The following is a 94264-nucleotide window of genomic DNA, read 5'->3' on the forward strand; positions in this document are numbered from 1 at the left end:
GCCCACGCCCCCGCCGCCTGCGCCCCCGCCCGTGGCGTAATTGCCCAGTACCTGCACGCCATCGAGCGTGAGCTGGCCCGCGTTGTGGATGCCCGCGCCCAGCGACGAGCCCGATTGCCAGGTCCCGTTCCAGGCAATGCCCTGGCCCGCCAGCAGCCCGCGCGTGACGGTGAGCTGGTGCACGGTGGCGGTCACCCCCGCGTTCACCTGCAGCACGCGGCCCTTGAGCTGGCCGTCGAGCGTGACGCCGCGGCCTTCGATGATCACGTTGCTGTCGATGACCAGCGGCGCATCCAGCTCGATGCGCTGGCCCGCCACCGGCGCCAGGTCGATGGTCTGGGTACCCGGGACGGAGGCCGCCAGCGCCAGCGCATCGCGCAGCACGCCGGCGGCGGCGTTCTCGGCCTGGGCGCTGGCGCAGGCCAGCAGCGCGGCGGTGGCCAGCGTGGTGGCGATGAAGGATGTGAAGGAGGGAATCCGCTGTGAATGTCTATGCATCGGCTTTTGTTTCGGTACCAGATGGGGTGCCTGTGCCGGTTCACTCCAGCAGCACGGCCAGCTTGTTGACGAGGTCGAGGCTGGTGGGGGTGACGACGTCCATCGGCGCGCGATCGGGCGCGTAGTTGAGCGTCTGCGTCAGGCTCTCGCCGGTGGTGGTGGCATTCAGGGGCAGTAGCATCAGGTAGGTATATGAGCCTCCGATGCCGACCACCTGACCGTCGCTCATGCGCCGCCAATCGCGGTGAGTGGGCAGCCGGAAGGCGTTGTAGGTGGCATCGGACCTTGCGCTGTTGTCGTAGTCGTTTTTAGTGAAATCGCGCACCGCCGCCGAGTGCGCGGCGGTGTAGAGGGTTTCTCCGCTTTCAAACCTGCTCACATAGTCGCCAGGCAGTTTGATCGTGGGCGCGTTGTACTTTTGCAGGCGCGCGGGGTCGTTGCTGGCATTGGGGAAGTACACCGAGTAATCCCAGTCCAGGTGCGGCAAGAAGTTGTTGTCGGCACTCGTCATGACCGTGCGCATGTCCTTGTTGCCCAGCGGCTGGTAGTCCAGCCATTTGGGCACCAGGCTCGGGGTGACGGGCGTGTCGCCGTCGAAGGGCCGCGTCACCCACCGGGCGCCGTAGATGGCCTGGTAGGCCCCGAAGTGCTGCACGAACACCAGCGACGGCGCCTGGCTCTGGTTGAAGACATAGACCGGGTACCAGGGCGTCTGCAGGGTCTTCATGCCATTGCGGTAGAGCGTGAGCGGGTCGGCGTTGGGGTTGGTGAAATCGATCGCCACCACGCCCTCCTTGCCCCGTTGCCCGCCGCGCTCTTGCGACAGCGCGGTCCAGGTGACCAACTGCATGCCGCCGCTGCCGTCGGGATTCCAGCGCATCGGCAGATAGCCGCCGGGCGCGGCGGTCCACGCCTTGCCCTTGGCGGGGTCGAGCAGGGTGCCCACCACGTAGTGGTAGTAGTCGATGTCTTGCAGGCTCTGGTACAGCTCGCTTTGCGCCGAGGCGGCGGCGGTGCCGAGCATTGCTTTCTTGTAGCCTGCCAGCACGGCGGGCGTCAGGTCGGTGCCCTGGCTCAGGGCCAGGGCCACGAGGTCGTAGGCGCGGGTGGATGCCTTCTGGAAGAACTCGTGGTAGCGCACGCTCATCTGGGGCGTGACGTTGCTGACCGGAATGTTGGCGAGAAAGGCCAGGTAGGAGTCGAGCTTGCCGAGCTTTTCGCTCACCAGCATGATTTCCATCAGGTTGGGGAAGCTGCCGATGGCCTTGTCGATGCCGGGAATGTCCAGGTCGGGGCGCAACTGGGGGATGACGGCGTCGTAGGGCATCGTCTCGAAGCCGCTGACGAACATCTTGTCGAAGCGCACCAGGTTGCCGTCGCCTGCACCGGCCTGCGGCGGGTGTTGGAGTTGCTGGTTCTGCCGGGCACGCTCCTTGAGATCGTCCAGCTCGGCGATGAGCTGGAGGTAGGCATCGCCACCCAGGCCTGATTGCAGCAGCGCCTTGTCGTTGACGATCAGCGGTTGTTCTTCCACTCGCTTCTTCGCGCGCGCGAGTTCTTCCGCATCCTGGGCGGCTTTCTTCTTGTCGGCCAGGTACTCCTTCCACTGGTCGTAGGAGGTAAAGGCCGTGTCCGGCGGGGCTTCCTCGTCGTGGTGGGGGCCGACTGGGGTGGGCAGCTTCACGCCAGGGTCCTTGGGCAGGCTGCCCATGGGTGGCACCAGGGAGCTGCCCTGGTCCTTGAGCATGGCCTGGATGCTGCCGACCCAGGCCGTGGTGTCGGCCACGCCGGCGGGCTTTGCCTCGGCCTGGACTTGCACGTTCTGCAGCGCCCTGGCCCAGCCGTTTTGCTTGTAGTACTGCACGGTGGCGCTGCCGCCTGCGCCGCCCGCCAGCGTCTGGTACTGGGCCGACAGCGAGGCGCCGTATTGCGCCTCGGTATTGCCGTCGGCGCTGCTGAACGACATCTGGCCGCTGCCGATGGCCTGGTTCATCGAGGTGGTCTGCGAGACGAAGGCGTCGCCGTTGACGGCGTAGAAGTCGGCGATGGCACTTTCAATCTTGCCGCGCAGCTCGGTCATCTGGCGCACCAGCACGGTCTGGATGGAGGCGTCGGCGCACAGCGCGTACTGCGCCTTCAGGTCGGCAAACACGCTTTGCATGCGCGTGAGGATCTGGATGTTGGCGTAGGGATCGGTGTCGGCGTACTTGTAGCGGCTGACATTGACGCTGGTGGTGTAGGGCTTGCCGCCGCAGATGCCGGAGGGCGTGCTCTCGGTGGTGGCGACGTAGCCGCGCAGCAGTTCGTCGGTGAGCTTGGTGCCGATGAGGTAGCCGGTGAAGTTCTCGCTGCCGCTGAAGCCGCTGCCGAGGATGGAGACGATGTTGTTGGTGTTGGCCGACACCATCTGCACGCTTACGGTGCCGTCGGACTGGGTGCCCCGCCGGGCGTTGGCCTGGTGGTAGGCGGCCGCGGCCTTGGCGCCGCCAAATGAGCCGGAGGCCGAAACGTCGAGGCTGAACTGGTCGGCGGACGTGCTGGCGGCCTTGCTGCTGGTGATGCGCAGCACGGTTTTCTGCTGCGAGCGGGTGGTGTCCACGTTCAGGCGGCTGTCTTCCTTGAGCCGCCCCAGGTCGAAGATGGGGCGCAGGTTGTAGGTGGACTGGGCCGAGTTGATGCCGGAGCCGACCGAGAGGGACTTGATGGTCTCGGGCGTGATGGCGGTGCCCTTGCCTGCGGTCAGCAGGTAGCGGTCGAAGTCCTCCTCGTCCATGGAAGCGTGCGCGGCCAGCGTGGGGTAGCGCGAGGCGTGGGTGGGCGGCGCATCGTCCGAGCCGCCGCCGCAGCCAGCGACAAGGAGCAGGCTGGCCAGCGCGGTGGGCAGCATGGCGGGGAGCGTTTTGTTTTTCTGCATGCAAATAGTCCGTTTTTCATAGCTGCCTGCGCTTGTCCAGAAAGCGCCAGGCGGCTGTTTGACTGATGAACCGTCAGGGCAGGTACTTCACTGGATCGGGGTAGCTCAGGTGGTTCTTGATGACGGCCTGGTCGTTTTCACGCGCCTGGTTGGGGTTGGCGTTGACGCACCAGGTGTCGGACTTCGGGTGCTTGGCGCCCTGCGGGGTGACGACGCTGCACGCGGCCTTGTCCACGATGGTGGCTTTGTTCGACGGGCAGCCCGACAGCGCGCCGGTGCACTTGGCGAACTTTTCCTTGACCAGCACGGTGTAGACGTTGTCCTCCGTGTCGGTAAAGCGCACCTTCACGGGGTACGAGGGCACGGTGCCGACGCGAAAGCCGCTGATCTGGCTGTTGTCGGGCATGGTCACGTCCTGCTTGTCCTTGTCGCAGTTCGGGTCGCCGGGGTCGGCGCCCAGCGCGCAGACACCGTATTTCTTGATGAGCGGCACGTTCTGGCGGTTCACCAGCGACAGGGGCACGCCCAGGCCGAGCGAGAAGCCATCGGCGTAGTTGAAGGACTTTTCGTTCTCCAGCCCCGGCGTGCCGCCCACGGTGAAGACCAGGCCGCTGCCCAACTCGCTCATGAAGCCCACGGCGTCATCCACCGAGAAGCCGTAGGCGCTCATGTCCAGGTCGTCGTGGATGAGCTTGACGTAGGGGTTGAAGGCGAGCTTGGGGTTGGCCTGCACGGCGCTCTGCTTGTAGTTGTATTGCAGGTCCTCGATGTAGAGGGTCTGCACGTAGGCGTGGTCGCGGCCGTTCGCCTTGGTGTCCACCAGCTTGTTGGCGCCCGCTCCGCAGCCTTCGTTGAAGGGCACCCAGCCGTAGATGTGCTTGACGGCCTCCCAGTACTTGAACTCGGCAACGTGCGTGGGCGGCGCGCTGCCCTGGCAGGCGCCGCTGGCATACAGGGTCCGGTACTTCTGGTGGTTCTGGGCGAAGAAGTCCTTGACCAGGGCCATGTTGTCCCGCATGGTCAGCGGGGCGGGGCAGTCTTGCGGGTACTTCTTGCTGGTGTAGGCGCTGAGGTCTTCACTGCCCCAATCGACGCAGGCGCCCCACAGGTCCTGGATGTTCTGCACCGCCTGGCCCCACTGCATGCCGCGCTGCGCTTCGGGGGTGGCGCATGCGCCGTCCTTGGCTATGCACTGCATCACCGTGAGCACCGGGGGGTTCTTGCCGTCGGCGGGCTTGACGGGCACGTCCGGGTCTTCGACCAGGTAGCCGCCGCGCTGGGCAAAGATGTTGTAGCCGCCGGGCAGGCGCCGCTCGCTCATGTTGTAGACCGGCCAGCCTTCGCCCAGGCCGCCGGGCTGGAGGAATCTGCCCAGGGCAGAGCGGAATTCACCCAGTTTCTTGGCCGAGCCGCTGTAGCCGATGTAGGGGTTGCCGCGCACGCCGATGGCCACGGGCATGTAGACGTGATCGACGTACGAGATGTTGTAGCCCACGTTCTCGGGCTTGAGCAGCCGCGTGCTTTGCCCGGCGGGGATGATGGAGTCGCCGAAGGTGTATTCGGAGAGCTGGGCGAACACGTCTTCCTGGAACTGCACGGGGCTGGTGTAGGTGCTCAGGCTGCACGCGGTGCCCTGGCCCTGGCATTCCACGTCGGCGGGCGTGGCCGCGGGCTTGTCTTCGCTGCCGCGCAGGCGCTTGTTGCGGTCGGCCAGCAGCACGCGCCCGCCGTTCCACCAGGTGACGTACTTGCCCGGCGAAAGCTCGCTGAACAAAGGCAGCGTGATGGTGACCTGCGTGCCCGGCGCGATGCCCTGGCCGTCGTTGACGTAGAGCTTGTAGACCTCCGTCGTGGGAAAGGGCTCGGTGGTGCGCTGGCAGCCCTGCACCCACTCGTTGACGGCGTTCGTGCTGGTGGCCAGCACCGGGTAGATCTGGCCTTCGGAGTTGTTGCGGATGGTGATGGTCTTGGGAGCCACCGCCATGTCCTTCATGTCGTAGTCCTTGCAGGTGACGAAGCCTTTGGGCGCACCCGCGCCCGGCGGCGGCGCGGTTTCGCCGCCGGGGTTGGAGCCGCTGCCGCCTCCGCAGCCAGCCAGGGTCAGCGTGAGCAGCAACAGGGCCGTGGTTGCGTGGTGCCGGGCCGTGCCCGGTGGAGATGAGATGTGCATTTCAGAGACTCCTCGTCGATGTTGGGTGTTGTTGTGCAGGGAATGGACCCACCGTCATCGGCCATCGGCCACGCGCTCGAAAAGCCCGTGCGCCAGGTCTTCGGCGTAGAACTCGACCTGCATGCGCCCCGGGCCGTCCAGGCTGAACTGCACGGCCGAGACGGAGCCGGGCGGAGCGTTCTCGCCCTGCAGGTCGAAGGCGAACAGGTCGCCGTCGTGGTGGCGCAGGCGGTGGCGCACCTGGGCGGGGCCGATGACGAGATCGAGCGCCGTGCCGTCCGCACCGAGCACCACCCGGGCATCGCCGTAATAGGCGTTGGCGTAGCGCCCGGCATAGCGGGCCAGGGGCTGGGGTGGCGTGGGCGTTGCAGGCGCGGGCTGGCCGGCCAGGTGGCCCAGCGGCCGGTACATCTCGTGCATCCTGGCCTGCATGGTGGCCAGCCAATCGGTGCCGGCCACATCGCCCCAGGCCTGTTCGCCAAAGGCCAGCGCAATGGCCTCGGTCAGGCCACGCGGCTGCGCGTTGGTGAGCACGGTGATGCCCAGCCCGGCCTGCGGCCACAGGATGAACGCGGTATGTGCGCCGAGCAGGAAGGCGCCGGAATGCGAAACGCTGGGGTGGCCGTGCGGATCCGGCCCCACGTTGAAGCCATAGCCGTAGCCGCCGCCAGGGCGGGCCGTCAGCGCCGCTTGCAGCGCGGCGGGGTCGGCGAGCTGCTGGCCCTGGTATTGGCCCTGCGCCAGCACCAGCGCCATCCAGCGCGCCATGTCGGCCGCGCTGGCGCTGGCGCCGCCGGCGGGCGACTGCGCATCGGGCTGGCGCGGGGGCTGCTGCACGGCATAACGCGCGGGCTGCGCGCCGTAGCTGTCGTAGCTGTCGTAGCTTAGGCCCACTTGCACATGGCCCCAGGCGCGGTTGGCCCGGGCGGCGAAGTCGGCGTAGCGCGAACTGGCGTGGGCCATGCCCAACGGCTGGTACAGGGCCTGTGCGGACAGCGTGGCCCAGTCGGTGCCGCGTGCCTGGGCCAGTGCCTCGCCAGCGGCCGTCAGGCCGAAGTTGGTATAGGCGTAGCTGCCGTAGGGGTGGAGGGCGGCGTGGCGCAGGCGCTGCAGGATGTCGCCGCGCGCGTAGCCCAGGTCTTCAAGCGGGTCGCCCGCATGGTCGGGCAGGCCGCTGCGGTGGGCGAACAGATCGCCCAGGCTCAGGCGGGCGTTGTCCTGCGCCTCGGGGTAGGCCAGCGCGAAGCCGGGCAGCAGCCGCTGGACGGGCGTGTCCCAATCCACGCCGGGGGGCATCTGCGCGGCCATCACCGTGGCGGCGAGGGACTTGGATACCGAGGCGAGCTGGAACACCGTATCGGCATCCACGGCCTCGCTGCCGTCCACCCGCCGCAGGCCGAAGCCCTTGGCATACACCGTCCGGCCGCCATGCACTACCGCAACGGCCACGCCGGGCACGCCGGTGCGCTCCATCCATTGCGGCACCAGGGTATCGAGCCGGGCGGTGGCCTGGCGCACCGTGCTGGCGTTGGGCTCAGCGCGGTTGCCGCCGCCGCAGGCCGCCATGACGGCAGCCAGCAGCGCGGCGGTGGCGGCGGAACGGAGAAGGTGAAGCGTCCGCATGCTCAGCCGCCGAACCGTTCGTCCAGCCAGTCCATCGACACGGCGGCGGAATAGGCCAGGTTGCCGGTCTGGCAGTGGCCTTCGACCCCATCTTCGGCGGTGAAAACGTGGCGCCAGACCGGGCCGCCGACGGCGCGCTGGAAGCGCTCGCACTGTGCCAGTGGCTCTGCCCCCTCGCCCGAGCCCACCAAGGCCAGCGAGGGGCAGCGGATGTTGCGCAGGCTGGCATCCTGAACCTGGAAGTCGTGCAGGCGCAGGTAGGCCTGGCGGAAACTGGCCTGGCCCAGGCGCACGATCAGGTTGCGCATCATCTCGCGGGTCTGCGGAGGAATGGCGCTGTCGGGGATGTGGTCGATGTCTTGCAGCCGCACGTCCTCGGCATCGGGCAGCAGGGCCGGGTCGAACCCCACGAACGAGGCCATGTAGGCGTGCAGATCGACGATGGGCGAGTTGGCGATGAGGGCGCGCACGCGCGGCTCGTGCGCGGCGATGCGGGTGGCGAAGTAGCCGCCGAAGCTGATGCCCATCAGCGCCACGCGGCGCGGGTCGGTCTCGCGGCGCGCCAGCACGTAGTCCAGCGCCAGGCGGCCCACGTGCTCGTATTCGGGGATGAAGGCCAGGCCGGGGTTAAAGCGCAGCGTGTCCATCTGCCCCGGGCCGGTGAACAGCAGCAGGTGGTAGCCGCGCTCCAGCGCCGCCAGGCCGTAGGACAGCCAGGTTTCCTCCAGCGTGCCGTCGTAGCCGCTGATGAGCAGCAGCGTCTTGCCGGGGCGCCCGGGCCGCTGGCCCTGCGGGCGGGGCGCGCGCGCATAGTACGCGGGCAGTTGCGCGCCGCCGAAGGGCAGAAAAACCTCCTCCACGTCCTGCCCGCGCACGGCGGCCAGAAAGCATTCACGGCTCTTGCGGCCCAGGCGCGTGTGCTCAGGGTCCAGCACGCCGCAGTAGTACTCGGCGGCGCGGTAGCTGTTGCAGGCCACCAGGTACTGTTCGCGCGCGCTGACGACATGGCCCCGCAGGGCGCGGGCCTGGGCGTCGGCCTCCTGGCGCTGGGCGGCTGCGCTGAACTCCGCCACCCAACTGGCCGGCACGCCGTCCTGTATGCGCCGCGCCAGCGCCAGGCATTCACCCACCGCCGCGCCGCCGTACCGCGCCGTGCCCAACTGGCGCATCAACTGGAAGTCCATCTCGGCGTTGGCAAAGCCCGCCACGCGGGTGCTGCCGCGCTCCATTTTGTCGCCGGTCCGGGATTGCGCCCCCACCGGCAAAGCCAGGCAGGCGGTGGCAGCGGCCATGAAGTGACGACGGCGCGGCAAGTGCAAAGACAGATCCTTCATGGCGTATTCCCAACTAGACGGTTGCTGGCGGTGCTTGGTCGGCCTCCTCGCCATGCAATTGCCATGTTGTGAAAAATTCTAAAATTTCCCGTCAATCCATGGGCCGCTTCTTTTCTGTCAAATGCTGTCAAAACCTACCAATCAACAGTAATCGGTTGGTATATTTCAAAAAATCAATCCATTCGGTGGGAATAACTCCTTGTCAAATGCATCTTCCTTGTCACGTAGCTGTTGTTGAAGACCATGCCGGATTACTGGCAGATCTCGTGGAGTTTCTGGAACTGCGCGGCTTTTTGGTGCGCGGCTTCGACAATGCAGAGAGTTTTTTCTCTGTTTGGCCGGCAGTGCATTTCGATTTGCTGTTGCTGGACGTGGCATTGCCGGGTGCCAGCGGATTGGAAATTGCGCAACGGGTTCGGTCCCATGACGCGAACAACGCGACAGGCGTCGTCATGCTGACGGCGCTGGATGCCAATGACGATCAGGTGCTCGGCTTCAATGCGGGCGCCGACGTCTATCTTTCCAAGCGCAGTTCCCTGGATGTCATTGAAGCGGCCTGCCATGGCGTGCTGCGCCGCCTGAGGCGGCATGAGGCCGGCCGCCCGGCCATCCCCGCCGAGCAGCTCTGGCGTCTTCACCCCAAAGATTGGCGGCTGGATACGCCCAATGGCATGGCGCTCGATCTGACCCATGCCGAGGTGCGATTGCTGTGCGCGCTGTGCAAAACGCCTGGCAAGGCCGTGACCCGAGAGGCTTTGCTGGTGCACCTGGACAAGCAGGAAACACCCTTTACCCTGCGCAACCTGGACAACACCGCCAGCCGCCTGCGGCGCAAGGTGCAGGCGGCTTGCGGACTGGAGCTGCCCCTGCGGCCCAGCTATGGGAAGGGCTACACCTTTGCCGCGCATTGCGAGCTGGCACCGTGAAGCGCGGCTGGCCCGGTTTACGGCTCCTGCTGTGCTGGCTGCCGCTGTGGTTGGCGATGCCGGCCAGCGCCCCGGCTCAGGCCCTGCCTGAGCCCTCCTATTCGGCCCCGGTTTCGCTGGAGGGGCGGCTGGAGCATTTCGCGGATGCGAGCGGGGCTCTGCCCTTCGAGGCGGTTTCACAAGCGGATTTCGTCCGCTCGCACTTCGTCCGCCTGCCCGAGTTCCGCAGCCTCGGCTATGGCACGGACTCGCATTGGTTCCACGTCGAATTGGGGCCAGAAGACAGTGACCCATCGCATCGCGTGCTCACCATCGGCTCGCCGGAGCTGGAAGCATTGGATGTCTGGGTGCAGCGCCAGGACGGCAGCTTCGAAGCACATGCGCTGGGCTATCACCGCACCTACGAAAGTCGCCCTCTGACGCGCTTGTCCGTGCTGCCGCTGGACACCTTCCCCGGCATGCACATCTATTTCCGCGTGCGCACGACCAATGCCATCAGCATGTATGCCGAACTGCTCCCTGCGGAGGCATTCACCAGTGGCGAGACCCGTGCCAACTTTTTCCACGGCCTGTACTTTGGCATCCTGCTCATTGCCGTGGCGCTGTATGCCATCCTCGGGGCGCGATTACAGGACGCGGTGATGGCCGCCTATGCGGGCTACGTGGCATCGCAACTGCTATTCCACCTGGGTGCGACGGGCTATCTGCCCGTGCTGCTCGCGGGTCGGTCGGCCTGGCTCATGGACGCATTGCCTCGCATCGGCTGGCTGGGTGCGGCTGCGTTCATCGTGTTGATGTGGGATCGGCTGCTCCAGCTCAAAGCCACCCATCCGCGCATCCACCGCCTGTACCTGTTCACGGTCGCCTTGAACCTGGTCTTGCTTTTCTTCGCACTGCAGCCGTCGCTGGTGACGAACGCTGTGCTGCTGGTCGTGAAGTCTGCGAATTACCTCAACGTACTGAACTTCGTGATCGCCATGGGCCTGCTGGCGCAAGCCTGGCGACGCGAGCACCGCGCCGAGTGGATGATCTACCTGATCGCCTTCGTCATCCCTGCGCTCGGCGCGCTGGTCAACACCATGACCAACCAAGGCTTGCTGCCCTGGAATGCCGCGACGGCCCACTTCTACCAGGTCGCCGCGCTGGTGCATGTCCTGGTCATGAGCTATGGGCTGGCGCTGCGCCTGCGCCAATTGCAGCAGGACAAGGCCGCAGCGGAGCAGGAGATCGCCATCGTCACCCAGCGGGCCCAACAGCAGCGGCACTTCGTCGCCATGCTCTCCCATGAATTCGGCAACCCGCTGGCGGCGATTGACCGCGCCGCGCAGATGTTGCAGCTCAACTCGCCGCACATGCCGCCGAAGGACGCGCAGAGGCTGACGCTGATTCGCGGCAACGCGGCGACGCTGTCCGGTTTCGTCGAACGCTTTCTCATGACCGAGGCCCTGGACAATGGCGCCCTGTCGCTGTCGCGCATGCCATGCCGCATTCGCCAGATGCTGGAGGACACCATTCGCCAGCAGCCTGCAGACCTTCGTTCGCGCCTTCATCTGAAGGAATGTTCTGAAGGCACGTTCGAGGTGGACAGCACCTTGATCGGCGTTGCGATCGGCAATTTGCTCACCAACGCCTTGCGTTATTCGCCTCCCGACAGTCCGGTCGAAATCGCTGCCATCCGGGACGACTCTGGGTTGCGCATTCGCGTTGCCGATCACGGCCCTGGCCTGGATGCCGGCGAACTGGACAAGCTGGGGGCGCCATACTTCCGTGGCGCTGCGGCGTTGGGCAAGAAGGGCAGCGGGCTGGGCTATCACTTCACCCGGCGCATTGTGGAGGCCCACGGCGGCACGCTGACGGCCCGATCCGGCACGGATGCAGGGTTGGAAGTGGAGATTTTTCTGCCTCGTTGAATCCTTGTTTCTCCTCTGGCAAAGCATCACGATCCCCCTGGCTGGCGACCGAGATTCCACGACACGCCGCCACCGCGCACGGTGGCGGCGAACTGCTGGCCCAGGTGCTGTTCGATCACGGATTTCCACGGCACCAGGCTGAACCCCATGCCGTCATCGAGCATCACGTAGCGCCCGCTGGCGAGCATGACGCTGCGGCGGTAGATGCCGGCCACGCGCTGGCCGTCCGCGACGAGCCGATGCTCCAGGCCGGTTTTCGCCGCTATGTCCTTGGCGGCCTGGGCCAGTTCACGGTTGCGCAGCGTGCCCAGCAGGTTGCGCGCCAGAATCACACGCTGCCCGCGCCGCTCGACCAGGCCCTGTTCGGCGAGGAAGTCGGCGCGCTGCTGCATCGCCTGCTTGGCCTCGGCGTCAAAGCCCAGGTCGCCTAGGCCCGTGCCGCCACCGATCAATTGCTGATCGAGCCAAGTGGCGCCGATCACGTGGGACTGGCGCTCGATAGTCCGCCCTGAACAACCCGCAAGCCGTTGATCTGGTTCGCAGTTCTTCGGGTTGTTGAACGCAGGATTTGCAAGGTATGGTTCTGCCAACGCCTGTTTTCTTGCAAATTCCACCAAGGATTCCCATGGGGCCAAAGCCTTCACAGCCGCAAACGGCCGAGTTGTTCCGTCCACGGCTGGACGAGCAGATCAACATGCCTCACCCGCTGGTCAAGCTGGCGGCGTTGATCGACTGGCCCGAGGTCGAGCGCTCGTTCGCGGTCTCGTTCACTTCTGCGTGTGGCCGGCCCGCCTTGCCGCCGCGCCTGATCGCAGGGCTGCTGTACCTGCAGCACACTTTCGATGCCTCCGACGAAACCGTGGTGAACACCTGGGCGGAGGACCCGTACTGGCCGTCGAGCCTGACGCGCTGGAGAAAGCGCGTGGGAGAAGAAGGCGTGGAGACGCTGCTGGCCGCCAGCATCGACGCCGCCCGTGGCGGCGTGATCCAGAAGGCCAGCACGCAGCAGGTGATCGTGGATACCACCGGCATGCCCAAGGCCGACAGCCGACTGCTGGACAAGAGCCGCCAGCACCTGGTCAAGGCAGCGCAAGACCACGGACTGCGGCTGCGCCAGAACTACAACCGGGTGGCCCCGCGCCTGGCCGCGCAGCTCGGGCGTTATGCGCACGCCAAGCAGTTCAAGCGCATGCGCCCCGCCGTTTGCCGGGCGGCGTGGGGGAATTGGTCGCAGGCGGGGCGCGGACCAGCCTGCGGCAAGGAGACGCTGGAGATGGTGCGGCCCGGGCGTGGGGGCCGCAGCTGGATGGCGTTACCGCTCGGGTGCTTGCCTGCCCAGGCGCAGCTCGCTGACCAGCACCCCGCCCACGATCAGCGCGGCCCCCAGAATCGCCAGCCCCGGCAGCCGGTCGCCGGCCATGCGTCCCACGATGCCGGCCCAGACCGGCTCGCTGGCATAGATCACGGTGGCGCGTGTGGGCGACAGGGATTTCTGGGCCCAGTTCATGGTCAGCTGGATCAGGATGCTGGCGCAGGCCATGGCCACGGCGGCCGTCAGCCAGACCCACGAGAAATCAGGCACCGACTCGCCAGCCACGGGCATGGCCAGCAGCGCCATGGTGCCGGCCGCCAGCAACTGCACCGTGGTCACGCGCCGCGCATCGACCTTGCCCGCGAAATGCCCGATCAGCAGCACCTCGGCCGCAATCGCCAGCGTGCTCAGCATGGTTGCCATCTCGCCCACGTTCAACTCCATGCCGCCGGACTCCGGCCCCGCCACCAGCATGAGTCCCGTGAAGGCCAGCCCGATGCCTATCCAGCTCATCAGGCGCGGTGGCTTGCCCATGACCAGCCATTGCAGCAGCGGCACCAACGGCACATACAGCGCCGTCAGGAATGCCGACTTGCTGCTGCTGATGGTCTGCAGCCCGAAGGTCTGCAGGCCATAGCCCAGGAAGATGCTGGCGCCGATGGCGATGCCTGCCACCAGTTCGGTGCGCGTGAGCCCGGCCATGGCCTTGCGGAACACCAGCAGCCCGATCAAACCCGCCGTGACAAAGCGCAGGCCCACAAAGAACAGCGGCCCGCTGTACTGCATGGCCAGGTGGACCACGAGAAAGGTGCCGCCCCAGACCATGGTGACGGCGATCAGGGCCAGCTCCTGCCGGCTCAACAGCGGCGTGCGCGAACTGTGAGATGATGATGTGTGCAACATATTGCGCACATCATATGAGAAGTATATTGCACAGCGCTGGCGAGCGCTCCGATGTCCTGGCTTTCGTCAGCGAAAACCTGCGCCGCCTGCGCCAGCGTGCAGGCCTGAGCCAGGCGGCCCTGGCCGAGGCCGCAGGCCTGAGCCGGCGCATGGTCGTGCAGCTGGAAGGGGGAGACACCAATATCAGCCTGTCCAGCCTGGACCGGCTGGCCGACGCGCTGGGCGCCAGCTTCATCGAAATCGTCAGCGACCCGGCCGCGCAGCGCCTGCGCATGGACGCCATGGCCTGGCGCGGCAGCCGGCCCGAAAGCCAGGCCATGCTGCTGGGCAGTGTGCCCGCTACGCGCGAGGCCCAACTGTGGTCATGGTCCCTGGGCCCCGGCGAACGCTACCAGGCCGAACCCGATCCCGAAGGCTGGCACGAGATGATCGTGGTGATCGAGGGCCGCCTGCTGGTGGACCTGAGCGAAGGCCCCATGACCATCGAGGCCGGCGACTACGCCATCTACGGCAGTGCCCAGGACTACGCCTATGTGAACCTGCACGAAGGCGTGACGCGCTTCATCCGCAATGTGATCTCCTGAGTGGGCAGGGAGTCTGATCCATAAGAGTTTCTTATCCTTGCAGCCCTGAACTTGTTGTTGGAACTGCGCGCAAGCCTCTGACATCATGGCCATCCATAAGCAGAGCAATGGAGACAAGCCATGGATGCCAAAGTGCAGCCCCCCGGGCTGGAAGACGCAGCGCAGCGCAACCGCCGCCATATGCAGGAGCGCCTGGACGAGGTGCGGCAGCTGGAGCAGCGCGCCGTGCAGCGTTCGGCGCGCGCGGCGCGGCAGTTCCATGCCCGTGGCAAGCTGCTGCCGCGCGAGCGGCTGGCGCACCTGCTTGATGCCGACAGGCCTTTCCATGAACTGATGTCCCTGGCCGGCTACTGCAGCCTGGAGGACCCGGACCCCGCCACCAGCGTGCCCGGCAGCGCCTTGATCACGGGCATAGGCCATGTCTCGGGCGTGCGCTGCATGGTGGCCGTCAATGATGCGGGCATCAGCGCCGGCGCCATGCAGTCGCTCACGGGGCAGAAGCTCATGCGGGCGCAGGAGATCGCGCTGGCGCAAAAGCTTCCGCTGATCCAGCTGGTGGAGAGCGCGGGCGGCAATCTTCGCAAGTACCGGGTGGAGCGCTTCCTGGTGGGCGGCGGCATGTTCTACAACCTGGCGCGGCTGTCGGCGGCAGGGCTGCCCGTGGTGTCGCTGATCCATGGCTCCTCGGCGGCTGGCGGCGCCTACCTGCCGGGGCTGTCCGACTATGTGGTCATGGTGCGCGGCCAGGCCCGCGCCTACCTGGCAGGGCCCTCGCTGCTCAAGGCCGCCACGGGCGAGGAGGCCGGCGACGAGGAACTGGGCGGCGCCGACATGCATGCCGCCACCTCGGGCCTGGCCGATTACCTGGCCGACAACGACCTGGACGGCATCATGCGGGTGCGCGAGATCATGGCGCGCATAGGCTGGACCGATGCGCCGGCCCCCGCCTGGCGGGCACCGCGCCACGATGCCGAGGAGCTGCTGCAGATCATGCCGGCCGACACGCGCACGCCGGTGGACATGCGCGAGGTCATCGCGCGGCTGGTGGACGGCTCGGACTTCCATGCCTTCAAGGAGGCCTTCGGCGCCCAGACGGTCTGCGGCTACGCGGCCATCGAAGGGCGCGAGCTGGGCCTGCTCACCAACAACGGCCCGCTGGACAGCGACGGCGCCAACAAGGCCGCGCAGTTCATACAGCTGTGCGCCCAGCTGGGCCGGCCCCTGGTCTTCCTGCAGAACATCACGGGCTTCATGGTGGGGCGCGGCCATGAGGAGGCCGGAATGATCAAGCATGGCGCCAAGCTGATCCAGGCCTTGTCGAATGCTCCCGTGCCGCGCTTCACGGTGATGTGCGGCGCCTCCTATGGAGCGGGCAACTACGGCATGTGCGGGCGCGCCTTCCGGCCCGACCTGCTGTTTTCCTGGCCCAACGCGCGCACGGCCGTGATGGGCGGCGAGCAGGCGGCCATGACCATGCGCATGGTGGCCGAGGCCGCCGCACGGCGCGCGGGCGCCGAGCCCGATACGCAGGCGCTGGATGCCCAGGACCGGGACATCGTCCATGCCTTCGACTCGCAGTCGGGCGCCATCCACACCAGCAGCCTGCTGCTGGACGACGGCGTGATCGACCCGCGCGAGACACGCGCCTGGCTGGCCATGGCGCTGGCCACGGCGGCCGGTGCGCGCAGGCGCGACCTGCATCCCGTGCAGTTCGGCGTGGCCCGCCTTTAGAGCGCTGAGGGCGGCCCTGCCATCCCTTCCTGCCCGGTGGCGCGGCGCCCATGCCGCGCGGGCCCGGCTTCGCAAGTTCACAGCCCACCAAGGAGAGCACAGCATGATGACTTCCGACCATATCGCCCTGCAGGACAGCGTGCGCAGGCTGATCGCCAGGGAGATAGAGCCCCATGTCGAGGAATGGGAGGCGGCCGAGATCTTTCCCGCCCACGAGGTGTTCAAGAAGCTGGGCGCGGCGGGCTTGCTGGGCGTGAACAAGCCCGTGGAATATGGCGGCATGGGGCTGGACTACAGCTACGAGATCGCGTTCTGCGAGGCCATAGGCGGCATCAGCAGCGGCGGCGTGGGCATGGCCATTGCGGTGCAGACGGACATGGCCACGCCCGCGCTCACGCACTTCGGATCGGACGAACTGCGCCAGCAATTTCTCAAGCCCACGGTGGCGGGCGACATGGTGGTCTGCCTGGGCGTGTCCGAGTCGGGCGCGGGCTCGGACGTGGCCTCGCTCAAGACCACGGCGCGCAAGGACGGGGACGACTATGTCATCAACGGCTCCAAGATGTGGATCACCAACGCCACCCAGGCCGACTGGATGTGCCTGCTGGCCAATACCAGCGAAGGCGATGTGCACCGCAACAAGTCGCTGATCTGCGTGCCGCTGCGCGAGAACGGCAGGCTGCGCCCCGGCATCAGCATGCAGAAGATCCGCAAGGTGGGCATGTGGGCCTCGGACACGGCCCAGGTCTTCTTCGACGATGTGCGCGTGCCCCAGCGCTACCGCATCGGCGAGGAGGGCAAGGGCTTCACCTACCAGATGCGCCAGTTCCAGGAAGAACGCCTGAGCGGTGCCACGCGGCGGGTTACGGCGCTGGACAAGGTGATCGACGACACCATCGAGTACACGCGCCAGCGGCAGGCCTTCGGGCGCTCCATCCTCGACAACCAGTCCGTGCACTTCCGGCTGGCCGAGCTCAGGACCGAGGTGGAACTGCTGCGCTCGCTGATCTATCGCGCGGCCCAGGTCCACATGGGCGGCGGCGACATGACGCAACTGGCCTCCATGGCCAAGCTCAAGGCCGGGCGCCTGTGCCGCGAGGTCACGGACTCCTGCCTGCAGTACTGGGGCGGCATGGGCTTCACCTGGGACAACAGCGTCTCGCGCGCCTGGCGCGACCTGCGGCTGATCTCCATCGGCGGCGGCGCCGATGAAATCATGCTGACCATCATCTGCAAGCACATGGGCACCTTGCCCCGGCGTGCGGATTGAGCGGGGAGCCAGCCATGCGCTTCGACACCCTGCTGATCGCCAACCGTGGAGAGATCGCACTGCGCATCATGCGCACGGCGCGGCGCATGGGCCTGCGCTGCGTGGCCGTGTATTCCGATGCCGATGCATACAGCCCCCATGTGCGCTTTGCCGACCTGGCCGTGCACATAGGCCCTGCGCCTGCCGACCAGAGCTACCGCGACGGCGCGGCGCTGATCGCGGCCTGCCGGCGCGCGGGCGCCCAGGCCATCCATCCGGGCTATGGCTTCCTGTCCGAGAACGCGGACTTCGCGCAGGCCGTGGCCGATGCGGGGCTGGTGTTCGTGGGGCCTTCGCCGGGCGTGATCGACCTGATGGGCAACAAGGCCCGGGCCAAGCAGGCGATGGAGGTCGCAGGCGTGCCCACGGTGCCCGGGGCGGCGGCCCATGGCGATGCGCGCCAGGTGCTGGAGGCCGCGCGGCGCATCGGCTTTCCCGTGATCCTGAAGGCTGCGGCGGGCGGTGGTGGCCGGGGCATGCGCGTGGTGCGCCGCGAAGATGAACTGGAGGCGCTGCTGCGCCAGGCGCGGTCGGAGGCGGCCAGCGCCTTCGGCTCGGACGAGATCATCCTGGAGCGCGCCATAGAGAACGGCCGCCATATCGAAGTGCAGGTGCTGTGCGACGAGCATGGCCGTTGCCTGCACCTGGGCGAGCGCGACTGCTCGACCCAGCGGCGCTTCCAGAAACTGATCGAGGAAGCCCCGTCGCCCGCCGTGGACGAGGCGCTGCGCCAGGCCATGGGCGAGGTGGCGCGCAAGGCCTGCGAGGCCATCGGCTATACGGGTGCGGGCACGCTGGAGTTCCTGCTGGACGCGCAGCGGCGCTTTTACTTCATGGAGATGAACACGCGCCTGCAGGTGGAGCATGGCGTGACCGAGCTGGTCACGGGGCTGGACCTGGTGGAGCAGCAGATCCGCATCGCCCAAGGCCAGCCGCTGGCGCTGGCACAGCAGGACGTGCGCCTGCGCGGCCATGCCATCGAGCTGCGCCTGTGTGCCGAGGATCCCTGGCAGGGCTATCTGCCCCAGGTCGGCACGGTGGGCCTGTGGCGCGCGCCGCCCGAGGTGCGTGCCGACACCTGCCTGGAAGATGGCACCGAAATCGGGCCCTTCTATGACTCCATGGTGGCCAAGCTCATGGCCTGGGGCGACAGCCGCGAGGCCTGCCTGGCCAGCCTGCGCCAGGCCTGCGAACGCACGGCGCTGCTGGGCGTGCGCAGCAACCTGGGCTTTCTGCGCCGCTGCCTGGCGCATCCGCAGTTCGCCGCAGGCGAGGTGACCACGGACTTCCTGGGGTGCCAGGACCTGGGGCAGGACCCCTGGCGGCGCACACCCTCGCCCCATGCGCGCGCGGCGGCCGCGCTGCTGCTGGGCGGCGGCATCGGCCCGGCGGCAGGCGCCATCGCTGCGGGCCGGATCACAGGCCGGATCACGGACCGGTTGCCGGGCCGGTCGCTGTGGCTGCGCGATGCCAGCCACCCGGCATCGCCATCCCCGGCGCAGGGCTATACGCTGAGCCACGCCGGGGGCGGGCTGCAGCTGGCCTGTGAGGATGGCCCGCCGCCCATGGCGCGTGGTGCCACCGATCCTGCGCCTGCGGCCGCTTCTGTCTCCGCTTGCTGGCAACTGGGCCATCTGCGCTGGGAGCCCCGGACGGGCCTGCTGGGGCTGGAGGTCGACGGCCTGTACCGGCCGCTGCACTGCCACCAGGACGCCAGCGGGCAGCTCTGGGTACAGGACGGTGCGGACAGCTTCGTGTTCGAGCGCCTGCTGCGCTTCGAGGCCGGCCACGGCAGTGCGGGCGGAGGAGGGCAGGTGCGCGCGCCCATGAGCGGCCGTGTCATCGCCGTGCTGGTGGACGAGGGCCAGCGGGTGGAGCGGGGCGACACCCTGCTGGTGATCGAGTCCATGAAGATGGAAATGCCGCTGGCCGCGCCCGGCGCGGGCCGCATCGCGGCGCTGGGCGTGCGCCCGGACATGCAGCTGGCCGCGGGCCAGGTGCTGCTGCAAGTGCGTGCCGATGAAGACAAGGAGCTGTCATGAACCCCTCCATCCTCCCGGACCGGCCCGCGCAGCACACGGTGCTCATCGGCGGTGCATCGGGTTTCTGGGGCGACTCCCAGATGGCCGTGCCCCAGCTTTTGCAGCAGCCGGGCCTGCAGTACCTGGTGTTCGACTACCTGGCCGAGACCACCATGTCCGTCCTGCAGCGCGCACGGCTGCGCTCGCCCGAACTGGGCTATGCCACCGACTTCGTGACGGCAGCGGTCGGGCCGCATCTGAGGGCCATCCGCGACCAGGGCGTGCGCCTGGTCTCCAATGCGGGGGGGCTGCATCCCGCAGGCTGCCGCGATGCCATCCTGGCGCTTGCGCGCGAGCAGGGCGTGCAGGTCAAGGTCGCCATCGTCACGGGCGACGATGTGCTGGAACGCCAGCCGGACTTCGAGCCCTGGCTGCAGGAGCCGCTGCCCGCGCAGCTGCCGCCGCTGATGTCGGCCAACGCCTATCTGGGCGCCGGGCCCATTGCCCGTGCGCTTGACGGCGGCGCCGACATCGTGGTCACGGGCCGCTGCGTGGACAGTGCGGCGCTGCTGGGCATTGCCATCCACGAATTCGGCTGGCGCATGGACGACTACGACCGCCTGGCCCAGGCCAGCCTGGCCGGCCACCTGGTCGAATGCGGCGCCCAGGCCACGGGCGGCCTGTTCACCGACTGGGAGTCCGTGCCCGACTGGGCCGACATCGGCTATCCGCTGGTGCGCATGCAGGCCGATGGCGGCTTCGAGCTGTTCCAGCCCGCAGGGCGCGGCGGCCTGGTCACGCGCCAGACCGTGGGCGAGCAACTGCTCTACGAGATAGGCGATCCCTGCGCCTATGCGCTGCCCGACGTGGTCTGCGACTTCTCGCAGGTGCGCATCGAGGACCTGGCTGGCCATGGCGGCGAGGGCGGGCGCGTGCGCGTCGGCGGTGCACGGGGGCGCGCGCCAGGGCCGGGCTACAAGGTCACGGCCACCTACCAGCAGGGCTGGCAGATCGCCATCATGATGGCCATCCGTGGCCAGCGCGCCATGGACAAGGCCCGCCGCACGGCCCAGGCGCTGCTGGCGCGCACCCGTGTGCAGATGCGTGCGGCGGGCTTTGCCGACTATGGCGAAACGCTGGTGGAACTGCTGGGCGCCGAGTCCATGTACGGCCCCCACCGCCGCGTGGCCGACAGCCGCGAGATCGTGCTGCGCATTGCCGCGCGGCATGCGGACCGGCGCGCGCTGGGCTTTTTGCAAAAGGAAGCCTCCTCGGCCGGTACCTCCATGGGGCCGGGCACGCGCAGCCACTTCGGCGGCCGGTCCGAGGTGCAGAGCGTGATCCGCACCGCCTCCTTCCTGCTGCCCAAGGCGGCCGTGGCCGTGCAATGCCAGGCGGCGGCCGATGCCTTGCCGGTCCCGGTACCGGTCCCGGTTACGGCGGATGGGGCGGCGTCAGCCATCGCTGATGAGGCCGCCGTGGCGGAGGCTCCCGCCGCGATGCCGTCCGACGAGGACACCGTGCGTGTGCCGCTGGGCTGGATCGCCCATGGCCGCAGCGGCGACAAGGGGGACGACGCCAACATCGGCCTCATGGCGCGTGCACCGCAATGGCTGCCCGTGCTGCGCGAACAGGCCAGCGCCGATCGCGTGCAGGCCTACTTCGCCCACCTGGCCAGCGGGCCGGTCACGCGCTACGAACTGCCTGGCCTGGGCGCATTGAACTTCGTGCTGCGCCAGGCGCTGGGCGGCGGCGGCTCCTGCAGCCTGCGCTCCGATCCGCTGGGCAAGTGCTATGCCCAGATGCTGCTCGACATGGAAATCGACTGCCCGCGGGCCCTGGCTCCCCAGGGCCCGCCCGTGGCCGCCCGCGCGCCCGGCGCATCACTGTGAAGGAGATCGATCATGCAGACGCAGGAACTGGAAACCCCAGAGGGCTGCGGCCCGAGCACGTTCAGGCCCATGCCAATGCCCTGGTCCCGCCGCGCCTGGCTGCGGGGCGGCTGTGCCGCGGGCCTGGTGGCCGCGCTGCCACCGCTGGCCCTGGCGCAGGGCAGCCGGCTGGACAAGCCCGTGCGCATCGTCGTCGCCTACGGAGCGGGTGGCGCCTCGGACAGCATTGCGCGCTATGTGGGCGAGGCCATCGCCCAGCGCGGCGGCAAGCCCGCCATCGTGGAGAACCGGCCCGGCGCGGACGGCAACATCGCCGCCGAGTATGTGCTGCGCGCGCCCGGCGATGCCTACAACCTGCTGGTGTCGGGATCGTCCACGCATGCGGCCAACGCCACCATCTACCGCAAGCTGGGCTATAGCCCGCAGGGCGATTTCACGCCGCTGGCCACCATGGCGACCACGCCCTATGCCATGCTGGTCAACCCCCGGCGCATCGCCCAGGCCACGGCGACCGACTTCCTGGCCTGGGCGCGCAGGGAGGGAACGCAGCTGTCCTTCGCCAGCGCCAATGTGGGCGGGCGCATCGCGGGCGAGCGCTTCAAGCAGCTCACCCGGATCAATGCCGTCAACGTGCCCTACAAAAGCAGCGCCCAGGCCATGACGGACCTGATCGGCGGGCAATTCGACTACTACTTCTGCGACATGCTCACGGCGCTGCCCCAGGTCAAGGCCGGCACGGTGCATGCGTTGGCCCTGTCCAGCGCCCAGCGCATACCCAGCCTGCCCGATGTGCCCACCGTGGCCGAGCTGGGCTACCCCGACTTCGACGTGAGTTCCTGGATCGCCGTCTGGAGCGCCAGGGCCGCCACGCCGCCCGCCGTCTCGGTCCTGCTGTCGCAATGGGTGGGCGAGGCCCTGTCCGGCGCGGCGGGCAAGGACTTCCTGGTCGGCAAGGGACTGGTGCCCACGCCCGTGTCGCCCGAGCACCTGCTGTTCCTGCAGGAGCGCGATACCCGGCTGTGGGGGCGGATCATCACCGAGGCGGGCATGACGGCCCCCTGAGCCGGGGCAATGCGCCATGGCGACTCAACGCGGAGCGATCAGATGAAGCACCTTTCTTGCACTGTCGTCCAGCGCGTCGGCGCGCCAGTAAAGGTGAAACCGCATGGGGGCGAGGGCGGGCAGGCGGACCTGGGGGTCGAGCACGCGCACGTCGGGGGCCAGCATCTCCACCGTGCGGGCCGTGATGCCCAGGCCCGCACGCACGGCGGCACGCACACCGGCCAGGGTGGAAGTCTGGAAGGCCGCATGCCAGCCGATGCCGGCCTCGTCCAGGGCCTGCACCATGCTGCTGCGAAACGGGCAGGCGTTGTCCATGAGGATCAGCGGCACGGAGCTGCCGGCCTGGTGGTGGTAGCGCGCACCCGCGATCCAGGCCACGGGCGAGGTACGCAGCACCAGCTGCTCGAAGCCCGCATGGGCGGCAATGTCCACCAGCAGGTCCACGTCGCCCCGGCGCAGCGCCGAGGCCAGCCAGCGGCTGCGCCCCACCTGGATGTCGATGCTGAGCTTGGGAAAGTTCTCGGCGCACAGCTCCAGGTAGGCGGGCAGCAGGGCGTCCAGCGCGTCGGCGCAGACGCCTATGCGCACCGGGTGGGAGAAGGTCTCCTCGGTGATGGCGCGGTAGGCCTCGTCGTTGAGGCTGACCATGCGCCGCGCGTATTCCAGCAGCCGCGCGCCCTCGGTCGTGAGGCGCTTGCGCCGGCCCACGCGCTCGAACAGCGCGCAGCCCAGCAGGGCTTCCAGTTTCTGCATCTGCTGCGAGACCGCTGCCTGGGTGCGGTAGACCTTCTCGGCGGCATTGGTGAAGCTCTCGCGCTCCGCCACGGCCACGAAGGTGCGCAGCAGGCTGATGTCGAGGTTGCGGGCCGTCATCGCGTGGCCGCTCCCTGCCATGTGGTCGGGTGCACCTTGTCTCCTTGCCGGCCTTCAAAGGCCTTCTTTCTTGTCTGAACGCCGCATTCCATCGGAGGAAACCATGTCCGACGCCATCCTAGACCAGGCCGCGCCCGCCTGCGTGCTCCGCACCATAGACGGGCCTGTCTGCACCATCCACCTGAACCGGGCCGAGGCCCGCAACCCGCTGGGCGCGGACACGGTGCAGGCGCTGTCCCAGGCCGTGCGCGAAGCCTCGCAGGCGCCAGGCGTGCGCGCCATCGTGTTCACGGCCGCCGGGACGGCCTTCAGTGCCGGAGGCAACCTGGGCAATCTCCAGGACCGGCTGGACGCGCCGGCAGGACGCGATGGCCGCGACCCCATCGCGGCCGGCAATCGCCGCTACGGGGACTTCCTCACCGAGCTGTCCCGCGTGCCCCAGGTCACCATGGCCTGTGTGCAGGGGCCGGCCATGGGCGGTGGCGCGGGCCTGGCCTGTGCGGTGGACATCGCCATAGGCTCGCCACTGGCCCGGTTCGGTTTTCCCGAGGCGTCCATCGGCCTGGTGCCCGGGCAGATCCTGCCCTTCGTGGCCGCGCGCCTGGGCCTGCAGGCGGCGCGCCGCCTGGTGCTGACGGCAGAGCGCATCGATGCCGCCGAGGCCCATCGCATCGGCCTGCTCGACTACCTGGCCGAATCGCCGCAGGAACTCATGCCCCTGGTCCGGCGCGTGTTGCGCTCCATCGTGGCCACCGCGCCCCAGGCCTCGGCCGCCACCAAACGCCTGCTGGGCGGGCTGCCCGTGGCGCCGCTGCCGGCCAGCGAGGCGCTGCAAGGCTACCTGGACGCGGCCGCCGACCTGTTTGCACGGCAGATGCGCTCGGAAGCGCCCGAAGGCGTGGCTGCCGCACGCGAGCGCCGGCCGGCCAGCTGGAACCAGGCTGCTGGCTTGAACCTGGGCACTTGAAACACTCAAGGAGACTTGCGATGGCTGCCATGGACGGACTCAAGGTGATCGATCTCTCACGCGTGCTCGGCGGGCCGCTGTGCGCGCAGATCCTCGGCGACCACGGTGCCGACGTGCTCAAGATCGAAGGCCCCGACGGCGACGAGACGCGGACCTGGGGCCCGCCCTTCGACGCGGCCGGCATGGCCTCCTACTTCGCGGGCATCAACCGCAACAAGCGCACGGTCTGCCTGGACCTGTCGCGGACCGAAGGGCGCGAAGTCGTGATGCGGCTGCTGGAAGACGCAGACGTGCTGATCGAAAACTTCAAGGTCGGCACGCTGGAGCGCTGGGGCATGGGCTACGCGCAGCTGCTCAAGGACCGCTTTCCGCGCCTGGTCCACTGCCGCGTGACAGGCTTCGGCGCCACCGGCCCGCTGGGCGGCCTGCCAGGCTACGACGCGGCCGTGCAGGCGCTCAGCGGCCTCATGAGCATCAATGGAGACCCCGATGGCGTGGCCACGCGCATGGGCGTGCCCATCGTGGACGTGACCACGGGCCTGAACGCCGTCATCGGCATCCTGATGGCGCTGCACGAGCGCGAGCGCAGCGGCCTGGGCCAGTCGGTGGAATCGGCCCTGTACGACAGCGCCATCTTCTCGCTGTACCCGCACTCCATCAACACCTTGTTCACGGGCCGTGCACCCCAGCGATCGGGCAACGGCCATCCCAACATCGCGCCCTACGACACCTACGCCACGGCCACCGACCCCATCTACCTGGCCGTGGGCAACAACGGCCAGTTCCAGCGCCTGTGCGAAGCCGTGGGCCATGGCCACCTGTCCAGCGACCCACGCTATGCCACCAATGCACAGCGGGCCGTGCACCGCTTCGAACTCAAGCGCGACCTGGAGGCCGCCTTTGCCCGCTTCGATGCGCAGGCGCTGTTCGAGAAGCTGGTCGCCACGGGCGTGCCCTGCGGCGTGATCCACAACGTGGTCGAGGCCCTGGACCATCCCCACACCGCCCATCGCGGCATGGTGGCGGAGGTGGACGGCTTCCGGTCCGTGGCCTCACCGGTCAAGCTGGACCGCACCCCGGCCAGCTACCGCCTGCGGCCCCAGGAAATAGGCAAGAGCAGTGTGCAGGTGCTGGCGGAGGCCGGGTTCACGGCCGGGCAGATCGGCCAGTTGCTGGACAGCGGGGTGCTGCGGCAGTCGGCAGGCCCTGAAGCCGCTCCGGCTGGTGGTTGAAAAATTGCACAAGATCCGAAACGGTATGGACACGCCCGTAGCAGGGGTTGGTCTGGGTGTCATCCAGGCAGCGGCCCGTGCGGCGGGCGATGGCGGGGACAAGCTCCATGTCGAGGGTGTCGTCGTCGATTTCCAGTTCCTTGCCGAGCCGGTCCGATGCGCGTACGGGAAAGCCCGCTCGGCTGCCACGCAGTTCATGCTGGATCTGTTCATGGACGGCGCGCACCACCAGCGGGTCCGTGCTGCGCAGGTCAAAGGAGCGCGCAAAGCCGCAGATCGACTCTCCCTCACGCATTGCGGCAATGGCCTGCAGCCTGGTCTTGTGGCGGCTGCTCGTCCAGGCCGCCAAACCAGCCACCACCGTGATCACCACGACTGTGCCGAACGGATGGCGCACCATGGCCGCGCCCATGCCGCAGGCAAGGGCGGCAATGAAGGCTCCACATGCCATGCGTTGCCAAAGGCGCGCTGGAGGCTGTTCAGGTGGTGGCAGCGGCTGTCGTCGGGAGGATGGGCGCATGCCGGCCAATTCAGTGGCTTCCGCCAGAACACGGCAGTGTTGTGCCTGTGTCCGGATTGAGGCTTCCCGCCCGGATGCCGGCCACGATGAAGGTCACCAGGTACTCGGCCTTGTGCTCTATGTCACCCGCGCGGATGGTGCCGGCCGACAGGCGTTCAATGCGCCGATCGAAGACGCTCATGACCAGGGCGCCCACGGCGAACAGATAGGCCCAGTGCGCGTAGTCGTGGTTCTGTCGGGGCAGGGCCTGTTCTATGGCGCGTATGAACTCCATGCCGAACGGGTCGAAGTAGTCCTGCACGATACCGCGATCGGCCTCACGCGGATCGGAGGTTTCGCGCGCGATCAGCCTGGCGTAGGCCAGCCCGGCCTCGCTGCCCTGGGCCTGCATGACGGGCAGCACAAAGGCGCGCACGATGTGCACCAGCGGGTCCCCACCGGGCGCCAGGGGCTGGCGCAGCGCGGCCAGGCGGGCATCCAGCACGGCCTTGTAGCGGTCGAACAGGGCGCGGTACAGGTTCTGCTTGGTTTCAAAGTGGTAGACGATCAGCGGCAGTCCGACCCCGGCCGCCGCGGCGATGTTCCGCATGGACACACCGTCGAAACCGCCTTCGGCGAACAGGCGCTCGGCCGCGTCCAGTATGCGCTCGCGCTTGCTCACGGAGGTGCCGCTTTGCAGGGGCTCCGGGGCTTTTTTCGTCTTCGGCGTCGATCTGCCTTGCATGCGTCTTCCTTGGTGCAGGCGCGATTGTAGGGAAACGGGAGCATGCGGGCCTGACGGCGCCCGACTTGAGCATGCGTGGCAGAGGCTCATGGTTGTCCCTATGAAAAAACTGACTGTACGATCGTACAGTTTGCACAAACAAGCCACTACCTCATCGGGAGACAAGACCGTGAACTCTTCATCCAGCGCCCTGAAGTGGCGTGTGCTGATCGGCTATTTCCTCAGCTACATGTTCGATGCCGTGGACATCATCATCCTGGCCATTGCCATGCCCTCCATCACGGCCTCGCTGCAGATCGGGCCCACGCAGGCGGGGCTGCTGGTGACGGCGACGCTGCTGGGCATAGGGCTGAGCGGCGTGGTGATGGGGCCGGTGGCCGATGCCCTGGGCCGCCGCAAGGCGCTGCTGCTTTCGCTGGCCAGCTTCGGCCTGCTGACCATGGCCATCGCAGCCGCCACGGACTGGCGCCAGATTCTGGTGCTGCGTTTCCTGGCGGGCCTGGGCCTGGGCAGCGTCTGGAGCACGGCGGCCGCCCATGTGAACGAGACCTGGCCCGCGCACCAGCGCGGCCGGGCCACGTCCTTCGTGCTCAGTTCGTTCTCGGTGGGCGCGGCACTGGCGGCGACAGCCGCGGCCTATGTGCTGCCCGCGCATGGCTGGCGCGTGCTGTTCTTCGTCTGCGGCGCGGCGGTGCTGATCGCCATCGCCTATGTCTGGCTGCGCGTTCCCGAGTCCCAGGCCTGGCTGGAGCAGCGCAGGCAGCGCGGCGGTCACGGCCTGGCCACCGCTGGTGCGTCGGGCGCCGCCGCGCCGGGGCTTGCGGCGCTGTTCGCCCCGGACCTGCTGCGCGTCACGGTGCTGGGCACGCTGACGTCGGCCCTGGCGCTTGCGGCCTACTGGGGCGCCAGCACCTGGCTGCCCACCTTCCTGGTCAAGGAACGCGGCCTGGACGTGGGCACCATGGCGCGCTTCATGGCCTTGCTCAACGTGGGCATGTTCGTGGGCTACAACGCCTTCGGCCTGATCGCCGACCGCATCGGCAAGCAGCGGGCCGTGATCCTGTCGCTGGTGGGCACGGGGCTGGCGTTGCCGCTGTACATCCAGGCCACGGACCACACGGTCCTGCTGTGGCTGGGCCCGGCGTTCGCCTTCTTCATGGCCTTTGCGGGGCTGATGGGCTCGTATTTCGCCGAGCTGTTTCCCACGCAGTTGCGCGCCACGGGCACGGGCTTTTGCTTCAACGTGGGGCGCGGCATTTCCGCTTTTGCGCCGCTGGCGCTGGGTTCGCTTTCGGCCAGCCTGGGCTTTGCCATGGGGATTGCGCTGTGCGGCGGCCTGTTCCTGGTGGCCGCCGTGGTGGTGGCCCTGCTGCCGCGCGACGGCGCCGTGGCCGTAACCACAGCCTTGCCCGCGCGTTGAGTTCCAGACCTTTTCTTTTATTCCAACCCGAGGAGACCCCACCGTGCCACGCCGCTTTGTAGACCTGTCCATCTATCTGGAGAACGATGTCGTTTCCGATCCGCCGGCCTTCAGGCCCGAGATCCAGTACTTCACGCACGAGAACACGGTCGAACAGATCGAGCCCTTCTTCCCGGGGCTGCGCAAGCAAGACCTGCCCGACGGGGAGGGCTGGGCCGTCGAGAAGGTCACGCTGTCCACCCACAACGGCACGCACCTCGATGCGCCCTTCCACTTTCACAGCACCATGGACAAGGCGCTGGGGAAGAAAAAGCCCGCCATCACCATTGACGAAGTGCCGCTGCAGTGGTGCTTCCAGCCTGGCGTGAAGCTGGACTTCCGCCATTTCGAGGATGGCTATGTGGTGACGGCCGCCGACGTCGAGGCCGAGCTGCGACGCATAGGCCATGCACTGCAGCCGCTGGAGATCGTGGTGGTCAATACCCGAGCGGGCAGTCGCTATGGCGGCAATGACTATGTCTCGTCCGGCTGCGGCATGGGCTACGAGGCCACCATGTACCTGCTGGAGCGCGGCGTGCGGCTGACAGGCACCGACGCCTGGAGCTGGGACGCGCCCTTCGTCCACACGGCCGAGAAGTACGCGGCCACGCACGATGCCAGCCTGATCTGGGAAGGCCACAAGGCCGGGCGCGACATCGGCTACTGCCACATAGAGAAGCTGCACAACCTGGAGGCGCTGCCGCCGGACGGCTTCTACATCAGCTGCTTTCCGCACAAGATCCGTGGCGCCTCGGCCGGCTGGACGCGCGCCGTGGCGATCTTCGACGAGGCGCTGCAGGCGCAGACTGCCTGAGGGGTGCCATGATCGAGCTTGACCCCACCCATGAAGCCGGCGCGCGCAGCTGGCTGGAGTCGGCCCAGGCGGCCGGTACGGACTTTCCCCTCCAGAACCTGCCGTTCGCGGTGTTCCGCCCGCAGGGCACCGGGCAGGCTTTTCGCGGCGGCGTGGCCATAGGCGACCAGGTGCTGGACTTGGCCGCGCTGGGCTCCGCGGGCGTGCTGGACGGCCTGGCGGGGCAGGCGCTGGGCGCGGCGGCGCAGCCGGCCCTCAACGACTTCCTCGCGCTCGGGCCGCAGGCCTGGCGTGCGCTGCGGCATGCGCTGTTCGGCCTGCTCCACGAACAGGCCGGGGCCGCGCGCGTTGAACAGGTACGCCGCTGCCTCGTGCCCCAGGCCGATGCCGAGTACACGCTGCCCGCGCGCATAGGCGACTACACGGACTTCTACACCTCGCTGGACCATGCGCTCAACTGCATGCGCATCATGTATCCCGATGCGGACGTGCCCGCCAACTTCCGCTGGCTGCCCCAGGCCTACCATGGCCGGGTGTCCTCCATCGGCGTCAGCGGCCAGCGTTTCCACCGCCCCATGGGCCAGTTCCTGCCGCCTGGCGGCTCCACCCCGGTGTTCCAGCCCTGCGCGCGCATGGACTATGAGCTGGAGCTGGGATTCTGGATAGGGCAGGGCAACGCGCAGGGCCGGCCCATCCCGCTGGCGCAGGCCGAGCAGCATGTATTCGGCATCAGCCTGCTCAATGACTGGTCTGCGCGTGACATCCAGGTCTGGGAGATGGCGCCGCTGGGGCCTTTCCACGCCAAGAACTTCGCCACCACCGTGTCGCCCTGGATTGTGACGCTGGATGCACTGGCGCCCTTTCGCACGGCCTGGACACGGCCTGCCGGAGATCCGCAGCCGCTGGCCTACCTGGAGTCGGCAGGCAACCGTGCGGCCGGCGCGCTGGACATCCAGCTGGAGGTGTGGATTCACAGCGAGCAGGCGCGCGCCCGGGGCCGAGGGCCGGCCCGGCTGTCCGGCACCAGCTTTCGCCACCAGTACTGGAGCATGGCCCAGATGGTGGCCCACCACACGGCGGGCGGCTGCAACCTGCAGCCGGGCGACCTGATAGGCAGCGGCACGATTTCGGGCCCAGGCCCTGGCGAGGCGGGCGCCATGATCGAGCTGGCCCGGGGCGCGCAAAGCCCCGTGGACATCGGCGGTGGAGAGCAGCGCGGCTTCCTGCACGATGGCGACACGGTGCTGCTGCGCGGCTGGTGCGAGAAGTCCGGAGCCGCGCGCATCGGGTTCGGGGAGTGCCGGGGGACGGTGCAGGCGGCGAGGGAGCAGGGCTAGCTGCCGCAGGGGCGCTGGCACAGGAACGGCTTGTTCGAGCCGGTACACCCTCGCCGCCGTCCCGCTGAACAGCAGGGCCTTCTCGTCCGGCGACATGCCCGTCGCAATGCGCTTGAAGGCATTCCACAGCACCTGGTAGCTGCAGGTTCCCTTGTCCACGGGGAAGTTGCTTTCGAACATGCAGCGTTCTGGGCCGAAGAGGTCGATGCAGGCGCGGATGTACGGTCCCCAGGCCATGGCCAGTTCCAGGGAGTTGGGTGGCTGGTGGCGCAGGTCGAAGGCGATGACGCGAAAGCGCCGCGTGATCTCCTCGTCGCACATCAGGTGGCGGAACAGGCGCGCGTCGGCGCCGGCGGTGTGCAGGCATAGCAGGGGCGCGCCCTGGCCGCTTTCCTCGAAGTGGATGCGGTGCGACTGGCCGAGGATGTCCACATGGACGTATCGACCGACGATGGGTTCGATGCATGCGTTCATGGCTGGCCTTCCACCTGCATCTCGCCGCGCTTGGTCAGCGCGAACAGGTCGGGCCAGCCGGGCTCGGGCACGGGCTGCCACAGCGCCTGCCAGGCGCGGGCGCTGCCGCGGATGGTGAGCAGCCGCTCCTGGAACAGCGGAAAGCGGCGCTGCACGGCGGCGATGCGGCCAGCTTCCAGGCGCAGCAGATGGGGTGTGTCGCCGATCTCGACGAGCAGCGCGCCCGTCAGCGTGCGGCCACGGTGGACCAGGTGGGCGTCGGCATTGACGGCCGGTGCGATGTGCGCAAAGCGCTGGTTCAGCAGATACGTGTCAGGCGTGTCCATGGCGTGTTGTTCCCGGTGGCCCGTCAGCCGATGGCGGCGCCCGACTGCCTGACGATGTCCTGCCATTTGCGGGTTTCGGCCTGCATGAAGGCATCGAACTCGGCCGGCGTGCTGGACACGACTTCGCCGCCCAGGTCGATCAGCCGTGCGCGCAGCTCGGGCTGGCCGACCACGGCGCGCAGGTCCTGGGCGATGCGTTCGCGCAGTGGCGGTGCCAGCGAGGCCGGCGCGAGCACGCCGAACCAGGTGGCGGCCTCGAATCCGGCCAGGCCCGATTCGGCAAAGGTGGGAATGGCGGGCACCTTCTCCACGCGGCGGCCGTTGGCCAGGGCGATGGCCTTGAGCCGGCCCGAGGCGATATGCGGCAGCACCACGGTGAGGGTGGCGAACATGGCGTCCACCGAGCCGCCCATGAGGTCGGTGATGGCCGGGGCGTCGCCCTTGTAGGGCACATGGACCAGGCGCGACCGCGTGGCCGTGTTGAACATTTCGCCGGCCAGGTGCTGGGCCGTGCCATTGCCGGGCGAGGCAAAGCTGGCCTTGTCCGGTTGGGCCTGCGCATGGCGGATGAAGCCGGCCAGGTCGCCGACGCCCAGGTCCGGGCGCACCACCAGCACCAGGGGCACCTTGGCGATCAGGCTCAGCGCCGCAAAATCCTTGAGCGGGTCGTAGTCCAGCTTCTTGTAGAGGGTGGAGCTGATGGTGTGGGCCGAGGTGGTCATGTACAGCAGATGCCCGTCGCCCGGGCCGCGCGCCACCTGGGCCGCGGCCAGCGTGGTGCCGGCGCCGGGGCGGTTGTCTATGACCACGGGTTTGCTCCAGCGCGCATGCAGCTTCTCGGCCACGGCGCGGGCCACGATGTCGGTGGCGCCGCCGGCCGCATAGGGCACGACCATGCGCACGTTGTCCGTGGGGTAGCTGGCGATGCGGTCCTGCGTGCGTTCCTGGGCGTGGACCAGGGCCGGGTGCAGTGCAGGCGCCAATGCGGCGGCCAGACCGCAGCGCAGTGCGCGGCGGCGTGTGGGGAATGGCATGTCTGTCTCCTTGGGGTTCTTGTCTTTTCCGTGCTGCCGCCCTGCGGTCAGTGCTGGCCTGCGATCAGCCGGCTGATCACAGGGTGGTACTGCTCGCCCAGGCCGCTGTCCAGGGCCTGGGCAAACCAGGCATCGACCACGGCGGCGCCACGTGCGTCCACGCCGGCTTCCCGGGCGAGCTGCAAGGCATACGTCAAGTCCTTGCGCGCGTAGCGCACCGAGAATGCGCGCTCGGGGAACTCGCCCGGCAGCACGGCCTTCATTCCGTGGTTGCGCAGGGCAAAGCTGTCGGCCGAGCCCTTGGACAGGGTCTCGAACAGCACGGCGGGATCGACGCCAGCCTTCTCGGCAATGGCCTTGGCCTCGCTGAAGGCCACCACGGTCTCGAACAGCACCATGTTGTTGAGGATCTTGAGCACCTGGCCGCAGCCCACGGGGCCGCACAGCGCGATGTCCGAGGCGAAGGTGGCGATCAGCGGGCGCAGGGCCTCGAAAAGGGCGGGCTCGGCGCCTACCATCACGGCCAGTGTGCCGGCCTCTGCCGCGGCGCGCGTGCGGGCCACGGGCGCGTCGGCAAACTGCACGCCGCGTGCCTTGAACTCCAGGGCCAGGGCGCGCGTGGTGTCCACGGGGGAGGTGCTCAGGTCCACGAGGGTCTGGCCTGCGCGGGCGGATTCCAGCAGCCCGCCCGGCTCGCGGCACAGCCGGGCCACGACCTCGCCCGAGGGCAGGGACAGGAAGACGGTGGCGGCGCACGCCATCACTTCGGCCGCGCTGGCTGCGGCCTGCACGCCATCGGCGGCCAGGCGCTGCAGGGGCGCGGGGTCCAGGTCGAAGGCGACCACGGGGGCGCCGCTCTTTTTTGCCAGGTTGCGGCAGATGGGCTCGCCCATCACGCCCAGGCCGATGAAGCCGATGGTGTTCTTGTCGTCGGGGGTCATGTGCTTGTCCTTGCTCATTCCATGGCGAAGTAGATGCCCTTGGGCTGCTGGTACAGGCGCATGCCGCCCACGCCTTTTTCGCGGCCCAGGCCGCTGTCCTTGAAGCCACCGAAAGGCGTGGCCACCGACAGCTGCTTGTAGGTGTTGATCCAGACCGTGCCCGCCTCCAGCGCGCGCGCCACGCGCCAGGCGCGCCGGTAGTCGGCCGTCCATACGCCCGAGGCCAGGCCGAAGGCACTGTCGTTGGCCTGGGCGACGAGGTCGTCCTCGTCATCGAAGGGCAGCACGCACAGCACGGGGCCGAAGATTTCCTCCTGGGCGATGCGCGCGCTGTTGGAAATGCCGGCGATCACCGTCGGTAGGTAGTAGGCTCCCGCACCCAGGTGCGATGCGTCGGGCCGTGCTCCGCCCGCAAGAATCTCGGCGCCCGCTGCGCGTGCCGCTTCCACCATGCGCTCCACCCGGTCGCGCTGGGCAAAGCTGGCCAGCGGCCCCATCTGGGCGCCGGGGGCATCGGGCAGGTCCACGCGCAGTGCGCGGGCACGCTCCAGCAAGCGGCCCACCACCTGATCCAGAACGGTTCGCTGCACGAACAGCCGCGAGCCCGCCACGCAGGACTGGCCGCTGCCCTCGAAGATGCCGTCGGCCACGGCTGCCACGGCGGCGTCCAGATCCGCATCGGCAAACACGATGTGGGGAGACTTGCCGCCCAGCTCCAGCGCAACGGGCATGAGCTTGCGCGCCGCCACCTCGGCGATGCGCCGGCCGCTTTCCGTGCCGCCCGTGAACGACACCATGCGCACCAGCGGATGGGCGACCAGGGCGCCGCCGGCCTGGGTGCCCGTGCCCGGCAGCACATTGAGCAGGCCCGGCGGGAGACCTGCCTCCAGCGCAATGCGACCCACGGCCAGGCCCGTGGACGGCGTGACCTCGGAGGGCTTGAGCACCACGGCATTGCCGGCCGCCAGTGCCGGGGCGATCTTCTGGGCCTCCATGGTCAGCGGCGAGTTCCAGGGGGTGATGGCGGCCACCACGCCATAGGGCTCGTAGGCCGTCATCGACAGGTAGCTGCCGCGCGGCGGCGTGACCTCGGCGCCCGTGGCCTCGCAGACCGCGCCGTAGTAGCGGAAGGTGGCGGCAGCGCTGTGCACCTGCTTCACGCACTCGCTCCAGACCTTGCCGTTTTCCTGCATCTGCAGCCGTGCCAGCCGCTCGCTGTCGCGCTCCATGCGTTCGGCCATGCCGTGCAGGATGCGCGCCCGGTGCATGGGCAGCATCTGCGCCCAGCTGCGCTGGCGCACGGCCTGGGCAGCATTGCAAACGGCTTCGTCAACCAGCGCCGCGCCGGCCGCGGCCACCTCGTGGTTGGGAGCGCCCGTGGCCGGGTTGACCGAAAGCAGCGCAGCGATGCCTTGCTCGCCGCCGCGGTCCTGCCCGGCGATGAGCAAAGGGTGGGGTTGTGTCATAAAAGTTCTTTCAGAGAAAACAATGGTTCTGTTTTTGCGAATTCTAGGGTCGATGTCGCAAAAATCAGTATTGGTGTTTTCACTGTCAGAACTTTTGTTCTGTTTTTATGAATATTCCTGGCGGTAAAAGCGGCAGGCAGGCAAGCACGGGCAGCGCACCGGGCGCCAGGCCGGGTGCGCAGGAAAGACGGGAAGAGGAGGAGGGGAGAAGCTGCGCCGCGTGCGCAGAAAGGCCGTGGTCGTCAGGCCAGAGGCCAGTTCCCGCCCAGGCTTTCGGTGGCGCGCCGGGCAGCGCCCATCACCAGGGATTTCATGCCTTCAACCGCCAGCTCGGAAAAGCGCTCCAGCGGCCCGGACACCGAGATCGCACCCAGCAGCGAGGCCGACGGCCCGAACACCGGCGCCGCAATCGCACCACACAGCGGATCGCGTTCGCCGAACGAAGTGAAGATCAGATCGGCCTGCGTGGGGGACGCCGGCAGGCCCGCCTCCAGCGTGGTGATGACCTTGCCCGCCGCACCGCGCGCCAGCGGCAGCAGATCCCCCACGCGCACGCGGTCCAGCGTGGAGTGGTGGGAGTCCAGGCGCATGACGCAAAGCCGGTGCTGCTGATCATGACGCACGTGGAACGACGGGCTTTCCGTTCCCTGGTCCACCAGCCACTGCAGCACGGGCTCGATGGCGCCCTGCAGGCCATGCGTCTGCTCGAAGGAGCGTCCCAACACAAAGGCCAGCGGTCCCAGCGCGTATTTTTTGTCCGCCCGGTGCATCACCAGGCCCGCGCGCTCCAGCGAGGCCAGCAGGCGCAGCAGCGTGCTCTTGTACATCTGCGTGACGTGCGACAGCTCCGTCAGCGTCAGCCCCCGGTTGGCATGGGCCAGGGCCGTTGCAATGTGCAGCGCGCGGTCTACGGCCGCGACGCCGTCGTTCTTTTCGGTGGCTTCGGCGGGGGCAATGGTGGACATGGAGTGTCAAAAAAGCGGGGTGTTTGCACAAGGTACGGAAGGCCGATCGTATGCCGGCTTTGGAGCGCTGCAGGCCTTGCAGGTGCGCCGTCCTGGCCAACTCCGTTCTTTGTTCTGTAGTCCTGGGGTTGATACCTAATGTCTAAGCATGTCTAGACAACTAGAGTCATGCCACACCAAGGAGATGCAAATGAGGCGAGACAGACTGTTCCGGGGCTGGTACATCGTGGGCGCCGTCCATGTGCTGCTGGCGCTGATCTTTGGCGCGGCCTATTCGTTCGGGGCGTTTTTCGCCAGCATCCAGGCCCAGTTCGGTGCCAGCAGCTTTTCCACGGCCTCCATTTTTTCCCTGACGGCCCTGATCTACTACGGCGTAGGCGTGTTCTCGGGCGCATGGAGCGACAGGACCTCGGTGCGCACCGTCACCTCGGCCGGCATCGTGCTGCTGGCGCTGGGCTTTGTGGCCAGCAGCCTGCTGTCGTCATCGCTGGTCCTGTTCCTGGGCGCCTTCTGCATTCTGGTCGGCCTGGGCGTGGGCCTGGTGTATGTGCCCGCCGTCTCCACCATTGCACGATGGTTCGTGCTGCGGCGCAGTTCTGCCTCCGGCATAGCGCTGGCGGGCACCGGGCTGGGTACCCTGCTCGGTCCCGTGGTGGCGGGCGCACTCATGGAGCACCTGTCCTGGCAACTGACCATGCAGGTCTATGCCGCAGCCATTGCACTGGCCGGCCTGGCTGCTGCGGCCAGCCTGCGCGACCGGCCTGAGGAACTGGGGCTGCATCCCGATGGCGTGCCGCATTCGGGTGTCCCTGCTGCCGGGCAGTCCGCCCCGGGCATGGACCTGGCCCAGGCGGCGCGGCAGGCCCGGTTCTGGTGGTATTTCGCGGCCATCTTTCTGGGCTCCATCGGCCTGTTCCTGGCCCTCATCCACATCAACCCGCTGGCACGCCAGCAGGGGTTGTCTGCCGCGCAGGCCAATGGGTTGATCGGACTGATCGGCGTGGGCAATGTGCTGGGGCGCCTCGCGCTGGGCCGGCTGGGCGACAGGATGGGGGCGCTGCGCTTTCTGCTGGTGCTCACCGTGTCCCTGGCCGTGCTGTGCGGGCTGTGGTCCATGGCGCGGGGCTTCGTGGCCCTGGCCGGTTTTGCGCTGGTGTTCGGCGCGGCCAACGGCGGCTGCATCGCGCTGTATCCCGCCGTGGCCGCGACCTGGTTCGGCACGCGGAACCTGGGCGCCATTTTGGGGGCGCTGTATGTGGCGGTCGGTATCTCGGCCATGGCCGGGGGCAGCCTGGCGGGCTGGCTGTTCGATATCTGGGGTGGCTACACGCCGTCCATCCTGCTGGCCGGAGCCAGCGCTGCGCTGTCGGCCCTGGCGGTGTGGCGTGCCGAATGGGCCGGGCGCGGTTAAGAAAACCTTGCGCAGGCGTGGCTCGCAGGGATGGCCTCCTGCCGCAGTTCCGGGCGATACATGCTCTGCGAACGGCCGTCGCCGCACCTGCACCGAAGGCGGCCTGGGCTCTTCATGGGAAAGGCCCTGGCTCTTGCGAACCAGGGCCTGCCAGGCTGCCAGGGCAGCTTGCGCGTCAGCGCCGTGCCGTGAACACCTTCCTGCTGCGCAGGGCCAGGCCTCCCAGCAGCCCGGACAGCATTGCGAGCGCCCATCCACCCAGCGAGGGAATGGCCTGCGCGCCGCCGGGTGCCACTGCAGCCACCACGGGAACGAACGGATCGCTGACGGAGCCCGTGGCCGGGTTGGTGTCACCCAGGCCGTTGTCGGTGATGGTGTAGCTGATCGTGGTGCGGGCGGGGTTCATGTGCACGTTCAACGAGGTGGCGGCGTTCATGGGGTCGAACCAGCCGCCGGCCCCATCGGGCTTGCGGAACTGCACGCCCAGGGGCAGGGGGCTGGGGTACACCAGGGTCATCGTCACGGCGCCCGTGCATTGCTCGGCCGTGAAGGCGAACTGGCCATTGGGCGCCTGCAGGCCGGGCGGCGTGGCAGCGGCCGGGCCGAAGCCGCCGCTGGCCTGCAGCGTGCAGGTGGAGCCGCCGCCGGACAGCGTGGCTGTCGGCGTGCCGGACATTCCGGGCACGCTGCCGGGAGCACCCACCAGTTCCAGCTTGCGCGGCGTGCCTTGTACCGCTGCGGAGTCCGCGCTGGTCTGTGCGCCGTTCGTGGCCTTGACGGTGAAGCTGTAGGCAAAGCCATTGGCCAGCCCTGTCACGACGATGGGCGATGCCGTGCCTGTCTGGGTGGTCACGGCGGGCGCACCGGGCACCACCAACGGCGTGGCCGTCACGGTGTAGCCCGTGATGGGCGCACCGCCGCTGCCGGCGGAGGCCGTGAAGCTCACCGTGGCCTGGGCATCTGCGGTCGTGACTGTGCCGATGACGGGAACATCAGGCGCGATGGCGTTGACGTTGAAGGTCTGCGAGACCTGGGGTGCGGCGCTGGTGGCCGCGTTGCCGGGCTGGTTGGCGTTGATGGTGCAGCTGCCGGCGGTCACGAAGGTCAGCGTGCCTGTTGGCGTGATGGTGCACACGCCCGTGGTGGCCGATGTGAAGCTCACCGGATAGCTGCCGCCTGCGCTGGAGGTGGCAGTCAACGTGGGCGTGGTGCCGAAGTTGTAGCTGGCAGCGGGCGTGAAGCTGATGGTCTGCGACGCCTTGGGCGTCACGGCGTTGGATGCAGCCGAGGGAGAGCCTGGTCCGGCTGAGTTGGCGGCCGTGACCGAGAAGGTGTAGGCCGTGCCATTGATCAGGCCGGGCACGGTGATCGGGCTGCTGCCCGTCGCCGTGAAGCTGCCCGGGCTGGATGTGGCGGTGTAGGTGACGGCGGCTCCCCCGGTGGAGGCGGGTGCGGTGAAGCTCACCGTGGCCTGGGCATCGCCGGCTGTTGCCGTGCCGATGGTGGGCGCTCCCGGCGCGATGGCGTTGACGTTGAAGGTCTGCCCGACCTGGGGTGCGGCGCTGGTGGCCGCGTCGCCGGGCTGGTCGGCGTTGATGGTGCAGCTGCCGGCGGTCACGAAGGTCAGCGTGCCTGTTGGCGTGATGGTGCACACGCCCGTGGTGGTCGATGTGAAGCTCACCGGGTAGCTGCCGCCTGCGCTGGAGGTGGCAGTCAACGTGGGCGTGGTGCCGAAGTTGTAGCTGGCAGCGGGCGTGAAGCTGATGGTCTGCGACGCCTTGGGCGTCACGGCGTTGGATGCAGCCGAGGGAGAGCCCGGTCCGGCTGAGTTGGCGGCCGTGACCGAAAAGGTGTAGGCCGTGCCATTGATCAGGCCGGGCACGGTGATCGGGCTGCTGCCCGTCGCCGTGAAGCTGCCCGGGCTGGATGTGGCGGTGTAGGTGACGGCGGCTCCCCCGGTGGAGGCGGGTGCGGTGAAGCTCACCGCGGCCTGGGCATCGCCGGCTGTTGCCGTGCCGATGGTGGGCGCTCCCGGCGCGATGGCGTTGACGTTGAAGGTCTGCCCGACCTGGGGTGCGGCGCTGGTGGCCGCGTCGCCGGGCTGGTCGGCGTTGATGGTGCAGCTGCCGGCGGTCACGAAGGTCAGCGTGCCTGTTGACGCGATGGTGCACACGCCCGTGGTGGTCGATGTGAAGCTCACCGGATAGCTGCCGCCTGCGCTGGAGGTGGCAGTCAACGTGGGCGTGGTGCCGAAGTTGTAGCTGGCAGCGGGCGTGAAGCTGATGGTCTGCGTGCTCTGGGGGGTAACGTTGTTGGACGTGGCCGCAGGGCCGGTCAGTCCTGCCGAGTTGGTGGCCGAGACGTTGAAGCTGTAGCTGATGCCATTGGTCAGGCCGGGCACGGTGATGGTGCAGGCCGCCGGCCCTGGGCAGGATCCGGTCTGGCCTCCGACCCCGCTGGCCACGGCCGTGTAGGTGGCGATGGCCGTGCCGCCATTGCTGGCGGGTGCGCCAAAAGTCACCGTGGCCTGGCCATTGCCCGGCGAGGCCGAGGCAACCGTTGGCGCGCTGGGCGCCACCGGAACGGCCACGGTGTGCGTGGCTCCGGCGCTGAAGGCTGCCGGTGAGGCATTGCCCACGCTGTCGGAAATGCCGTTGGCCCCGCTCAGGTTGAGCTTAAGGGTGCCATTGCCCGTGATGCCGGTAATGTTGACGTCGAAGGAGATGCCCGAGGCTGTGAAGACGCTGGCGATGGTGCCGCTGGCGGACCCGGTGGAGGCAAGTGCGAAGTCGCTGGCAAATACATTGGAGACCTGCTTGTTGAAGGTCACCGTGAACTCCATGCTGGCATCGCCCGGGGCTGGCGAGCCTTTGAAGGCGATGCTGCTGACGGCGGGTACCAGGGTGTCCACCGTGGCGTTGGCCGTATCTGCCGTCGTGGTTGATCCGTTGCCATTCGTGGCGGTCACGCTCACGTTCCTGTTGGTGCCCTGATACCCGGCGGCAAGAACGTAGGCGGCCGTCCAGATGCCACTGCCGTTGTTGGTTGCAGGCGCTGCGGCAGGTCCACCGAACTGGCTGAAATCCACGGTCACGCCATTGACGCCATTCTCTTCGCTGACGTTGTCTCCTGCGCCTGTGTTGTTCCAGGTGACAGTTACCGTATCGCCAGCCTTGAAGGCTCCCAGCAGGCTGCTGGCACCGCTCAGGCCGATGTTCGCATCCGTCACCACTGGAAGCGGCAAGGGAGTGTTGACGGCATTTTGTACCGTGAAGTTACGCAACTCCATGTAGGCAGCGCACTGCGAGGAGCCCGGCGGTTTGCAATCGAAAAGCAGCCGGAAACTCTGGAAGCGTTTGTTCTGGAAGGCGCTCAGATCGGCTCCGCTGAAGTTGAAGCTGTCCGCCGAGCCGGTGCCGTCCTTCGGCGCAGTGACGATGGTCGAAACTCCGTCCGCGCGCAGGCCTTCGATGCGCACATTGGTGAGGTCGGCGTACTGCATGCCTCCGCCGCTGGGGATGAGGGCTTCACCTGTATTCACTGCCGTCAACTCGAACAGCGTGGTGTTCGGTGCGTTGGCGCGCAGGCGCATGGCGTTCCCTGTATACGTGCCATCCATCATGCCCACGGCACCTGCATACATGTAGAGTTTCCGGATGGCGTCGTCGCCGTCGCGGGCTGTCAACTTGAAATGTGCGGAGGTCAGCTCCGGTGTCTTGTCACCCGACCAGTTGGTAACGGGAACGAAGCCGTAGGTTCCGTTGGCGGCCTGTAGCACGCCCGAGAAATCAGCCAAAGCCTTGTCCGAAAACGCCAGCTGCGTATCGACGTGGCCACGCCGTACCTCCAGCTGCCAGTCTCCACCCTGGGCCAGGTTGCCTGTGGCATTGCTGGACGCCGCCATGTCCAGCTGCGTTGCATGCTGCACGATGTCCAGCAGTTGCTCGCCCTCGGGCGTGGCTGCGAGATCGCAGCCGTAGAACAGCAGGTCACCGCCGGGACGCACGGCATTGCGCAGGGCGGCCAGCGATTCGATCTCGCCCTTGATACTTTCGGCCGTGATGCGGCTGCTGCCCAGCAGCAGCACGCCGGCCTCGGCATGCGAGACCACGTGGATGGCGGACAGATTTTTGAACGAAGCCAGGGCCTGGACCAACTGGGGCAGGCCGGGGCGCGAGGCATCGATCTCCACCATCTGCACGCCGGGCTTGAGCGCACGCTGCAGCACGGCCCGGTCCTGCACGGCAGAGTCCACGATCACCAGTTCGCTGACGGGCGATGCCACGACGATCTCCAGCTCTCCCGGGGGGCGAGGCCGCAGGTCGCGCACCGGCGCGGCACTGCGGGACAGGGGCAGGGCGGTCTGCTCGCCAGAGTCCTGGGGCGATCTCAGGTACGAGCGCAGGTAGGAGCCCGCTGCCGGGCCTGCGGAACCCAGCAGGCCCAGCGGAAGCAGTGCGGCGGAGAAGCCGCCAAGGAATGTGGTGCCTATCATGGTGTTCCTCTCTGTGTTTCGGCGTCCGTCGCGGACGCTCTCTTGCTGGCAATGATGTGGGCCGAGGTGCCGGTGGTGTCCTGCCAGAAGTCCATGGCCTGGTACTTGGCAAACAGGTCGGGCGGCAGGATGCTGCGGCGCGGCGTGAAGGCCACCTTCCGGCGCACGTCGTGCAGGCCCTTGACGCCCAGTTGCAGGTCGAACTCGCTTTCGGAGTACTCGACGGCATCGAAGTCGTGGGCGAAGGCCTCTTCGCCGAGAAATTGGTAGATGAGTTCCACCGTGCGCCGGGGGTGATGGGTGAGCAGGTCGTAGTCCACGATCAGCAGGCGCTCGGAAAACTCGCCGTAGTAGGCTTCCTTGAGCGCGGTCCATGCGCTGCCCACGGCACCGGCCACATGGATGAGCGATTCGCAGCGGCTGTACACCGTCTGGCGCGAGGCCGCGTTGAACATGCGGCTGTAGTCGAAGGGGTTCCTGCGGTAGATGGCCTCGAAGCTGTCCATGACCCATGCCGGATTGCGCACGCAGCACACCATCCTGAAGTCGGGTACCAGCTCCACGAGCTGGTGCATGCGTGCCGTCCACTGGCGGTTGGTGTCGAAGAGGACGGGCTGCTGCTGGCCGGCATAGTAGGCATCGACGATGGCCCGGCAGATGGCCTTGCGCCGGGCCTCATCGAAGAAGGCGTGGGATTCGCTGCCGGCGCCCATCTGCTCGAGGGCTCCGTTGACCAGCCCCGCCACGGGACTGCTCATCGCGGCGTGAAAGCGCGGGTTCTGCCGCAGGATGCCCGCGAGCAGCGTGGAGCCCGAGCGCGGCAGGCCGGAGATGAAATGCAGTGTGCGTGGCATGGGCTGCGGCACGTCAGTTACGTGGGGGGAAGACGCCTTGCAACGCAATGCAGAAGTTCAGCACGAGAAAGGGCTGGCGATTCTCATGCGCGGTGTTGCCTCCGGCCGGAGTCAGCATGTTGGAAGCCATGGCGGCGCTGGGCGTGCCGTTGGTTCGCATGTACCGCACGACCCCAGTACCCCCCCGACCGTCGAACGCCAGGAAGGACGTGCTGTCGGGCGCTGCCTGGGTGCCTGGATTGTTCAGCCCGGTCAGCAAATGTTTGTGCTGGGGCATTTCAGTGGCCAGCAGCGTGACGGAATCAGTGCCTGCCGTGGAGCCTATGTTCCAAGACTGCTGCGGGTCGGCTCCGGTGACGACATGGCCTCTCAGATCGGGCAGGCCGAAGGTTGTGGTTCCGTTGCCGCCATAGAAGGTTCCGATGATGGAAAACAATGCGGGGTTGGACTGGATGGCCAGCAACTGGCCATCGCACAGCGCCCAGTTCTTGGGGGCGAAGTTGAACGGAAATTGGCGAATTTCGCCGATGAAAGCGTCCATGGTGCTGTCCTAGTTCCTGGAGGGGTAGATGCCTTGGAGCGCAATGATGTAGTTCATTGCCATGCTGGGCATGATGTTGTCGTGCGGTAGGTTGTTGCCTGCGACGGTGACCGATGCGGGTGCCATGGTCTGTGGGTTGGCCCCTGCCACCGGCTGTGGCGCATAGAAGAGATCGGAACCGTTTTGTGCAGGCACCAGCCCTGTGGCCTGTGCTGCGGTAGCCAGGGAGGTGCTGGCGACAAGACCGTGGGAATGGATGGGCATCTGGTTTGTCGTGAGCGAGACCTGTGCCACTCCGAACTGCTGACCCAAGGAGCGACTGGTCAGCCCCAGGCCTGTTCCCTGCCCCACGGGCACGCGGGATCGAAGGTCCGGCAGCTTGAAGGTGGTTTGCCCGTCTCCGCCGTAGATCGTTCCCAGCAGCGAGTACAGGGCGTCGTATGCAGAGATGTTGAGCGTCGTGCCATCGCACAGGTGCCAGCCTGCGGGCGCAAAACTGCCTGCGAACAGGCGGATCTCTCCAAGGTAATAGTCCATTGCGTATTCCTGTGGGCGCGAGTCAGTTGCGCGAAGGGTAGATGCCGGTCAGCGCGATGCACGGTGTCAGCACCAGCGAGGGCTGGCAGTTCTCGTGCGGCTGATTGCCGCCGGTGTTGGAGACGCTGGCCGGCGCGATCGGCTGCTGGCCAGCGGTGCCTGGTGCATAGAAATTGGTGGGGGCGCTGGTGGCCACGAGCGTGGCCGTGGCCATGCTGTTGTTGCTGAACGCGGGCGCATCCCCGCTGTCCGTGCTTGCCATGACGACGTGGGTGTGCTGGGGAAGATTGTTGGCGACCAAGGTGACGCTTTCCACGCCACCCGGCAAGCCTTGCTGCAAGTCGCCGCCCGTGTGCCGTGCGACCCGGCCACGAAGATCGGGAAGCGCGAAGGTAGTGAAGCCGTTTCCGCCGAATTGCGTACCCAGCAGCGAGAACAGTGCCTGGTTCTGGTTGATGGCGAGAAGCTGTCCGGCGCACATCGCCCATCCCTTGGGAGGCCAGCCATAGGGATACAAGCGGATTTCTCCAATGAAGTTTTCCATGGAAGCGTTGCCTTTCTGTTATCGCTTTGTGGGGGTGCAGGAGGGGTATGAAGGTGTCCAGGGGGCAGGGGGATGCCAGGCCATGCCCAGTTGAACGGCATCGATGCCCGATGACGCGAAGCCCAGCCGTTCATAAAGTCTTTGGGCTGCCGGATCGGCAGCATCGACGCTCAGCGTGACCCTGCGGCCCAGCACGGCGGCACTGCCTTGCACCCAGCGCAGCAGGGCCGCGCCGTATCCTTGTCCGCGTACGGCAGGCGTGATCACGATGTCCACGATGTGCAGGTCCGCTCCGCTGTCATGCACCGTCAGTGCGCCTATGGGCACCCCCCTTTCCTGCACGATGAGGCGGGATGCTCCGGCAAAGCGGCGCTGGTAGTCGGCCTGCTGGAAGTCGTACTGCTGGTCCATCAGCTGTGCGAGCGCGGCCTCGGGCAGCGGCAGGGATTGCAGGTGCGGGCGCGCCGAGAGAAACAGTGCGCTCTGGAAGTCGCGGTCTTCGGGTTCAGCGGGGCGGGTGAACAGGCCGGGGGGGCGCAGCGCTTCAAGCAGCATGCAGGGCCTCCGCATCCATCAGGGGGTGTGCGCACTGCAGCAACTGTGCGTGCAGCGGACCCAGGCGCGCTTCGATAGCCTGGCGATCACCTTCGCCAAAGACGGCTGCCTTGTCCTGCCCGTCAGGCGAGAAGCGCTGGTCCAGCGCCTTGGCATGCCGGCCGAGGCGCACGGCGATGCGCTGGCGTGCTGCCTCGCTCGCATGAAGGCCGAAGCGCCGGGCTATCTGCTCCATGGCCCCGGCACCCAGCTGGCTGTAGTGCAGCACAGGAACGCCCCGGCTTTCGTGCAGGCCCCGCATCCGCTCCATCATTGCCTGCAGCACGCGCATGCGATGGTCGAGCATGGAGACAAAAGGTTGGCTGCTCCTGCCGCAACGGAACACCGGACTGGCACCAGCCAGCGACGGGTCGCCCGACATGTGCCGGCCGGCCTGCCTGTGGTGCGAGGCCAGGATCTCCACGGGATCGCGCACCAGCATCAGGCTGGGCACCTCGGGGTAGAGGTCCTGCAGCAGCTCCCACTGGAAGATATCCCAGGCATTCCACTTGACCACAAGGTCCTGGCGCCCAGGCACGGCGACGGTGATCGCCGACACCAGACCGGCAATGCCCTCGCGCTTTTGCGTATGGTCCAGAGAGGTGTCCAGCAGCAGCTCGGTGAACACCGGCGGCTCCGACAGGACCAGCGTGCTGTCCAGCTCGGAAAGGCTGCCCGAGACCAGGGTGGAGCCGCAGCGCGAGAGGTGGAAGATGAAGCCGGCAGGCCGATGGCCCAAGTGCCTGGGAACGGAGTCCGCGCACAGGCCCGCCAGCGGCGTGCGCGGCCGGATGAACTGGTTCAGCAGCCTGCGCTGCAGGCAGCGGCTGATGTACTCGTCATGAAACGGCTCGGTGGCCGGTCCGTCCGGCAGGCACCACTGGATGCTGCGCGTGCGTGGCTCATACCTGTGGGGCAGCCAGCCGCCGGCCAGCAATGCGGTGGCCGGCACGGCGGCCGCCTGGCTCACCTGCTCCAGCGCCTGCATGAGCCGGGCATCGCTCCAGGCGGGAAGAGACCACAGCCGGCGCAACCGGGCCAGCAGCGACTCCACGCTCCTGGCCTGCTGGAGCAAGGCCTGTTGCCGGGGGCTTGCAATCAGTTCGGCAAAGGCTGCCTGCAGCTCATGCATGGACCTGCCCTTTGCCGATGCGGTCGGCCAGCCAGGCGTTGGCCATGCAGTCGATGACCAGATGGGTGCGGTCCTGCGTGCCCCGGTTCACCACTTCATGCGTGGCATCGGCATTGAAATACCAGAGCTCCCCTGCGGCCATGGGGATCACGCGGCCTTCCACGATGAACTGCACATCCGGATGGGTGTGCACGGGCACATGCAGGCGGGCCTGGCCGTGCGCCAGGCCCAGCCCATGGTCGCGATGCGGCCTGATGGATGAGCCGGCCTTCAGCTGCATCAGGCGCACGGAGCGCAGCGGGCATTGCAGTTGCTCCAGCACCTGGCGTATGGCGGGGCATTGCCGCAGCAGGGGCAGGTCTTCCCAGTCCTCCTCGGGTGCCTCGATGGAGAAGCTCTGGAGCAGCGGATGGGCCGCCACATGCTGGCGCTGGCAGCGCAGCGGCATCACCCGCCATACGCCTTCGTAGCCGCCGTGGTTCACATGGTCACACCATGGCATGGACAGCAATGCATCGGCCTCGTCGCGCAGTCCCTGCAGCGCAACCTTGGCATCGAGCCGCGCAAACAAGGGCGTGGCGGCGCATACGACCTCATGTGCGCAGGACAGGTCGGGCCTGGCATTCATGGCATTGCCTTGGCCAGCGGCAGGGCGTAGGCAATCAGCGGTGCCATGGCAGGGGCTGGCGCACCCGGCCCGGTTTGCTGCTCTTGCTGGAACAACGCCTGCATGCGCGAAACACAGGCTGCCACGCTGAGCTGGTCCGTGCGCAGGGTCAACTCCGCTGCCACAGGGGGTTCATAAGGCGAGTCGATTCCGGTGAACTGACGCAGCTCGCCGCGGCGCGCTTTGCTGTACAGGCCCTTGGGGTCGCGCTGCTCGGCAACGGACAGGGGAACATCCACGAAGACCTCGAAGAAGTCGCCCTTGTCGAACAAGGCCCTGGCAGCATCACGCTCGGCCCGGAAAGGCGAGATGAAGGCGGCGATCACGATGGTTCCCGCATCCACGAACAGCCGGGCGACCTCTGAAACCCTGCGGATATTCTCTGCCCGGTCTTCGTTGGAGAAGCCCAGGTCGCGGTTCAGGCCCTGGCGGATGTTGTCGCCATCAAGCACATAGGTGCGTCTGCCGGCGGCATGCAAGCGGGTCTGCAGCGCATTCGCAATGGTCGATTTGCCAGATCCGGAAAGACCGGTGAGCCATATGGCGCATGCCTTGTGTCCATGCAGATTTTCTCTGTCTTGCCTGGCAATGCAAAACGGTTGTGCATGTACGTCGGGCGGTGGGGTATGGCCGGCAAATGGCATGACTTCGGTGGGAATTCGGAAAAACGAAAGACGGGTCTATGGGATAGGGCGAATATCTACGAATTGTTAAGAAATTTCAAGAAAAATTACGGGCCACGGCATTCGTCCATCAGCAGTCCCGGCGCACTCGTCTCCACTGGAAAACGCGTGCCGCATGCCTTCTTTCACAGGGGGAAACAACCATCAGCAATGGCTGTTTGTCATTTTTCTGTTTCGAGATGGTGTTTTCAATAGCTTTTTGAAGACGCCTATAGGCCCGCAGGCGGATTCAAATCCTGGTGGAATGATTTTTCATTCTCGTTAATATTTTTTCTCTCGTGAATACCGCTGTCACGGGAGGATGTGGCAATCATAGGAGGCGCACGGAAAATGGAATATCACTGAAAATAGGTATTTTTCGAAATGTTCCATTTGTCGGCGTCAAGTCCATATCGGGCGTATAGCGGGCCTGCGCGTGCATGGGGCGGCACCCTTTTTGCCGTCCGAGACGGCGGCAGGACCCGTGTGATGAGTGTTGGAAGCAGGGCTGCTGCGTGCATGCCGCCCGACCGGGCTGCATGTGGCTCCAATTGCGAATGTCTGGCCCTGGCTGCCAAGCTTGGATCTGTTACCCATGTCCTTGTACTGATGTGTCCCCTATGAGTGTGAGTTGTACCCTGGAGCCGTACATCTCAGGACTCATCCCAGAGCGGGGGAGTACACATGTTCGCACAGTGGTTGGGCCACCTTCGGGTGGCTTTTTTGTTTCCGCCCGAACCAGCCGGGACGCGCGCTGCTGGATTGGCGCGCGGGAATGTCTCGCCACAAGCTGCGGAGCTGGTCAGCGAACGGCATCCCCCCAGCGCCCCAGCAGGCGTAAGTCCGATGGGGTGACCAATTCAGTGGAGTGCCAGAGATGGCCGAATGGTGACTCGATGCAAGAGGAACTGCGTGGCGCCGAGAGCCGATACGCCGGTCTGCCTGAGTTGGAATCCCTGCTCAGCTACCTGCACCAAGCCTCGATTGCTTGTGCAGTCGGGGCTTTTCCTCTGGCTCCCGTGAGCTAGTGGCGAATCAACGGCACCGCATAGGTGACAGGACCCCTGGTGTTGACTGTGCTCACGCAGTTCGCATCAGCGCATGTGCCGTAAAGCGCGATGTATGCCAGTAGACCTCCGGTGAAGTCGCGACCGTGGTTGAATTTCAGAACGCTCATGCCAGTCAGATCAGACCTGTTCGGCTGATCGATCGCGGACTGAGCATTCGGCTGGCATCGGCCTTCGCAAGAGTACCTGAGCTCCCTCTCAACCGTGGCGTCGGGAGCGAAGAGGTCAATCTGTATGTCGCTCATCGATTGAGTTGTGGTGTCGTATACGTAAGAGCCGGCAGCGGTGCTGCCGTCAGCGAATTGCACTCCTGAGAACGAGAGTGTGATCATTTCGGCTTGTGCCGTGGGTGCCAAAAGAATAGGCGCAATAGCTAACAGCAATCGAAAATTCATAGATAAATTGGCTTGGTTGATATGGCAGCTTATCCGAGCACTATGACAGATGAAGATGCTCAGATTTCTCGAGAGCGAATGGTTGACTTGCTAGCATTCAACAAACCGTAAGGTTAGGTCAGGCGCTGCACTGATGGCCGAGCGGAAGAGCCGGCGCGCACTGCTGACGATGCCCGCCGCCGTGGCCGCGCATGCGAGCGTGCCTACGACGCCGGACTCGCCATGACACATGGCTGCTCGCAATGGTGCAATCAACTGACGGCTACGCCGTTGACCCCGCATCGATGAGGGCGCGTGGAGATCGCCCTCGACGTTGCCCGCGTCGCTGGTCATCCAGCATTTCCTCGAGCAACTGGATCCGGCCTTCTATGCGGCGCACGTCCCATGCGAGCTCTGGGTTCTTGCTCGTGGATGCGCGGAGCTGTTCTTCTGCCAGAGCCTTCTTCGCTCGAAGATGGTCCAGCATGTCTTCCATCGCTCTGATGTCCGGGGCGCCCTGACAGCAGGAGAATCACTCTAGGTTCTGTATTTGGTCGCGTGCCCGCTGTGCGACTGCCGGTCGCACGCGTGCCTTCTCGCGTCTGAGGCTGTTGTGATCCATTTGACCAAAAACGCCTTGCGCACGAGTACGGAAGGTGTCAGGTGCGCTCGCCAGTATTCCAGCGAAAGTCAGGGCACTGAACCGCGCTGGGACTTGATGGCGCCACCGATTTCATCGGCCGTCGGGGCGGCAAGACGGATTGCCGGCAATCGGTCTTTTTGCTCCTTGTGGAACAGCCAAACTGCACTCACGATGACCAGCATGGCCAGGATAACCAAGCATGTATGCAGCTATACACAGGCTGCGAGCCCGTACAGCAAGGGGTGACCAGTCAAGGCTGGCTCCTACGCCCAGCGTCGCAACCTGACCACAGTGCAGCGATGCGGTTCAGAGCAACGTCAATCACACGCCCAGCACTTTCCTGGAGTAGCAGATATGAAAAATTCCATCCAAGCTCCATGCCCTCTGTGCAGCCTGACCAGCACGGCCTACCTGGAAAACTATGCCAAGTGGACGCACTTTGTGTGTCCTTGTTGTCGTGAGTTCAAGGTGAACAAGCTGGTCATGAACACGCTGCGTGCTGAACCTGTTGATGTTCGTGAGCGGCTGTCACAGCAGGCTCGGGCGTTGACGGGGGGGAACTATCTTCATATCACTGCGGCTGAGGGCAAGTCATTGCAGCCCAATGGGCTGACCCCTTGGCGCGCAGATGTGCGACAGCGGCCGGTCTAAGGTCCAGCCGTCCAGTCCATGCCCAGGGTTTGCCGAGAACGCGATACCAGGGAACACTGGGGCCCTTGCTTCACCCCTGCTGTTATTTCAGCCTGCAGGTCAGGCCACCTAAAAGATCCTGCACGTCGTTTCTAGCTTTCTCAGCGTATCCTTCGCCGATATAGCCCAGATTTATTAACGTCTCGAGCATGGATAAGGCTCCTGCATTCCATGCTTCCGAAATGGTTAGGCTTGTGCGTATCTCCTCTGGCAGAGATTTTGCCCAGTCATCGAATTTCATATAAGTGCCTTGTCTCCGGTATTTATGCGGTGACTTTCAATGCCTTCCAACCCGACTTAACTGCTCAGCGAGTAAAAAAGGGCCCTGTGGGCCCTTTGGTTTTTTAGCCAGCAGATTTATTGCTGAGCTTGTTCTTGCTCAGACCGTTTTTTTTGCTCCTCGGGAGCGTGCGTTCCCTCTTTCTGAGGGCGGCTTTGCTCCTGCTGCGAGGGTTGCGGCTTGTTGCCTTGTTGCTGGTTGTTGCCAGGGGTATTTTGGAAAACGGACATGAAGAGCTCCTTGGTTATCAAAAGCCAAGATAGGCTCCTGAAGTCCAACGATGCTCCTTTTCCTAATTCTCTGCTGTAGTCAAATCGGCCGATGATTATTTAATGTGTAAGCAGCATGCCGTAAGGCTTTTGTTTTGTAGGTTAAAAATGGGCCTGGATAGGTTTCTGGCTTCACGTAATATGCAGATATGACGCTCGATCAGATCGCAATTGCTTTGCTGGGCGCCTTGGCGGCCTGGCTCTCCCAGGCCCGAGGAGACAGTTCGCGCAAGTGGGCGCCGGTGTTCGGCATGCTGGGCCAGCCGTTCTGGTTTTATGCCAGTTGGCAGGCCGAGCAGTGGGGCGTCTTCGCCATGTCGATCATCTACGCCTGCGCGTGGTTACGGGGGCTGTGGGTTCACTGGATATCGCCGCGCCGAGCGCATGGGACGGGCTCCATCCAACTGGTGCCAGGTCGCAAGCCATGATCTACACGCTTCACATCGACAAAGAGGGTCCATGCCTGTACACAGCCCGCGTGCTCGACGGTCGCGCCGAGGTTGCCGAATTTCGAGCCGCCACCATCTCCGGAGCTATCAGGGACTGTGTAGAAGTAGGAGAAGCCTGAGGTAGAAGCGCCGCTGGGGGCCAACCAGCTGCAAGCTCCGTCGGCTGAACAGGTGGCTTGAGTTGCCGAAGTTCAGGTGTGCTTTGGCCGCTGCAAAACAAAAAGGGAAATTGAGTTTCCCCAATTTCCCTCCAGAATCCTGGCGGAACCCGCATGGATGCTATGTTCTTGGTGCCGGAGAAAGGAATCGAACCCTCGACCTTCTCATTACGAATGAGCTGCTCTACCAACTGAGCTACACCGGCGACAGACAAAAATTATAACGGCAAATTCATGCCTCGGAATGGTATTGCGTCACTTTTTCGACTTCGTTCTTCGAGCCGAGGATGACGCTCACACGTTCGTGCAGCTGGGTGGGCTGGATGTCGAGGATGCGCTGCTTGCCGTTGGTGGCGGCGCCGCCGGCCTGTTCTACGAGCCAGGACATGGGATTGGCTTCGTACATCAGGCGCAGCTTGCCGGGCTTGTTGGGCTCGCGGCGGTCCCAGGGGTACATGAAGATGCCGCCGCGGGTCATGATGCGGTGCACGTCGGCCACCATGGAGGCGATCCAGCGCATGTTGAAGTCCTTGCCGCGCGGGCCTTCCACGCCGGCCAGGCATTCGTCCACGTAGCGCTTGACGGGCGTATCCCAGTGGCGCATGTTGGACATGTTGATGGCGAATTCCTTGGTGTCCTCGGGAATGCGGATGTTCTCCTGCACCAGTACGAAGGAGCCTTGCTCGCGGTCCAGCGTGAACATGGACACGCCATCGCCCACGGTCAGCACCAGGGTGGTCTGCGGGCCGTAGATGCAGTAGCCGGCCGCGACCTGCTGGGTGCCGGGCTGCATGAAGTCCTGCTCGGTCACGCCCGGGTGGCCTTCGGGCTTCTTGAGCACGCTGAAGATGGTGCCGATGGAGACGTTGACGTCGATGTTGGACGAGCCGTCCAGCGGATCGAACATCAGCAGGTATTCGCCGTGCGGGTAGCGGTTGGGCACCAGGTAGATGCCTTCCATTTCCTCGGAGGCCATGGCCGCGAGGTGGCCGCCCCATTCGTTGGCCTCGATCAGCACCTCGTTGGCAATGATGTCCAGCTTCTTCTGGACTTCGCCCTGCACGTTCTCGCTGCCGGCGGTGCCCAGCACGTCGCCGATGGCGCCCTTGTTGACGGACTGGCTGATGCGCTTGCAGGCGCGGGCCACGACTTCCAGCAGCAGGCGCAGCTGGCCGGGGATGAGGCCGTCCACGCGCTGCTGCTCGACCAGGTAGCGGGTCAGGCTGACGTTTTTCTTCATGGGTTCAACTCCTAAAAATCCGGGAGCAGATGCGGTGTGGAGTATGCATCTGCTGATGAACAGCATTTCAGTGATTCCTGGCTCGCAGCATGAAACCGGCGTTGCTCAGGCCAGGGTCACCGAGGAAGAGCCGCCTCGCACCGAGGGGGTCGTCCCCCTGCAAGGGGGAAGGCGCGAAGCGACTCAGGGGGGTGGCTCGTCAATCGGCCAGGGCGCGGGTGACTACCTCACGCACATCGTTGCTGAGTTCAGCGCGGGCCGCCACGCGGGCGACGGCTTCGCGTGCGGCCGTGCGGTAGGGCTCGGCCAGCTTGCTCCAGCGGTCCAGGGCGCGCGCCAGACGGGCGGCGACCTGGGGGTTGATGGCATCCAGCTCGATGACGCGCTCGCTCCAGAATACGTAGCCCGCCGCGTCGGCGCGGTGGAACGCGCCGGGGTTGGCGCTGCAGTAGCTGAAGATCAGGCTGCGCGCGCGGTTGGGGTTCTTGATCTGGAAGTCGGGGTGCTTCATCAGCTGCTTGACGGCCGGCAGCACGTTGCCGCCACGGTCGCAGGCGCCACCCTGCAGCGCGAACCACTTGTCCAGGACCAGCGCATCGTGCTGGAACAGCTTGTGAAAGCGTGCCAGGGCCTGGGCTGCGAGCGGATGGCCGCTTTGCACCAGGGCCGAGAGGGCGCTCATGCGGTCGGTCATGTTGCCGGCATCCTTGAAGCGCTGCAGCGCCTTGCCGGGCCAGACACTGTCGCCCGAGGCGCGCGCGGCCAGGCACAGCATGGACAGGGCCAGGCCTGCCAGCGCACGGCGGCCGGAGCTGACGGGGTCTGGGCGGTAGGCGCCGGTGTCGCTGTGCTCTTGCCAGGCCTGCTGCCAGTCGGCCTGCAGCTCGGTCGCCAGTTGCTGGCGCATGGCTTCGCGCACGGCGTGCACGCGCTGCGGATCGACCACGGCCAGTTGCTCGGCGATGTAGCTTTCGCCGGGCAGGGCCAGCATCAGCTCCTTGAAGGCCGCATCCAGCTGGGGATGACGCAGCACGCCGCGCATGGCCTCGATGAAGGAGGCCGGCAGCAGGGCGGCCGTGATCTGGCCGCTGGCGTCTGCCGTGATGGAGGTGTCGCCAATGGCCTGCAGCGCGATGCGCAGGCCCAGGCGCTGGCCGGCTTCCCAGCGGTTGAAGGCGTCGCTGTCATGGGCCAGCAGGGTCAGCAAGGCGGCATCGCTGTCGCTGTGCTGCAGCACCACGGGGGCGCTGAAGCCGCGCAGCAGCGAGGGCACGGGCTCCTGGTCCACGTCGGTGAAGACGAAGCTGTGGCTGGGCTCGGACAGCACGAGCAGGCGGCTGTCGCCCGCTGCCGCCTGGTCCTCGCCCTGCAGGCGCAGGGTCAGCGCGCGGCCGTCCTGGCCCAGCAGGCCCATCTGCACGGGAATGACGAAGGGCAGCTTCTCGGCCTGGCCGGGCGTGGGCGCGCAGCTCTGGCTCAGGGTCAGCATGTAGGTGCGTGCGGCGGCGTCGTAGCTGCCTTCGGCGCGCAGCTGGGGCGTGCCGGCCTGGCTGTACCAGCGCTTGAACTGCTCCAGGCGCTGGGCCAGTTCGCTGCCGGGGTTGGCGTCTGCCATGGCCTGGGCGAAGTCGTCGCAGGTGACGGCGTGGCCGTCATGGCGCTCGAAGTACAGCTTCATGCCCTTGGCAAAGCCTTCGCGGCCCACCAGGTTGTGCTGCATGCGCACGACCTCGGCACCCTTTTCGTAGATGGTGACGGTGTAGAAGTTGTTGATCTCGATGTAGCTGTCGGGCCGCACCGGGTGGGCCATGGGGCCCGCATCCTCGGGGAACTGGGCGGTGCGCAGCACGCGCACGTCCTCGATGCGCTTGACGGCGCGTGCCGAGGGGCTGCCCGCCATGTCCATGCTGAATTCCTGGTCGCGGAAGACGGTCAGGCCTTCCTTGAGCGACAGCTGGAACCAGTCGCGGCAGGTGACGCGGTTGCCGGTCCAGTTGTGGAAGTACTCGTGGCCGACGACGGACTCGATGTTGGCGTAGTCGGTGTCGGTGGCCGTGGACTGGCTGGCCAGAACGTACTTGGTATTGAAGACGTTCAGGCCCTTGTTCTCCATGGCGCCCATGTTGAAGTCGCTGGTGGCGACGATCATGAAGCGGTCCAGGTCCAGGGACAGGCCGAAGCGGGCTTCGTCCCAGGCCACGCTGGCCATGAGGGAGTTCATGGCGTGCTCGGTCTTCTCCAGGTCGCCGGGGCGCACGAAGACCTGCAGCAGGTGGTCGCGGCCTGCGCGGCTCCTGATCTTCTGTTCGCGCGCAACCAGATTGCCGGCCACCAGGGCGAACAGGTAGCTGGGCTTTCTGTGCGGATCGGCCCACTTGGCGAAGTGCCGGCCGTCTTCCAGCGCGCCTTGCTCGACCAGGTTGCCGTTGGACAGCAGCACCGGGTACGCGGTCTTGTCGGCGCGCAGCGTCACGGTATACATGGCCATCACGTCGGGACGGTCCAGGAAATAGGTGATGCGGCGAAAACCCTCGGCCTCGCACTGGGTGAAGAACGTGCCCTGGCTCACATACAGGCCCATGAGCTTGGTGTTCTTGGCGGGCGCGCAGGTGGTGAAGATCTCCAGATCGACGGGGTCGCCGCCCTCGGGCAGGTTCTCCAGCACGAGCTGGTCGCCGTCCATCTTGAACGAGGTGCCGCCGCCGTTGACCAGCACGCGCGCAAGGTTCAGTTCGTCGCCGTCCAGGCGCAGCGGCTGCGCCGGCACCTCGGTGTTGCGGCGCACGCGCATCTTGTTGAGCACGCGGGTCTTGGCCGGATCGAGATCGAAGGTCAGGTCCACGGTGTCGATCCACCAGGCAGGAGCCTGGTAGTCGGCGCGGTGGATGGCGGTGGCAGGGGCCTGCCCGTCACGCAGTTGCAGCATACAGATTCCTTCCTATGCCAATATCAGGGGACAGAGTTCAAGCCCCTGTGCGGCCGGTGCCGCCCAGGGGCTTGAAATCAGAGGCCTTGCTTGAGCGAGGCTTCGATGAAAGCGTCGAGGTCGCCGTCCAGCACCTTCTGGGTGGCCGAGATTTCGACGTTGGTGCGCAAATCCTTGATGCGGCTGTTGTCCAGCACGTACGAGCGGATCTGGTGGCCCCAGCCCACATCGGTCTTGGTGTCCTCCAGCTTTTGCTGCTCCACCATGCGCTTTTGCATCTCGTGCTCGTAGAGCTTGGAGCGCAGGCGCTGCCAGGCCACGTCGCGGTTGCTGTGCTGGCTGCGACCGTCCTGGCATTGCACGACGATGCCGGTGGGCATGTGCGTCAGGCGCACGGCCGAGTCGGTCTTGTTGATGTGCTGGCCACCGGCGCCCGATGCGCGGTAGGTGTCGGTGCGCACGTCCGAGGGGTTGATCTCGATCTGGATCGAGTCGTCGATCTCGGGGTAGACGAACAGCGAGGCAAAGCTGGTGTGGCGGCCACCCGAGCTGTCGAAGGGCGACTTGCGCACCAGGCGGTGCACGCCGGTTTCGGTGCGCAGCAGGCCGTAGGCATACTCGCCTTCGATGTGGATGGTCGCGCTCTTGATGCCTGCGATGTCGCCCGGCGTTTCTTCCTCGACCGTGGCCTTGAAGCCCTTGCGCTCGGCGTACTTCAGGTACTGGCGCAGCAGCATGCCGGCCCAGTCGCAGGCTTCGGTGCCGCCGGCGCCGGCCTGGATGTCCACGAAGCAGTTCAGCGGATCGGCTTCCTTGCCGAACATGCGGCGGAATTCGAGTTCCTCGATCAGCGGCTGCAGCTTGGCGGTTTCGCCTTCGATGGTGAGCAGGCCGGTTTCATCGCCTTCTTCCTTGCTCATCTCGAACAGTTCGGCGTTGTCGGCCAGCTCGGTGGTGAGCTTTTGCAGCGTCAGCACGACGCCGTCGAGCAGCTTCTTTTCCTTGCCCAGTTCCTGGGCCTTCTTGGGATCGTTCCAGACGCTGGGATCTTCCAGCGAGGCGTTTACCGTGCGCAGTCGTTCGTACTTTGCATCGTAGTCAAAGATACCTCCGTAGATCTGCCGCACGCTGCGACAGATCTTCGAGGGTGTTGCCGATGAGGTTGATGCGTTCTGCTTCCATGATGTGTTCCGTTCTTCTGATGAATGTGTTCTTGGCCGAATCGCCGATTTTCTCATGCTGGGGCCCCGTGCCGGGGCAAGCGCCTGCCGCGCGGGTCTGCAGGGGCGCCGCCATGTGACTATGGCTTTCAAAACAAAGGCTTGCAGCGGCCGATCATGGCAGATTTGAAGGGCTTGGCCATGGCAATGGCGCAGGTTGCAGCGTGGGCCCCGGCGTGATCTGCCTGCAGGCGTCCCGGAAAAAAGGCCCGGCCAGCAGGAGCTGGTCGGGCCTTGGCAGGCATGTCCGCCCCCGGCGGGGCGGGCGAAAACCTGGCTCAGAAGGTTTCCCAATCGTCGTCGGAAGCCGTGCTGGCCGCCTTGGCCTTGGCTTTGGCCGATGCCGTCACGGCGGGCCGGGCCGGCTGTGCTGGCTGGGCCGGGCGCGCGGCGGCAGCCGGAGCAGGGGGTGCACCGGCCGCACCGGTCGCACCGGCCACAGAAGGCAGGGCGGCCGAAGCACGTGCGGGCACCGTGCGTTTGGGCGCGGAAGGCGCCAGATGCGGACGGGGCGCCGTCGGCGCTTGGCGGGGCGCTGCCACGGCGGCGGCGGGGTTGACGCCACGGCTGTTGCCCAGCATGCCGGTGGACGGCGAGAGCTTGAACACGCTGACCACTTCGGCCAGCGCCTTGGCCTGGGCCTGCAGCGCGCCAGTGGCCGCTGCCGATTCCTCCACCAGCGCGGCATTTTGCTGGGTCATCTGGTCCATCTGCGTGACGGCCTGGTTGACCTGCTCGATACCGGCCGTCTGCTCATGGCTGGCAGCCGAGATCTCGCCCATGATGTCGGTCACGCGGCGCACGCTGGCCACGATCTCTTCCATGGTCTTGCCGGCCGAATCGACCTGGGCGCTGCCTTCCTCGACCTTGCCCACCGAGTCGTCGATCAGCTGCTTGATCTCCTTGGCGGCAGCGGCAGAGCGCTGGGCCAGGGTGCGCACTTCCGAGGCGACGACGGCAAAGCCCCGGCCCTGGTCGCCGGCGCGGGCCGCTTCCACGGCGGCATTCAGCGCCAGGATGTTGGTCTGGAAGGCAATGGAGTCGATCACGCCGATGATGTCCACGATCTTGCGCGAGGCATCGTTGATGGCGGACATGGTCTGCACCACCTGGGCCACGGCCGAGCCGCCGCGCACGGCGACCTGGGAGGCGGCGGCGGCCAGCTGGTTGGCCTGCTGGGCGTTGGCGCCGTTTTGCTTGACGGTGGAGGTCAGCTCCTCCATGGAGGCGGCAGTCTGCTCCAGCGAACTGGCCTGTTCCTCGGTGCGGGCCGACAGGTCCTGGTTGCCCGAGGCGATCTGGCCGCTGGCCGTGGCAATGGAGTCCGTGCCCTGGCGCACCTGACCGACGATGCGCTGCAGGCTCTCGTTCATGTGCTGCAGGGCCAGCAGCAGCTGGCCGGTCTCGTCCTTGCCATGCACCTCGATGCGGCTGCCCAGGTCGCCTGCGGCCACGGCCTGCGCCAGGCTCACGGCCTGCTGCAGGGGGCGCGCCACGCTGCGGGCGATCAGCAGGGCCATGGCCAGGCCGAAGGCCACGGCGCCCACCAGCAGGGCGATCACCCACCAGCGCGCAGCCGTGAAGATGTCGTCACCGGCCTGGTTGGCATCCTCGATGCCCTGGGCGTTGAGCTTGACCAGTTCATCGAGCTTGTTGTTGATGGCGCGGCTGGTCTTGACCGAATCGCCGCGCAGCACCTCGGAGGCCTCGTCTGTGCGCAGGGCGTGGGACAGGTCCACGATCCTGGCCGTGTGCTGCGCGTACTGGCCCAGGTCGTCCTTGATGCCGGCCATCAGCTCGCGCTCACGCGCGGTGTTGGCATAGCGCTCGAAGGCCTGCTGGTTCTTGAGCAACTCGGACCACAGCGCCGGCATGCTCTTGTCGTAGATGGCCATTTCATCCATCGAGGTGGCCAGCACATGCTGCATGGTCTGCGAGCGGTAGCGCTGCAGCTGGTAGCGCATCTCCAGGAGCACGCGCTCGGCGGGCATCCAGTGGTGGGCAAGGTCGGTGGCGGTCTGGTTGACGCGGTCCAGCTGGACCACGGAGAACAGGCCCAGGCCGGCGGTCAGCAGCAGCAGGGCGATGAAAGAGGCCAGCAGCTTGGGGGCCAGCTTCAGATTGCGGAAAAACATCATGGTGGGGGAGTGCCGTACGGCGAAGAGCGAAAGCGGGTGAGCGGCTGGGGCGGGCAGTCAGGGGAGTCGGGGGCGATCTGTAACGATCGGCGGGGCCGACACTCAGCCGCCGCCATGCCGCAGTTATCGGTCACTTGTCGATGAGGCTTAGGGAAAAATAGATCCAGTCCGAATATTTATTACTGGTCGTTACTTTTGCCGGCCCAGGTTTCCGCGCCAGCCCCCGCCGCCTTCACATGTCCGTTCCCGGGCCGGCTTGCAGGCTCGATGCCTGCAGCCAGCGCTCCAGATCAGCGGCCGGCAGCGGGCGCGAGAACAGATAGCCCTGCGCGACCGGATAGCCCTGTTCGCGCAGGATGGTGTTCTGCGCTGCCGTCTCCACGCCCTCGGCCACCACGGTCAGGTGCAGGCTGCGGCCTATGCCCAGGATGGCGTTGCTCAGGGCCTGGGCGGCTTCGTCGTTTTCCAGGTCGGCCACGAAGCTGCGGTCCAGCTTGAGCTCGCTGACCGGCAGGCGCCGCAGGTAGCTGAGGCTGGAGTAGCCGGTGCCGAAATCGTCCATGGACAGGCGCACGCCCTGGGCGTGCACGGCTTGCAGCGTGCGCATGGTGCCGGGGTTGGTGTCCAGCAGCAGGCTTTCGGTGATCTCCAGCGTGAGGTCCTGCGGCTTGAGCGCGTTGCGGTCCAGCGTGTCGGCAATCATGCGCGGCAGGTCCAGGTTGTGGAAGCTGGTGGGCGAGAGGTTGACCGACATGGCCGGCACATCCAGGCCGCGGCTGCGCCACTCGCCCAGCTGGCGGCAGGCTTCGCGCAGTGCCCAGGTGCCCAGCTCGCCGATCAGGCCGCATTCCTCGGCCAGCGGGATGAAGCGTGCGGGAGAGACATCGCCGAATTCGGCATGGCTCCAGCGCGCCAGGGCCTCGACGCCGTACAGGCGGCCGTCCTTGAGATCGAGCTGGGGCTGGTAGTGCAGGTGCAGGCCGCCGCTGCGCAGGGCGTCGCGCAGCGCCGTCTCCAGCACTAGGCGCTCCTGGGCCAGGCGGTTCATCTCTGGGCTGAAGAAGCTGTAGAGCCCGCGCCCGCCCGATTTGGCCTGGTACATGGCCATGTCGGCGCGGTGCAGCAGGGTCTCCATGTCGCGCCCGTCGGCGGGAAACACGGCAATGCCGCAGCTGGCCGTGCTGGCCAGGGCCACGTCGTCGATCATGCAAGGCTGGCCCAGGGCCGACTGCAGCCGCTCTATCATCTCGGCCGCCTGCGCGCCGCCGCAGTGTGGCAGCACGATGACGAATTCATCGCCCGACAGGCGCCCGGCAATGTCGCCCGCGCGCAGCTCCGCCTGGATGCGCTGGGCCACGCTGCACAGCAGCCTGTCGCCGGCCGGGTGGCCCAGCGAATCGTTGACCTGCTTGAAACGGTCCAGGTCGATGAAGACCACGGCCAGTTCGGAGCCCTCTTGCGAGGCCGCGGACAGCGCCTGCTCGGCCTGGGCCAGCAGCAGGCTGCGGTTGGGCAGGGTGGTCAGCCCGTCGTAGAAGGCCAGCTGGCGGATGCGGCGGCGTGCTTGCTCGCGCTCCAGCGCCAGCGCGCACAGGTCGGTGCAGGCCTCCACCAGCCGCTGGTGGAAGGGATCGGGGCCGGGCCGGTCGAAATGGCGGTAGTAGAAGGCAAAGGTGCCGGCCACGCCGCCCTGCAGCCCGCAGATGGGCGTGGACCAGCAGGCCGTATACCCCAGCGGCAGGATGAGCTGCTTGAAGTCGGCCCACAGCGGGTCGGTGGCGATGTCACGCACCAGCACGGGCCGGTTGTGGAAGGCGGCCGTGCCGCAGGAGCCGATATTGGGGCCGATGGGCACGCCGTCCAGTGCCGCCGAGTACGAGGCCGGCAGGCTGGGCGCGGCCAGCGGGTGCAGGCGGTTCTGGTCATCGACTTCCAGCACCGACACCGCAATGTCGGGCGCAATGCGCTCCACCTCGCGGCACACCAGGTCCAGCACCTCGGTCAGCGGCTGGTCGCGCGCCATGGCCTCCAGGGCGCGCCGCTGCAGCACCTCGTGCATCTTGGCCTCGGTGATGTCGGTGATCACGGTCACCGTGGTGTGGAGGCGGCCGTCGGGGCCCATGACGGGATTGGCCTGGGCGCTGACCCAATACCGCTCGCCGTCCTTGCCGACGAGGATCTCCTCGCGGTACACCGGCTTGCCTGCGTCCAGTTCGGCGCGGTAGGCGGCCGTGAATTCGGGCGAGGCATGGGGCACCAGCAGGGCGATGGGCGCACGGCCCACGACCTCTTCGCTGCTCCAGCCGAACATGCGGGTGAAGCCTGCGTTGACATAGGAGATGGTCCAGTTGCCGTCGGCGATCACCACGGCCGCGTCGGTGGCATCGGCCACCAGGGACAGGCGCCGCAAATGCTCCTGCCGGCTGCGGTCGGCCTGCACCCGGGCCGTGATGTCGGTGGCAATGCACAGCACATGGCTGAGCGCGCCCTGGGTATCCAGCACGGGGGCATAGGTGGCCTCCAGCCAGCAGGTGCTGCCGTCACGGCGCCGGTGTTCGCCCACGCGCGAAATCGTCTCGCCCGCGCCCCAGCGCTGGCGCCACTGGCCGTAGGCGGCCGGATCGGCCTGGGCCTGCGTGCACAGATCGCTGTGAAGCAAACCTTCAGTGCCCGTGGCCGGATAGCCGAGGATGGCCTCGTAATTGGCATTGGCGCGCATCAGCCGGCCTTCGGGCGTGAATTCCGCCAGCGCCATGGCCTTGTCCAGCGTGCTCCACAGCGCCTGTTGTCCTGCCGTGCCTGCTACCCGCGTTTCGAACATGGTTCGCTCTCCTCATGGATGCTGAGCTGATGATTGATTGTTTCTAAATGATACCGATCCGGCGCAGTACCTGGATGTCAGCCACGCCTGGTCGCGCTTGCTCCCACTGGTCGCCCTTGGATGGTCCGACTGATGGCGCGCCAGGCAAGTGCTGCCGCTGGTTACAATAATTTGAGAATGATTCTTGTTTGATGGTGCCTCCCGCCTTCAAGCCATCGGGTCCTACCATGCCATCCGCCCCAGCCTCCGACGCCGCCTCCAGCCCTTTGCACCGCGAAATCTCCGCCCTCTACGCCGGCCACCACGGCTGGCTGCAGGGCTGGCTGCGCCGCCGGCTTGGCAACGCCTGCGACGCGGCCGACCTGGCGCAGGACACCTTCATCCGCCTGCTCACCGCGCCTGCAGGCGACATTCCCTCCCTGCGCGAGCCACGCGCCTATCTGGCCACGGTGGCGCGGCGCCTGCTGATCAACCACCTGCGCCGCCAGTCGCTGGAGCAGGCCTGGCTGCAGGCCCTGGCCGCGCTGCCAGCGCCGCAGGCGCCGTCGCCCGAGCAGCAATTGCTCATCCTGCAGGCGCTGCAGGAGGTCGATGCCATGCTCGACGGCCTGCCGCCCAAGGTGCGCGCGGTCTTCATCCTGTCCCAGGTCGAGGGGCTGACCTATGCGGCCATTGCCGAGCAACTGGGCATGGGCCTGCGCTCGGTCAAGCGCTACATGGCCCAGGCCATGGCCGAGTGCATCCTGCTGTCGGCATGAACGCCGGGGACGCGCAGGCCGCTGTGCCGCTGTCGCGCGAAATCGCCTTGCAGGCCGCCGAATGGTTCGTGCTGCTGCACTCGGGCGAGGCCAGCGAGGCCGACCACCGCGCCTTCGAGGCCTGGCGCACCCGTGCCGATGTCCATGAGCAGGCCTGGCAGCGCGCCCTGGCCGTGAGCCAGCGCGCGGGCAGCCTGCCGCCCGCACTGGGGGCACCGGCCCTGGGCCGCAAGCAGCGCCGTCTGGGCGCCATGGGCCGCCGCGACACCGTGCGCGCGCTGGCCCTGCTGATCACGGCCGTCCCCGCAGGCTGGCTGGCCTGGCGCACCGTGCCCTGGATGCAGTGGACCTCCACCCACGCCACGGCCACGGGCGAGCGCCGCGAATGGACGCTGGCCGATGGCAGCCGCATCGTGCTCGATACGGGCAGTGCCGTCGATGTGTTGTTTGACGAGGCGCTGCGCCGTGTCCACCTGAATGAGGGCGCCGTCTTCATAGAGACCGCGCCCGACCCGCAGTCCCGGCATCGGCCCTTCGTTGTCACCACAGGGCAGGGCAGGGTGCGCGCCCTAGGCACGCGCTTTGTCGTGCGCAGTGTCCGGGAGCGCAGCGAGGTGGCCGTGCTGCAGGGCGCCGTGCAGATCACCACCCGTGGCGGCGCCGCGCAGCAGCTGCAGGCAGGCCAGCAACTGTGGTTTGACGCCATGGGCATAGGCCGTGCCGAGCCTGCGGACGCAGGCGCCGCCCAATGGGCGCGCGGCCTGCTGGCCGCAGACAACATGCGGTTGGCCGATTTTGTGGCCGAGCTGTCGCGCTACCGCTCCGGCTGGCTGCACTGCGATCCGTCTGTGGCGGATTTGCGCGTCACCGGGGCCTTTCAACTGGCCGATGCCGATACCGGCACGGACGCCGTGCTCGCCAACCTCGTGCACCTGCTGCCCGTGCAGGTCCACTACCGCACGCGCTACTGGGTAACGGTGGCGGCGCGTGGCACACCACCGACTTGAAATTTCTTTCGGAATCTGGCCCCTTTCTGCGGCAGGCCGTGTCCTGTTCGATGGCAACCGATTTCATCGAACGACTTCCGAAGGAAAAACAGACCATGGCTCTCCGGCCCGGCATGCGCAGCGTGGCGCGCACTCCCTCCCCCTTGCTATTTCCACTGTCCCAGACGGGCCTCGCCGTGCTCATGGCCGCTGGCCTGGTGGCAGGCGCAGCCTTGCCGCGCGCCGCGCTGGCCCAGGCCGGTGCGGCGGCCACCAGCGCGGTGCAGCGTCCGTTCCAGGTGCCGGCAGGCCCGCTGGCCGCCGCGCTCACGGCGTTTGCCGCCGACGCAGGCGTGAGCATCAGTGCACCGCCCGCCCTGGTGCAGGGCCGCCGCACCCAGGGCGTGGAGGGCCGCCTCACGGTGCGCGAGGCGCTGGACCGGCTTCTGGCTGGCACCGACCTGCAGGCGCAGGCTGCGGGGGCGGGCGGTTTTGTGCTGCGTGCGGTGCCCGAGGCCACCCAGGCATCGACCGTGCTGGGTGAGGTCTGGGTGACCGCCGCGGCCCAGGCAGAAAGCCCCTGGGGCAGCACCAGCGGGTATGTGGCGCGCCGGGCCAGCACGGCCACCAAGACCGATGCGTCGATTCTGGAGGTGGCGCAATCGGTGTCCGTCATCACGCGCGACCGCATGGACGACCAGGGCGTGCGCACGCTCAACGACGCCGTGCAGTACACGGCCGGCGTGCGCACCAATGCGGGTGGGGCAAATCCTGCGGATGACAGTCTGTCGGTGCGCGGCTTCAGCCAGTTCTCGGGCAATTTCTACCTGGACGGGCTGCGTCTCATGCCGCTGGGCACGCTGGGCTTTTTCGGCATGGAGCCCTACGGGGCCGAGCGCATGGAGGTCCTCAAGGGGCCGGCCTCGGTGCTGTATGGCCAGAACTCGCCGGGCGGTATCGTGAACTTCGTGTCCAAGCGGCCTTCGGCCGATGCGCTACGCAGCATGGAGTTGTCCGTGGGCAGCCATGCTCGCCGACAGGTGGCCTTCGACCTCGCAGGGCCGGTGGGTGACGATGGCACGGTGAGCTACCGCCTGGTGGGGCTGGCCAGGGCGGCCGACCAGCAGATCGACTTCATGCGCGACGACCGCGTCTACCTGGCGCCCAGCCTGACCTGGGCGCCGGACGCACGCACCAGCGTCACGCTGCGCGGCTTCTACCAGAAGAACCACGCCATGATGTCCACCAACGTGCAGTGGGATGCGCTCAACGGGCGCAATCCCAATGGCCGGCTGCCCCTGAGCCGCTTCCTGGGTGAGCCGGGCTTCGACCGCGAAGAGACCGAGGTCGCATCGCTGGGCTACGACGCACGGCACGAATTCGACAGCGGCTGGACGCTGCGGCAGAACTTCCGCTACCTGCACGCACGCAACCACGAGCAGTACATGTTCCGCTACGGGCCGCTGATCGACGGCTCCATCACCAACCGGGAGATCGATTCGCGCGATGGCAAGGGTGGCGTCTACACCGTGGACACCAGCCTGTCGGGCCAATTCGTGGCGGCCGGCCTGCAGCATGAACTCATCGTGGGGCTGGACTACAACCGCAGCCGCTCCAGTTTCGACTCCTATATCGCCGACGGTCCGCAACTGGACATCTACCGGCCCGTCTACGGCAGCTTCATCGACACCTCGCTGCTGCAGCCCGATGCGCTGCGCGACGAGCGCGCCCAGCAGGTAGGCCTCTACGTGCAGGACCGCATCCGCAAGGACCGCTGGGTGCTGGCCCTGGGCGGACGCCACGACTGGAGCCGCCTGGAGCAGTCCAGCCGCCTGGCCGACCCCGTGTCCACCACCGTTCGCAAGCCAAAATCCTTCACGGGCCGCGTGGGCCTGACCTATCTTGCAGACAACGGCGTGGCGCCCTATGTCAGCTACAGCGAGTCGTTTGTCCCTCTGATGGGTGCTGACCGCAACGACCGGCCCTTTGATCCGGAAACCGGCAAACAGGTCGAGGTCGGCGTCAAGTACTCGCCCGACGAACGCAGCAGCTTCACGCTGGCCGCCTTCGAGCTGCGCAGGCAGAACGTACTCACCACCGACCCCGAGAACGTCCGCTATTCCATACAGCAGGGTGAAGTGCGTTCTCGCGGCATCGAGTTCGAGGCGGCAGTCCAGCCCACGCGCGGGCTCAAGCTCCTGGCCGCGCTGACCTACAACCCCGTCAAGGTGACCAGGGCCCAGCCAGACCAGTGGGGTGGCAACGTGCAGGGCAAGTCGCCTTACGAAATTCCCCGCAAGATGGCGTCGGCCTGGGTGGACTATGCCTTCGGGGGCGACCTGCTGGGGCTGGGGGCGGGTGTGGGGGCACGCTACATCGGCTGGAGCTGGGGCGACGCGGACAACAGCTTCCGCGTGCCGTCGTTCACCCTGGTGGATGCCTCGCTGCGCTATGACCTCGGGAAGATGCGCAGCGACTGGCGCGGGGCCAGCGTGAGCCTGACGGTCAAGAACCTGTTCGACAAATACCACACGGCGTCGTGCTTTTCCGCCAATGCCTGCAACTACGGCGAAGCCCGCAACATGGTGGTTCGGTTCGGGTACATCTGGTAGGCCTTGCGGCATCAGGCCGGTCGAAAGCGCGGTCGCACGCTCCCTGGCATGGATACAATCGAATAAGAATGATTCTTGTTTGATTGCGGGCCCCGCCCCCAAGGGAATCGGAACCCGCCATGCCATCCGCCTCCACCCCCCAGCACCGAGAAGCCGCCTCCCTGTACACCGCCCACCATGGCTGGCTCCAGGGCTGGCTGCGCCGCAGGCTGGGCAACGGGGCGGATGCGGCGGACCTGGCGCAGGACACCTTCGTGCGCATCCTGGGCGTGCGCGACCTGGCCGGTGTGCAGGAGCCGCGTGCCTACCTGACCACGGTGGCCAAGGGCGTGCTCGTCAACTGGTACAAGCGCCAGGCGCTGGAGCGGGCCTACCTCGAAGCCCTGGCCGCCTTGCCCGAGCCCGTGGCGCCGTCGCCCGAGCAGCGCGCCCTGGTGCTGGAGACCCTGCACGAGATAGACGCCATGCTGGACGCGCTGCCGCCCATCGTGCGGCGCACGTTTTTGCTGTCCCAGCTGGACGGCATGAAGTACGAGGACATCGCGCAGCAGCTGGAGGTCTCGCTCACCAGCGTCAAGCGCTACATGGCCCAGGCGTTTCGCCAATGCCTGGTGGCAATGGCGTGATGGAGCCGCCCCTGCACGCGCGCGTGCTCGACGAGGCCGCCGAATGGCTGATGCGCCTGCACGACAGCGGCGCCACCGACGCCGACCGCGCCGCCTGCGAACGCTGGCGCCAGGCCGACCCACAGCATGCCCTGGCCTGGGAGCGTGCCGAGCGGCTGCTGGGCAAGTTGGGCGGCCTGCCTGCAGCACTGGCCATGCCGGCGCTGGACCGGCCCCGAAGCCACCGCGCCCAGCGCCGCGCCGCCGTGGCCCGGCTGGCCGCGCTGCTGGCCGTGGCGCCTGCAGGCTGGCTGGCCTGGCAAGCCTGGTATGCGGCGGACCAGCGCGGCTGGGGCGCCGACCTGCGCACCGCCACCGGCGAGCGCCGCACCGAGCATCTGGCCGATGGCAGCCGCCTCCTGCTGGACACGGCCAGCGCGGTGGACATCCGGTTTGATGGCGCACTGCGCCTGCTCACCCTGCGCCAGGGTGCGATTTCCATAGAAACGGCGGCCGATACCGCCACACCGCACCGCCCCTTTGTCGTGGACACCGCCCATGGCCGGCTGCGCGCGCTGGGCACCCGCTTCACCGTGCGGCAGGAGGGGGGCAGGGCGGACGGCGGCCCCGTGCGCCTGACCGTGACCGAGGGCGCCGTGGAAGTGACGCTGCGCGGCGCCGCCAGCCCGGCGCTGGTCGTTCAAGCCGGTCAGCAAACGGTATTGCGAGCGGGGGAGGTGACCTCGCCCCAGCCCCTGCAGCCCGAGGCCACGGCCTGGACCCACGGCATGCTGATGGCTGACGCCATGCCGCTGGCCGCGTTCTGCGCCGAACTGTCGCGCTACCGGCCCGGCCTGCTGCAGTGCGCGCCCGAGGTGCGCGCGCTGCGCGTGTCCGGCTCCTTCCCGCTGGGCGATACGGATCGGACGCTGACCATGCTGGCCTCCACCTATCCCGTCGATGTGCAGACACGCATGCGCGGCTACTGGATCACCGTGGTCGCCAGGAACTAAAAAAATCGAGGCAGGCTGGTACTTTTTCGGATCTCGGTTGGCAACGGGGAAAGAGCTTCTTTCTTCACCGTCTCCAAGGACCGATTTCCATGCCTGCCGTACCCATGCCGCATCCCGTCTTCCATCCCCTGGCGCATGCCGCCCGACTGGCCCTGCTGGGCATGGCATTGGCCGCAGGCGCCTTGCAGGCGGCCGAACCGGCCCCCGCTTCCGTACCTGCTCCCGCACCTGCTCCCGCAGCCCAGACCTACCAGATCGCGCCCGGGCCGCTGGGCCGCACGCTGGCCGGCGTGGCCACGGCGGCGGGTATTTCGCTGTCCTTCGATCCTACGCTGACCGAAGGGCTCACCAGCCCGGCCCTGTCCGGCCTCTACGCGCCGCAGCAGGCGCTGCAGCGCCTGCTGGCCGGCAGCGGGCTGGACATGGTGGCGCGCAGCGACGGCAGCTACACGCTGCGCAGGCAGGCCGCACCGGCTGGCGCTGCTGCCGGTTCCACCACGGTCCTGAACGAAGTGCAGGTGACGGCCCGCGCCGAGCGCAGCGCCACCAGCGAAGGCACGGGCAGCTACGTGGCCCGCGCGGTCACGGTGGGCAAGGGCGAGCAGGCGATCAAGGACATCCCCCAGTCCATCAGCGTGATCACGCGCCAGCGCATGGACGACCAGAACCTCAACACCGTGGACGACGTGCTGGCCAGCACCACGGGCATCACCATGTATGACAGCCCCATGGGCGGGCGCTATGTCTACTCGCGCGGCTTCCGCGTGGACACCTACCAGTTCGATGGCGTGAACCGCGCCTTCTACTACCCGCAGGCCGACAACTTCACCAGCAACGCCGCCACGCTGGACCGCGTGGAAGTGGTGCGCGGTGCCACGGGGCTGCTGCAGGGGGCGGGCTCCCCCAGCGCGGCCATCAACATGGTGCGCAAGCGCCCCCTGGCAGAGCGCCAGCTGGAGGTATCGGCCAGTGTGGGCTCCTGGAACAACCTGCGTAGCGAGATCGATGCCACGGGCCCGCTCAACGAGGCCGGCACGCTGCGCGGGCGCGTGGTCGCCAGCCTCAACAGCCGCGACTATTTCTACGACGTGGCCAGCAGCCGCACCGGCGTGCTCTACGGCGTGCTGGAGTACGACCTCACCCCCCAGACCCGGCTGACGGTGGGCGCCACCCACGAGCGGCTGCGCTCCACGCCGTTCTTCCAGGGCCTGCCGCGCTATGCCGACGGGGCGGACCTGCGGCTGCCGCGCTCCACCTTCCTGGGCGCGGACTGGAACCGCTGGGACAGCGAGCAGACATCGCTGTTTGCCGAGCTGCAGCACCGCTTCAACGCGGACTGGACCGTCAAGGCCACGGCGGGCTACACCCGGGAAAAGCACGACATGAAGTACGCCTTTGCCCTGGGGGCAATCAATCCCGCCACGCTGGCGGGCAACGAGATGTATGCCGGCCTGTTCGATGTCACCACCGACAACAAGACCCTGGACGTGGCGGTGGACGGCAAATTCGACGCCTTCGGCCGCCGGCATTCGCTGAGCTTTGGCGCCAACACGGGCCGCATGGTCAACGACAGCGACTATTCGCTGATCCGCATGGGCCTGCCCAACAACGTGTTCGACCCGAGCGCCGCCATCCGCGAGCCGTCCCGCGCGGAATTCCTGGCCAACCGCTATCGCGGCGATGAAAGCCGCACCCGCATGACCCAGTCCGGCGCCTACGGCGTGGCGCGGCTGGGCCTCACCGATGCGCTGACCCTGATCGGCGGCGCCCGCGTCACCCGCTTCACGGGCAGCAGCAACTACCGCAACACGGGCGAGGCCTACAACGACCCGTACAAGGAAAGCGGCGTCATCACGCCCTATGGCGGCCTGGTCTATGCGCTCAATGACCAGTGGTCGGCCTATGCCAGCTACTCCGACATCTTCCAGGCCCAGAACGCCGTGACGGCGGCCGGCGACCTGCTGGCACCCATCAAGGGGCGCAATCTGGAAGTGGGCATGAAGGGCGAATTGCTGGACGGCAGGGTGAACGCGGCCGTGGCCCTGTTCCGCATCGACCAGAAGAACCGCGCCGAAGAGGATCTGGTCAACCCCTGCTCGGCCAGCACCTACTGCTATGTCTCCGTGGGCAAGGTCCGCAGCCAGGGGCTGGATGCCGAGATCAGCGGCGAGGTGGCGCGCGGCTGGCAGCTGTTTGCCGGCTACACCTTCAGCCATTTCAAGTACCTGGACAACACCTCCAATGCCGGCGTGGAGTTCGCCAGCACCTACACGCCCAAGCACATGCTGCGGGTCTGGAGCGACTACCGCCTGCCGGGCGAATGGAGCGCCTGGAACGTGGGCGGCGGCGTCAACTTCCAGACCGCCAGCTCGCGCGCGGTGGGCGCCATCACCGATGTGCAGCCAGCCTATGCCGTGTGGTCTGCCCGCCTGGGCTACCGCATCGACCGCAACTGGTCCGTGGCACTGAGCGTGGCCAACCTGTTCGACAAGACCTACTACCAGACCATAGGCGCGCCAGCCTGGGGCAATGTCTACGGCGCGCCGCGCAGCGCGACGCTCACCCTGCGCGGCAAGTTCTGAAACACGGCCAGGAGGAACGGACTGCAGCAGCATGCGGCAGAGCTGGGCCGCAAGAAGGTCGCAGTTGCCTATAATTGAGAATTATTCTCAATCTCGGGTCGCCGCGTGTCCAGCCCATCGCCTTCCTTGTCCGCCCATGTCGAATCCCTGTACCTGGCCCACCACGGCTGGCTGCAGGGCTGGCTGCGCAAGAAGGTGGGCAATGCCTTCGACGCGGCCGATCTGGCGCAGAGCACCTTCCTCAAGGTGCTGGGCGCCCAGGGCCTGGACCAGCTCCAGGAGCCGCGCGCCTACCTGACCACCATTGCGCGCAACCTGCTGATCAACCAGGTGCGGCGCCGCGCCATCGAGCAGGCCTATCTCGATGCCCTGGCCGCCATGCCCGAGCCCGTGGCGCCGCCGCCCGAGGTCCGGCTCATGGTGCTGGAGACCCTGGTGGAGATAGACCGCCGCCTGGGCCGCCTGCCCGCGCTGGCCAAGCAGGCCTTCCTGCTGGCCCAGCTCGAAGGGCTCGGCCATGGCGAGATCGCTGCCGAGCTGGGCATCTCCATCTCCACGGTCAAGCGGCATCTGGCCAAGGCGGCCATGCGCTGTTTCTTCCCGGAGTAGGCGGCATGCAGGCGTTCCCTTCCGCTTCTTCTCCCATTTCTGCCGAAGTGGCCCGCCAGGCCGTGCAATGGTGGCTGCAACTGAACTCCGGCAAGGCCCAGGCCCGGCAGCACGCTGGCCTGCAGCGCTGGCGTGCGGCCAGCCCCGAGCATGAGGCCGCCTGGCAGCGCATCGAATCCATGGGCAGCCAGATGGCCGGCATTCCCATGCCGCTGGCGCGGGCCGCATTGGCCGCACCCGGCTCGGCCGGCAGGCGCCGTGCGGTGCAGGCGCTGGCCGTGCTGCTGGTCTCGGGCGCAGGCTCCGCGGCCGTCGTGCGCTCGCAGGCCTGGCGCGGCTGGACGGCCGACCAGGTGGCTGCCGTGGGCGAGCAGCGCCGGCTGCCGCTGCCCGACGGCGGCAGCGTGGTGCTCAACACCGGCAGCGCCCTCAATCTGCGCTACGGCGCGGCCGAGCGCGTGCTGGAGCTGGTGCGTGGCGAAATCCTCGTGCAGACCGCGCCGGACAGCCTGCACCGTCCCTTCATCGTGCAGACCGCCATGGGCGCCGTTCAGGCCCTGGGCACGCGCTTCACGGTGCGCGAGCGCGAGTCCGGCGTTGAAGTGGGCGTGCTGCAAGGCGCCGTGCAACTGCGTCCCGCGCATGCCCCGCATGCCGCGCAGCGCATCGATGCGGGAGAGCAGGGCACGTTCACGGCCCAGCAGGCCGTGCACTCCGGCGCGCTGGACACGGCGGCCAGCGCCTGGGCCGAAGGCATGCTCGTGGCCTCGCGCATGCGGCTGGAGAATTTCCTGGCCGAGCTGGGCCGCTACCGGCGCGGGCGCCTGGGCTGCGACCCGGCCGTGGCCGGCCTGCACGTCTCCGGTGCCTATCCGCTGGCCGACACCGACCGCGTGCTGGCCGCGCTGACCTCGTCGCTGCCCGTGGAAATCCACTCCTTCTCGCGCTACTGGGTGATGGTGCGGCCTGCCGGAGCGGGCAAGGCATGAGCGGCACGGCCGGCATGAAGGCCTTCGCACTTTCCTGAAAAAAATTTGAGCTGATTTGCCGGCGATGGCTGTCAACAGAGACAGGAGCGCACCGCAGCGTGCGCCAACGCTTCTCTACAACCATTGCAACAAGGCCTTTCCATGCGCCCTCAGACCATGCGCCAGAACTCCATGCGGCAGACTGCCGCCTCCACCGTCCGCCCATCCCCGGCGGCCCCGGCGTTGCGCCCCGTGGCGCTGGCGCTGCAGGTGCTGTGCGCGGGCACGCTGGTGGGGCTGGCCGCCGCGGGCGCCCTGGCTCCGGCACAGGCCTGGGCGCAGCCCGCTGCCGGTGCTTCGCAGCAACGCCAGTACAGCATTGCAGCCGGCCCGCTGGAAAGCGTGCTCAACCAGCTCGGCCGCGAGGCCGGCGTGCTGGTCACTTTCGGCTCGGCCGTCACCGAAGGCTTGCGCAGCGGCGGCGTGAGCGGGCGCTTCACCGTGGAGCAGGCACTGGACCGCGCCTTGCTGGGCACGCCGCTGGCGGCCGTGCGCTCGGCCGGTGGCGGCTACACCCTGCGCGAGATGCCCGTGGTGCCTGCCACCTCCGGCGCGGCGGATGCTGCGGGTGGGGCAGGCGCGGGGTCCTCACAGACCCTCAGGACCGTGCTGGTCACGGCCTCGGCCCAGGCCAGCCCCACCACCGAAGGCTCGGGCTCCTACACCACGCCGGCCACGGCGGCGGCCACGGGCCTGAGCCTGTCGCTGCGCGACACGCCGCAGTCCGTCAGCGTGCTCACGCGCCAGCAGATCGAGGACCAGGGCCTGCTCTCGCTCAACGACGCCATGCGCAGCGTCACCGGCATCCATGTTGTCAGCTCGGACAGCGACCGCTCGGACTTCTACTCGCGCGGCTTCTACGTGGACAACCTGCAGTACGACGGCGTGCCCACCTCCATCGGCCTGTCGTTCTACGGTGACTCGGGCACCGATACCACCATCTATGACCGCGTCGAAGTGGTGCGCGGCGCCACGGGCCTGCTCACGGGCGCGGGCAATCCGTCGGCCTCCATCAACATGGTGCGCAAGCACGCCAACAGCAAGGTGTTCACGGGCTCGGCCTCGGCCAGCGCGGGCTCATGGAACCACCATCGCGGCACGGTGGACCTGTCCATGCCGCTGACGCAGGACGGCCGAATCCGCGCACGCGTCGCAGGCATGGCCGAAGAGCGCGACTCCCATGTGGATCTCTACCACGCGCGCAAGCAGGTCTTCTACGGCGTGATCGATGCCGACCTCACGCCCGACACCACGCTCAGCGTGGGCGCCGACTACCAGTCCAACCGGCCCACCGGCTCGACCTGGGGCGGCCTGCCGCTGGTCTTCACGAACGGCATGCCAGCCGACTGGAGTACCTCCAAGACCACGGCCGCGAACTGGACGCGCTGGAACAGCACCAACAAAAACATCTTCGCCAACCTGCAGCACCGTTTCGGCAACGACTGGAAGCTCAAGGCCAACTTCGTGCACCGCGACAGCGCCTACGACGCCAAGCTGCTGTACCTCATGCGCCAGCCCGACATCACCACCGGCCTGGGCATGGCCGCCCTGCCCAACTACTCCGAATACAGCTTCCAGCAAAACAGCGCCGACCTGCAGGTGACCGGTGGCTGGGAACTGGGCGGGCGCCGCCACGAGGCCGTGGTGGGCCTGACCAGCAGCCGCGCCCGCGAGCACAAGGCCGGCCATGCGCGCACCAGCCCGTTGCAGGACGTGGGCAACTACTACCAATGGGACGGCTCCTATGCCGAGCCCACCTGGGGGCCGCTGACCACCAGCAGCCTGGACCACACGCGCCAGGACGCGCTGTACGGCGCGCTGCGCCTGTCGCTGGCCGATCCGGTCAAGCTCATCGTGGGCGGGCGCCAGAGCAGCTGGAAGGTGCGCAGCCTGAGCGAGAACCGCTCGCACGATGTCTTCATCCCCTATGCCGGCGTTGTCCTGGACCTGAGCGAAGGCTTCTCCGCCTATGCCAGCTACACCGACATCTTCCAGCCCCAGAACTACCGGGACCGTGCCGGTTCCTACCTCGACCCCGTGGCCGGCAAGAGCCTGGAGATCGGCATCAAGGGCGAGCACCTCAACGGCAGGCTCAACAGCTCGCTGTCCGTCTTCCGCATCCAGCAGGACAACGTGGCCCAGTTGGACGAAGGCCAGGTCGTGCCCGGCACCACCGACTTCGCCTACTACGGCGCCAAGGGCGTGACCAGCAAGGGCTTCGAGGCCCAGGTCTCGGGCGAGCTGGCCACGGGCTGGAACCTGTCGGCCGGCATTGCCCGCACCGTCGCGCGTGACGCCCAGGGCCTGTCCATCAACGCCTGGGCGCCCAAGACCCAGGCCCAGCTGTTCACTTCCTACCGCCTGCCCGGTGGATGGAATCAGCTCACCGTGGGCGGCGGCCTGCAATGGCAAAGCCGCACCCGCGCCAGCGTCTTCGTGGCGGGCAGTGACCTGCTCTTCGAGCAGAAATCCTTCGCCACCGCCAGCCTCATGGCGCGCTATGCCTTCAGCCCCAGGCTCTCGCTGCAACTGAACCTGAACAACCTCTTCAACAAGAAGTACTACGTCAACATCGACGGCCAGGGCCAGTTCGGCACGCCGCGCCAGGCCATGGCGGTGCTGAACTACAAGTGGTGAACCTGTCTCTGCGAGAGTGGGGTGGAGTCGGCACGGCAGCATTCGGGCACGGCGGTGCAGGCCGCTGGCGCCCATTGCGGAGCCAGCAGCCTTGCAGAGTCACTCAGCCCAGCGGGCGCATCGGGCCGTGGGTTCGGCAATCGAGCAGGTGCGCCATGGCCTTGGCAGCCGCCTCGGCCGCTTTGGCGCGGCGCATCTCGGCCGGGTCTTCGAACCCGCAGCCCATGGCCTGGGCCTCGGTGCCGGCGTAGTCGGCCAGTGTCTCGGCGCTGTCGCGGATGCTTTGCAGTGCGCGGGCCACCACGTCCATGTGGCGATGGCCCTTGGGGGTCTCCAGCCAGGCCAGGGCCAGTTGGGCGATGGAGGAGATCTCTGCACAGCCTTGCTGCACGAGATGGTCCACCTGGGTGAGGGCATTGGACAGTTGCCGGGTGCTGTGGCTGCCTGTGGCGGGGGTGGGCTGGTTTGGCTGGGTGGAGGTCATGCCTTGGCCTTCCGTATGGAAGGAGCGGCGCCAAAAGAGGGCGCGCAGGCGAATGCGAGAGAAACGGCGTTCATGGTTCCGTACTCCTGTGTGAGATTTGAAACCGCCAATCCCGCGTTTTGAAGCACGGAAAAGGTGGACGGGATGTTCAAAACACGCACACAGACGTGCGGGCAGCCTTGCGGACAGCCCCATCCCGCCCGTGATCGTTTGGACGAGCGGGCGGCAGCCCACTTGCCAGGTGTTCAGACGTGACGAGGCCTTCTTTCGGGAAGGCTCAGCCGCTGTGTGGTGAAGGTGTTTTGAAGCACCGGCCCCGGAACAGGGGGCTGGTGCGGATGATAGCGCGTGCGGCCCGCTGCACCTTGCGATCGCGCCCTTTCAGGATGGCCCAGGAACCGCTGAAAGAGCCCGGCATGCATTGCGTTTATTGAGAATGATTCTTCTTTGCGCGGTTATGATCCAGCCCCATGGATTTGTCCGCCTCCTTCACCCGCGCTCTGCTTTCCGGCTTCGACCGGGCCTATGCCGACCTGGTGCGTGCCGCCACGCGCAGCACGGGCAGCCGCGAGGAGGCGGGCGACCTGGTGCACGACACCTGGCTGCGCCTGGCGGAACACGCGCGCAGCGCCCCGGCCGAGGCCGCAGACCTGGCCGGGGCCGCGAATCCGGCCCAGATGCCGCGCGACGCCACGGCCTATCTTGCCGTGATGGCCCAGCACATGGCGCTGGATGCGCACCGCCGCCGCCAGCGCCATGCCCGCTACCTGGGCGAGGCGGCAGTCCATGAACAACTGGCGCCCAGCCATGCGCCTGATGTGGCCGATTCCGTCATGTACCGCCAGGCGCTGGCCGTGCTGGAGTCCGCCTTGCACAGCCTGCCCGAGCGCTGCCGCGCCGCCTTCATCGCCCACCGCGTGCAGGGCGAGCGCCAGCCCGAGATTGCCGAGCGCCTGGGCGTCAGCCTCAACACCGTGGAGCGCGACCTGATACAGGCCAATGCCTGCATAGAGGATGCACTGCACCGCTGGCGCGGCACGCGGCCCGGCAGCATGGGTGAACGGCGTGCGGGGCGGCGGCGCAGCCTGGCCGCGCTGCTGGGCGTGGCCGGGTTCGGCCTGGGCGGCAGCCTGGGCTGGCAGCAATGGCGGCATTACCGCGACACGCATGTGCAGTGGCAGGCCGGCTGGTCCAGCCTGCGCGGCCAGCAGGTGCGCCATGGCCTGCCCGATGGCTCCAGCCTGCTGCTGGACGCGCTCAGCAGCGCGCAGGTGGAGTATTTCGCCACGCGGCGCGCGGTGCAGCTGACGCAGGGCGCGGCCTTCTTCGAGGTGGAGCGGGATGCGCAGCGGCCCTTCACCGTGCAGGCCGGCGGCGTGCGCGTCACCGTGCTGGGCACCCGCTTCGGCGTGGAACTGGCCACGGGCGCCCAGGGGCAGGAGCAGGTCACGGTGCAGGTGGAGTCGGGGCGTGTGCGCGTGGAATCCGGTGCGCATGGCGGCCGCTTCTATGAATTGTCTGCAGGCCAGGGCCTGCGCCTGGAAGGCACGGTGGCCACGCAGACCCGGGGCGATGCCGGGCAGGCCGCCTCCTGGCGGCATGGCGAGCTGGTGTTTGCCGACGCCACGCTGGGCGAGGCCCTGGCGCGACTGTCGCGCTATGCGCCGTTCGACCTGCAGGCCACGCCCGAGGCCGCGCGCCTGCCCCTGAGCGGGCGCGTGCGCATCGCCAAGGCCCATGCCTGGGTGCGGGCGCTGCCCCATGCACTGCCGGTGCAGGTGCGCAGGCAGGCCGACGGTGGCCTGCTGGTGGCCACGGCGGGCTGAGGCGTGACGGTGGCAAGAGCAACTGCATGCGCACGGCAGCGGGGCGCACATTATTTTTCAGGAGTTTTCCTGGCCAGTCGTCATGGCAGTGATCCCTGTGGGTCCCTTCCATCACTGCCAAGGACGATTTCCATGCATCCGCTTTTCCCTTCTTCCGGCGCCTGCCGCGCCGCCCTCCATCCGCTGGCCCATGCCGTGCTCTGCCTGGGGCTGGCCATGCCGCTGCAGGCGGCGCTGGCCCAGCCGGCCGCACAGACGCTGCGTTTCGACATAGCGGCGCAGCCGCTGGCCAGCGCGCTGGATCAGTTCGCGCGGCAGGCCGGACTGCAGCTGGTGTTCACGCCCTCGCTGGCCGCCCAGCGGCAGGCGCCGGCCGTACGGGGCGAGCTGCCGCTGCGCCAGGCGCTGGATGATTTGCTGGCCGGCAGCGGCCTGCAGGGCCATGTGCAAGAGGGCACGCTGACCGTGCAGCCCGTCGCCACCATCGAGAAGACGCTGGCCGAAGTGCGGGTGAGCGCGCGCCGGGCCATCGACGGCACGACCGAGGGCACGGGCTCGTACACCAGCCGCGTGACCAGCATCGCCTCCAAGACGGACCAGTCGTTCCGCGAGATCCCGCAATCGGTGTCGGTGATCACGCGCCAGCAGCTCGACGACCGCCGCATGAACGACATCCGCGACGCGCTGGCCGCCACGCCCGGCATCACCACCAGCCAGATCAATTTCGACTCCACCTATTTCTATTCGCGCGGCTTCCAGATCGACAGCATGCAGATCGACGGCGGCGCGCCGCTGAACATCGCCCAGTACACCTACAGCGTCAACCAGAGCATGGACTTCTACGACCGCGTGGAGGTGATGCGCGGTGCCTCGGGCCTGCTGGGCGGCGTGGGCGACCCGGGCGGCATCATCAACATCGTGCGCAAGAAGCCGCTGGCCGAGCCGCGCTTCGTGGTGCAGCAGTCCATCGGCAGCTGGAACAACTACCAGACCATGGTGGATGCCACGGGGCCGCTGGCCCTCGATGGCCGGGTGCGCGGCCGGGCCGTGCTGTCCTACCAGGACACGGACCAGTTCGTGGACATCAAGCACACGCGCGCTCCCCAGTTCTACGGCGTGGTCGAGGCGGACCTGACGCCCGACACCCTGCTGACCGTGGGCATGAGCCGCGGCAAGATCCGCACGCGCGGCGATGGCGGCGGCGATGTGCCGCGCTACAGCGACGGCAGCGATATCGGCCTGCCGCGCCACACCAGCTTCACCCAGCCCTGGGCCACGGGCCGCAAGGACAACAGCGAGCTGTTCGGCGCACTGGAGCACCGCTTTTCCGCACGCTGGAAGGGCAAGCTCAACCTGACCCGCACCAAGTCGGACTATGACGGCACCACGGCCTTCGGCTACGGCACGCTGGACCCCGCAACCGGCCTGGGCGTGAACTGGAACGGCGGCGGCCACTACCTGTACGAGAACAAGCAGACCGTGCTGGACGCCAGCCTGGCCGGCAGCTTCGACCTGGGCGGGCGCACGCACGAAATCCTGCTGGGCATGGACCGGCAGAAGGTGGAGAGCTTCTGGAACGTGGGCTATTCCACCGATCCCACGGGCGTGGAGCCCATCGATGTCCAAAACCCTGGCGCCTGGCGCCCCGCGCCGGCCGGCCAGATCTCGCGTCGCTACAACCCCTGGGGCCAGGACCAGTCGGGCGGCTATGGCGTGCTGCGCCTGCATCCGACGGACCGCCTGCATGTGATCGTGGGCGCGCGCTATGCCAAGTACCGCTTCAACCAGGTCTATGAGTCGCTGGATGCGGCGGGCCAGTGGGAATTGGCATCGGGCAGCCGCTTTTCCGAGCCGGCCAAGTTCACGCCGTATGGCGGGGTGATCTATGACTTGAACAACCAATGGTCGGCCTATCTGAGCTATTCCTCGATTCTCAAGCCGCAGGCGCTGTCCAAGTCGGGGCCTCCTCCGGGCAATTCGCTGGACCCGGTCAAGGGCAAGAGCTATGAGGCCGGTTTCAAGGGTGAATTGGCCGATGGCCGGCTCAATGCCACATTCAGCCTTTTCAACGTGGTACGCACGGGCACGGCGGTGACGGATACGCGCTATCCGAGCAATCACGAGGAATGGTCGGGCAATTGCTGCTATCTGCCGCAGGGCAAGGTGACCAGCCGCGGCCTTGACGCCGAGATCGGCGGCGAGCTGCGCCCCGGCTGGCAGATCGCGGCCGGCTACACCTACACCACCACGCGCGACAAGACCGAGGATGCGCCCTACAGCAGCATCACGCCGCGCCATCTGCTCAAGCTGTCCACGGCCTATGTGCTGCCGGGCGAGCTGTCGCGCTGGAAGATTGGCGCCAGCGCCCATATCCAGAGCAAGCACCATGTGCGCGATACGCTGTATGACGCCGACTGGAATGAAGTCGGCCGCTACAACTTCACCCAGGGCGGCTATTCGGTCGTCAATGCCATGGTGCAGTACCGGATCGATCCGCGCTGGACGGTTTCCCTGAATCTCAACAATATCTTTGACAAGACGTACTACCAGACCGTGGGCTATGCGAGCGGCGGCAATTTCTATGGAAAGCCGCGCAATGCGGTGCTGACGCTGCGCGGCACCTTCTGAGGGCCGGGGTGGGGTCCAGGAGGGCCCGCCCCAGTCCGACCCAGGCCACTGGCCGCAATGGCGAAAACCATTGCGGCTGGCCTTTTTTTCGATCTCGTTTGTCATGTATGAGGAGGGCCTTGACGGCCGCCGCATCACGGCATCCGTCTGGCCCCTTGTTTGCACGCATTCGTGCGTTCCTGTGCTTATCCGAATACCCATTACATGCCCCAATCCCAACCCGCTGATCCTGCAGATATCACCCATGCCGAAAGGCCCGTCCATCCGGGCCTGCTTGTCCTGTCCCGCCTGCTGGCCGCCGTCTTCGGCGGCTATGCGCTGGCCAGCGCGCTGGCGGCCTTCCTGGCCGCTGCGCTGCCCGGCGCGCGTGTCGATGCCGTGATCGCCGGCATGCAGTGGAGCTTTGCGCTGCACGCGCTGGCGGTGATCTGGGCGTTCTCGCCGGTTTCGGCGGGCCGGGTCTGGCTGGGGTTGCTGGTGCCTGCGGCCCTGATGGGCGGCGCCGCGCTGCTGCTGGCGCGCAATGGCGGGGGCGTTTGAGATGGCCAAGGCGCAGATCAGCAAGGTCCCCGGCAGCGGCGCTGCCACGGGCGGTTTCCGCCAGGCCCAGGCCTGGCTGCATACCTGGTGCGGGCTGTGGTTCTCGTGGCTGCTGTTCGCGGTGTTCCTCACGGGTTCGCTGGCCGTGTTCCAGGAGGCCATCACGCACTGGATGACGCCCGAGCACCATGCCCAGGAGGCGGCCGAGGCGGCAGCGCGCGCCGCCGCGCCGGCCGGGCAGGGTGCGGACCTGGGCCAGCGCCTGGCCTGGGGCGCGGCCTACATGCAAAAGCACCACCAGGGCGCGCAGATGTGGGAGATCTGGCCGTCCGACGACAAGGGCGGCGGCGACCTGCACGTGTACTGGTTCGACGCCAACCGCCAGTACGCCGATGCCGAGCTGGACACCGTCACGGGCGAGGAAATGGCGGCTGGCCACGGCCACGGCGCCGCGCGCGCCACCATGGGCGGCAACCACTTCGTGGACTTCCACTATGAACTGCATGCGGGACAGGTGGGGCTGTGGGTGATCGGCATTGCCGCCATGGCCATGCTGGTGGCCCTGGTCAGCGGCGTGATCACGCACAAGCGCATCTTCAAGGACTTCTTCACCTTTCGCGCACGCAAGGGCCAGCGCAGCTGGCTGGACGCGCACAACGCCGTGGCGGTGCTGACGCTGCCCTTCCAGTTCATGATTGCCTATACCGGCATCGCCATCTCCAGCCTGAGCTTCATGCCTGTTGGCGTCTGGACGGTCTATGGCACGGACCAGGCGGCACGCACGGCCTTCATCGCCGACATGAACGAGGCCGGACCGCCCGCGCTGTCCGGCAAGCCCCTGGCGGTGCCCGATCTGGAGCCGTTTGCGCGGCGTGGCCAGGAGCTGATGGGCCAGGCCGTGCGCGCCGTGGTCATCAACCATCCCGGCGATGCATCGGCACGCATCGGCGTCTACGGCTGGAACAGCGATGACCGTGCACATCAGCGCCTGAGCCCCAATTCGGGCATGGCCATGTTCTCGGCCGCCACGGGCGAGGTGCTGCAGGTACGCCTGCCCGGCGGCGCCGACGGCGGCACCCCTTCGCTGGCCCAGGCGGTCATGGGCGGGCTGCACATGGTCAAGTTCGGCGGGCTGGCCATGAAGTGGCTGTACTTCCTGTGCGGCCTGGCGGGCGCGGCCATGATGGCCACGGGCGCCATTCTCTTCATGGTCAAGCGCCGCAGCCGCCACCAGGGCGAGTTCGGCAGCGCCACGGCGCGCGTGTACCGGCTGGTCGAGGGGCTGAATGTGGCCGCCATCGCCGGCCTGGGCCTGGGCTGCATAGGCTACCTGTGGGCCAACCGCCTGGTGCCGGTGGGCCTTGCGCACCGGGGCGGCTGGGAGCTTGGGGTGTTCTTCGGACTGTGGGCGCTGGCCCTGGTGCATGCGCTGGTCTGCGCGCCAGCCACCGCCTGGCGCCAGCAGATGGGCCTGCTGGCACTGATGTGCCTGCTGCTGCCGCTGCTCAACTGGATCACCGTGGGCGAACCGCTGTCCGCCCACATGCTGGAGGGCGACTGGGAAAGCGCCGGCGTGGAGCTGTTCTGCCTGGCCACGGGGCTGGCGGCCGCCTGGGCGTGGCGCTGGCTGGCGCGGCGCGGCGCGGGTGCCGCCGCCAAGGCAAGGACGGCCAAGGGGCAGGCCGCCGTGGCCGGCCGCTCGGAGGTGCAGGCATGAGCACGTTGCACGCATCCCTGGCCGCACTGGCCCTGGCCTTTGCAGGCATGGCGGCCCTGGCCTTTGCCATGGACCGCCACTACGAACAATTGACCGGCGCGCGCGAGCTGCCGGCCCGCCGCGGCCCGCAGTTGCGCGGCCTGGGCACGGCGCTGCTGGCGCTGGCCCTTGTGCCCGTCCTCTCGGGCTGGGGCGGCACGGTGGGCACGGTGGCCTGGCTGGGCTTCGTGTCCGCCGGCGCGCTGATGGCCGTGGCCCTGATCAGCGTCCATGCACGCTGGGCGGCGCGGCTGGCCTGGTCGGCCGGCGTGCTTGCCGTGGCGGATTTGGCGTGGATTGTTTTCAGTTTCGGTACTACGGGGTTTTTCAGATGAGTTTCCTGCTTTCGTTCCAGTTCGGGGTGTGTGTGATCGGGAGGCAAGCATGACGCGCACGCAGCAACGCTGGAGAACCATTGCCGTCGCGGCGGTCCTGGTGGCGGTGGCTGGTGGCGCGGCCGCCTGGTGGGGCAGCCGCCCGGCCGTGGCCTACCAGACCGAAAACGTGGTGCGCACCGATATCGAGTCCACCGTCACGGCCATCGGCACGCTGCAGCCGCGCCGCTATGTGGACGTGGGCGCCCAGGTGTCGGGCCAGGTCACCCGGCTGCGCGTGGAGCCCGGCGCCCAGGTGGAGAAGGGCGCGCTGCTGGTGGAGATCGACCCCAGCGTGCAGCGCGCCACGGTGGATGCGGGGCGCGCTTCGCTGGCCGGCCTGCGCGCCCAGCTGGCCGAGCAGCAGGCGCTGCGCAAGCTGGCCGAGCAGCAGCTCGCGCGCCAGCGCCAACTGGCCCGCGATGGCGCCACGCGCGAGGAAGACCTGCAGACGGCAGAAGCCAACCTGGCCGCAGCCGGCGCCCGCATGGAGCACCTGAGGGCCCAGATCGACCAGACCCAGGCCACGCTCAAGGCCGACGAGGCGCGCCTGGGCTATACGCGCATCTACGCGCCCATGGCCGGCACCGTGGTCTCGGTGGAGGCGCGCGAGGGCCAGACGCTGAACGCCACCTACCAGACGCCCAACATCCTGCGCATTGCCGACCTGTCGGCCATGACGGTGTGGACCGAAGTGTCCGAGGCCGACGTGCGCCGCGTGCGCGACGACATGCCGGTGTACTTCACCACGCTGGGCGGCGCCGACCAGGCCAAGCCCCGGCGCTGGTCCAGCAAGGTGCGCCAGGTGCTGCCTTCGCCATCGGCCAGCCAGGCGCCGGCCGGCGGCAATGCGGGCCAGGCGCCTGCGCCCGCCACCAAGGCCGTGGCCTATACCGTGCTGTTCGACGTGGACAACGAAGACGCCGAGCTGATGCCCCAGATGACGGCCCAGGTGGTCTTCGTCACCGGCCAGGCCGCGCAGGCGCTGACCGTGCCGCTGATGGCCGTGGCTGACAAGGGCGGCAGCGCGCAGACAGCGCGCGTGCTGGACGCCAGGGGCCAGCCCGAGGAACGCACCGTGCGCCTGGGCGTGCGCAGCCGCCACCAGGCCGAGGTGCTGGAGGGCCTGCAGGAAGGCGAGCGGGTCATCGTCGGCGAGACGCCGCTGGACCGTGGCCCGCGGTGGCTGCAATGGTGATGGCGCAGGGCATGCAGGCCGGCGCGCCGCTGACCGCACCGCTGATAGAGCTGCGCGGCATCACCAAGCACTACGGCGGCGGCGACAGCGGCCAGCCCGCCGTCACCGTGCTGCACGGCATCGACCTGGAGATACGCGCGGGCGAGTTCGTGGCCGTGGTGGGCAGCTCGGGTTCGGGCAAGTCCACGCTGATGAACATCCTGGGCTGCCTGGACCGGCCCAGCGAGGGCAGCTACCACTTCCAGGGCCAGGACGTGGCCACGCTGGACTCGGACGCGCTGGCCTGGCTGCGGCGCGAGGCCTTCGGCTTCGTCTTCCAGGGCTACCACCTGATAGCGAGCGAAAGCGCCAGCGAGAACGTGGAAATGCCCGCCATCTACGCGGGCCTGCCCAAGGAAGAGCGCGTGCGGCGCGCCCGTGCGCTGCTCGAGCGCCTGGGCCTGGGCTCGCGCCTGGGCAACCGGCCCAACCAGCTGTCGGGCGGGCAGCAGCAGCGCGTGTCGATTGCGCGCGCGCTGATGAACGGCGGCCAGATCATCCTGGCCGACGAGCCCACGGGCGCGCTGGACTCGCACAGCGGCGCCGAGGTCATGGCCCTGCTGCGCGAGCTGGCCGATGCGGGCCACACCATCATCCTCATCACCCACGACCGCACCGTGGCCGCCCAGGCGCGCCGCGTGATCGAGATCAGCGACGGCCGCATCACCAGCGACAGCCAGCGCGACGATGCCGCAAATGGGGTGAATGCGGGCGCTGCCGCCCTGCCGCTCACGCCGCAGCGCGGCAGCGCCGGCGCGCCCTGGCTGGCGGAACTGTTCGAGGCCGCGCGCAGCGCCTGGCGCGGCATGCGCATGAACCGCGTGCGCACCAGCCTGACCTTGCTGGGCATCGTCATCGGCGTGGCCTCGGTCATCGTGATGCTGGCCATCGGCGAGGGCGCGCGGCGCAAGGTGGTCGAGCAGATGGGGACCATGGGCACGGCCATCCTTTACATGGGCAGCAAGCCGCCGGCCACAGGCGGGCCGGCCGGCCAGATGACCGAGGAAGACCTGGCCGCCGTGCGCGAGCTGCCCGAGATACGGCGCGTCATGCCCGTGATCGGCGACCCCATCACCGTGCGCTACGGCAAGGCCGACAAGCAGATCTACGTCTTCGCCGCCAGCGAGGAGATGCCCCTGGTCCACCACTGGAAGGTGGCCCAGGGCCGCTACTACACCGAGGCCGAGGACCGCGACCTGGCACCCCTGGTGGTCCTGGGCCACAAGGCGCACCAGCACTTCTTCCCCGACACGCCCAACCCGTTGGGCCGCCAGCTGATCATCGGCACCTCGGCCTTCGAGGTGATCGGCGTGATGAGCGAGCGCGGCGCGGACTCTGGGGCGCAGAACTATGACGACATGGTCTTCATTCCCTACCGCTCGGGCCGTGCGCGCGTCTACCAGTCGCAGACCCAGCCCGACTATGTGGTGATCGAGGCCATGTCCTCCGACGTGGTGCACGAGGCGGAGGAGGCCATGCGCAAGCTGCTGCTGGCGCGCCACGGCGGGCGCGAGGACTTCGGCATCGGCAATGCGGCAGCGCGCATACAGGCCGAGGCGGCCACGCGCCAGAGCATGGCCGTGATGCTGGGCCTGATTGCTGCCGTTTCCCTGGTGGTGGGCGGCATCGGCGTGATGAACGTGATGCTGATGACGGTGCGCGAGCGCACGCGCGAGATCGGCATCCGCATGGCCACGGGCGCGCGCCAGCGCGACATCCTGCGCCAGTTCCTGACCGAGGCCAGCCTGGTCACCTTCGTGGGTGGCACGGTGGGCCTGCTGGCCGGACTGGCCGTGGGCGTGGTGCTCATCGTGGCGGGCGTGCCCGTGGTGTTCTCGGTGCGCGCCATGCTGGGCGCCTTTGCCTGCGCCGTGGTGACGGGACTGGTGTTCGGCTACATGCCGGCGAAGACGGCGGCGCGGCTGGACCCTGTGCGTGCGCTGGCGGGAGAGTGAGATGAAAGACATGAGCAACAAGACAATGTGCTGGGCGCCAATGCGTCGGGAGCCTGTGCGCCATGCCCGCCTGGGCTGCATCGCCCTGGCCCTGGCGGCCCTGGGCGGATGCGCCGCGCAGCAGACGGTGCCGGACAGGGAGGCGCCTGCGCTGGCCGCTTCCTGGAAGCAGCAGGGCGAAGCCGTCCCTGCCTTCGTCTCGCCGCAGTGGTGGCAGGCCTTTGGCAGTGCGGAGCTGGGCGGCATGGTGCAGGCCGCCCAGGACCAGAGCCTGGACATGGCCGCCGCCATGGCCCGCGTGCGCCAGGCCGAGGCGGCCACGCGCCAGGCGGGCGCGGCGCTGCTGCCCTCGCTCAATGGCGAGCTGCGCGCCCAGCGCATGAACCATGCACAGGTGTCGGGCGGGCGGGCCAGCGTCTACGGCGCCGCGCTGACGGCCTCGTACGAGGTGGACTTCTGGGGCCGCAACCGCGCCACGCGCGATGCGGCGGCGGCGGCCTGGCAGGCCAGCCGATTCGACCAGGACACGGTGCGCCTGACGGTCACCGCCCAGGTGGCCCATGGCTGGCTGCAGGCCGTGGCGCTGCGCGAGCGCCAGGCCATTGCGGCGCGCAACGTGGCCAATGCCGAGCGGCTGCTGGGCCTGGTGGACTCGCGTGCACGCGCCGGTGCCGCCACCCAGCTGGAGCTGGCCCAGCAGCGGGGCCTGGTGGCCAGCCAGCGCCAGGCCCTGGCCACGCTGCGCCGCCAGGGCGAGGATGCCGATGCCGCGCTGGCCGTGCTGCTGGGCCAGGCCCGGCGCCCTGCGCTGGCCACGGACTCGCTGCAGGCCCTGCAACTGCCCGAGATCGGCGCAGGCCTGCCCACGCAACTGCTGCAGCGCCGCCCGGACGTTGCCAATGCCGAAGCGCAGCTGGCCGCCGCCAGCGCCAACCTGCAGGCTGCGCGCGCTGCACTATGGCCCCGGCTGACCCTCACGGGCAGCGCGGGCACCAGCGCGGGCCGCGCCAGCGACTGGCTGCGCGAGCCGGTCTATTCGCTGCTGGCCGGACTGGCCGGCCCCATCTTCGACGGCGGCCGTCTGGCGGCAGAGCGCGATGGCGCCCAGGCACGGCGCGAGGAGCTGCTGGCCGGCTATTACAAGTCCATCGTCGCGGCCTATGGCGATGTGGACCTGGCGCTCAACGCCGTCCACGGCCTGAAGGCCCAGGCCGAGGCCCAGGCCGAGGTGCTGGCCCAGGCCCGCCAGGCCGTGTCGCTGGCCGAGCTGCGCTACAAGGCCGGGGCGGAAAGCCTGCTGTCCCTGCTGCAGGCCCAGACCACGCTGTACGCGGCGCAGGACGATGCCGTGCTGCAGCGCCTGCTGCAGCTGCAGGCGCGCGTGGCGCTGTACCGGGCGCTGGGCGGTGGCTGGGAGCCGCCTGCCCTGGGCACTGAAATGCCGGAAAGGCAGGCACAAAAAAGCCAGGGGGCATTGCCACCTGGCTGAGAGGGGAGGGCCAGGGCCGCCACCCGGTCCTGCCGGGTGTGCGGCCTGAGGCCTCAGGCTTGAAGCCTGCTCAGCTGCCGCGCGTGATGGGCACGCCGGCATCCTTGCCGTAGGCGCCGTACTTGCCCAGCTCCCACTTGGCGATGGCGTTGCGGTGCACTTCGTCCGGGCCGTCGGCAAAGCGCAGCGTGCGCGCGTGGGCGTAGGCGCTGGCCAGCGGGAAGTCGTCGCTCATGCCGCCGCCGCCGTGCACCTGCATGGCCCAGTCGATGACCTGGCAGGCCATGCTGGGGGCCACGACCTTGATCATGGCGATCTCGCTGCGTGCCACCTTGTTGCCGGCAATGTCCATCAGCCAGGCGGCCTTGAGCGTGAGCAGGCGCGCCATGTCGATGCGGCAGCGCGCCTCGGCGATGCGTTCCTGCGTCACGGTCTGCTGGGCCACGCTCTTGCCGAAGGCGATGCGCGAGCTGGCGCGCTTGCACATCAGCTCCAGCGCGCGCTCGGCCAGGCCGATCAGGCGCATGCAGTGGTGGATGCGGCCGGGGCCAAGGCGGCCCTGGGCGATCTCGAAGCCACGGCCCTCGCCCAGCAGGATGTTGCCCACGGGCACGCGCACGTTCTCGAAGTACATCTCCATGTGGCCGTGCGGCGCATCGTCATAGCCCATGACGTTGAGCGGTCGCACGATGCGGATGCCGGGCGCGTCGCCGGGCACGATGATCATGCTTTGCTGCGAGTGCTTGGGCGCATCGGGGTCGGTCTTGCCCATGGTGATGAAGACCTGGCAGCGCGGATCGCCGGCACCCGAGATCCACCACTTGTGGCCGTTGATCACGTACTCGTCGCCCTGGCGCTCGATGCGGGTGCAGATGTTGGTGGCGTCGGAGGAGGCAACCTCGGGTTCCGTCATGGCGAAGGCCGAGCGGATCTTGCCCTCCAGCAGCGGCTTGAGCCAGCGCTCCTTGAGTTCGGTGCTGCCGTAGCGTGCAATGGTCTCCATGTTGCCGGTGTCGGGCGCCGAGCAGTTGAACACTTCGCTGGACCATGGCACGCGGCCCATGATCTCGGCCAGCGGCGCGTATTCCTGGTTGGTCAGGCCGCCGCCCTTGTAGCCTGCGGCCTCGGCGCTGTCCACGGGCAGGAACAGGTTCCACAGGCCTTGCTCCCGGGCCTTGAGCTTGAGCTTCTCGATGGTCTGCAGCGGCGTCCAGCGCTTGCCTGCGGCGGTGTTGGCCTCCATCTCGGCGGCATAGTCCTTTTCGCCGGGATAGATGTGCTCGTCCATGAACTTCAGCAGGCGTTCCTGCAGGTCCTTGGTCTTGGGCGAATATTCAAAGTCCATGGATGCGCTCCTTCTCTTGGCTTGTCGCTTGTGGTGGAAACGGGGTGATCGGTGAGTGATGGGGCAGGTCTGGATGGCTCAGCTGCGCTGGGCAAAGGACCAGGCCAGCTCGGCCATGGGCCGGGCGGTGTCGCCCGAGGCCTTGGCCTGGGCGCTGGAGGCCGTGCCGGCCTCCACGCGCTTGGCGATGCCTTGCAGGATGGCCGCGATGCGGAACATGTTGTAGGCCATGTAGAAGTTCCAGTCGGCGCGCAGCGTGTCCACGTCCTTGAGGCCCGTGCGCTCGCAGTAGCGGCGGATGTATTCCTCTTCGCCCGGAATGCCCAGGGCCGCCAGGTCCTTGCCTGCGATGCCCCGGCCCAGCGTGGCCGGGATGTGCCAGCTCATGCAGTGGTAGCTGAAGTCGGCCAGCGGGTGGCCCAGGGTGGACAGCTCCCAGTCCAGCACGGCGATGACGCGCGGCTCGGTGGGGTGGAACATGAGGTTGTCCAGGCGGAAGTCGCCGTGCACGATGGACACGCGCGAGGCATCCAGCGCGCTGGCCGGCATGTGGGCGGGCAGCCACTGCATGAGCTTGTCCATCTCGGGGATGGGCTGGGTGACCGAGGCCACGTACTGCTTGCTCCAGCGGCCGATCTGGCGCTCGAAGTAGTTGCCGCTCTTGCCGTAGTCGGCCAGGCCCTGGGCCGCGAAGTCCACGGTGTGCAGGGCCGAGATCACGCGGTTCATCTCGTCGTAGATGGCTGCGCGCTGTGCCGGCTCCATGCCGGGCAGGGACTGGTCCCAGAGCACGCGGCCTTCCATGCACTCCATGATGTAGAAGGCGCGGCCGATGATGGACTCGTCCTCGCACAGCGCATACATGTGGGGCACGGGCACGTCGGTGCCGGCCAGGCCCTTCATCACGCGGAACTCGCGCTCGATGGCATGGGCCGAGGGCAGCAGCTTGGCCACGGGGCCGGGCTTGGAGCGCATCACGTAGCTGCGGCCCGGGGTGATCAGCTTGTAGGTGGGGTTGGACTGGCCGCCCTTGAACATCTCCACCTGCAGCGGGCCGGCAAAGCCCTGCACATGGCCCTGCATCCAGGCGGTGAGCGCGGGCACGTCGAATGCGTGCTGGTCGGAGACGGGGCGCGTGCCTACGAAATGGTCGAAAGTGCTCATGGGGCAGTCAGTCCTGTGATCGGTTCGGAAACCGGTTCTAGAAAGGGGAGCAGCCGCGCGGCACGGGCGCGGCAAGGCACCGGCCGGCGCGAGCGTCCGGTCGGTGAAGGAAAGGGTTGTGTGTACGCGGCGCGGTGGGGGCCGCGCAGGTTCAGGCGTCGGGCGCGGCGATGCGCAGCAGCGTGTCGCGGTCGCAGACCACCAGGCCGCCGGGCTCGATGCGGATGGCGTTCTCGCGCTCCATGGCCTTGAGTTCCTGGTTCACGCGCTGGCGCGAGGCGCCCAGCAACTGGGCCAGTTCCTCCTGCGCCAGGTGCAGGCCGATGCGGATCTCGCTGCCATCCGACAGGCTGGTCACGCCGTAGCTGCGCACCAGGTGCAGCAGCTGCTTGGCCAGGCGCGCGCGCAGCGGCAGGGTGTTGAGGTCCTCGACCAGGCCGTAGAGCTGGCGGATGCGCCGTGCATGCAGGCGCAGCATGGCTTCCGAGAACTCCACATGCATGGACAGGATTTTCTTGAAGTCGGTCTTGGACACGCACAGCAGCGTGGTCTCGCCGTGCGCATAGGCATCGTGCGTGCGCTTGTCCCCGTCCAGGATGGCCACGTCGCCGAACCAGATGCCCGGCTCCACGTAGTCCAGCGTGATCTGCTTGCCCGTGATCGAGGTCGAACTCACGCGCACCGCACCCCGGGCGCAGGCGATCCATTCCTCGGGCGGTTCTCCGCGTGCGCAGATGAGCGTGCCATCTTTGAACCGTTTGACGTAAGCGCATCGAAGAATGTCGTGCCGAAGCGATGGAGAAAGTGATGAAAACCAGCGACCGGAATTGATCGCTTCACGTTCTTCGATGGTAAGAATCGGGTCGTCCATGGCCTGTCTTTTGCGTGACTGATGACGGTCACATTGTCGCGTGTGGGACCGCCGCGGCGCAGCATGCCGCCAGCGGGCCTGTCACTTCGGTGTCTGGGCCTGCCGAAAACGGGGCAGGGCGGCGAAAAAAAGGCGACCCGTCGTGCGTCGGGTCGCCGGCTTTGCAGGGCTTATGGCTCCTCGTGCGTGAGGCTCAGCCCCAGCGCGCCACGGCGGCGCAGCCAGGGGCTGGGGCGATAGCGCGGGTCGCCGTAGACGGTCTGCAGGTTGAACAGGACCTCCAGCATGTTGGTGGGGCCCCAGCGGTCGCCCATGGCCAGCGGGCCCACGGGATAGCCCAGGCCCAGGGTCACGGCCTTTTCCAGGTCGGCCGGGCTGCCGATGCCCTGCTGGCAGATGTCGCTGGCGATGTTGACGATGGAGCCCACCACGCGCTGCGTGACGAAGCCGCCGCTGTCGCGGATCACGCTGACGGCCTTGCCGTCGCTCGCAAAAAGCGCATGGGCCGCATCGCGCATGTCGGTGCGCGTGGCCGGCGTGGTGGCCAGCACGCGGCGGCGCGTGTCGGTGTCGGCGATCAGCATGTCGATGCCCATGGTGCGCGTGCAGTCCAGCCGCTCCACGGCAGCCACCGTGGTCACGTCCAGGCCCAGCGGCGCCACCAGGATCAAGGCCTGCTCGGTCGGTGCCTGCGCGGTTTCAATGCGTGCGCCCAGGCTCTTGAGCAACTGGTAGATCTCGTTGCGCCGGGCCGCGCGTGCGGACACCCAGACTGGTGGCAGCGTCTGCACCTGCGGCACGGCAGGCTCGGCAGGCTGCTCGGCGCGGCCTTCGGCATAGCGGTAAAAGCCCTGGCCGGTCTTGCGGCCCAGCAGGCCGGCCGCCACGCGCTGCGCGGCAATGGGGCTGGGGCGGTAGCGCGGTTCCTGGTAGTACTGGTGGTAGATGTGCTCCATCACGGCATGGGTGACATCCAGGCCGGTGAGATCCATCAGCTCGAACGGGCCGAGCTTGAATCCCACCTGGTCACGCAGGATGCGGTCGATGGTGGCGAAGTCCGCAATGCCTTCCTGCACGATACGCAGCGCCTCGGTCACGTAGCCGCGGCCCAGGTGGTTGACCAGAAAGCCCGGCGTGTCCTGCGCCCGCACCGGCGTGTGGCCGAAGCTGCGTGCAAACTGCGCCAGCGTGGCGCAGGTGGCTTCGTCCGTGGCCAGGCCGCGCACGATCTCCACCACCTTCATCAGCGGCGCCGGGTTGAAGAAGTGAAAGCCGGCAAAGCGCTGCGGATGGCGCAGCGCCGTCGCTAGCGTGGTGATGGACAGGGCCGAGGTGTTGCTGGCGATGATGGTGCCGTGCGGGACGATGGTTTCCAGCTCGCGCAGCAGCGCCTGCTTGGCGTCCATGCGCTCGACAATGGCCTCGATCACCAGATCGCAGTTCTTGAAGGCATCAAGGCCATCCGCCACCGTCAGTCGGGCCCTGCAATCTGCGGCCTGCTCACTTGTTATTTTTTGTTTCTTCTCAAGCATGTCCCAAAGCGCAAGCAGCTGTTGCTGCGCTTGCGCGGCAGCGCCCGGGCGCGCGTCCTGCAGCAGCACGCTGACGCCTGCCTGGGCGGCCAGCTGGGCAATGCCTTGTCCCATGATGCCTGCGCCTATCAATCCGATGTTCCTGATAGTAGAAATGTTGTTTTGGATCATATACATAGAGGAGGTGTCCTACAGGTGTCTATGCAAAAATGCAAGCGTTCAAAGAAAGGCTGATGTGAGAATTTGTAGCACCATTCTCGGCGTCGCCCTGTCCTCCATGGCCTGGAACGCGTCCGCATTGTCGTTGGGCAGTCCCCGGGGCAACGTGGTGCTGGGCGCTCCGTTCGACCTGGTGGTGGGCCTGCAGCCCGACAGCGGCAACGATGCCGGCAGCTCCTGCGTGCGCGCCGAGCTGCTGGCCGGTGACAGGCCCATCGAATCCTCGCGCGTGCGCGTCAGCCCGACCTCGTCGGGCAAGGCTGTGCGGGTGCAGTCCAGCTATACGGTGGACGAGCCCGTCGTGACGCTCAAGCTGTGGGCGGGCTGCGAAGGTGGCATCAGCCGCAGCTACACGCTGCTGGCGCAACTGCCGGATTCGGTGGGCGCCGCAGGCAACCAGCCGATCAACGTGCGTGAACTGGCAGCGGCGCAGCCTGCGCTGCCGGCCGTGGGCGCCGCTGGTGTTGCAGGCACCGCTTCTGAATCTTCTTCGACGCCCTCCCGCGCGGCCACTGGCCGCAGTGCGCGGTCGGATGTCCGGCCAGCCACGGCGCCCGCTCCCAAGGAGGCGCAGCTCCAGCCCAAACCAAAGCCCAAGCCGAAACCCAAGGCCGTGGCCGAAAAGTCCAAGCCTCCCGTGGGCGTGACCGCCCAGGCCCAGGCCGGGCAATTGCAGGCGGGCCTGCGCATCGAGCCGCGGCTGCGCATGGAGCCGGTGGAGGAGTGGCTGGGAACGGGCGGCACGCCGGGTGCCCCTGGCGCAGCCGCTGCAACGGGTGCTGCCGAAGGCGGCGCAGCGCCTGCGCCCTTCATTCCCGATGCCAACAGCGAGCAACTGGCCGAGGCCAACAAGCGCGTGCAGGCGCTGGAGGCCGAGATGGCGGCCTTCAAAAAGCGGGACGGCGTGGACCGCGGGCAACTGGCCCAGTTGCGGGCCGAACTGGACGCAATGCGCCAGGAATCCGGCGGCTCATCCTGGCTGTTCAATGCGCTGTTGCTGGCCCTGATTGCCGCCGTGGCCGTGATCGGCTGGATGGCCTGGCGCATGCGCTCGGGCGCTTCGCTGTTCTCGCGCGAGCAGAACGCCTGGCGGGAATCGGTGGAGCGTTCGTCGCAGGACCCCGTGCCGTCGACCCCGCCGCATTCGCGCGATGACGAGATCAACACCCTGCCGCATTCCCTGGATCCCCATAGACCCACGCGGCCCATGGCCCCCAGTCTGCGTGATCACCGGCCTGCGGCACCGCAGCAGGACGACCGCCGGGGACCGGATACCCTGGCTTCGCCCTATGTGCAGCGCGGCGCCCAGATGCGCCCCGGCGTGACCTACGAGCTGCATGAGGATGTGGACCCCGGCGACTTCGGCCCGGCCACCGTTCCCGTGCCTGTGTCCGTGCATGCCGAGCTGGGAACCGAGCCTGCGCCGCAGGCCCCGGCACTTGCGTCCATGTCTGCGCCCGAGGCCATCAAGGCCAGGCGCATGGTGCAGCCCGGCGAACTGTTCGACGTGCAGCAACAGGCGGAATTCTTCATCTCGGTGGGCGAGCACCAGCAGGCCATCGAACTGCTGCGCTCGCATATCGACACGCATGAGGATTCCTCGCCGCTGGCCTATCTGGAGCTGCTGCACCTGTACTACACGTTGAGCCGCCGCGACGATTTCGACCAGCTGCGCGCGCGTTTTGCCAAGCATTTCAACGCCCGTGTGCCGGCCATGCCGGGCTTCACCGACAAGGGCAGCAGCCTGCTGCAGGGCTATCCCGAGCAACTGGCACGCATCGAGGCCCTGTGGCCCGTGGACGAAGTCGAAGTCTGTCTGGCGCACTACCTGTTCAAGCAGGACGGTGCACCCGACCCCGATGCGCCTGCCCCCTTCGATCTGGCCGCCTTCGACGACCTGCTGCTGCTGCTGTCCATTGCGCGCACCTCTCCTGCCGGGACGCGCGGCGAGCCCGGCCCGCGCGAGCGCACCACGCCGCGCATGGTGGCGGCCACTGCAGCGGCCTTCACGCCGGCCGCAGAACCTGCGCAGGCTCCTGCATCCACGCCCACGGGCGTGGACTGGATGGCCGAACTGCGGCCGCCGATAGAACCTGCACAGCAGCCGGCCTCCCTGACGCCGCAGGAGCCGGGCCTGGAGTTCACCCCCATGGACACGCTGCCGCTGTCCACGGGTGCCGTCGGCGGCGGCGACAAGCCTGCGGGCAGCAGCGCACCGGACTCATTGTCCGCACCGCTGCACTTCGAACTGCAGCCCCTGAACTTCGATCTGGAGCAGGCCGGCCAACTGCCCGCAGGCCAGGTGCGTGCCCTGCCCCTGGGCGAGGCGCCTTCCTTCATCCACGATGAGTCGGCACCGCTGCTGGACATAGACCTCACGGACCTGGGCGAGAATGAGCTGCCGCATGTCGATGTGCCCTCGCGCTTTCCGCCCGTGGCGCTGTCGGTGCCCGGCTCGGGTGCCGTGGGTTTCAGCAGTCACAATCTCAAGGCGCCGCTGGACATGGACCTGGCGCTGGACCAGTGGGAGCTGGAGCCGCCCGGCACCGTGCGTGAGCACCGTGGCCTGGACGAGCCGCTGGGCCGCTCGGTGGACATGCTGCTGTCGCGCGAGACCGATCCGGCCTTTCGCACCTCACCACAGGCCCCGTCGCCGCAGGCAGACGACAAGGAACCGCCCAAGGGATGAGGCAGTGCAAAAAAAGGGAGCATCTGCTCCCTTTTTTGTTGGGGTTGACCCGTCCTGACCTGGGTTGACACCTTTTCCTCTCAGAAAAGGCAAGTCAATGGAATCAAGGGTCAAACGCACGCAGCGGGACTACACGCTGGCTTTTAAGCTGTCGGTGGTCGATCAGGTGGAAAAAGGCGATCTCACGTACAAACAGGCCCAGGAGCGCTACGGCATCCAGGGCCGTTCGACCGTGTTGGTGTGGCTGCGCAAGCATGGTCGCCAAAACTGGAGTTCGGCATCATCCGGGCTT

At 67.5% G+C, this 94264-nt stretch carries 73 protein-coding genes, 1 tRNA gene and 4 pseudogenes; 37 read left to right on the plus strand and 41 right to left on the minus strand.

Annotation, left to right across the window (positions count from 1 at the left end; all coding sequences use genetic code 11):
* The 5 genes from A9976_RS11905 to A9976_RS11925 form a co-directional block, all read right to left on the minus strand.
* Window positions 1-498, minus strand: a 498-nt coding sequence (locus A9976_RS11905) for a hypothetical protein (RefSeq protein ID WP_183019181.1), incomplete at its 3' end; no start/stop codon positions are given.
* A 40-nt stretch (window positions 499-538) separates the two neighbouring features.
* Entirely contained in the window at window positions 539-3412 is a 2874-nt protein-coding gene (locus tag A9976_RS11910; RefSeq protein ID WP_183019182.1) for a hypothetical protein, read from the minus strand.
* A gap of 73 nt (window positions 3413-3485) precedes the next feature.
* Complete coding sequence (locus A9976_RS11915; protein ID WP_259649188.1) at window positions 3486-5582, minus strand: hypothetical protein; 2097 nt, start codon at window positions 5580-5582, stop codon at window positions 3486-3488.
* Window positions 5583-5636: 54 nt separating this feature from the next.
* Window positions 5637-7205 (minus strand): serine hydrolase, encoded by a 1569-nt coding sequence (locus A9976_RS11920; RefSeq protein WP_183019183.1) that lies wholly within the window; start codon window positions 7203-7205, stop codon window positions 5637-5639.
* 2 nt (window positions 7206-7207) lie between these two features.
* Window positions 7208-8539, minus strand: a complete 1332-nt coding sequence (locus tag A9976_RS11925) for a S9 family peptidase (RefSeq protein ID WP_259649189.1) — start codon at window positions 8537-8539, stop codon at window positions 7208-7210.
* 206 nt (window positions 8540-8745) lie between these two features.
* Here A9976_RS11925 and A9976_RS11930 point away from each other — a divergent pair, with 206 nt between their 5' ends.
* Window positions 8746-9465: a response regulator transcription factor gene (locus tag A9976_RS11930; protein WP_183019184.1), complete on the plus strand. Its 720-nt coding sequence runs from the start codon at window positions 8746-8748 to the stop codon at window positions 9463-9465.
* Complete coding sequence (locus A9976_RS11935) at window positions 9462-11375, plus strand: sensor histidine kinase (RefSeq protein WP_183019185.1); 1914 nt, start codon at window positions 9462-9464, stop codon at window positions 11373-11375. Before A9976_RS11930 ends, A9976_RS11935 begins: the two co-directional genes overlap by 4 nt.
* Window positions 11376-11401: 26 nt before the next feature.
* Here A9976_RS11935 and A9976_RS11940 read toward each other — a convergent pair.
* Window positions 11402-11881: pseudogene (locus A9976_RS11940) on the minus strand (DUF3363 domain-containing protein); the annotation flags it as partial.
* Window positions 11882-12000: 119 nt separating this feature from the next.
* Here A9976_RS11940 and A9976_RS11945 point away from each other — a divergent pair.
* Window positions 12001-12579: pseudogene (locus tag A9976_RS11945) on the plus strand (transposase); the annotation flags it as partial.
* 108 nt (window positions 12580-12687) lie between these two features.
* On the opposite strand, the gene A9976_RS11950 reads toward A9976_RS11945, so the two are convergent.
* Complete coding sequence (locus A9976_RS11950) at window positions 12688-13590, minus strand: DMT family transporter (protein WP_183019186.1); 903 nt, start codon at window positions 13588-13590, stop codon at window positions 12688-12690.
* Window positions 13591-13604: 14 nt separating this feature from the next.
* Between A9976_RS11950 and A9976_RS11955 the strand changes: the two genes are divergently transcribed.
* The 6 genes from A9976_RS11955 to A9976_RS11980 all read left to right on the plus strand — a co-directional run bounded on the left by A9976_RS11955 (window position 13605) and on the right by A9976_RS11980 (window position 22189).
* A complete protein-coding gene (locus A9976_RS11955) occupies window positions 13605-14174 on the plus strand; it encodes a helix-turn-helix domain-containing protein (protein ID WP_183019187.1) in 570 nt (189 codons plus the stop codon).
* Between the two features lie 120 nt (window positions 14175-14294).
* A complete protein-coding gene (locus tag A9976_RS11960) occupies window positions 14295-15905 on the plus strand; it encodes an acyl-CoA carboxylase subunit beta (protein ID WP_183019188.1) in 1611 nt (536 codons plus the stop codon).
* Between the two features lie 103 nt (window positions 15906-16008).
* Window positions 16009-17175 carry an acyl-CoA dehydrogenase family protein gene (locus A9976_RS11965; protein WP_183019189.1) on the plus strand — a complete coding sequence of 389 codons (1167 nt, stop codon included), beginning with the start codon at window positions 16009-16011 and terminating at the stop codon, window positions 17173-17175.
* Window positions 17176-17189: 14 nt separating this feature from the next.
* Window positions 17190-19256 (plus strand): biotin carboxylase N-terminal domain-containing protein, encoded by a 2067-nt coding sequence (locus tag A9976_RS11970; protein ID WP_183019190.1) that lies wholly within the window; start codon window positions 17190-17192, stop codon window positions 19254-19256.
* The gene (locus A9976_RS11975) at window positions 19253-21127 is read left to right on the plus strand and encodes an acyclic terpene utilization AtuA family protein (RefSeq protein WP_183019191.1); all 1875 of its coding nucleotides are present in this window, start codon (window positions 19253-19255) and stop codon (window positions 21125-21127) included. Before A9976_RS11970 ends, A9976_RS11975 begins: the two co-directional genes overlap by 4 nt.
* A gap of 75 nt (window positions 21128-21202) precedes the next feature.
* Complete coding sequence (locus A9976_RS11980) at window positions 21203-22189, plus strand: tripartite tricarboxylate transporter substrate binding protein (RefSeq protein ID WP_183019192.1); 987 nt, start codon at window positions 21203-21205, stop codon at window positions 22187-22189.
* 24 nt (window positions 22190-22213) lie between these two features.
* On the opposite strand, the gene A9976_RS11985 is transcribed toward A9976_RS11980, so the two are convergent.
* Window positions 22214-23062, minus strand: a complete 849-nt coding sequence (locus tag A9976_RS11985; RefSeq protein WP_183019193.1) for a LysR family transcriptional regulator — start codon at window positions 23060-23062, stop codon at window positions 22214-22216.
* 103 nt (window positions 23063-23165) lie between these two features.
* Between A9976_RS11985 and A9976_RS11990 the strand changes: the two genes are divergently transcribed.
* Window positions 23166-24029, plus strand: coding sequence for an enoyl-CoA hydratase/isomerase family protein (locus A9976_RS11990; RefSeq protein ID WP_220808621.1), 864 nt, complete (start codon window positions 23166-23168; stop codon window positions 24027-24029).
* 20 nt (window positions 24030-24049) lie between these two features.
* On the plus strand, window positions 24050-25261 hold the full coding sequence (locus A9976_RS11995; RefSeq protein ID WP_183019194.1) for a CaiB/BaiF CoA-transferase family protein: 1212 nt from the start codon (window positions 24050-24052) through the stop codon (window positions 25259-25261).
* Here the strand turns inward: A9976_RS11995 and A9976_RS12000 are convergent.
* Both A9976_RS12000 and A9976_RS12005 read right to left on the minus strand, forming a co-directional pair.
* Window positions 25176-25661 carry a hypothetical protein gene (locus tag A9976_RS12000; RefSeq protein WP_183019195.1) on the minus strand — a complete coding sequence of 162 codons (486 nt, stop codon included), beginning with the start codon at window positions 25659-25661 and terminating at the stop codon, window positions 25176-25178. The two genes, A9976_RS11995 and A9976_RS12000, sit on opposite strands and share 86 nt — an antisense overlap.
* A 130-nt stretch (window positions 25662-25791) precedes the next feature.
* Window positions 25792-26505 carry a TetR/AcrR family transcriptional regulator gene (locus tag A9976_RS12005; RefSeq protein WP_183019196.1) on the minus strand — a complete coding sequence of 238 codons (714 nt, stop codon included), beginning with the start codon at window positions 26503-26505 and terminating at the stop codon, window positions 25792-25794.
* Window positions 26506-26674: 169 nt separating this feature from the next.
* Between A9976_RS12005 and A9976_RS12010 the strand changes: the two genes are divergently transcribed.
* From A9976_RS12010 to fahA, 3 genes are read left to right on the plus strand one after another with little or no spacing between them, the layout of a single operon-like run.
* On the plus strand, window positions 26675-27925 hold the full coding sequence (locus A9976_RS12010; protein WP_197956586.1) for an MFS transporter: 1251 nt from the start codon (window positions 26675-26677) through the stop codon (window positions 27923-27925).
* Window positions 27926-27968: 43 nt separating this feature from the next.
* Window positions 27969-28778, plus strand: a complete 810-nt coding sequence (locus tag A9976_RS12015) for a cyclase family protein (RefSeq protein ID WP_183019198.1) — start codon at window positions 27969-27971, stop codon at window positions 28776-28778.
* A gap of 8 nt (window positions 28779-28786) precedes the next feature.
* The gene (fahA, locus tag A9976_RS12020; protein WP_183019199.1) at window positions 28787-30115 is read left to right on the plus strand and encodes a fumarylacetoacetase; all 1329 of its coding nucleotides are present in this window, start codon (window positions 28787-28789) and stop codon (window positions 30113-30115) included.
* A 33-nt stretch (window positions 30116-30148) separates the two neighbouring features.
* Here fahA and A9976_RS31400 read toward each other — a convergent pair.
* The 6 genes and pseudogenes from A9976_RS31400 to A9976_RS12050 form a co-directional block, all read right to left on the minus strand.
* Window positions 30149-30394, minus strand: a pseudogene (locus A9976_RS31400) (amidohydrolase family protein); the annotation flags it as partial.
* 191 nt (window positions 30395-30585) lie between these two features.
* Entirely contained in the window at window positions 30586-30915 is a 330-nt protein-coding gene (locus tag A9976_RS12030; RefSeq protein ID WP_183019200.1) for a hypothetical protein, read from the minus strand.
* A gap of 23 nt (window positions 30916-30938) precedes the next feature.
* A complete protein-coding gene (locus tag A9976_RS12035) occupies window positions 30939-31949 on the minus strand; it encodes a tripartite tricarboxylate transporter substrate binding protein (protein ID WP_183019201.1) in 1011 nt (336 codons plus the stop codon).
* A 47-nt stretch (window positions 31950-31996) separates the two neighbouring features.
* Window positions 31997-32890, minus strand: coding sequence for an NAD(P)-dependent oxidoreductase (locus A9976_RS12040; RefSeq protein WP_183019202.1), 894 nt, complete (start codon window positions 32888-32890; stop codon window positions 31997-31999).
* Window positions 32891-32904: 14 nt separating this feature from the next.
* On the minus strand, window positions 32905-34356 hold the full coding sequence (locus A9976_RS12045) for an aldehyde dehydrogenase (protein WP_183019203.1): 1452 nt from the start codon (window positions 34354-34356) through the stop codon (window positions 32905-32907).
* Between the two features lie 242 nt (window positions 34357-34598).
* Complete coding sequence (locus A9976_RS12050) at window positions 34599-35321, minus strand: IclR family transcriptional regulator (protein ID WP_183019204.1); 723 nt, start codon at window positions 35319-35321, stop codon at window positions 34599-34601.
* Between the two features lie 190 nt (window positions 35322-35511).
* On the opposite strand from A9976_RS12050, the gene A9976_RS12055 reads away from it, so the two are divergent.
* Complete coding sequence (locus tag A9976_RS12055) at window positions 35512-36732, plus strand: MFS transporter (protein ID WP_183019205.1); 1221 nt, start codon at window positions 35512-35514, stop codon at window positions 36730-36732.
* A 175-nt stretch (window positions 36733-36907) separates the two neighbouring features.
* Here the strand turns inward: A9976_RS12055 and A9976_RS12060 are convergent, their stop codons facing one another.
* The 11 genes from A9976_RS12060 to A9976_RS31405 form a co-directional block, all read right to left on the minus strand.
* Window positions 36908-41227, minus strand: coding sequence for a DUF4347 domain-containing protein (locus tag A9976_RS12060; RefSeq protein WP_183019206.1), 4320 nt, complete (start codon window positions 41225-41227; stop codon window positions 36908-36910).
* Window positions 41224-42081 (minus strand): sulfotransferase, encoded by an 858-nt coding sequence (locus A9976_RS12065; protein WP_183019207.1) that lies wholly within the window; start codon window positions 42079-42081, stop codon window positions 41224-41226. The genes A9976_RS12060 and A9976_RS12065 overlap by 4 nt, the downstream gene beginning before the upstream one ends.
* A 13-nt stretch (window positions 42082-42094) precedes the next feature.
* Window positions 42095-42622, minus strand: coding sequence for a phage tail protein (locus tag A9976_RS12070; RefSeq protein WP_183019208.1), 528 nt, complete (start codon window positions 42620-42622; stop codon window positions 42095-42097).
* A 9-nt stretch (window positions 42623-42631) separates the two neighbouring features.
* Window positions 42632-43159, minus strand: coding sequence for a phage tail protein (locus A9976_RS12075; protein WP_183019209.1), 528 nt, complete (start codon window positions 43157-43159; stop codon window positions 42632-42634).
* Window positions 43160-43181: 22 nt separating this feature from the next.
* Window positions 43182-43703: a phage tail protein gene (locus tag A9976_RS12080; RefSeq protein ID WP_183019210.1), complete on the minus strand. Its 522-nt coding sequence runs from the start codon at window positions 43701-43703 to the stop codon at window positions 43182-43184.
* Between the two features lie 18 nt (window positions 43704-43721).
* Complete coding sequence (locus A9976_RS12085) at window positions 43722-44258, minus strand: GNAT family N-acetyltransferase (RefSeq protein WP_183019211.1); 537 nt, start codon at window positions 44256-44258, stop codon at window positions 43722-43724.
* Window positions 44248-45429 (minus strand): sulfotransferase family protein, encoded by a 1182-nt coding sequence (locus A9976_RS12090; protein ID WP_183019212.1) that lies wholly within the window; start codon window positions 45427-45429, stop codon window positions 44248-44250. Before A9976_RS12090 ends, A9976_RS12085 begins: the two co-directional genes overlap by 11 nt.
* A complete protein-coding gene (locus A9976_RS12095) occupies window positions 45422-46057 on the minus strand; it encodes an aspartyl/asparaginyl beta-hydroxylase domain-containing protein (RefSeq protein ID WP_183019213.1) in 636 nt (211 codons plus the stop codon). Before A9976_RS12095 ends, A9976_RS12090 begins: the two co-directional genes overlap by 8 nt.
* On the minus strand, window positions 46054-46740 hold the full coding sequence (gene cysC, locus A9976_RS12100) for an adenylyl-sulfate kinase (protein WP_183019214.1): 687 nt from the start codon (window positions 46738-46740) through the stop codon (window positions 46054-46056). Before cysC ends, A9976_RS12095 begins: the two co-directional genes overlap by 4 nt.
* 1742 nt (window positions 46741-48482) lie before the next feature.
* Window positions 48483-48695: a hypothetical protein gene (locus A9976_RS12105; protein WP_183019215.1), complete on the minus strand. Its 213-nt coding sequence runs from the start codon at window positions 48693-48695 to the stop codon at window positions 48483-48485.
* A gap of 194 nt (window positions 48696-48889) precedes the next feature.
* The gene (locus tag A9976_RS31405; RefSeq protein ID WP_259649190.1) at window positions 48890-49024 is read right to left on the minus strand and encodes a hypothetical protein; all 135 of its coding nucleotides are present in this window, start codon (window positions 49022-49024) and stop codon (window positions 48890-48892) included.
* Window positions 49025-49196: 172 nt separating this feature from the next.
* On the opposite strand from A9976_RS31405, the gene A9976_RS12110 reads away from it, so the two are divergent.
* Window positions 49197-49493 (plus strand): hypothetical protein, encoded by a 297-nt coding sequence (locus tag A9976_RS12110; protein ID WP_232245850.1) that lies wholly within the window; start codon window positions 49197-49199, stop codon window positions 49491-49493.
* Between the two features lie 82 nt (window positions 49494-49575).
* Here A9976_RS12110 and A9976_RS12115 read toward each other — a convergent pair whose 3' ends face one another.
* Together A9976_RS12115 and A9976_RS12120 are read right to left on the minus strand one after the other, a co-directional pair.
* Window positions 49576-49773: a hypothetical protein gene (locus A9976_RS12115; RefSeq protein ID WP_183019216.1), complete on the minus strand. Its 198-nt coding sequence runs from the start codon at window positions 49771-49773 to the stop codon at window positions 49576-49578.
* 116 nt (window positions 49774-49889) lie between these two features.
* Window positions 49890-50042, minus strand: coding sequence for a hypothetical protein (locus tag A9976_RS12120; protein WP_183019217.1), 153 nt, complete (start codon window positions 50040-50042; stop codon window positions 49890-49892).
* Between the two features lie 188 nt (window positions 50043-50230).
* Between A9976_RS12120 and A9976_RS12125 the strand changes: the two genes are divergently transcribed.
* The gene (locus tag A9976_RS12125) at window positions 50231-50509 is read left to right on the plus strand and encodes a hypothetical protein (RefSeq protein WP_183019218.1); all 279 of its coding nucleotides are present in this window, start codon (window positions 50231-50233) and stop codon (window positions 50507-50509) included.
* Window positions 50506-50649: a hypothetical protein gene (locus tag A9976_RS12130; RefSeq protein ID WP_183019247.1), complete on the plus strand. Its 144-nt coding sequence runs from the start codon at window positions 50506-50508 to the stop codon at window positions 50647-50649. Before A9976_RS12125 ends, A9976_RS12130 begins: the two co-directional genes overlap by 4 nt.
* A 169-nt stretch (window positions 50650-50818) precedes the next feature.
* On the opposite strand, the gene A9976_RS12135 is transcribed toward A9976_RS12130, so the two are convergent.
* The 7 genes from A9976_RS12135 to A9976_RS12165 form a co-directional block, all read right to left on the minus strand.
* A tRNA-Thr gene (locus A9976_RS12135) sits at window positions 50819-50894 on the minus strand.
* 26 nt (window positions 50895-50920) lie between these two features.
* On the minus strand, window positions 50921-51928 hold the full coding sequence (locus A9976_RS12140) for a class 1 fructose-bisphosphatase (RefSeq protein WP_183019219.1): 1008 nt from the start codon (window positions 51926-51928) through the stop codon (window positions 50921-50923).
* A gap of 199 nt (window positions 51929-52127) precedes the next feature.
* Window positions 52128-54854 carry an aminopeptidase N gene (pepN, locus tag A9976_RS12145; protein ID WP_183019220.1) on the minus strand — a complete coding sequence of 909 codons (2727 nt, stop codon included), beginning with the start codon at window positions 54852-54854 and terminating at the stop codon, window positions 52128-52130.
* A 77-nt stretch (window positions 54855-54931) separates the two neighbouring features.
* Window positions 54932-56036, minus strand: a protein-coding gene (gene prfB / locus A9976_RS12150; protein ID WP_013802816.1) for a peptide chain release factor 2 whose coding sequence is annotated in 2 segments (ribosomal slippage) — window positions 54932-55954 and window positions 55956-56036 — 1104 coding nt in all. Because the reading frame shifts where the segments join, the coding sequence is not laid out codon by codon here.
* On the minus strand, window positions 55953-56150 hold the full coding sequence (locus A9976_RS12155) for a hypothetical protein (protein ID WP_183019248.1): 198 nt from the start codon (window positions 56148-56150) through the stop codon (window positions 55953-55955). Before A9976_RS12155 ends, prfB begins: the two co-directional genes overlap by 84 nt.
* 202 nt (window positions 56151-56352) lie before the next feature.
* The gene (locus tag A9976_RS12160) at window positions 56353-58212 is read right to left on the minus strand and encodes a methyl-accepting chemotaxis protein (protein ID WP_183019221.1); all 1860 of its coding nucleotides are present in this window, start codon (window positions 58210-58212) and stop codon (window positions 56353-56355) included.
* A 232-nt stretch (window positions 58213-58444) separates the two neighbouring features.
* Window positions 58445-61033, minus strand: coding sequence for a GGDEF and EAL domain-containing protein (locus tag A9976_RS12165; protein ID WP_183019222.1), 2589 nt, complete (start codon window positions 61031-61033; stop codon window positions 58445-58447).
* A gap of 227 nt (window positions 61034-61260) precedes the next feature.
* Here A9976_RS12165 and A9976_RS12170 point away from each other — a divergent pair, with 227 nt between their 5' ends.
* From A9976_RS12170 to fhuE, 9 genes are all read left to right on the plus strand, one after another.
* Window positions 61261-61791, plus strand: a complete 531-nt coding sequence (locus A9976_RS12170; RefSeq protein ID WP_183019223.1) for a sigma-70 family RNA polymerase sigma factor — start codon at window positions 61261-61263, stop codon at window positions 61789-61791.
* On the plus strand, window positions 61788-62798 hold the full coding sequence (locus tag A9976_RS12175) for a FecR domain-containing protein (RefSeq protein WP_183019224.1): 1011 nt from the start codon (window positions 61788-61790) through the stop codon (window positions 62796-62798). The genes A9976_RS12170 and A9976_RS12175 overlap by 4 nt, the downstream gene beginning before the upstream one ends.
* Window positions 62799-62893: 95 nt before the next feature.
* Window positions 62894-65389, plus strand: coding sequence for a TonB-dependent siderophore receptor (locus A9976_RS12180; protein WP_183019225.1), 2496 nt, complete (start codon window positions 62894-62896; stop codon window positions 65387-65389).
* Between the two features lie 119 nt (window positions 65390-65508).
* Window positions 65509-66015: a sigma-70 family RNA polymerase sigma factor gene (locus tag A9976_RS12185; RefSeq protein WP_012205109.1), complete on the plus strand. Its 507-nt coding sequence runs from the start codon at window positions 65509-65511 to the stop codon at window positions 66013-66015.
* Window positions 65994-67007 carry a FecR domain-containing protein gene (locus tag A9976_RS12190; protein ID WP_183019226.1) on the plus strand — a complete coding sequence of 338 codons (1014 nt, stop codon included), beginning with the start codon at window positions 65994-65996 and terminating at the stop codon, window positions 67005-67007. The genes A9976_RS12185 and A9976_RS12190 overlap by 22 nt, the downstream gene beginning before the upstream one ends.
* Window positions 67008-67096: 89 nt before the next feature.
* Complete coding sequence (locus A9976_RS12195; RefSeq protein WP_183019227.1) at window positions 67097-69589, plus strand: TonB-dependent receptor; 2493 nt, start codon at window positions 67097-67099, stop codon at window positions 69587-69589.
* A 126-nt stretch (window positions 69590-69715) separates the two neighbouring features.
* Window positions 69716-70198, plus strand: a complete 483-nt coding sequence (locus tag A9976_RS12200; protein WP_183019228.1) for a sigma-70 family RNA polymerase sigma factor — start codon at window positions 69716-69718, stop codon at window positions 70196-70198.
* A 5-nt stretch (window positions 70199-70203) separates the two neighbouring features.
* Window positions 70204-71187: a FecR domain-containing protein gene (locus A9976_RS12205; protein ID WP_183019229.1), complete on the plus strand. Its 984-nt coding sequence runs from the start codon at window positions 70204-70206 to the stop codon at window positions 71185-71187.
* 141 nt (window positions 71188-71328) lie between these two features.
* A complete protein-coding gene (fhuE, locus tag A9976_RS12210) occupies window positions 71329-73863 on the plus strand; it encodes a ferric-rhodotorulic acid/ferric-coprogen receptor FhuE (RefSeq protein WP_183019230.1) in 2535 nt (844 codons plus the stop codon).
* A 103-nt stretch (window positions 73864-73966) separates the two neighbouring features.
* On the opposite strand, the gene A9976_RS12215 is transcribed toward fhuE, so the two are convergent.
* Window positions 73967-74347 carry a hypothetical protein gene (locus A9976_RS12215; RefSeq protein ID WP_183019231.1) on the minus strand — a complete coding sequence of 127 codons (381 nt, stop codon included), beginning with the start codon at window positions 74345-74347 and terminating at the stop codon, window positions 73967-73969.
* A 470-nt stretch (window positions 74348-74817) separates the two neighbouring features.
* Here A9976_RS12215 and A9976_RS12220 point away from each other — a divergent pair, with 470 nt between their 5' ends.
* The 8 genes from A9976_RS12220 to A9976_RS12255 all read left to right on the plus strand — a co-directional run bounded on the left by A9976_RS12220 (window position 74818) and on the right by A9976_RS12255 (window position 86152).
* Complete coding sequence (locus A9976_RS12220) at window positions 74818-76173, plus strand: sigma-70 family RNA polymerase sigma factor (RefSeq protein WP_183019232.1); 1356 nt, start codon at window positions 74818-74820, stop codon at window positions 76171-76173.
* Between the two features lie 132 nt (window positions 76174-76305).
* Window positions 76306-78801, plus strand: a complete 2496-nt coding sequence (locus tag A9976_RS12225) for a TonB-dependent receptor (RefSeq protein ID WP_183019233.1) — start codon at window positions 76306-76308, stop codon at window positions 78799-78801.
* 204 nt (window positions 78802-79005) lie between these two features.
* Window positions 79006-79341, plus strand: a complete 336-nt coding sequence (locus tag A9976_RS12230; RefSeq protein WP_183019234.1) for a DUF3649 domain-containing protein — start codon at window positions 79006-79008, stop codon at window positions 79339-79341.
* 1 nt (window position 79342) lies between these two features.
* Window positions 79343-81058 (plus strand): PepSY domain-containing protein, encoded by a 1716-nt coding sequence (locus A9976_RS12235; protein WP_183019235.1) that lies wholly within the window; start codon window positions 79343-79345, stop codon window positions 81056-81058.
* On the plus strand, window positions 81055-81432 hold the full coding sequence (locus A9976_RS12240) for a DUF3325 domain-containing protein (protein ID WP_183019236.1): 378 nt from the start codon (window positions 81055-81057) through the stop codon (window positions 81430-81432). The genes A9976_RS12235 and A9976_RS12240 overlap by 4 nt, the downstream gene beginning before the upstream one ends.
* Before the next feature lie 49 nt (window positions 81433-81481).
* A complete protein-coding gene (locus tag A9976_RS12245; RefSeq protein ID WP_183019237.1) occupies window positions 81482-82669 on the plus strand; it encodes an efflux RND transporter periplasmic adaptor subunit in 1188 nt (395 codons plus the stop codon).
* A complete protein-coding gene (locus A9976_RS12250) occupies window positions 82669-84663 on the plus strand; it encodes an ABC transporter permease (protein ID WP_046986457.1) in 1995 nt (664 codons plus the stop codon). Before A9976_RS12245 ends, A9976_RS12250 begins: the two co-directional genes overlap by 1 nt.
* Before the next feature lies 1 nt (window position 84664).
* A complete protein-coding gene (locus A9976_RS12255) occupies window positions 84665-86152 on the plus strand; it encodes an efflux transporter outer membrane subunit (RefSeq protein ID WP_183019238.1) in 1488 nt (495 codons plus the stop codon).
* Window positions 86153-86222: 70 nt separating this feature from the next.
* Here A9976_RS12255 and A9976_RS12260 read toward each other — a convergent pair whose 3' ends face one another.
* The 4 genes from A9976_RS12260 to A9976_RS12275 form a co-directional block, all read right to left on the minus strand.
* Window positions 86223-87497 carry an acyl-CoA dehydrogenase family protein gene (locus A9976_RS12260; protein ID WP_183019239.1) on the minus strand — a complete coding sequence of 425 codons (1275 nt, stop codon included), beginning with the start codon at window positions 87495-87497 and terminating at the stop codon, window positions 86223-86225.
* 78 nt (window positions 87498-87575) lie between these two features.
* The gene (locus A9976_RS12265; RefSeq protein WP_183019240.1) at window positions 87576-88661 is read right to left on the minus strand and encodes a phosphotransferase; all 1086 of its coding nucleotides are present in this window, start codon (window positions 88659-88661) and stop codon (window positions 87576-87578) included.
* 151 nt (window positions 88662-88812) lie between these two features.
* Window positions 88813-89532, minus strand: a complete 720-nt coding sequence (locus A9976_RS12270; protein WP_012205125.1) for a Crp/Fnr family transcriptional regulator — start codon at window positions 89530-89532, stop codon at window positions 88813-88815.
* Window positions 89533-89702: 170 nt separating this feature from the next.
* Entirely contained in the window at window positions 89703-91241 is a 1539-nt protein-coding gene (locus tag A9976_RS12275; protein WP_183019241.1) for a 3-hydroxyacyl-CoA dehydrogenase, read from the minus strand.
* 100 nt (window positions 91242-91341) lie between these two features.
* Between A9976_RS12275 and A9976_RS12280 the strand changes: the two genes are divergently transcribed.
* Window positions 91342-93972, plus strand: coding sequence for a FimV family protein (locus tag A9976_RS12280; RefSeq protein ID WP_183019242.1), 2631 nt, complete (start codon window positions 91342-91344; stop codon window positions 93970-93972).
* Window positions 93973-94069: 97 nt separating this feature from the next.
* Window positions 94070-94264: pseudogene (locus tag A9976_RS12285) on the plus strand (helix-turn-helix domain-containing protein); the annotation flags it as partial.

The sequence above is a fragment of the Delftia sp. UME58 genome (assembly GCF_014170385.1).
Lineage (GTDB): Bacteria > Pseudomonadota > Gammaproteobacteria > Burkholderiales > Burkholderiaceae_C > Comamonas > Comamonas acidovorans.

Excerpts from the sequence above, each read along its gene's own strand:
- A9976_RS12095 (WP_183019213.1), bottom strand. The coding sequence starts at position 46,057 with ATGAATGCCAGGCCCGACCTGTCCTGCGCACATGAGGTCGTATGCGCC.
- A9976_RS11950 (WP_183019186.1), bottom strand. The coding sequence starts at position 13,590 with ATGTTGCACACATCATCATCTCACAGTTCGCGCACGCCGCTGTTGAGC.
- A9976_RS12120 (WP_183019217.1), bottom strand. The coding sequence starts at position 50,042 with ATGTCCGTTTTCCAAAATACCCCTGGCAACAACCAGCAACAAGGCAAC.
- A9976_RS12085 (WP_183019211.1), bottom strand. The coding sequence starts at position 44,258 with ATGCTGCTTGAAGCGCTGCGCCCCCCCGGCCTGTTCACCCGCCCCGCT.
- A9976_RS12185 (WP_012205109.1), top strand. The coding sequence starts at position 65,509 with ATGCCATCCGCCTCCACCCCCCAGCACCGAGAAGCCGCCTCCCTGTAC.
- A9976_RS12005 (WP_183019196.1), bottom strand. The coding sequence starts at position 26,505 with ATGCAAGGCAGATCGACGCCGAAGACGAAAAAAGCCCCGGAGCCCCTG.
- A9976_RS12105 (WP_183019215.1), bottom strand. The coding sequence starts at position 48,695 with ATGGAAGACATGCTGGACCATCTTCGAGCGAAGAAGGCTCTGGCAGAA.
- A9976_RS12035 (WP_183019201.1), bottom strand. The coding sequence starts at position 31,949 with ATGCCATTCCCCACACGCCGCCGCGCACTGCGCTGCGGTCTGGCCGCC.
- A9976_RS12045 (WP_183019203.1), bottom strand. The coding sequence starts at position 34,356 with ATGACACAACCCCACCCTTTGCTCATCGCCGGGCAGGACCGCGGCGGC.
- A9976_RS11970 (WP_183019190.1), top strand. The coding sequence starts at position 17,190 with ATGCGCTTCGACACCCTGCTGATCGCCAACCGTGGAGAGATCGCACTG.
- A9976_RS12190 (WP_183019226.1), top strand. The coding sequence starts at position 65,994 with ATGCCTGGTGGCAATGGCGTGATGGAGCCGCCCCTGCACGCGCGCGTG.
- A9976_RS11930 (WP_183019184.1), top strand. The coding sequence starts at position 8,746 with ATGCATCTTCCTTGTCACGTAGCTGTTGTTGAAGACCATGCCGGATTA.
- pepN (WP_183019220.1), bottom strand. The coding sequence starts at position 54,854 with ATGCTGCAACTGCGTGACGGGCAGGCCCCTGCCACCGCCATCCACCGC.
- A9976_RS12155 (WP_183019248.1), bottom strand. The coding sequence starts at position 56,150 with ATGGCGGCGCCCCTGCAGACCCGCGCGGCAGGCGCTTGCCCCGGCACG.
- A9976_RS12170 (WP_183019223.1), top strand. The coding sequence starts at position 61,261 with ATGCCATCCGCCCCAGCCTCCGACGCCGCCTCCAGCCCTTTGCACCGC.
- A9976_RS12205 (WP_183019229.1), top strand. The coding sequence starts at position 70,204 with ATGCAGGCGTTCCCTTCCGCTTCTTCTCCCATTTCTGCCGAAGTGGCC.
- A9976_RS12265 (WP_183019240.1), bottom strand. The coding sequence starts at position 88,661 with ATGAGCACTTTCGACCATTTCGTAGGCACGCGCCCCGTCTCCGACCAG.
- A9976_RS12280 (WP_183019242.1), top strand. The coding sequence starts at position 91,342 with ATGGCCTGGAACGCGTCCGCATTGTCGTTGGGCAGTCCCCGGGGCAAC.
- A9976_RS31405 (WP_259649190.1), bottom strand. The coding sequence starts at position 49,024 with ATGCTGGTCATCGTGAGTGCAGTTTGGCTGTTCCACAAGGAGCAAAAA.
- A9976_RS12220 (WP_183019232.1), top strand. The coding sequence starts at position 74,818 with ATGGATTTGTCCGCCTCCTTCACCCGCGCTCTGCTTTCCGGCTTCGAC.
- A9976_RS12215 (WP_183019231.1), bottom strand. The coding sequence starts at position 74,347 with ATGACCTCCACCCAGCCAAACCAGCCCACCCCCGCCACAGGCAGCCAC.
- A9976_RS11915 (WP_259649188.1), bottom strand. The coding sequence starts at position 5,582 with ATGCACATCTCATCTCCACCGGGCACGGCCCGGCACCACGCAACCACG.
- A9976_RS12060 (WP_183019206.1), bottom strand. The coding sequence starts at position 41,227 with ATGATAGGCACCACATTCCTTGGCGGCTTCTCCGCCGCACTGCTTCCG.
- A9976_RS11925 (WP_259649189.1), bottom strand. The coding sequence starts at position 8,539 with ATGAAGGATCTGTCTTTGCACTTGCCGCGCCGTCGTCACTTCATGGCC.
- A9976_RS11975 (WP_183019191.1), top strand. The coding sequence starts at position 19,253 with ATGAACCCCTCCATCCTCCCGGACCGGCCCGCGCAGCACACGGTGCTC.
- fahA (WP_183019199.1), top strand. The coding sequence starts at position 28,787 with ATGATCGAGCTTGACCCCACCCATGAAGCCGGCGCGCGCAGCTGGCTG.
- A9976_RS11980 (WP_183019192.1), top strand. The coding sequence starts at position 21,203 with ATGCCCTGGTCCCGCCGCGCCTGGCTGCGGGGCGGCTGTGCCGCGGGC.
- A9976_RS12225 (WP_183019233.1), top strand. The coding sequence starts at position 76,306 with ATGCATCCGCTTTTCCCTTCTTCCGGCGCCTGCCGCGCCGCCCTCCAT.
- A9976_RS12030 (WP_183019200.1), bottom strand. The coding sequence starts at position 30,915 with ATGGACACGCCTGACACGTATCTGCTGAACCAGCGCTTTGCGCACATC.
- A9976_RS12000 (WP_183019195.1), bottom strand. The coding sequence starts at position 25,661 with ATGGTGCGCCATCCGTTCGGCACAGTCGTGGTGATCACGGTGGTGGCT.
- A9976_RS12115 (WP_183019216.1), bottom strand. The coding sequence starts at position 49,773 with ATGAAATTCGATGACTGGGCAAAATCTCTGCCAGAGGAGATACGCACA.
- A9976_RS12140 (WP_183019219.1), bottom strand. The coding sequence starts at position 51,928 with ATGAAGAAAAACGTCAGCCTGACCCGCTACCTGGTCGAGCAGCAGCGC.
- A9976_RS12080 (WP_183019210.1), bottom strand. The coding sequence starts at position 43,703 with ATGGAAAACTTCATTGGAGAAATCCGCTTGTATCCCTATGGCTGGCCT.
- A9976_RS12160 (WP_183019221.1), bottom strand. The coding sequence starts at position 58,212 with ATGATGTTTTTCCGCAATCTGAAGCTGGCCCCCAAGCTGCTGGCCTCT.
- A9976_RS12175 (WP_183019224.1), top strand. The coding sequence starts at position 61,788 with ATGAACGCCGGGGACGCGCAGGCCGCTGTGCCGCTGTCGCGCGAAATC.
- cysC (WP_183019214.1), bottom strand. The coding sequence starts at position 46,740 with ATGCCATTTGCCGGCCATACCCCACCGCCCGACGTACATGCACAACCG.
- A9976_RS11960 (WP_183019188.1), top strand. The coding sequence starts at position 14,295 with ATGGATGCCAAAGTGCAGCCCCCCGGGCTGGAAGACGCAGCGCAGCGC.
- A9976_RS12270 (WP_012205125.1), bottom strand. The coding sequence starts at position 89,532 with ATGGACGACCCGATTCTTACCATCGAAGAACGTGAAGCGATCAATTCC.
- A9976_RS12090 (WP_183019212.1), bottom strand. The coding sequence starts at position 45,429 with ATGCATGAGCTGCAGGCAGCCTTTGCCGAACTGATTGCAAGCCCCCGG.
- fhuE (WP_183019230.1), top strand. The coding sequence starts at position 71,329 with ATGCGCCCTCAGACCATGCGCCAGAACTCCATGCGGCAGACTGCCGCC.
- A9976_RS12275 (WP_183019241.1), bottom strand. The coding sequence starts at position 91,241 with ATGTATATGATCCAAAACAACATTTCTACTATCAGGAACATCGGATTG.
- A9976_RS12260 (WP_183019239.1), bottom strand. The coding sequence starts at position 87,497 with ATGGACTTTGAATATTCGCCCAAGACCAAGGACCTGCAGGAACGCCTG.
- A9976_RS12065 (WP_183019207.1), bottom strand. The coding sequence starts at position 42,081 with ATGCCACGCACACTGCATTTCATCTCCGGCCTGCCGCGCTCGGGCTCC.
- A9976_RS12070 (WP_183019208.1), bottom strand. The coding sequence starts at position 42,622 with ATGGACGCTTTCATCGGCGAAATTCGCCAATTTCCGTTCAACTTCGCC.
- A9976_RS12230 (WP_183019234.1), top strand. The coding sequence starts at position 79,006 with ATGCCCCAATCCCAACCCGCTGATCCTGCAGATATCACCCATGCCGAA.
- A9976_RS12130 (WP_183019247.1), top strand. The coding sequence starts at position 50,506 with ATGATCTACACGCTTCACATCGACAAAGAGGGTCCATGCCTGTACACA.
- A9976_RS12235 (WP_183019235.1), top strand. The coding sequence starts at position 79,343 with ATGGCCAAGGCGCAGATCAGCAAGGTCCCCGGCAGCGGCGCTGCCACG.
- A9976_RS11985 (WP_183019193.1), bottom strand. The coding sequence starts at position 23,062 with ATGACGGCCCGCAACCTCGACATCAGCCTGCTGCGCACCTTCGTGGCC.
- A9976_RS12040 (WP_183019202.1), bottom strand. The coding sequence starts at position 32,890 with ATGACCCCCGACGACAAGAACACCATCGGCTTCATCGGCCTGGGCGTG.
- A9976_RS12125 (WP_183019218.1), top strand. The coding sequence starts at position 50,231 with ATGACGCTCGATCAGATCGCAATTGCTTTGCTGGGCGCCTTGGCGGCC.
- A9976_RS11920 (WP_183019183.1), bottom strand. The coding sequence starts at position 7,205 with ATGCGGACGCTTCACCTTCTCCGTTCCGCCGCCACCGCCGCGCTGCTG.
- A9976_RS11965 (WP_183019189.1), top strand. The coding sequence starts at position 16,009 with ATGATGACTTCCGACCATATCGCCCTGCAGGACAGCGTGCGCAGGCTG.
- A9976_RS12255 (WP_183019238.1), top strand. The coding sequence starts at position 84,665 with ATGAAAGACATGAGCAACAAGACAATGTGCTGGGCGCCAATGCGTCGG.
- A9976_RS12195 (WP_183019227.1), top strand. The coding sequence starts at position 67,097 with ATGCCTGCCGTACCCATGCCGCATCCCGTCTTCCATCCCCTGGCGCAT.
- A9976_RS11955 (WP_183019187.1), top strand. The coding sequence starts at position 13,605 with ATGAGAAGTATATTGCACAGCGCTGGCGAGCGCTCCGATGTCCTGGCT.
- A9976_RS12180 (WP_183019225.1), top strand. The coding sequence starts at position 62,894 with ATGGCTCTCCGGCCCGGCATGCGCAGCGTGGCGCGCACTCCCTCCCCC.
- A9976_RS12165 (WP_183019222.1), bottom strand. The coding sequence starts at position 61,033 with ATGTTCGAAACGCGGGTAGCAGGCACGGCAGGACAACAGGCGCTGTGG.
- A9976_RS11995 (WP_183019194.1), top strand. The coding sequence starts at position 24,050 with ATGGCTGCCATGGACGGACTCAAGGTGATCGATCTCTCACGCGTGCTC.
- A9976_RS12055 (WP_183019205.1), top strand. The coding sequence starts at position 35,512 with ATGAGGCGAGACAGACTGTTCCGGGGCTGGTACATCGTGGGCGCCGTC.
- A9976_RS12240 (WP_183019236.1), top strand. The coding sequence starts at position 81,055 with ATGAGCACGTTGCACGCATCCCTGGCCGCACTGGCCCTGGCCTTTGCA.
- A9976_RS12250 (WP_046986457.1), top strand. The coding sequence starts at position 82,669 with ATGGCGCAGGGCATGCAGGCCGGCGCGCCGCTGACCGCACCGCTGATA.
- A9976_RS11990 (WP_220808621.1), top strand. The coding sequence starts at position 23,166 with ATGTCCGACGCCATCCTAGACCAGGCCGCGCCCGCCTGCGTGCTCCGC.
- A9976_RS11910 (WP_183019182.1), bottom strand. The coding sequence starts at position 3,412 with ATGCAGAAAAACAAAACGCTCCCCGCCATGCTGCCCACCGCGCTGGCC.
- A9976_RS12245 (WP_183019237.1), top strand. The coding sequence starts at position 81,482 with ATGACGCGCACGCAGCAACGCTGGAGAACCATTGCCGTCGCGGCGGTC.
- A9976_RS12050 (WP_183019204.1), bottom strand. The coding sequence starts at position 35,321 with ATGTCCACCATTGCCCCCGCCGAAGCCACCGAAAAGAACGACGGCGTC.
- A9976_RS12075 (WP_183019209.1), bottom strand. The coding sequence starts at position 43,159 with ATGGACTATTACCTTGGAGAGATCCGCCTGTTCGCAGGCAGTTTTGCG.
- A9976_RS12110 (WP_232245850.1), top strand. The coding sequence starts at position 49,197 with ATGAAAAATTCCATCCAAGCTCCATGCCCTCTGTGCAGCCTGACCAGC.